The organism is Oscillibacter sp. GMB15532 (assembly GCF_041020825.1).
GTDB lineage: Bacteria > Bacillota > Clostridia > Oscillospirales > Oscillospiraceae > Oscillibacter.
Window position 1 is genome coordinate 173015 of sequence record NZ_JBEVTO010000004.1, and the last position, 102438, is coordinate 275452.

Below are 102438 nucleotides of genomic sequence, written 5' to 3' on the forward strand. Positions count from 1 at the left end.
GAGCAATCCCCACAATCCCGTGGGCCGGGTGTTCACGGAAGAAGAGCTGCGTCGGCTGGGCGACATCTGCAAGCGGCACGGGGTCTTCGTAATTGCCGACGAGATTCACAGCGATTTAATTTATCCGGGCCACAGCCATGTGGTTTTCGCGTCGCTGGGAGAGGAAATTGCGGACAATTGCGCCGTTTGCCACGCGCCCACCAAGACGTTTAATCTGGCGGGGCTGGCGTTCTCCTGCGTCATGATTGCAAACGCGGCGCGGCGGGAGAAATTTGACGCGGTTTTCCACCGTTACTGCGGCGCGGCGCACCCCACTTTTTTCGCCCCGGTGGCTGCCAAAGCCGCATGGGACTTTGGCGAGGAGTGGCTTGCGGCCTGTCTTGACTATATTTATGGGAATTACCTGTATGTAAAGGCGTTTGCCGAAAAGACCTGGCAGGGTCGGGTGGAGGTGCTGCCGCTGGAGGGGACCTATCTCGTCTGGCTGGATTTCCGAAAGCTGGAGCCCGATCCCAAAAGGCTGGAGGAGCGGATGATTCATAAGGCCAAGGTGGCACTGGACGAGGGGTATATTTTCGGCCCTGAGGGCAGCGGCTTTGAGCGGCTGAATCTGGCTGCGCCCCGGATGCTGATGGAAAAAATCATGGGGCAGATTGCCTCCGAATTTTTGTAAATTTGTATTTATTATAGGAGTTTGAAACATGAGCGACTACAAAAGATCTATGCTGATCGAGCCGGAGGACAATGTTGCTGTTGCCGTCGAGCCGATTGAGCAGGGGGAGACGACCCTTGCGGGCAGCGAGGAGCTTGCTGCGGGGGAGTTCATCAAGGAAGGGCACAAAATTGCCCGCTGCGATATTGAAAAAGACGCGGAGATTATCAAGTACGGCGTGCATATCGGCGTTGCCACGGTGGATATCAAAAAAGGCGACTGGGTACATGAGCACAACGTATATGACGACTTTGAAGAGATCAACCGGGAGCGGCGGGCTTATTACCGCTCCATGGCGCCGGATGCGCTGGATTACACCGCGCCTGTGCTGTACCGCAGGGAGGAGCTGAACCTGCCCGAGACGATCATGGGCTACAAGCGGGAGGACGGCACCTTCGGCATCCGCAACCATGTGGTGGTGATTTCTCTGGTGCAGTGCTCCAACAACGCCGCGCAGCGCATTGCCGCCGCCTGCGACGTGCCTGCCACCTATGTGGACGCTGCCTGCGGCGAGTTTCCCGATCGCTTTGCCCGCACCCGGGACGGCTTTATTACCACCGGTATCCACCCCAACACCTTTGGCGTGGTGCTGTTGTCCCTTGGCTGCCAGCAGACTGACCCCGAGGATGTGGCCGGTGTAATCCGCGCGACCGGCCGTCCTGTGGTGAGTATCAGCATGCAGGCCGACGGCGGCGCCACCAATGCCATCAAGGAGGGCATTAAGGCCGTGAACGAGCTGAAGGCGCAGGCCGCCGATCAGAAGCGGGAGCCCTGTCCCCTCAGCGGCCTGATCATCAGCGGCTACAACGGCGGCTCCGACTGGACCAGCGGACTGTCCGCAAACCCTGTTGCCGGAGACGCCATCGACCGCCACACCGCCATCGGAGGCACCAACGTGGAAATTTGCGGGCGGGGTGGCTATCCCACGGACGCAGGTTCCTATGAGGTGGGAATGCGCCTGATGGAAATTGGCGACTTCTTTAACGAGGACTGTGCCCGCAGAGGCGGCAAGGGCCTCTCTCAGGTAAATCCCACGCCCGGCAACAAGGCCGGGGGCCTGACCACCATGACGGAGAAGAATCTGGGCAGCTTTAAGACCAAGGGTCACGGACGGATGCTGGGCATTCTGGACTGCGGACAGCGGCCCCCCCAGCCTGGTATGTGGGGCATCAATCAGGCCCAGGGCGCCAACGACGCTTACGCCACCACCACGCTGGCCATGAGCGGGTGCCACATTTGTCTGTTTACCACCGGGCGGGGCAACCCCATTGGCAACGCCTGCATGACCACCATCAAGATTACCGGCAATCCCCGCACCGCGGAGATGCTTTCCGACATGATCGACTATTCCACAAAGCCCATGCTCTATGGAGAAAAGTCGTTGCAGGAGAGCGGGAAAGAGCTGTATGAGCTGATGCTCCGTGTGGCCGAGGGCGAGCCCACCAAGGCCGAGCTGCTGGGCGATTACAGCTGGACCACTCCCCACGGCACCAGCTACAACGGCGACTATTGAGAAAAAGGGAGGGGCCGCCCCGGCGGCCCTTTCTTTTTTATATCTGCTTGCCGCGGGGCATCCCGCCCACCTCTGCTTTTCGGCTGAGAAAAGAAGCGGGAATGTGATTTGGAAGGACTGGTGAGGCCTCATGAAGTCAAAAAAGACGCGGGCGGTGGCGCTGATGTTGCTTTCCTCCTGTGCATTTTCCTGTATGCAGGTGTTTGTAAAGCTGACCGCCGACAGTGTGGGGACGTTTGAGCAGACCTTTTTCAGGAACTTTGTCAGCCTGTTTGTGGCGCTGTTTATGGTGAAAAGGGCAGGGGCCCATCCGCTGCGGGAGATGCGGGGAAAGCCCGCGCTCTGGGGTCGCTCTTTTTTTGGATTTTTAGGCATCGTTTTGTTTTTTTATGCTGCCGGAAACGCGCCCCAGACCAGCGTGGCCATGCTCAACCGCGCCTCGCCGGTGTTTGTCACGCTGCTGGCCGGTGTTTTTTTAAAGGAAAAGATCACCGGTGTGAAGGTGGCCTCAGTGAGCTTGTGCCTGTTGGGTGCGTATATCGCCATGAATCCCTCCTTTGAAAACAGTGATTTTGTGCCGTTGCTGTGCGCCCTTTTGGCGGCCGTGGCAGCGGGCGTGGCCTATACGCTGCTGGCCTATTGCAAGGGCTCCGTCAGCCCGTCGGTCATCATTCTGCATTTTTCTGCCTTCAGCACCGCTGCCGCCGGATTCCTGATGATCCCGTCCTTTAAAATGCCCTCGCTTAAAACGCTGGGGCTGCTGCTGATGATCGGCCTGTTTGCGGCTGCGGGGCAGATTTTTCTAACGTATGCCTATCAGATGGCCCCGGCGTCCGAGGTAAGCATTTACCAGTATTCCGGCGTTGTGTTTACGGCGCTTTTCAGCTTTGGAGCCTTTGGGGAGACGCTGGAGGGACGCTCCATCCTAGGCGGGATCATTATTTTTGGAGCAATTTTCTGGGTGTTCCGGTATCATCGGATGCAGGACGGCGGAGGGAAGGACTGAATTTCCTTGGGGTAAGGACAGGAGCTGCCTGCTTTTTCGGACTGTGGAGATTCGGATATGCATTTTTGCAGATTGATTGATTTTAACGGTTGACTTTTCCCAAAAATCAGTGAATACTGGAGGAAGAAAATACGCCTGAAATTGTCCGGAAAGAGCAGGCCGAAAATTTGACAGGAGGAATCGAACTATGGATTACAGCGCAATGATTCAAAACCGCAAATCCGTGCGGGAATTTCAGGATACGAAGGTTCCCGATACCACGCTGGCGGAGATAAAGCGGTATTATGACGGTGAATGCGGAAGGCTGGTTCCCTCCATTGGTACGGAGCTTCACCTGCTCGGTGCCGACTCTCGGGAAAAGCTGAAGGGCGCGGCGGGCTACAATGAGTTTATGATCGGAAACGCCGGCTATTTTGCGATTTTGTCTGACGAAGCGGAGCATATGGCAGAAAACGCCGGCTTTATTGCCGAGGACCTTATTCTGCACATGACGGAGCTGAATTTGGGCACCTGCTGGCTCACCTTTAAGGATGGAGAGGCCGTTAAGAAAGCGCTGGGAATTGAATCTGGCAGGCGCGTGGTGGCGCTTGCCGCCTTCGGCGTTGAGAAAAAGGCCGCCAAGCGGCTTTTCCTCAACATTCAGAACATCTCTAAGGTCGACGCTGTAAAGCGGGAGTTCTATTCCCCCCGTCTGGGGATTGAAAGTCTGGTGTTTTCCGGCAAGTGGGGAAACAAAGACGGGGTGGATGAGGAGATCGGCGATATGGACCATCCCCTCTGGCAGGCGCTTTACGCTGCCAGCCTTGCGCCCAGCTACCTCAACCGTCAGCCCTACGGGTTTGTTCTGGACGGTGGCAAAGTGGTCCTGATTTCCAAGGACGACGCCTATACGGATGAAAACGAGCAGAAGCTCAATCTTGGAATCGTGATGCTGCATTTTGCCGCTGTGGCAGAGCAGACGCTGGGAAAGCGTACCTGGACCCTGGGTGCCTATGACAAGGATTTGGGCCTGCCCTCCGGGTACAGAGCCGTTGCCTCCTGTAAGCTGTAATCAAATGCTTTTGACCGGTCCCTGCAAGCGCCGATGCTTGCAGGGACCGGTCGTTTTTTATAGGAGAGGACGGCCCCGCTTTCTCCCACAGCAGTAGTTTTGGGGAGGGCGCTTTCCTAGATGGCAAAGCGGTGAACTTGAACAAAACAGAGCTTCGGTTTTAAACAGCCGCCAGGCTCTCAAAGCGGGAATCTGACGGCGTAATCGGTGGCAAATTCCCGCCAGCCATGATGCCGGAAAGCCCGGGCGGACAAGGAATTGCGGCAAAGGGCAAAAAAAGCGGAATTATAACTAAAACATTATAATTCAGAACAAAAATAGTATTTTAAATGTATTCCCTTTACATATATTATATTACCAAGTTAAATCGGTATAATCCACGGTTTTACCCGGTGCGCCGGGACTGTGGCGCGTCGCAGAGCAATTGAGAATCCGAGGGTTCGGCGAACTGTAAGGGGGAGTGAAATATGGAAAAGGTCAAAATGAAAATTCCCGATTTTAAAAAGTATAAGGAAGAGGGAAAGAAATACACCTTTGTCACGGCATACGACTACACAACGGCCTCCATTGTCAACGAGAGCGACACGGAAATTATTCTGGTGGGAGACTCCGCGGCTATGGTCATGCTGGGACGCAGTACCACCGTGGGCATTACGCTGGATGAGATGATTGGCTTTATCAAGCCGGTGGTGCTGGGTGCGCCGGATACCATGGTCATAGGGGACATGCCCTTCGGCTCCTACAACATCAACGCCGAGCAGGCGATTTCCAGCGCCAACCGGATTTTGATGGAAACCGGCTGCGACTGCGTAAAGCTGGAGGGCGGCGAAACCGTGGCCCCCACCATTCGCCGCATTGTGGACGCGGGCATTTCCGTGGTGGGGCACATCGGGCTGACCCCTCAGACGGCCACCTCCGTGGGCGGATTCAAGGTACAGGGCGGAACGCCGGAGGGAGCGGCCCAACTGATTCGGGACGCCAAGGCACTGGAAGAAGCCGGTGTTGTGGCAATTGTCTTGGAGTGTATGCCCAGCATGGTGTCCAAGGCCGTGGGCGAGGCGGTTTCCGTTCCTCTGCTGGGAATCGGTGCGGGTCCCTATGTGGACTGCCAGGTGCTGGTGACGCAGGACCTTCTGGGAATGTACAACGGCTTTAAGCCCAAATTTGTCAAGCATTTTGCCGGAATTCGCCAGGAGATGGTGGCCGGACTGAACCGCTTCCATGAGGAAACGCTGAACGGAGAGTTTCCCTCTCCGGAATACTCCTTTAATAAGAGCGTCGAGATTCCAAAGCTGTACTGACGCGATTGCTTCGCGTAAATAAAGAGATTTAGGAGGGAATCGCTTGGGCACGACATTGCTGTTTGCAAGCTTTTTTATTCTGTTGTTTTTAGGGGCACCGATTGCGATTGCGCTGGGCGGCTCCGCATTTTTGTATGTTCTGCTGTTTACCAACATTTCCCCGATTATCGTGGCGCAGCAGATCTATGCCAGTGTCAACACCTTTACACTGCTGGCAGTCCCATTTTTTGTCATGGCGGGCGTTTTGATGGAGTACGGGGGAATCTCCCGGCGGGTAATCTCCTTCTCCAAGTCTTTGGTGGGGCACTTCACCGGGGGGCTTGCGCTGGTGGTCGTGGTGGCCAGCGTGTTCTTCGCTGCCATGACCGGCTCCGGTGTGGCGGCCTGTGCCGCCGTGGGGGGGATTATGGTCCCCGAGATGATCAAGGCGGGCTATGACAAGGACTTTGCCTGTGCACTGCAAGGCACGGCGGGTATTTTCGGGCCGCTGATTCCGCCCAGCATCGTGATGGTGATTTATGCCACCATTGCCAACGAGTCCGTCAGCACCATGCTGATGGCGGGCGTGGGACCCGGCGTGCTTCAGGCCGTTCTGGTGGCCATTGTGGCGGTGCTGATCTGCCGCAAGCACGGTTACAAGGGCGAGGGATCCTTCCAAATTAAAAATGTGCTTTTGGGCTTTAAAGATTCCTTCTGGGCGCTGCTTTCCCCCGCCATCATTCTGGGCGGCATCTACTCCGGCATTTTCACGCCCACCGAGGCGGCGGGCGTCTCCTGCTTCTATTCCATCATTGTGGGATTGTTCATCTACAAGGAAATGGATTTTGGGATGCTGATGACGGCGCTGTCCAAGTCCCTCAAGAGCGCGGCGGGCATTATGTTCATCGTGGGCGCGTCCGGAGCCTTCTCCTGGGTCATCACCCGAGAGCACATTGCGAAGCTGGCGGCCTCCATGTTCCTGAACATGACGGACAATAAGTACCTGTTCCTGCTGGCTGCCGCCGTGATTATTCTCATTGCCGGCTGCTTCATCGACTCGATTCCCATTGTCACGATCCTCACGCCGATTCTGGTGCCCGTGGCCGTGCAGTACGACGTCTCGCTGGTGCATCTGGGCGGGCTGATGGTGACGGGGACCTGTATCGGCCTGATTACACCGCCTATGGGACTCAACCTCTTCATGGGGGCTCAGCTTGGAAACCGGCCGGTGCATATGGTCATTAAAAAGATTATCCCCTTTATCACTGTGACCGTCATCGGAATGCTGCTGGTGATGTTTATTCCCGGAATTGTAACATACTTGCCAACGCTATTAAAATAAAGAAAGGAAGAAACAGACATGAAAAAACTTGCGGCTTTGTTCCTTGCAATGACGATGATTCTCAGCGGCTGCGGCGCTCAGGGCGGCGGAAATTCCACGGGAGGTGGCTCCGGCGGGGAGGCGGCCTCCGCGGACAAGCCTATGACCCTGACGGCCATTGTGGCCGGATTGACAGAGGACAGCCCCTCCGGCGAGGCGCTGAAGAAATTTGCGGAGCTGTGCTCCGAATACTCCGGCGGTACGGTGACGGTGGACTGCTATTTTAATACGGAGCTGGGCTCCGTGGCCTCCTGCGTGGACGCCTGCAAGCAGGGGACCATCGACATCGTGTCCACCGGGACATCCTATTTCTCCGGCATTGTGCCGGACATTCAGGTGTTTGAGCTGCCCTTCCTGTTCGACACCTATGACGAGGTCCACGATGCGCTGGACAATGCGCCCGGCGATTTGCTCAAGGACAAGTTTGACGGGACCGGCATCAAGCTTTTGTGCTATTGGGAGTCCGGCATGCGGCATGTGACCAACAGCCGCGCACCCATCAACACCCCGGCAGATATGAAAGGCCTGAAGATCAGAACTGTGGTTTCCGAGACGCAGACCGCCACCTGGGAGGCCTTTGGGGCCATCCCCATGGCGCTGGACATGGGCGAGGTGTTCACCGCTTTGCAGCAGGGGACCGTTGACGCACAGGAGAACGCACTGTCCTCGATTGCCTCGCAGAAGATGTACGAGGTGCAGGATTACCTCTCCATGACGTATCACTCCTACACAGCCATGCCCTTCTTTATCAATCAGGGCATCTGGGATAAGCTGAGCGCCGATCAGCAGGACGCCGTGCAAAAGGCCGCCGAGGAGTCCCGCGATGTGGAGCGCCAGCTGAACGCGGACAGTGAAAAGGTGAACCTGAAGCTTCTGGAGGACAACGGTGTGGAGATCAACTACGAGCCTGACCGCGCCTCCTTTGCTGCGCTGGTGGGCCCTGTGTACGAGCTGTTTACCACCCGGCTGGGGAATGACACCGCTCTGAAAACGACGCAGGATTATCTGGCGTCCATTCGCTGATACGCCAAGGCGGCGGCGAGGATAAAGGAGTAGATTAACTTGAAAGAAATGCGCAAACTGAAAAGCGGTATCGACGGATTTCTGGGCTTGGCGGGCCTGGTTGGCATTATCATTATGACCGTCAGCGTGGTGCTCCGGTATTGCTTCAAGCTCTCCTTGAGCTGGTCCGATGAATTTTTGAGGACGCTGTGCGTCTACGTCTATTTCATCGGCTCTGCCATGATGTGTGCCGAGGGAGGATTGATGCGGCTGGAACTGGTGGACGACTCCCTGAAGAAAAAGGGCCGCGTCCGCGCCTACCGGATCGTGGTGAAAGTCCAGAGACTGATTGAAACGGTGTGCTTTGGGGCGTTCAGCTTCCAGATGGTGCAGATGACCCTTGGCCTTGTGGGGCAGACCAGCACTACCAGCGCCACTCCGGCGTGGGTTTCTCCGCTTGGGTGTGCCATCGGCATGATCCTGATGACCATCATTTCCGCATCCAAGCTAGTTTTTGAAAAGGGAGAGCTGGAGGCGGCGGATTAAGCAACCCTGAAAAAATGGAATGAATGACACAACAAAGGGGCATGGAGAGAAAGAAATCTCCATGCCCCTTTGTTGGCAGGGCTGCGCGGGCCCACAGAGGGAAGTAATTTCGACAATATTTTCGGGAGACATTCCATTTTTTCACGCTACTGTGGTATAATGGTGACGTAATAAAGATACAACGGAGACTTTATACCTGCTGCACAAAGTCGAAAAGGGGGGAGAGCATGTCTTCCAGAAGAATGTCCTATTTTATTGCCATTGCCGAAATTCAGAATATTTCAAAAGCGGCGCAGGCGCTTCACGTTTCTCAGCCGTCCCTGTCCCAGTATTTAAACCGCCTTGAAGAGGGGTTGGGGGTAAAGCTGCTGGACAGGACATGCACGCCCCTTCGCCTGACTGAGGAGGGAAAGCTGTATCTGGAATACGTGCGGGAGGTTACGGAAGTGGAAAGGCGGTTTGAAAATCGTCTTCAGGCTCGTAAAAAGGCAACGGAAAAGACGCTTTCCATCGGCATTCCCACACAGCTTACGCCCATGCTGTTCCGCAAATTTGTGCAGGGCTTTCTGCACGCAAATTCCGAAAAGCAGCTGACGATTCGAGACGGCACCAGCCTGTCTGTCAGGGAAGAACTATTCAGGGGCGAAGTGGACGTGGCCTTTTTCCACACGCAGGTGCCGGAGGATGCGCGGCTGATCAGCTTTATCATTCAGGAGGAGCGGTTATTTCTCGCGTGCAACCGGAACAGCAGTCTGGTCCGTGGGCGGACGGGGACCCGGGAGCATCCGCTGCTTTTGACAAAGGCCGATTTCCCCAGAATGGCGGAAATGCTGTTTCTCATTCCGCCGAAAACGTATTTTATCAATTCGGTCATCTGGAACCATCTGAAGGAAATTGGGCTGTCGCCCAAAAAGATTCTGGAGCTTCCGGCTCTGAGCTCCATCGGCGACTGCCTTCTGGAGCCGGAGAACAACGGAATTTCCCTGCTGGCAGACTTTTCGATTGCCGGAATGAAGAGCATCGACGAGATTACGTTTGTCAAAATAGAGGGGCATGACCTGCGGTGGTACCTGACCATGAGCTATCTGGCCGATACGCCGCTTTCTCCGTCGGGGTACTCTCTGTGGAAATATGTTTCTGGCAGGCGGTGACTCTGCCGAAAATTCTCCTGCGTCAGGGTTTTCAACGAAAAAATTTCGACTGATTTTGATAAAAGTTTTCAAATTAAGCCTTTTTTAGACGTAAAAAACATTTTATAATATTACCAACCTACAAATAAAGAAAGGGGTTTTTACTTATGACAAACTACTTCGACCTGAAAGGCCGCGTGGCCTTGGTTACCGGCGCTTCTTCGGGCCTTGGCGTTCAATTCGCAAAGGCGCTGGCAAATCAGGGAGCGGACATTGCCATTACCGCCCGCCGGACGGACCGGCTGGAGCAGGTAAAACAGGAAATCGAAGCTATGGGCGTGCGCTGCTTTGCGGTTCCCTGCGATGTGACGGATTCCAAGCAGATTGCCGCCATGGTCGATGCGGTGAAAAAAGAATTCGGCAGAATTGATATTCTGGTGAACAACGCGGGCGTGGGCAAGGGGATTCCCGCCGCCACGCAGACCGATGAAGAGTGGCTCTCCACCACCCGGATCAATCTGGACGCGGTGTATTATGTGGCCCGCGAGGTGGGCAAGGTGATGATTGAGCAGAATTACGGCAAAATTATTAACCTTGGTTCCATTCATTCCGTGGTGGCGATGGCGGGCTCTCCTATCTCGGCCTACTGCGCGTCTAAAGGCGGGGTTCTGATGCTGACAAAGGCCCTTGCCAACGAATGGGCCCAGCACAACATCACCGTTAACGCCATCGGACCCGCCTATTTCCCCACCGAGATGACGCAGGAGGTCATCATGACCGACGCATTCAAGCTGGCTGTTCAGGCATATTGCCCCATGGGCAGGCCCGGCAAGCCCGGTGAGCTGGACGGGGCCGTGATCTACTTTGCGTCGGACGCATCCAGCTATACCACCGGCCAGTATCTGGCCATTGACGGCGGTTGGACCACCATCTGAGGTCCAATCTGCGGATTGCGGCGGTTTGGCGTGAACTGCAAAAATGCTCCGGAGTCGGACCGGCTTTTGGATGAGCGAATGGCAGCGAAAACTCAAATAAAAAAGCGGCTGAATCGGAGGATTCAGCCGCTTTTGTCAGCGTTTGAAAGCAAGTTAAAACACTTGCGCCGGTACATCACGACGCTTTTTTTGCGTGGAGGACCAGACTCTCACCCCGTCAGGCGTGAAAGCAGAAAGAGCACCAGCATAATCATGGGCTGATGAATCAGATAAATCGGGAGCGTGTGTCTGCCCAGCCTGTTGAGCAGCGTGTCCGGCGGGGACGCATTCAGCAGACTGCGCTTTTCCGTGTACAGCAGCTTTCCCAGTGCGGCGCCGCACAAAAACACGCCGAACCACGGGAGCAGGGGATAGTAGTCAGAGGAGATAAACCCCTCGCCCCGCAGCCCCAGAGGAAACAGAAAGCCCACCGATACCTGGGCCTGCGCCGTCAGGCGGCCCAGAAAGAAAATCACGGTTCCAAGAAGCGCCAGAAAAGCCGGCCCCAGCCGGGAAACCAGCGGATACAGAAGCATACTGGTTCCCAGAAAGTGCAGAATGCCGAAGGTGACGGCGTGGCTGGGGTCGTAAAGCGCCGTGACGGCGGTGATGACCAGTCCCAGACCCAAAACTTTCAGCCCGCGCTTTGCGCTCCTATCGGTCAAAGTGCAGCTAAGTCCCGCCAGCAGCATGAACAGCAGGGCGGAGCCTCTCCCTACGTAAAAATTCACACCGTCGGAATAACTGATGGGAACACCGTAAAATTCCCGAAGGTCATAGACGATGTGGTAGTACACCATGGCAAGCAAAGCCACGCCCCGTAAAAAATCCACTTCCCAGATGCGCTTGGTTTGTTGTTGTCTTTTGTTCATGTTCTCCTTTATGAGGAAAGGGCCCGGCAATTGTGCCTTCGGCCGTCTTTCCCGGTCGCGGCGCGGCTGCCCGCGCGTTTTCCGTGCCGATGGTTTTCTTTATTTTAGGCCATCACAGGCCAAAACGTCAATACTGTTTATTATCAGGGGACGCGGTTTGTTGATTTATTTATAAGAAGGAAAAGGCGGCTGCATTATTATTGATAATTCCAATAGTACAGGCCCTGTATTGCGAAACAAAATGATGCTTATGAAATTTTGATGATATAATGGCCCCATGGCGCCCGGCTCTATGGGCAAGCTGCACATAGAGTCGGGTAATTTTAGGAAAAAGAGGGGATTGTCATGGCAGATTATCGTGAGATGTGGAAGAGCTTGGGGATGGATTTAGAGACGCACGACCAACTTTGCGAGGTGCTTCCCGCGGCGTTTGGCGACACCTATCTCTCTCAGGAAAACCGTCCGGAGGGCATGGCGTTTTACGACTTTGTGGTGTCTGAGATTCACGGCGTTCGGCCCGCCGAGCTGATTGAGCACCAGAAAAAGGGCGGCAAGGTGCTGGGTACCTTCTGCATCTTCGTGCCCGACGAGGTGGTGTTTGCAGCCGACGCCATCGCCACCGGCCTGTGCGGCGGCTCCCAATTCTGGGTGGGCGCGGGGGAGAAGGTTCTGCCCAAGAATATGTGTCCCCTCATTAAGGCCTCCGTGGGCGCACGGGTTGGCAAAACCTGCCCCTTCTTCCGCATTGCGGACATGTACGTGGGTGAGACGACCTGCGACGGAAAGAAGAAGGCGTGGGAAATTCTGAAGGAAGAGGTCCCCATTCATGTGATGGACATGCCCCAGATGAAACGGGAGCAGGACTATCGGAAGTGGGAGGACGAAATCCGCACCTTTTTACATACCGTGGAGGAGTTCACCGGCAACACCGTTACCCCCGAAAAGCTGGCGGCTTCCATTAAAATGCTGAACAATAAGCGCAAGGCCCTTGCCCGGGTGTTTGAGTGCCGCAAGGCCGACCCCACTCCCATCAGCGGCAAGGACGCACTGCTGATGATGCAGATTGCGTTTTACGACGACCCCGTCCGCTGCGCTGAGATGGCCAATAAGCTGGCCGACGAGCTGGAGCAGCGCATCAAAGGCGGCATGGGCGTATTCCCCAAGGGAACCAAGCGGATTCTTGTCACGGGCACGCCCATGGCAATTCCTAACTGGAAGCTGCACCACATCATTGAAACCTCCGGCGCGGCGGTGGTGTGCGAGGAAAACTGCACCGGCACCCGGTATTTTGAGAATCTTGTGGATGAAGGCGGAACCACGCTGGACGAGCAGATTCACAATCTGGCAGACCGGTACATGAAAAACAACTGCGCCTGCTTTACACCCAACACGGGCCGCATTGACGATATTCTGCGCCTTGCCGAGGCCTATCATGTGGACGGCGTGATTGACGCAAACCTGAAATTCTGCACCCTGTACGACACTGAGGGCCGGGACGTGGAGCGGGCCATGAAGGAGCGGGGGATCCCCGTGCTGGGCCTTGAAACCGACTATACCGATACGGACGCGGAGCAGCTTCGCACTCGCATCGGCGCATTCGTGGAGATGCTGAAATAATGGACGGACATGGGGAGGAGCAGGATTACTATGTGCTCTTTCCAAATCACACCGAGGGGCTGAAGCTCTATCAATACGCCCGGGGGCGGGGGATTCCGGTTCGGATTTCCCCCACCCCCCGGCTGGCCAGCGCCTGCTGTGGGATATCCCTGCTGGTGCGGGCAGAGGATATCGCGGAGCTGGAGCGCTGCATTCCGGAGTCGGAGGCTCAGATCGACCGGATTGTTGCCCTGCCCCGGCAGATCAACCCACACCGTGACCGCTACTGTTGAATTGGGAGAAGCAAGAATGAATGAGAAAACCTGCGTGGGAATCGACATCGGCTCCACCGCCGCCAAGGTGGCGGTGCTGGGCCCGGGAGAGACGCACTTTGTGCTCCCCACCGGGTGGAGCAGCCCGGAGACGGCGAAGGAGATTGCCCGCCGCCTGCTGGCGCTGGGCGTGCGGGTGGAGGAGGCTGCGGTCGTCTCCACCGGATATGGCCGCCGGGCGGTGGACTACGCGGCAAAGCAGATTACGGAGATCACCTGCTTTGCCGCCGGCTGCGCCGCCCAGTTTCCCACCTGCACGGTGATCGATGTGGGCGGGCAGGACACCAAGGCCATCCATATCCGCGACGGCGCGGCGGACGATTTTCTGATGAACGACAAATGCTCCGCCGGGACGGGAAAATTCGTGGAGGTCATGGCGAATCGTCTGGAGTGCGAAATCGACGCGCTGTTTGCTTTGGCGGAGCGGGGGAAGGTGCTGCCCATCAGCTCTTTGTGCACGGTGTTTGCAGAGTCGGAAATTATCGGCTACATCGGCGCGGGCCATCCCCGGGAGGACATTGCCGCGGGAATTGTGGACAGCGTGGCGGAAAAGGTGGCCCAGCTTGCCGAGCGGCTGCCGCTGGAAGAAACGGTTTTGTTGACCGGCGGACTGAGCCATCTGTCTTTTTTTGCCGAAACCCTTGGAAAGAAGCTGCGCCACACCGTCCACTGCCTTCCCGAGGGCCGGTTCGCCGGGGCCTATGGCGCGGCGCTGCTGGCACAAAGGGAAGTCCTTTCCTAAAAGTTCTCAAAACGCCATGCCCCTGAAAAAGGGGCATGGTGTTTTGTAATTACGCCGCGGAAGGGCGGGCCGGGGCGTAAGCTACCGGGGAAGACTCAAATTTGCAAGTAGCGTCAGGGAAAAGCATGTGCCCCCCGCGGCTGAGGGGCTGAAAGAATCCTCGTTGTTTTCTCCGCCTCGCGTGGAAAATCCGAGAGAGAACCGTTGCTTTTTGCCTGAATGTCAGCTACAATAATCCCATTCACCTGCTGTCTTATCGTAAGAGACATATCGTCATGATTACCGGCACATTCTACCGGCAACCCGCCGGCCAAGGAGGGCTTTCTATGGAGCTCATGTTTCTCTGGCTGGTGCTGGCTTCCTTTGCCGGCGGTTTTTTGCAGGCGGCCATCGGGTTTGGGTATGCGGCGGTGGTAATGGCGTTTTTTCCGCTGTTTCTGCCCAGCATTCCCGTGTCCTCCACGGTTTGCGCGGTGCTGTCTCTGGTGGCGTCTTCCACCATGTTTTTCCAATACCGCAAGGATGCGCGGCCAAAGCATGTATTGTGGCTGATTGTGGCGTATTTTGTGGTGATGCCCTTTGCCGCCGTGTGGTCGGCGGGGGCGTCAAAGCTGGTTTTAAGCGTCATTTTCGGACTGTTTCTGGTGCTGGTGGGGCTTTACTATCTGCTCACCGCCGACAAAACCCGCATCTCCGCCACCCCAAAAGCGGGAATTGTCACGGGGGCGCTGGCGGGCCTGTTCGGCGGGCTGTTCTCCGTCAGCGCGCCCCCGGCGGCACTTTATTGCCTGAGCACACTGGAGAGCAAGGAAGCCTATGTGGGAACCCTTCAGTTTTTTTTCCTGACTACCAATCTTTACTCCGTGGGCGTTCGCGCCGTCAATGGGCAGGTGACGGGGCAGGTGCTTGTCTGGTCGCTGGTGGCTGCGGGGGGCCTGCTGCTGGGGCTGTGGCTGGGGCGCGTGGGCCTCTATCAACGGGCGAATTTGGCGCGGGTCAAATCCTGGGTCTTTATATTCATCATGTGCATGGGGGTATGGACCATCGTCTCCAATTTTATCAGGGTCTGACAGATCTGAAAGGCGTCCGCCGCGATATGGGGCATCGCCCGGAAGGTGTGCTTTTGCAGTGGCCGGGATGGCCAGCTGGACTTCTATTAAAAAGAAAGCCACCCCGCCAAAAGGCGGGGTGGCACAAAAATATTCTAAAGTCCCGGTCTACGCGTCAAAATGAGATTAGTTCGCTGTGAAGGTCAGGTCGCCGGTTTCAATCGGCAGGCCGGCGTAGTTGGCGTCCGTCAGGTTAATGGTTCTCAAAGCCGCCAGCGGGTTGGCTACTTCCACGGTCTCCGTGGAGGCGGTCATGGTCAGGCTCTTCAGCGTGTCGTCAAATTCATGGTCATCCGCAGAGAGGGTCTGCCGATAATAGATTGTCGGCGCTCCACTGGCCGCGAAGGGAACAAAAGGAAATTCGGCGTTGCCGCCTGCGACGGAAACAACCGGATCACCATAAGCGGTTCCGGCGGAATCACACCGGACGAAGGTTGCGCCCACCACGGCAGTGCCGCCGGCAGTGCCTTCCTCCGTGACATGGAGCGTAAGGGTTCCAGTGGCTGCAACCAAAAAATCATAGGTGTCGGTACCGGCTGAAATGACTTGGCTGTCCGGGTTAATAGAGGCGTTGTCATACCCGCCCACATCGGCGGTAACGGCGTAAGACCCGTTTAGGATTCTACTGGAGCCTTCGCCGTCAATAATATTGACTACATAGGGACTCGGCATAATTGAATATCTCCTTTTTGAATTGGTAGGCCGCCGTAGTTTTGGTCAGTCAGACGAAAAGAGGCCATTGTAAAACCAGGCTTCAAAAGGAAGAGGTTAAACAGGAAATATACGGTATAAAACCTGTTGGGGTAAAAAAACAGCCATTTTGTGGCGGCCATGGGACTCAGACAGTCCTTCGCGCGCACGCGTATTCGGTGTTCGCCGGGAGAGCACACATGGAATGCCGCTGTCCCGTCCCAAGCGGTTTTGCCCTGAAAGACCGTTCGATTTTCCACGTCCAGAACGACAATCTCAAAATTGCCTTTTGTGCGCGGGGACAGACATCTCACTGTGATATACTCCTGTTTGTCACTCATAAACACACCTCGCGCTTACTGGTCTGTGCTGCCCAATATCAGCATATGCGAATTTACCATGGTTGTGAGCGTCGGAAAATGCCCTGCGCCGAGAGAAACAGGGACATCCTAATTGTCCGAAAAGTTGACGAAATCCCTGCCGGTAATTCGGCAGGGATTTTTTGGGGACTATTATAAAGGGCCATTTTTAAGAATAAAGGGAGTTGCTTGTTTGCCACAGGCGCACTATAATTCTCGGTGCCTATATGTAAGCGCCAGATTGAAAAAGCGGCAATACTTAGGGATTTCTGGCGGTTGTAGTTTCAACAAAATCATGGTATAATAGCTGCAAACCAGCAATTATACTTAATTTAAAATATGTACCATAACGCCCCTGCGCTGCTGTGGTACAATGAGTGCGAAGCGGTCATTTACCCAATCAGAAAGCACACCAAAGCGGCGCTGTGCGCCTGTGGCATAACGATGGCAAAGCCGCCATTTTCAAATCGGAAAATATACCGCAGCGCTGCTGTGTGCCGCTGCATCATATATACCAAATTCACTTGATAAGTAATGTTAGTAGGAGTAGACGTTATGCCTGAGAAGATTACCCTCCGTGCACTTGAGCACGATCTTATTTTTTTCAGCAAAATGTATGATGCGGTGCGGCTGGTTGATCCCGTTCACAAAAGGGTTTTGGAATACCAAACCAACCTGGTAAAAGAGACGGAACAAATCTGCTACGATTATTGGAAGAATGGGAAAATCTGCGATAATTGCATTTCTGTTCGCGCCTATAACGAAAACAAAAGCTTTATGAAGCTTGAGCAAAAGCCTGACAAAATTATGTTGGTCACGGCGATTCCCATAGAATCGGACGAGGGTGCAATCACACTTGAATTATTAAAAAATGCCACGGACAGCATGATGATTGGCACCGGAACGTACCATGAAGGGCAAATGATGCGCCACATTATACACGATATCAACAATATGGTGGTGATGGATCATCTGACTGCCGTATATAACCGTCGCTTTGTGGAGGACAGACTGCCTGTGGATATCGTGAAAGCGACCTTGGCGCGTCAGCCCTTGTCCGTCATTTTCATTGATGTTGACAATCTGAAAGTAATCAATGACACCTATGGCCACGACATGGGGGATTTTACGTTGCAGCAGGTGGCCAACGCCATGAAGGACTGCACACGCGCGGAGACAGACTGGGTTGCCAGATATGGCGGAGACGAGTTTGTCGTTTGCCTGAACAACGCGGACGAAGCCGGGGCGCTTAACACGGTGGAGAGAATCAGAAAAGACATCGACGCGATTAAAATTCCCGTAGAAAACGAAACCGTGAAAATCACAGCCTCTTTTGGAATACAGTCTATGTCGGAGACGCCGCTTACGGCGGAGGAACTAATTCGATTGGCGGATAAAAAAATGTATGAGGCAAAAAGGGCCAGTAAGAGATCCCATCAGATATAAAAAGCCGCCCCGCCTTTTGGCGGGGCGGCTTATGCCTTAGATAGAGGACAACCGAACCTTACAGGTCGTCCGCGTCCTGCACCGGAGGGTCGAGGGGGTCCGCCGGACGGCCGGTGTAGCTCCCTTGAGGGTCGGTTTGCTGGGAAGAGAAATCCGTCATGGCCCGGGCCTGCTCCATGGGCGTTTGATTGGTCTTTGCGCGATGTTGCCGCTTTTTCATAGAAACCGCTCCCTTTCCATTCAGGTGAGACTTACGCGGAAATAGTCTGCCCGAAAGCCTCGGAAAAACGGTTGCTTGATACGGCGCGATGTGACCTGTGTGGGTTTGCGGTGGGGAATCATTCAGAGTTCACGAAAAAATACGCAAGCAACCGAAATTTTTCGTCGTCTTTTTTTCGATTTTTCAAAATTTTTGGTTGACCGGCTTTTTGAGTTGTGTATAATGAGAAGTAATGTAAAAGTACCGTGAAAATCGCTGTTTCGGTAATTTATTGGAGGAAAAATGCATGTTTGAATTTTTAATCAAAAAGTTGAAAACAAATCCCCGCAAGATTGTCTTCACCGAAGGCACGGACCCCCGTGTGCTGGAGGCTTCCGCCCGTCTGCTGTCCGGAACGTTCCTCACCCCCGTGCTGGTGGGCGTTCCGGAGGAGATTTCCACCGTGGCTGAGGACATCGGCTTTAATATCCGCGGCGCCGAGATCATCAACCCCGCGGACTTTGCCGACATGGAGAAGATGGTGGCGCTGCTGATGGAGCTGCGCAAGGGGAAGATGGACGAGGATCAGTGCCGCAAGCTGCTCAAGCAGCCCAACTATTTCGGCACCATGCTGGTGAAGATGGGTTATGCGGACGCGCTGCTTGGCGGCGCAACCTATTCCACCGCCGACACGGTCCGCCCTGCGCTGCAGATTATCAAGACCAAGCCGGGCAGCAAGATTGTCTCCTCCTGCTTCATTCTGGTTCGTCCCTCTGCCACCGGCGACCGCGAGGTGCTGGCTATGGGCGACTGCGCCATCAACATTAAGCCCACCGAGGACGAGCTGGTGGAAATTGCGCTGGAAACCGCAGCCACTGCCCAGAAGTTTGGCATTGATCCCAAGATTGCGTTTTTGAGCTACTCCACCCTGGGCTCCGGCAAGGGCGAGGATGTGGACCGGATGCGGGGCGCCTATCTCAAGGCCCATGCCGCCGCGCCCGAGCTTGCCATGGACGGCGAGATGCAGTTTGACGCGGCTGTTTCTCCCCACGTGGCCCACACCAAGTGCCCCGGCTCCCCGGTGGCCGGCCATGCCAACACCTTTATTTTCCCCGACATCAACGCCGGCAACATCGGCTATAAGATTGCGCAGCGTTTGGGCTCTTTTGAGGCCTACGGCCCCATTCTTCAGGGCCTGAATGCGCCTATCAACGACCTATCTCGGGGCTGCAATGCCCAGGAGGTCTACTCTATGGCCATTATTACCGCGGGCCTTGTGGAGTGCGAATAAACCTGAACCTGCTCTGATCAATAGAAAACACGGACGCCTTTGGCGTCCGTGTTTTTTTACGTCACATTCTCAAAAAAGCTGCGGCGTAGTGCCTGAAAGGGAAAAAGCCGTTACAGGACAAGCAGCTCCTTGGGTGCGTGGGTGATGTCCGTGCAGCCGCCGTCCTTCAAAATAATCACGTCTTCGATGCGCACACCCAGTCGTCCCGGCAGGTAGATTCCCGGCTCCGCGGAGATGACCGCCCCGGCGGGTAAAGGCTCCTCATTCCGGGCGGAGGCGTTGGGAGACTCGTGAATCTCCACCCCCACGCCATGGCCGAAGCTGTGGCTGAAATAGTCACCGTAGCCCGCGTCTTCAATGACCTGCCGCGCCGCGCCGTCCACGGCCCTTCCCGTTACGCCCGCCGCTGCGGCGGCAATTCCCGCCCTCTGGGCCGCCAGCACGGTTTCGTACACCCGGCGCATCTCCTCCGACACAGACCCCACCGCCACAGTGCGGGTCATGTCGGAACAGTAACCATGGAAAATACAGCCAAAGTCCATGGTGACAAATTCGCCGGTTTGAATTTCCCGGAGACTGGGGACCCCGTGGGGCAGGCTCCCGTTGGGGCCGGACACCACGATGGGGTTAAAGGACATGTCCTCCGCACCATAGTGCAGCATGAGGTATTGGAGCCGGGCGGCAATTTCCTTCTCCGTTTTGCCGGGGCGGATTTCTTTCAGAATATCCTCCAGCGCCCGCTCGGCAATGCGCTGGGCGGAGATCAGCGCCGATTGCTCCTCGTCGTCTTTCACCCTACGCAGGTCAAAAAGCAGGTCCGCCGCAGGAGTCAGCTCGCAGTGAAGGGCCTTCCGGTATCCCTCATAGTCCGCCACCGTCATATACGCGTCTTCAAAGCCGACGATGTTCGCGCTCTGCTCTGCAAGGGCCTCGTTGATCAGGGCTGTGTAGCTCCGGCCAGGCCGCACCTCCCGGATTTCGGCATGCTCTACAACCCGCGCAGCCGCCTCGGTATAGCGCGCATCGGTAAAATAGTAGGTTTTGCCTTTGGTCACAAGAGCCGCCCCGTCCGTTCCAGAGGAGCGGAAGCCCGAGGCGTAAAACCGGTTGGCCTCTCCGGTGAGCAGCATGGCGTCCAGACCCCGGGCCTCCAGTGCCTGTGCAATCCGGCTGAAATGATTCATAAAAACCCTTCCTTTCATGCCTGCGGGCAGCGTATTTGTTCCGCCTGAGAATGGGCGGTTGGTTAGCCCTTCTGTTCCACGGCAGCCTGTACAAAGCCGTAAAACAGGGGATGGGGCCGGTCGGGCCGGCTCTTAAATTCCGGATGGAACTGGGCGCCCACAAACCAGGGATGCTCGGGAAGCTCCACAATTTCCACCAGCCTGCCGTCGGGGGACAGGCCTGCCAGCTTCATGCCCAGAGCTTCCAGATCCGCGCGGCAGGCGTTGTTGAACTCGTACCGGTGCCGGTGGCGCTCCGAAATCTCTCCCGCGCCGTAGAGCGTCCGGCTGCGGGTGCCGTCCGTCAGCACACAGGGGTATTTTCCAAGGCGCATGGTGCCGCCCTTTTCTGTCACGTTCACCTGATCGGGCATCAGCGCGATGACGGGATAGGCTGTGGTATCGGAAAACTCGGAGGAGTTTGCGTCGGCCTTCCCCAGAACGTGCCGGGCAAATTCAATGACGGCCATCTGCATTCCAAGGCAGATGCCGAAGAAGGGCACGGCGTTCTCCCGGGCGTACCGCACGGCGGCAATCATCCCCTCAATCCCCCGGTCGCCAAAGCCGCCGGGAACAAGAATGCCCGCGCAGCCCGCGAGAATTTCCCGCGCATTTTCCTCCGTTACCTCCTCGGAGTCAATCCAGCGGATATCCACCACGGCGCTGTTTGCAATGCCTGCGTGGTTCAAAGACTCCACAACGGAGAGATATGCGTCGTGAAGCTGGGTATATTTCCCCACCAGCGCAATTTCCACCCGCTGCTTGGCGGCCTTTTCCCGCCGAACCATGGCGGCCCACTCCCGCAGGTCGGGCTGGGGCGTAATCAGCCCAAGCCGGCGGCACACCGCCTCGTCCAGCCCCTCCTTCTGAAGCAGCAGGGGGACCTCGTACAGCGTCTGTGCCGTGGCGTTTTGAATCACGCAGTCGGGGCTTACGTTGCAAAACAGGGCAATTTTCCGGCGCATTTCGTCGTTGATGGGTGTATCACACCGGCACACCAGAATGTCCGGCTGAATCCCGAGGGACAAAAGCTCCTTGACGGAGTGCTGGGTGGGCTTGCTTTTCAGCTCGCCGCTGCCGGGAATCTGGACAATGAGGGGCACATGGATGAACACCACGCTGCCCTGCGGCTGCTCCGCGGCCACTTGACGGATGGCCTCCAGAAAGGGCTGGGATTCAATGTCACCCACGGTGCCGCCGATTTCGCAGATGACCACATCCACTTCCTCGTCGGCCATGGCGTAAATGCGGGTCTTGATTTCGTCGGTGATGTGGGGGATGATCTGCACCGTGGCACCCAGATAGTCTCCCCGGCGCTCACGGTTTAAAACGGACCAGTAGATTTTCCCGGAGGAGACAGAGGCGTTCCCCGTCAGCGTCTCGTCTACGAATCGTTCGTAGTGGCCCAGGTCCAAATCCGTCTCTGCCCCATCATCGGTGACGAAGACCTCGCCGTGCTGATAGGGGCTCATGGTGCCGGGGTCCACATTGATATAAGGGTCGAATTTTTGGTTTCGCACGCGCACGCCCCTCTGCTTCAAAAGCCGACCCAGGGACGCGGCGCAGATGCCCTTCCCAAGGCCCGACACCACACCGCCGGTCACAAATACAAATTTTGTCGCCATAGCCGTTCACCTGTTCCTTTCCGATTGTTCCGTTTTCCCGTCTTCCCGCCTAAAAAATAAAAATACCGTGGATAGCTTGCGGTGAAGGGGCCCCGGTTTACAAGGGCTTCAGCGCAATCCACGGTCTGCGGTCTTTGATTTTCAGGGCGGGTCCACACGCGTCTTCCCGCCGCGGATCGCTGCTCCGAGATGGCGGAGCGCGGCGCTCCGCCCACCGGGGCACACTGTAAAAAAATACGTTATACTTATATCGCATTCCGGCCCACTTGTCAACGAGGAGCGGAAATTCCCCGGTTTTTTTTTGAATTCGTAAAAATGAGAAAAAAATATCGAACCTATTTTATATAAAATGACAATTGAATTTAGCTGTTTAAAGCTATATACTGTAAAAGAAATTTAGAATGCCAGGCCGATAGACGGCAGGAAGGAGCGCCACCCCATGAACAGAAATAGGATTGCCTGCGTCTCCCTCCGCTACTTTACCAAGGTCCGCTTTGCGGGCCGTTATTACCCTGCTTTAAAGTGGGAAGACGCCTGAAAGACTGAGTTTTGCTTTTTTTGTATGGAAGGCGGCTCCGTCCTTTGGACGGGGCCGTTTTTTATAGCTTTGGGGTCTGATTCGGACTTCAAACCGATTTGTTTTGAGATGAAAGGAAGTATTTCGCATGAAAAAGAAGCTGTTCTCCCTTGCGCTGGCCAGCGCCATGGCGCTGGGTCTTGCCGCCTGCGGCCAGACCGCTCCCGCCGCTTCCGGCGCTGCATCCGGCTCAGCCGCTGCCTCCGGCGGCGAAAAGGTTTATCAGGTGGGCGTGATTCAGTTGGTGCAGCACCCCGCGCTGGACGCCGCCACCCAGGGCTTTCAGGACGTTTTGAAGGAGAAGCTGGGCGATCAGGTTACGATTGACGTGCAGAACGCCGCCAACGACTCCGCCACCTGCTCTACCATGGCTACCCAGATGGTTTCCTCCAACGTGGACCTGATTATGGCAAACGCAACCCCCGCCCTTCAGGCGGCGGCTTCTGCCACCAGCGAGATTCCCATTCTGGGGACCTCCGTCACTGAGTACGGTGTGGCCCTGAGCATCGACAATTTTAACGGTACCGTGGGCGGCAACATCTCAGGCACCTCCGACCTGCCCCCGCTGGATCAGCAGGCCGCCATGGTCACCGAGCTGGTGCCGGGTGCCAAAACCGTCGGCATCCTGTATTGCTCCGGTGAGCCCAACTCCGTCTATCAGGCCGAGGTGGTGAAGACCGAGCTGGAGAAGGCTGGCCTCACTGTGAATACTTATACCTTTGCGGACTCCAACGACGTGGCCGCCGTCACCACCACCGCCTGCAACGAGAGCGACGTGCTTTACATCCCCACCGACAACACCGCCGCAAGCTGCACCGAGGCCATCAACAACGTGGCCCAGCCCGCGGGCGTGCCCATTATCGCCGGCGAAGAGGGTATCTGCAAGGGCTGCGGCATCGCCACGCTCTCCATCGACTACTATGAGCTGGGCCGCACCACCGGCGAGATGGCCGTGAAGATTCTCACGGGCGAGAGCGATATCGCCTCCATGCCCATCGAGTACTATCCCAGCCCTGTGAAGAAGTACGACGCGGACCGCGCGGCGGCGCTGGGCATCACCATCCCCGACGGGTATACCGCCATCGAGGGCTAAAAAAGTCCTGTATCTGCCGATTTTTCCGCCCGGGGCAAGGGCCTTTGCCCCCGGGCGGGGAATCGACAGCGGAGGAATGGGGTGTCGACGCCCCATTCCCCTGCTGCCGAGGAAAATAACTGAAAAGAGGAGAAAACCATGGAACTCGCGGCATATTTTGCCTCGCTGGACCCGGTCAATTTGCTGAAAAGCCTGCCCGGCGGCGTGGCGCAGGGAATTGTCTGGGGCGTGATGGCGCTGGGCGTTTACATTACCTTTCGTCTGCTGGACATCGCCGATTTGACGGTGGACGGCTCCTTTACCACCGGCGGCGCGGTGACGGCCATGCTGATTCTGGGGGGCTGGCCTGCCTGGGCGGGGGTGCTGGCTGCGATTCTCGCCGGGATGCTGGCCGGGCTTTGCACCGGGTTGCTCCACACGCGGTTTGGCATTCCGGCGATTCTGGCAGGAATCCTGACCCAGTTCGCATTGTACTCCATCAATCTGCACATTATGGGGATGGCGGCTAACAAGTCCGTCAATCCCGACAAATTCCCTGTTTTTATTACCTCCCGCCATGTGCCTGCCGCAATTTTGACGGGACTGGTTATCGCCGCAGTGCTTGTGGCGGTGCTATACTGGTACTTTGGCACGGAGCAGGGCAGCGCCGTCCGTGCCACCGGCTCCAACCCCGCCATGAGCCGCGCCCTCGGCATCAATATCGACTCCATGAAGGTACTGGGCCTTGGCCTGTCCAACGGGCTGGTGGCGCTGGCTGGTGGCCTGATGACCCAGTATCAGGGCTTTGCGGACGTGAATATGGGCCGGGGCGCCATCGTCATCGGTCTTGCCGCCGTGATCATCGGCGAGGTGGTTTGCGCTGCGATTTTCCGCAAAGGAACGAATTTCGGGGTGAGGCTGGGCTTTATCATCGCGGGCGGCGTGCTGTACTATGCGGTGATGACCCTGATTTTGTGGCTGAAGCTGAATTCCAACGACCTGAAGCTGTTCACGGCCATTATCGTGGCAGTGTTTTTGGCGGTGCCTTATTTGCAGGCGCAGGCCAAAAGCTCTTTCAAACTGGCGGGCCGCCGGGGCAGAGCCGCTGAGAAGGGGGGAAGCGAACATGCTTGACATCAACCATATCTCCAAGACCTTTAACCCCGGAACCATCAACGAAAAGAAGGCCCTTCAGGGGCTTGACCTCCACCTTGGCGAGGGAGATTTTGTCACGGTTATCGGCGGCAACGGCGCGGGAAAGTCCACCATGCTCAACGCGGTGGCGGGCGTCTGGCCCGTGGACGAGGGGAGCATCCTCATTGACGGGACGGACGTGACCGGACTTCCCGAATTTCGCCGGGCGCCCTTCATCGGTCGGGTATTTCAGGACCCCATGATGGGCACGGCCCCCAATATGCAGATTGAGGAAAATCTGGCTCTTGCCTATCGCCGGGGGCAAAGGCGGGGCCTTAAGTGGGGCGTGACAAAAAAGGAGCGGGCCTTTTACCGCCAGCGGCTGAAAATTCTTGGCCTTGGGCTGGAGGACCGGATGACCGTGAGGGTAAGCCTGCTCTCCGGTGGCCAGCGTCAGGCGCTGACGCTGCTGATGGCTGCCCTGCAAAAGCCGAAGCTCCTGCTGCTGGACGAACATACGGCGGCGCTGGACCCCGCCACGGCAGCAAAGGTGCTGGAGCTGTCCGACCGCATCGTGCGGGAAAACGGGCTGACGGCCCTGATGATTACCCACAACATGCAGGACGCCATCCGACACGGAAATCGGCTCATCATGATGAACGCGGGGCGCATTATTCTGGACATCTCCGGCGAAGAAAAGAAAAAGCTTACCAAGGCGGACCTGCTGCAAAAGTTTGCAGAGGTGGCCGGGGTGCAGGAAGAGTCGGATCAGGTGTTGCTCTCCTGATGCGGTTGATTCTCCGGGCGGGGCAGGTCTGCCCCGCCCGGAGAAAAGAGGAGCGGGAAAGTTGTGTTTTATAGGGCGTGGGTCCGCGGCGGTCCCGGCTTTGTAAAAAATGACGATTGACAAACGAAGAAGACCCGCATATAATGCAAAACAATCAATCAAAAACCTGTGAGGCAGAGAAGTAAGCCAGAGGGCCAGCCCTTTCAGAGAGCCGCGGATGGTGGGATCGCGGCAGGGAACCCCAGCCGAATGGACTGCCGAGGGCGGAGCGAAAGCGAATAGCGAGTAGCGACCGACGGGACCCGTACCCGTTATCCACACGGCGCGTATGTCAAGTACGTGAAACGAGCGGGCGCTTTGCGCCAACTTGGGTGGTACCGCAGGATGAAAGTCTTGTCCCAATAAAGATTGGGGCAGGGCTTTTTTTGTTATATTACGAGGGAGGGAACCGTATGCGTGAAAAACGATGGCGCCGATGGCGCAGCTTGAAAACCGTCCCCGGAAAGCCTTTGCACACGTCTTGAATTTTTATAAAACAGATTGGAGAAATGAACGATGAAAAAGTTTTTGACATTTGCCCTTGCTGCCGCCATGACCCTGAGCCTTGCCGCCTGCGGCAACCGCGGCGCTTCTTCCTCCGCAGCCGGATCTTCTGCTCCGGCCAAGGAGCCTTATAAAATCGGCCTGCTGCAATACGGGCAGCACGGCTCTCTGGATAACTGCCGGGAGGGCTTCCTTGAGGGCCTGACCGAGGCGGGCCTTGTGGAGAATGTGGACTACACCGTGGACTATCAGAACGGCGGATTCGACGACAACGTGAACACACAGATTGCCGGAAAGTTTTCCGCCGACAACGTGGATATGATGGTGGGCGTGGCAACACCCTCCGCCATGGCCTGCTACGCCGCCGCCGAGGAGAAGGATATCCCCGTGGTTTTTGTGGCTGTCACTGACCCTGCCGCCGCGGGCCTTGCCTCCGGCAACGTCACCGGCACCTCCGATGCGCTGCCGGTGGACGCCCAGCTTCAGCTCATCCGGGCTTTGCAGCCCGATGCCAAGACGATCGGCATTCTGTACACCACCAGCGAGCCAAATTCCGTGTCCGCCGTCGCCGAGTATGAGGCCAAGGCCGGGGATTACGGCTTCACCATCGACGCCGTGGGCGTCACCGCGCAGGCGGAGGTGCCGCAGGCCGCGGACACCCTGCTCTCCCGCAAGGTGGACTGCTTTTCCAACCTCACCGACAACAACGTGGTGGGCGTGCTGGCCGCCATTCTGGAAAAAACCAACGAGGCGGGCGTGCCCGTGTACGGCTCTGAGATCGAGCAGGTGAAGCTGGGCTGTGTTGCCTCTGCCGGAATCGATTATGTTCAGTTGGGCCGCCAGACCGGCGCCATGGCCGCCAAGGTCATCCGGGGCGAGGCCGCCTGCGCCGATATCCCCTTTGAAACCATTGCATCTTACAGCACCTATGTTAATTCCGACGCGCTGGACGGCATGGGCATCACCCTTCCCGCTGACATCGCCCAAAGCGCGGTGGAGGTTGACACAGCGGCCTGATTTTTAATTCGTAAAGCCCCGCGCCGGTACTCTGCCGCGAAAACGGCGGAGTACCGCGCGGCGCGTTTGATTCTCAACTTGAACATGCTTGAAAAGGAGGGCCCGTGCATGACCGACCTGATTGTGGGCACCCTGATACAAGGATTGATTTATGCGCTGATTTCATTCGGTGTGTACATCACCTATTCCATTCTGGACTTCCCCGATCTGAGCGTGGACGGCAGCTTTCCTCTGGGGGCGGCGGTCACCGCCGTACTGCTGACCCGGGGCGTTAACCCGTACCTGACGCTGTTGGCGGCGCTTGCGGTGGGGGCGCTGGCGGGGCTGTTTACCGGCTTCATCCATGTGAAGCTGCATGTCCGCGATCTTTTGGCGGGCATTATCACCATGACGGCCCTGTTTTCCATCAACTTGCAGATTGCAGGCTCCAACCTGACGGTGGAGCGTAGCGTGGACACCATCTTTACCGCAGGACCCACCATGGCGCTGCTGGGCGGACTGAGCCTGACACACCGTAAGCTGATTGTGGCGCTTGTGGTCGTTCTTTTGGTGAAGTTTTTGATGGACGCGTTTTTTGCCACCAAGGCGGGATTGCTTCTCCGGGCAGTGGGGGACAACGCGGCACTCGTCACCTCCCTTGCCAAGGACCGGGGCAATGTGAAGCTTCAGGGGCTGGTGCTGTCAAATGCTTTGGTTGCTCTGGGCGGCGCGCTGGTGTGCCACGAAACCCGCAGCTTCTCCGCAACTATGGGTACCGGGCAGGTGGTGTTTGGCCTTGCTTCGGTGATTATCGGGGTGGCCCTGTTCCACCGTCTCAGCTTTGTGAAGGGGACCACCGCCGTCATTGTGGGCAGCATCCTCTATAAGCTGTGCATCGCTCTGGCGCTGAGCCTGGGCCTGCCCCCCAATATGATGAAGCTGATCACCGCCGTGCTGTTTTTGCTGGTGCTGGTGGCTTCGGGCCGGAAGGGAGAGGAGATCATCCATGCTTGAGGTGCGGGAAGTTACGAAAATCTACAACCCCGGCTCCGTGATGGAGCAATGCCTGTTCGACAAATTCTCCCTCTCCGTAGCGGACGGGCAGTTTGTGTCCATCGTGGGCAGCAACGGCTCCGGAAAAACGTCTCTGCTGAACATCATCTGCGGGTCCATTGCCGTGGAGAGCGGGGACGTGCTGGTGGGGGGCGAGAGCATTCTTAGAAAGAAGGATTTTCAGCGCTATGCCACCATGGGCCGGGTGTACCAGAATCCGTCCATGGGGACGTGCCCCAATCTGACCATGCTGGAAAACCTGTCTCTTGCGGACAACAAGGGAAAGTCCTTTGGCTTTGGCCGGGGCGTAAACAAAAGGCGTATCGACCGGTACCGCGCCGAGCTGGAGGGGCTGGGCCTGGGGCTGGAGGATAAGCTGAACGTGAAAATGGGGTCCCTCTCCGGCGGACAGCGGCAGGCGGTGGCCCTGCTGATGGCTACCATGACGCCCCTGCGGTTTTTGATTCTGGATGAGCACACGGCGGCACTGGACCCCAAAACCGCCGAGGTGATTATGCTTCTCACGGACAAAATCGTGCGGGAGAAGCGGCTCACCGCCATGATGGTGACCCACAACCTGCGCTACGCCGTGGAATACGGCGACCGGCTGCTGATGATGGACCGGGGGCAGGCAGTGCTGGACCGGGCGGGAGCGGAGAAGGAGCAGACCTCCATGGAGGAGCTCCTGACATTTTTCAATAAAATTTCCGCCCAGTGCGGAAGCTGAGGAGGACACGCGATGGCAGACTATATCGGCGCCAGCGGCGAGCAGGCGGGAACGGACCGGCTGGCGCAGGCGTTTGCAAATCTGGCCCCGGAAAATGACCCCGGCTGCCCGGAGGCCCGGGCGCTGGTGGAGAAATGGCAGGCCCACATGGCCGCCTACCACGGCGGCTGCGACCGGGAAAAGCTGCGGAACATGGGGCAGCTGTACGGCGCGGACGACCGTTTTGCAGAGACGCTGGACAGCTATGGCACCGGCACCGCCCATTATATGGGCGAGGCAATTATGAAATATCTGGGCGAGTAAACGCTGTCAAGAAACCTGCCCTACGACTTTTTTGAAACAGACCAAGCGCCTGCGGGCGATGCAAAATAAGGGGCTGAGGAAGTGAATTCCTCAGCCTCTTACATTATGCCAGGACGCAATTTTGGGGCATAATCAACCGCAGAAATTTTTAACGTGCTCTTTCAGTCCGCCAGCGCCTGAAGTCGGTCCCGGTCCGTCAGCTCCACCGCGCCCCGGGAGAGGGCTACCATGCCCTCCGACTGGAAATAGCGCAGCATCCGGGTGACTACCTCCCGGGCCGTGCCCAGATGGGCCGCAATTTTGTCGTGGGTGATGCGCAGCACATTGCCGCCGTCCAGCGTGCTTTCCGTCAGCAGAAATTCAGCAAGGCGCTTGTCAAAGCTCTTCCACATAATCTGCTCCACCAGCCACATCACCTCAGAAAATCGGGCGGCCATCAGCTGGTTGGTGTAATTCGCCACGGCAAGGGAGCTGTCGGAAAGCCGCTTGTAGACGTCCGAGGGAATGATCCACAGCTCCGTGTCCTTCTCTGTTTCCACGGCAATGTCGAATTGAATGTTTTTCATGATGCAGGAGGCGGAAAACAGGCACATGTCCCGCTCAAACAGGCGGTAAATGGTGATTTCCTTCCCCTCGTCGGAGAGAATAAACGCCCGAAGCTGCCCGGAACGCACGATCATCAGCCCCACGCAGTCCGCGGCACCGGCGTGCAAAAGCGTCCCCTTGGGCGCAAAGCGCCGCACCGCTGCGCCTGCCAGCAGCGACCGCTGCATCTCGCTTAAATCTTTCCAAACCGGGAAATATTCCTCCAGCTCCATGCGCCAACGCCTCCCGTCAAGGCGGCCTTTCTTTAAGGCCCCTGTTTTAGATATTACTATGATTATACCCGTTATTTTTCGCCTGTCAATTTTTTAACCCGGTAGACATCCACCGCTGACGGTGACAACGTCACAGAAGAACCGCTCCGGTGGGCATATACTGTTAAAAAATAGACGTGCGCCCGGAGAGGCCGCACGGCAAGGAGGAGAAGCTATGTCAAAGGTCGTGATCATCGGCGGCGTTGCCGGAGGGGCCAGCTGCGCGGCGCGGCTGCGCCGGCTGGATGAGGAGGCCGAAATTATTCTGCTGGAGCGGGGGGAATACATATCCTACGCCAACTGCGGCCTGCCTTATTACGTGGGAGATGTGATTCGCTCCCGGGACGCGCTGCTGGTGCAAAAGCCCGAGGTGATGCGCCAACGGTTCCGGGTGGATGTGCGCACGCAGAATGAGGCGCTTTCTATTGACCGGGAGAAAAAGACCGTGGAAATTAAAAACCTTGTCACGGGCGAGGTTTATCAGGAGCCTTACGACCATTTGGTGCTGGCCACCGGCTCCTCTCCCATCCGCCCACCCATTCCCGGCATTGATTCGCCCCGTATCCGTACGCTTTGGACCGTGCCGGACACAGACCGGCTGCGGGCCATGGCCCGGGAGAGCGGCGCACGCTCGGCTGCGGTCATCGGCGGCGGCTTCATCGGGCTGGAGGTGGCGGAAAACCTTCACCATTCGGGGCTGGACACCACCATTGTGGAAATGCTGGATCAGGTGATGGCGCCTATGGACTACGAAATGGCCCAGGTTCTGCACGAAAACATCGAGGCAAACGGCGTGCACCTGTCCCTTGGCGACGGGGTGGACTCTTTCCGGGATGATGGCAGGAAGGTGACCATCGTTTTAAAAAGCGGGCGGGAGGTCACCGTGGATTTTGTGGTGTTATCCATCGGCGTGCGCCCCAACAACGAGCTGGCCAAGGCGGCGGGGCTGGAGCTGAACCAGCGCGGCGGCGTGGTGGTAGACGATTCTCTGCGTACGACGGATCCGGATATTTATGCCGTGGGCGACATTGCGGAGGTAGGCGAGTTGGTGTTCGGCGGGCGGGCCATGGCTCCGCTGGCAGGCCCTGCCAACAAGCAGGGGCGCATCGCGGCGGACAATATCGCAGGCGGCAGTTCTGTTTACCGGGGCGCGCAAAGTACCTCTATTTTCAAGGTGTTCGACCTCACCGCCGGAACAACGGGTGTGAACGAAAAGACGCTTACACAGCGTGGTATGATTCAAGGCCGGGACTATGAGCGGGCCGTAATTACCCAGAATTCCCACGCAGGCTATTACCCTGGCGCGGTGCCCATGTTTTTGAAGCTGTTGTTCTCCATGGATGGGAAGATGCTGTTCGGCGCGCAGATTGTGGGCTATGACGGCGTAGACAAACGGATTGACACCATCGCGGCAACCCTGCGGCTGGGCGGCGGCGTCCGGGAGCTGACGGAGCTGGAGCTGGCCTATGCCCCGCCCTATTCCTCTGCCAAGGACCCTGTCAATATGCTGGGCTTTACAGCGGAAAACGTGCTTGCAGGAAAAATCTGCTTTTCGGATTGGGACGCGGTGGAAACGTTGCCTGATGCGGTTTTGTTGGACGTACGGGAAGACGCGGAGCGGATGGCGTTTCCGCTGGAAGACGCCCTTCACATTCCTCTTGGAGAGCTGCGGGACCGGCTGGACGAGGTGGACCGCACGAAGCCCATTCTGGTATTCTGTGCAATCGGTGTGCGGTCCTATAACGCCGCCCGCGTCCTGATGCAAAAGGGCTTTACCAATATCCTACTGTATCCCGCCGGGACACGGTTCTACCAGTCTACCCATTATCGGCAGTTTGGGGAGACTTCTCAGGCGGCCCCGGCGGTGACGGACAGCGGACAGGAGGCGGCAAGCGCCTCACCAAGCACACCCAAAGAGACGATCCGGCTGGACTGCAACGGACTGCAATGTCCCGGCCCGATTATGAAGGTATTTGAAACTATGAAGGAGATGGGAGACGGGGAAACGCTGGAGGTCACCGCTTCCGACCCCGGCTTTGTAAAGGACATTGGGGCTTGGTGTCGCCGCACGGGAAACGCGCTAATTGTCAGTGAGCGCCGGGGGACGGATTATGTGGCGCTGGTGCGCAAGGGTATGGCGGAACCTGTGGCAACTGTCCCGGCAAGCGGGGCCGCTGCCCCTGCCGCCCCGGAAACGCAGGTCATCGCGCCTCAAGGGAAGACCATCATCGTCTTCTCCGGTGATTTGGATAAGGTGCTGGCCAGTTTCATCATCGCCAACGGCGCGGCGGCCATGGGCCGTCCCGTGACCATGTTCTTCACCTTCTGGGGGCTGACGGCCCTGCGCAAGTCGGAAAAACAGCCGATAAAGAAGACCTTTATGGAATCTATGTTTGGCGGAATGCTTCCCCGGGGCAGCGAAAAGCTGAAACTTTCCCGGATGAATATGGCGGGCATGGGCACTGCCATGATGAAAAAAATTATGAATGACAAAAATGTAGACTCTCTGGAGGCTTTGATTCATAAGGCTATGGGGCAGGGCGTGAAAATTGTGGCCTGCACCATGAGCATGGATGTCATGGGCATCAAGGAAGAAGAGCTGATCGAGGGCGTGGAGCTGGGTGGCGTGGGCGCGTATCTGGGCGACGCGGAGGAGTCCAACGTGAATCTGTTTATTTAAAGCAATGCGGGAGGAACGGGAAACCGGGTGTTCCATAAAGCGGAAAAAGGCATGGCGTCCTGAAAGGGAAGTCATGCCTTTACCTGCGCTCATAAGTGTGTTATTATAAGGGAGCCGAACACATGCTGGAAAGGGATGAGCATTGTTAGCCGAGGGGCGGGCAGGAATGCCGCACCAAGGCTGGAGGGACGAATGAAAGAGGTGGTTTGAAATGCAATACGGACCAAATCCTAACGCAATTTATCCCAACGAGGCCATCAAAAGCGTATGCTTTATAAAAAATATCGTCACCCGGCCCAATATTTTGGTGGGGGAGTATACCTACTACGACGACAATACAGGCCCGGAGCAGTTTGAGAGCCACGTTACCCACCATTATGAGTTTTTGGGTGATCGGCTGATTATTGGAAAGTTCTGCGCCATTGCCAAGGGTATTGAGTTTGTGATGAACGGCGCGAATCACCGCATGTGCAGCGTTACCACATATCCCTTCAACATCATGGGCGGCGGCTGGGAGAAAGCTACCCCGGCGCTGGAAGACCTGCCCTTTAAGGGGGATACCGTGGTGGGAAACGACGTGTGGATTGGGCAGAATGTCACTGTGATGCCCGGCGTGCACATCGGGGACGGAGCAATTATTGCGGCAAACTCTGTGGTCACAAGAGATGTTCCACCCTATACTGTTGCCGGGGGAAATCCCTGCAAGATTTTGCGCAAGCGGTTTGAAGATGAGCTGACAGACTATCTGCTGCGTCTGAAATGGTGGGACTGGACCCCTGAGAAAATTTTTGACAATCTGGATGCGTTGTGCAGTGCAAATTTGGATGAAATTAAAGGGATTGTCTGAGCGTTGCCCTGCAAATTCAAATATGTACGCAGGGGGCGGAGCGACAAAACGTGTAATTTTTCTTGAACTCTGCCCTCACTGCTGGTATAATAGCAAAGCGGCAGCGATTATATATGATATGTTACAATGGCTGTATCGCGCCGATGCTATATAAGGCAAGTACAGGATTCGGGCAGGCCGGCCGACATCGCGGGTGGTTTGGGAGTGCCGTGCCGGTATCCGGGGCAGGCAAAAACGAAACGCCGGAAGCCGTTGACACACGGTGGTTTTCTTGATTTCTGCACGGATGAAAAGCTACCGAAAAATTAAATATCCGGGTGTAGCGCAGTTGGTAGCGCGCCTGGTTTGGGACCAGGAGGCCCAGAGTTCGAATCTCTGCACTCGGACCAAAAGTCCGCTGAAATTGTTGATTTCAGCGGATTTTTTCTTTGCTTATAGCGGCGCAGAATTCGCGTTTTGGCTAGCGATATTTCGCTATATTGATAACGATCAACAAATCAGCCACAAGCTTTTATGATACTGCCTTGTCCATTGAGTGTTCACCTACATATGCTTCGATCATACAGTTTGTCCGAACGCAGATCTTCGGCCACTTCATCTGAAACCTCGATAGTCTGATCTTCTATGTAATAGTCCCGCAAGTTTATAGTTGTCATAAAGGGCCTCCACACGTTTGGATTTTTTGTGAAAATCGGAATTGTGGGGGCCCTCTTGCGGTCGGTATTACGGCTAAAATGCATTTAAAAGGAAAGGCGCTCAGGCCATATAGCCGGAGCGCCTTGTTCCAAGATAATTAAGCCCTCTGAGATGAGGTTGTAATTGTCCGATAATCCGTATTTCCAAACACTGTGATTTCAGCGCGATAGTTAACTCCAGCCTCCCCGTCGTACAGGACATAGTTGGCATAAGAATAATCGTTTGTAGTGGAAAGTTTGGGATTCTTCGTATTACTATACGTTTTTACAGGAATCCAGTAATTTCCGCTTTGCTTTTCCACAACAATTTGACTTGCGCCGATTTCATCAATCACGCGAGTGCCGATGACAGTAAAAGAAATTTTGATTGTTCCGCCGCCTTCGCGGGTGACTACGCCGTCATATGAATTTAAATATCTGCTGGAACGAAGAATAGGCACACTGGCGCTTGCTGGGACGCAAAGACTGAATGTAAAGAGCAATATTAGAAACAGAGACATGCTTCTTGAAACAACCTTTTTCAATTCAATTTACTCCTCATAAATAGAATTGATCATAGTTTCCATCTCGCTTTCCGAAACATCACCACTGATTTTGCACTCCAAATTACCCACAAACCATGTAGCAGACAACACGCCCTCGTTTTGCATAAAGTAATGATCTATACCGCCTGCGGTATATACAGTGACCTGACTGTCATCCTTTTCCTGCACAGAGGCTTGTGGCTTTTGATGCACATTTACAGATACAATAATCGTATGGTCTGTTGTTTCATCTTCATAAAGCGCGGTATACATTGGTTCCCCAATGTCTAAATAGGACTTCACGCCGGAAAAAGCAAAACCTTCCGGAATCCACTTTGGCGAAGCGGGCTGTGTGATGCCCGCTTCTATCAATGCGCCTTCCAATGTCTGGCTTGTATCCAACATGGTACCGGAGGCATACTCCGCTCCCTGCGACGAAACTTCTTCGGTATGGAATTGGAAAATTTCCTGCGTCCACTGCGCAAACATCTTAAAGATGTTAATTTCAAACGCACTCGCAGTGACTGCGCACAAGCAAATAATGGCGGCAGCAACTGCAAGGACCCGCAGGAATCTATGACCCGCCCGTTTGGGCTGGGGAGCTTTCAAATCTGCCTGTTCCTCGTTTTTGTGTTTATGGACAAGTTTGTTTTTCTTATTATGGTACATATAGAGAGCAAGCACTCAATACAAATGCCTGCTCTCTATATGTACCATATTACGAAATATAAATAAAACTGATGTTTATACTAATATTACGGGAGCCAAAAGACGCATGTTTTTATATTTGCAGGCGATGCTTTGCTTCGTAAGTGTACTCCTTTTTGTGCTCATTGTCATTATAAACAAAACCACCATTATATGGGTGTTTACTGCGATTGCTATCACGGCTGTACAAAAAATTTTTACAGGAGCATATAAGTTTTTTGTAGCAAGGTTGCAAAAGTGAAATCGGATAGATAGTTCACCACTTGTAATTCAGGCGACCCGAAAGGGTCGCCTGAATGCTAGTTTAGAGGCTGTCTTCACCAAAGAAAGCAAATGATTTACAACCCAGCATAACCAACCCATAAAGAAATAAGGAATTTTGAAGAAGAATGTCGCCGTTTCCTGCTTTTGGGACACTAGTATTACAAAGGAACACAAACCCGACGCACCCATGCCACCGAGGGCACGAAAAGAGCAGACCGATGCAGTAAGTATTATCGCAATGACATTTTGTATATCTTTATCCCGTCGGATTCTTTACAAAATGAGAAAAGCGGTATAACATGAACAAGAAAAGATGAGGTTGGCTCTGGCACTGGTGATGTGCCTGTCCCTGTGTGTCCCGGCGTTTGCAAGCGTGTTAAACACGACTCCCGGAACCTCTGATATCGGATTGGAAAAATCATGTCAAGAAACCGTTCTCGCAATTTAAGATGCGCTCACGATAGAAGGTACCAGCGTTGAAGCAGAAATGACAGAGTTAATCAATGTGTTTCGAGCTAAGCAGGAAAATTGTAATGCGGAATCGTATCAGAAACTTCAAGCTTTAATTAACTCTGCCAATGATTTAATGAACACATACATAAACTATCAACGTAATGGTGTAGCTCTCACAAGTGCGAGTGGCGCCACAAAAGTTGGTATAGCGGCAATTGTGACGTATTTTAATACCCAAAGTTGTTATCTGTCTGCAGAATTGTTAATTCATATGGAAGATAACAATAAACTTGATTCAATTTACATTCCTGAAATGGTAACTGCACTTCGTCAGCAATCCTGCTGGAATACCTATAGGAATGGCTACCCCAGCAGCGGGAGTGGTACATTTAGCACTAAGAATAGCTCTCAAGATCTATATTATGCCATTCATCTCTACAATTGGACGAGGAACGACAGCACAAAGCAAATCACGCTCTCTGACCGCTATGATTTTGACTATAACGATCGTTACGACGAGTTGGCCGAGACAGCAACAAACTTCTTAGCATTGGCTCAGGATAGAGGAGAAATCCTGCCGTTCTATACCACAGTCTATAACCTCTAATTTTGTCAGAAGCCTTTATTTTCAATTCTGCGTGTAGCAAGGCGCAAATCACAGGATTTGCGCCTTGCTACACAGGAAACGATCATGATTAGTCACAGGTTATTATAATGTTGCATTTATTTGAGGTTCCTGCTAACTAATTAGCAACTATGGAGGATACCGTGAAGAAAAGAACCGTAAAAAGCACGGTAATCGTGTTAGTTATATTATTTTTGTGCCTATTTTTGATGCTCCTGTTCCGCACTGCCATAAATGCCGCTAATCCATCAACACAGGACCCGGAGGATTATCCCTCCGTTCTTCAATCCTTAAATTATCCGGGGACTTCCGCGCTGGCTCTTTTTCCCGATGAGATTCCGAAGTCCGCTGAGAAAGTACATTTTTCCTATGACTCTGACATGGGTGGCACGTCTCTATGCCTGAAGTACCAGACGAACCTTGACTCCGTTCAAGCGTATCAGCAAGCGGCCACACAGAGGGCGGTTTGGTCCGGTTCTCCCACGCAGACGGACGCAAAATCCATGGGGGTTTATGCGGAATCCCTGACAGTGTTCGACTATGCTGAAAAAGGGATACCGTCCGATTTGACGGTTTATGTAATTTATCAAAAGCCCTATAAGGAAAACAACTGGAACCACGGCGAAATCAGTCTGGTTGGAATCAGTGCTGATTCCTCTGAATTGCTATTTATGTTTGAGGATTGGTAAAGTAAGCCGATACAACGAATTTTAATCAGAACATATGGGCGGTTCTCGCGCCTGAACGCAAACCCAACCCACCCCATAAGGGACAGAGCCGCGGCTCTGTCCCTTATTCGTTTCTCAGAATGCGTCTCGCGCTGGTTTAACATACCGCTGGCCTGCCGATCTCGGCAAAGCCAGTAACAGCACATGAAAAGCAAAGCATTTCAAAAAATATTAAATGTTTGTCCGCTTTTTCGGTTTTCCAGACACTATTATTATGAAGGGACCCGAAACCGACGATCCCACCCCCCGGGGGCACGAAAAGAGCAGACCAATGCAGTAAGTATTATCGCAATGACATTTTGTATATCTCTATTCCGGCGGATTCTTTACAAAATGAGAAAAGAGGTATAACATGAAAAAGAAAATGATGAGTTTGGCTCTGGCAGTGGTGATGTGCATGTCCCTGTGCGTTCCGGCGTTTGCAGTAGAGAACGATAGTGCACCCCATGTAACCCAGAACAATGTTACTAATTTAGCATGTAATACTACAACACAACTTCTTGAGGATTACTATGACGTTACCAACGTTTCTGGAGAAATCACAAATGTTGAAGCGACCTCAGGCGAAGTAAATTATGTAGTCGATGTTTCTTATACCACTCAAATCAAAGCGAAAACCCCGGATGATGCTCCGTATATTCAGGGTGTTTTGGCCGCAATGGAGGACCTGACCGATGAAAGCGAGCTTCAAAGAGCTAACGATTATCTGACCATTTGGCGTGGAGAATTGGAGCGTGAACATATCGGAAAAGAACTTTCTCACAACGCAGAATTTATTGTGTCTGTTCCGCTGTTGCTGAAATCCAGCAATTCCGATATTAATTCCAATGAATTTTTGAACACGCTTTCAGTCGAAAATGCGGAAGTCAAGGTTCACACATACGATGAACTTCACTCTTCTGCTAGCCGTGCAGTTTACGTTGATGAGCCGTTGTCTTCTTTTGTGCCTACTGCGCAGGAGGTCATGGAAAATGCTCGTAATGACGTAAGCAATATCATCTCTGGCAATAGCAGCAATCAGGTCAGAGGGGTCAGAGCGTCAAGCACGTCAAGAGCACAAGAATTAGATCGTGTAGATGCGGCTTATTATGCGAAACAAGAGAGCAATTTCCCGACTGGACATAGGCCCGACGGAAGCAAATATGCGCACTATTCTTCGGATTGTGCAAACTTTGTTTCTCAGTGCTATAGCGCAGGAGGAGTAGCACAGGATGGTGTGTGGTATGATGATTCAAGCTGCTGGAGATTGACTGGTGGCCCCAGAAAATCACCGGGTCACTATGGGATTACTGACTATATGCTCGATAATGATATTGTGTTCCATGCTGGAACTGGTACGTGGAATCGCGCTTTCGCCGGGAGCATCATGTATTTTCCATCATCTCTCACTGATGAGGCTCATGTCGGCATTATCACAAGTAATGATGGGCAAACTGCCTATTATAGTGCGCATACGACTGACCATTGCAATATAAAAATGAGCAATTATTACAAAACGGTTATGGATTTCTATATTCCGGTTTGGGATTCTCATACTGGCACGTGGACTCCACAATAATTTTTAAATATTCTTAAAGAGTGATGGGAGATGATCATTTGCCATCTCCCATCTCCCATCACTACATTTTGTACCAAAGATTTAACAGCTTTGAAATTGTGATGTGGCTACGACACGGTATCGCAGGAATCGCAGTATAGATCTTTTCTAAAGAGAAGTAGCCATTATGATAACATTGGTACAGGCCCTTGATCAGAAGTAGTGTACTGTCATGTAAAAGACAATTGAGCTTTGAATAAAAAAGGAAGGGTTGTTGCTAATTATGCTTAATCAGACTTTTTTTAAAAAAAGTGTCGTTCTTCTTTTAACCATTGGTATTCTTTTTCTCGCGGGTTGTGGAGGCAATGCTGATCAAACAAATTCTTCGTCTGGTATATCATCAGGCGTAACAGAGCCAAGCACATCTATGGAACCGACTTCTTCATCTAATGCATCGTCAAATTCAGTATCGTCAGGCACTCCGGCACAGCAAAATACGCCTAAAAAGATTCACGTGGGCGGAAAAATCTATTCAAATGAGTTTCCAATTCCAACGGCTGATACCTTCGGCCTGACCGGAACAGACGCCACTCTCTACAACTTGGCTGTGGGTCAATTTAACAATTCTGTTTTAGGAGAGGACGTATTGGGTAAGGGTAGCACGGACCTTGTGTTTCCTGCCCTTACGCTTTTAGGCAGTCAGGAAAATGATGATGGAACGACAACTTATGTTGTTACATTCCAAGGAATTTACTTTTATGGATTGGGAGATGCTCTCAAAGATCTAAAGCATCCTACTTATGATGATGATGGATGCAGCAGTAATTTGGAATCCTTTATCGTGGATAAAAATGGAAAATGCATCAGCAAAGACAGGCTTCATGATGACGAGGGCAGTGAGGGCATTGAACGGGTCTGCGGTTCTTTAAAAAGTCTTGCAGACTTTCTGATTCGTAATCAGAGCGATCCAATCAATCCTGCAGATGCCAGGGATATTCCACTGCTAGACAAAGATCAAATGCTTCAGGCATATCTCAATTACTTTTTTGAAATGTAAATAGCTACTACATTTGATCGCGTAGCTACAACTGTAGCACTTATATTGAAGACAATCATAAATTTGTCAAGGCTTCTGCAACTGACGTTTGGTGCCAGTCCCATCTTGGCTATGCAAAATTTTTAAATTTGATTAATCTCGTGCTGAGATGTGCCTGCTATCTGTTCATTGCCTTCAAATGAGTTCGTCCCGATCAAGAAGTCTACAAACTTTAGTGGCGTTACCGGCATTATTCTCTTGAGTTGAAATCAATTTAAAGTATGCTATATCCTTGTGTTGCGCTCATGGATGGCTCGCTGGGCTATCAAGGGATCTAACTTAAGGTTCATTACCATCATGCAACTCACTCACATAAAAGGCAAACGATTGTGAGTGAGATTTACAGAATAACGCCATCGGTTACATGTATGCTCCCGATGGCGTTTTCCTTTATTTGCAGCAACGCAGAATTTAACTCGATAGGAGCAGATTCTGCAGATATTTCCGGTAGTGTCAACAGGCCCCTTAGTATACCTTATTATATTTCCAAAAGCTCTCCGGCAATCTCAGCATTTTCAAACCGCAGAGTATCCGCGTTCTTTCTTCCGAATGCCAAGAAATTAATATTGCCGTACCAAACGGTACTTTCATCAATAATGGCATAGTGCTGTTGCAGATTTGCCTGCATAGCAACGGAAATTCCTGCGTTTTTCAGCATGGCAATTGCAGACGCAATTCCGGGCTCCTGATCGGGATTATAGCTTTCGAGGACTTTCGTATAAACGGTAACGCGAACACTGGACGACACCACGTTTTCCAGAATAGGTAGAAGTCGTGTAATGCGGTTTTCCTGGATGTAGGGACTGACAATCAGAATGCTTCTTGCGGTATTGGACAGGTCTTCAGCAAAGGCGGCGGCGCATTCCTGACTGTCGTAAATTTTTGCTGGTGTTGTCATCCTGCTCGCTGATTTTTACCTGATAGCCTAATTCGGAATAGCCTCTAAGCCGTCTGTATTACCTTGGTTATCGCTGTGTTATTGAACATTGTTTCGCTGCTTTCAACATGGTGATCTCAGCCTTCATCTTAGCAATTAACCCGCCCAGCTTTTCTTCGCATTCCTCGAGAGTGTGGGCATACACATTCCTTGCGTGCTTCTTGCCGTCGGGCCACATGGGGGAGTACCGCCCCTCAAACAGGTAGTCGTTGATCTCGCTGATGCAGCCGGTGCCGGGCTTGCGTTGGCGGCCCAGATAGGGCTTGAAGTCGGTCATCTTCGGCTTTTCTGCCCCTGTATCGTCCTGCTGTGGCTCCACCTTGCCGATGCCACGGTCGATGTTAGCGGCGGCTGCGTGGCGCATATCGTCGGTGATGTGGGTGTAGATGTCCAGCGTGGTGGCTGCCGACACATGCCCCAGCATGGCGGAGAGGGTTTTCACATCCATGCCGTTTTGTAGGGACAGTGTAGCGAAGGTATGCCCTTATAGTATAATAACGACGAAACCAGAAATCCGCATAAACAAAGGGTTTTCATAGGTTCGTCGTTATTTTTTCATTCTTTTTCCAAAGAGAAAACTAACGTAAAAACCATGCGGAAAAACTGTTTGTTATGTTAGCGCCGAAATTCTTCGGGAAAGGAAGGGATACTATTTGGCAACTGTAATTAGCATATCCAATCAAAAAGGCGGTGTCGGAAAATCAGTTACAACCTCCAGCTTAGGTTTTGGTCTTGCCCGTAAGGGGAAAAAGGTTCTTTTGTTGGATACCGACCCACAAGCATCGCTTACTATCAGCCTCGGCTTTCCAAAGCCGGAGGAACTGCCCGTCACCCTCGCAAATGTTATGAACGGGATATTACAGGAAAATCCTATGCCGGTATCGGAGGGGATCATCCGCCAGATCGAAGGCGTTGATCTTATGCCTGCTAGCATTGAGCTTTCCGGGGTAGAAATTTCTCTCGTCAATGCCATGAGCCGCGAAACCATCCTGCGGCAATATGTTGAAGCCGTAAAGCCGCTGTATGATTTTATTCTCGTAGACACCTCCCCCTCGCTGGGAATGCTGACGGTGAACGCCCTTGCGGCGGCGGATTCCGTTCTCATTCCCGTACAGGCGGAATATCTGCCCGCAAAGGGACTGGAGCTTCTGCTCAAAACTGTAGCCCGTGTGCGCCGCCAGATCAATCCGGAGCTTACCATCACCGGCATTCTTCTCACAATGGTCAACGAGCGCACCAACGACGCGCGGGAAATTATTGAAACACTGACAGCGGCCTATGGGGATAAGCTGCGGATATTCGGAAAAATCCCTCGTTCGGTAAGAGCCTCGGAAATTGCCAAGCTGGGTAAAAGCATTTATGCACATGACCCCAACGGCAAGGTTGCCGCCGCCTATGAAAGCCTGACGGAGAAGCTCCTTGCCTCCTGCGACCCCCATGTAAGGGAGGTGCTTGCCAGTGCCTAAAACAAAAGGAACGCTGGCTCTCGCCAGCTATGATGATATCTTTCAGATTGGCCCTGCCGTACAGACCTCTGTGGAACAGGTGCAGGAGGTTCCCCTGAACGAACTGTTTTCCTTTGAAAACCACCCCTTTCAGGTGCGGGACGACGAAGGTATGCAGGAAACCGCCGAAAGCGTAAAGAAATACGGCGTACTTGTGCCCGGTATTGTGCGACCCCGGCCGGAGGGCGGATATGAAATTGTTGCAGGGCATCGCCGCAAGCGCGCCTGTGAGTTGGCCGGAAAAGCCACCATGCCAGTCATTATCCGCGAAATGGACGATGATGAAGCGACCATTATTATGGTGGATACCAACCTCCAGCGGGAAACGCTTCTGCCCAGTGAAAAGGCATGGGCATACCGTATGAAGCTGGAAGCCCTCAATCATCGAGGTGTGAAGCTGGAGGGCGTTGTACCCGGCACCCTGTCCGCGGATATGGTTGCCAAGCAGGCAGGAGAAAGCAAAAGTCAGATATTCCGTTACATTCGCCTCACCGAGCTGGTGCCTGGCCTGCTGGATAGGACCGATGGGGGCAAGATCGCCTTTAACCCTGCCGTGGAGCTTTCCTATCTCTCCCGCAAAGAGCAGTCGGCACTTCTGGATTGTATGGCGAAATATGAAGCGACCCCCTCCCATTCCCAGGCGCTTCGGCTGAAAAAGTACAGTCAGGCAGGCACTCTCACGGGAGCGCTTCTGGACGAAATCATGGGCGAGGAAAAGAAGCCGCCCGCAAAAATCACTCTGACCGGAAGCCGATTGTCGGAATATTTCCCATCCGAATACACTCCCAAGCAGATGGAAACCGTCATTTTGAAGCTGCTGGAAGGCTGGCGCAGAAAGCGCGCCGCCAATGAATAACAGAACAGGCAGGGCGTTCGTGTAAAAGCGGACGCTCTGTTTTTTTCATTCCCCCATTGCTCTGGTGCGAACGGTATATGCCGTCCGTGCCGGGGCTTTTTTGCTTTTCACAACAATGAAAGGAGGCTGCGGCATGACGCAAAACACAAGGATTTACAATCGGCTCCAAGGATGTTCCAAAGGGCAAAAGGTTTTCGGTGATATACCTTGCCCGGCGTAACCGAGGAACAGATCGCGCAGGCAAAGCAGGTAGATATTCTCGCATATATGCAGCGTCATGAACCGCAGAACCTTGTCCGGCAGGGGCCGAACCGATATGTCCTGCGCGACCACGACAGCTTTGTGATCTCCAATGGGAAATGGTGCTGGAACAGCCGTGATTACGGGAGAAAAACCGCAACGGCACTCAATTATCTGATTGACGTGCGGAATCTGAGCTTTGTGGAGGCCGTTCGTACCCTCTGCGACGATCTTTCCTTGTCTTATGCCCCGCCAGTCCCTAAGCCGGAGAAAAGGCTGCCCTTTAAGCTGCCGCCGCGCAACCGGAACAATGACCGCGTGAGCGCGTATCTGCAAGGCCGGGGCATTGACCGTGAGATAATCGCAGCCTGCATCCGTGCCGGGATTTTATATGAAAGCGCCCTGAATCACAACTGTGTGTTTACCGGCAAGAATGAGCAGGGCAAAACCCGCTTTGGCTGTATGCGCGGTATATCCGGGCAGTTTCGGCGGGATTTGGACGGCAGCGATAAACGCTATGGCTTTCTTCTGCCCCCGGCCAATGCGGAAAACGGCCACCGGCTTGCAATATTTGAAGCACCGATAGATTCCCTTTCCCATCAGAGCATGTGGAAGCAGGGCTATGACGCTTTTGACGGCTGGCGGCTGGCAACAGGCGGCACCTCCATTCTGGCGGTGGAATATTTTCTGGAGCGGCATCCCGGCGTCACCGACTGCTTGATCTGTACGGACAATGACGAGGCCGGTGAACGGCTGGGGAAGCGAATCGCCGGATTGTCCGGTAAGGATACGTTTTCCCATATTGCCTTTGGACGCGCACCGCCGCCTGTAGGAAAGGATTACAACGATACGCTGCTGTTCCTCCGGCACCGGACCAGAGAACAGGAACGGCCATGCCGCCCCAGGGCGGATCATTCTATTTGAGAGGAGAGAAAACAGCATGGAAAACAAACTGCAACAATTTCACAGCGAGGAGTTTGGTAAGGTTCGGGTTCTGGAGATTGAGGGTCAGCCCTGGTTCATTGGCAAAGATGTTGCGGCGGCTCTGGGCTATTCCAATGTCACAAGAGATGTAAAACGCCACGTTGATGAGGAAGACCAAGGGGTTACCGAAATGGTAACCCCCGGAGGAACACAAAAGCTGCTCATCATCAACGAGTCAGGCTTATATTCCCTGATACTGTCCAGCAAGCTGCCGACAGCTAAAAAGTTCAAGCGCTGGGTGACATCGGAGATTTTACCCTCCCTCCGCAGGCATGGGGCATACATTACACCGGAGGTCATCGAACAGATGCTGTCCAGCAGTGATTTTTCTCAGGTTATGCTGGAAACGCTGCTGGAGGAACAGGCGGAAAACGACCGGCTCCGGGAGCGGCTGGACGCGGCACTGCCAAAGGCACGCTACTGCGAGCTTTTGCTCCAGTGCCCCCAGGTGATGCCGGTGAGCATCATCGCCAAGGATTACGGCATGTCAGCCGTCGCCTTCAACCAGCTCCTGCACCGGCTTGGCATTCAGTATCGTGTGGGCGGCATCTGGCTCCCGTATCAGCGTTATGCGGATCAGGGATATACCCGCACCCGCACTTATTACATCAATGAAACCGCAGCTTCGACGCGCACCTACTGGACACAGGCAGGACGCCTGTTCCTGTATGAAACCCTGCGGGAATGCGGCATCCTGCCGGGTATGACCCGCACTCCGAATCCCGAGGAGGCCGATTCATGACGGCGTTTGCATTTCCCGGCCATGCCCGGTCACCTCCCTCTAAAGCCCCATGTTATAGAAATCAGGAAGAAAGGAGTTGAGGAGCCATTCAAGAACAAGTGAACGAAAAAACCGTGGCGCTCTCCATAAAGACAGCCAAGCTGACAAGCCGAGTGCTGGCAAAGGCCATGGCCGCCGCTCTGCGGCAGATGAAAAAATCCCGCGATACACCCAAGTCCGGCCGTCAGAGCCTGCGCCGCCTGAACCGGACGCTGGGCGGGGATACCTCCAATATTGAGGTCATGGGACGAATCCGGGATTTTGACCGCGTGGCCCGCAAGCACGGCGTCAGCTATCACGTTGAAAAAGACGCAGCCACCGTCCCGCCCAAATATACGGTGTATTTTAAGGCGCGGCAGACAGAGTCGCTGACGGCGGCCTTTTCGGAATACAGCCGGAAAACGCTTAGCAAAACCGCTGAAAAGCCCTCCGTGCTGGGTACGCTGCGCAGGATGAAGGAGCTTGCGAAGAATCAGGTCACCGACCGGGTGAAAAACAAAGATCGGGGAGGTCATGAGCTATGAAGCACCGCGTTCCCGATTGGTTCCCGCTGGTGAAAAAGCGGGTACTGCCCAATATTCCCTATGTGCTGGTATTCTGGTTCTGCAATAAGGTGGGCGGAGCATGGCGGCTGGCGGCCGGAGGTGATGTTATCCAGCAGCTGATTCTCTGTGTCGGCAGGCTGGACACGGCACTGGCAAGCCCCGTACCGTCTTTCGATCCCCACGATCTGCTGTCCGGTCTTGCGGGCACCGCCGCCATCTACGGCATTGTGTATTTTAAAAAGAAGAACGCCAAGAAGTGGCGCAAGGACATAGAATACGGCTCCGCCCGGTGGGGTACGGAAAAAGACATCAAGCCATATATGGACGAGAATCCCGATAACAACATTATTCTGACGCAGACCGAGGGACTGACCATGAACGGCAGACCGCGACCGGCCAAATATGCCCGGAATAAAAATGTGCTGATTGTAGGCGGCTCCGGCTCCGGTAAGACCAGGTTCTGGCTCAAGCCAAACCTCATGCAGTGCCAGTCGGAGAAATACCCGGTGTCCTATGTCTGCACCGATCCCAAGGGCACCGTCCTCATTGAGTGCGGGAAGATGCTCCAGCGGTTCGGCTACCGGATCAAGGTGCTGAACACCATTGATTTTGCCAAATCCATGCATTATAACCCGTTCCAATACATCCGCTCGGAAAAGGATATTCTCAAGCTGGTTACGGCTTTGGTAGCCAACACCAAGGGCGAGGGGAAATCCGGGGACGACTTCTGGGTCAAGGCAGAAACGTTGTTGTACTGCGCTTTGATCGGCTATATCCACTATGAAGCCCCCGACCGGGAGCGCAACATGAATACGCTGGTGGAAATGATTAACGCCATGGAGGTCAGAGAGGATGACGAATCCTATAAAAATGCGGTTGATTTCATGTTCGACGCGCTGGAGGAGCGTTCACCGCAGCATTTCGCCGTGCGGCAGTATCGAAAATATAAGCTGGCGGCGGGAAAAACAGCAAAATCCATCCTGATTTCCTGCGGAGCCAGACTAGCTCCGTTCGACATAAAAGAGCTGCGGGAGCTGATTGCTTACGACGAGATGGAGCTGGATACGCTGGGCGACCGCAAGACCGCCTTGTTCATTATCATTTCGGATACGGACGACAGTTTTTCCTTTATTGCCGCCCTCATGTACAGCCAGCTTTTTAACCTCCTGTGCGATAAGGCCGACAACGAATACGGCGGCCGCCTGCCGGTGCATGTGCGATGCCTCTTAGACGAATTTGCGAACATCGGGCAGATTCCAAAGTTTGATAAGCTCATTGCCACCATACGAAGCCGCGAGATTTCGGCCTGCGTCATTTTGCAGGCACAGAGCCAGCTCAAAAGCTTGTATAAGGATGCCTGTGATACGATTGTGGGCAATATGGACGCCCGGATTTTCCTGGGCGGTGCGGAAAAAACCACCCTCAAGGACCTGACCGAAAGTCTGGGCAAAGAAACCATCGACATGTTTAACAACAGCGAAACCAGAGGCAATTCGCCATCCTACGGCAAGAACTTTCAGAAGCTGGGCAAGGAACTGATGAGTATGGATGAACTGGCCGTGATGGACGGTTCCAAGTGCATTTTGCAGCTTCGCGGCGTCAGACCCTTTTTCAGTGACAAATACGACCTTACACGGCACAAGAATTACAAATATCTGGCCGACGCCGATGAAAAGAATGCTTTTGACATCGCCCGGTTTCTGTCTACCCGGCTCAAGGTCAAACCCAACGAATCCTATGAGCTGTATGAGTTTGAATCCGAGCAGACGCCCTGACCTCCCTTTCCGTTTTGTGCCTTGCACAGCGCGGAGAGGGAATTTTTATTTTTCAGCCTGTATCGGCAGGCATTTGCTTTGTCCAGCCGGAGCTAAAAGGCTCCGTCATATATCTGGATAGCATCCATTCAAATAACGAATTTAAAAGGAGGAAACAATCTATGGAATTTTTCACAGAAGCCATTAACGTATTAAAAGTCCTTGTCATCGCCCTTGGAGCAGGTCTTGCTGTGTGGGGTGTCATCAATCTTCTGGAAGGTTATGGAAACGATAACCCGGGTGCGAAATCGCAAGGCATGAAACAGCTCATGGCAGGCGGCGGTGTTGTGCTGATCGGCATTAAGCTGATTCCCATGCTGTCCGGTCTGTTCAGTTAAGGGGGCCGCCTATGAACAGCCTTCTTGACAAAATAGGCGAATGGTTTAAGGAGGCTTTAATCGGCGGCATCACCGGCAACTTTCAGGGTATGTTCGAGGAAGTGAACGCCAAAGCCGGTGAAATTGCAGGCCAGGTGGGGCAAACACCGGAGGCATTTAACTCCGGTGTTTTCTCCATGATTAAGTCTCTTTCAGACACGGTAATTCTTCCCATTGCCGGAATGATACTGACCTTCGTGCTGTGCTATGAGCTGATCCAGCTGATTATCGAAAAGAACAACATGCACGATTTTGACACCTGGATTTTTTTTAAGTGGATCTTCAAGACCTTTGCCGCGACCTATATCCTTACCCACACCTTTGATATTGTCATGGGTGTGTTCGACCTTGCCCAGCGCGCCGTAAATGGCAGCGCGGGGATTATCTCCGGCAGTCTCAATATCAATCTGGCCATGGACGGACTGCAAGCGCAGCTGGAATCCATGGAATGGTACGCACTGATGGGGCTGTACATGGAATCGGCCATCCTCAGCCTGTGCATGAAAGCATTGTCGGTCTGCATTTTCCTGATCGTATATGGCCGTATGCTGGAAATCTATCTCACCACTTCGGTGGCAGCTATTCCCTTTGCAACCATGGTCAACCGGGAATGGGGCTCCATCGGCCAGAATTATTTAAAATCCCTGTTTGCCGTCGCATTTCAGGGCTTTCTCATTATGGTCTGCATTGCCATTTACTCGGTGCTTTTAAACAGCACGGTGTTTTCAGACAACATTCATACGGCCATATGGGGCGTTTTGGGCTATACGGTGCTGCTCTGCTTCTCCCTGTTCAAGACAGGCAGCCTAAGCAAAAGTGTGTTCAGTGCGCATTGATGACGAAAGGAGATCGCCAATATGGAAAATTGGAACGACTGGCTCTATGACCGGCTGGACAAAAACCTTGCGGAATTTAAGGCTTCCGTACAGTGCTGCGACAAGGAAACGATCATGGATATGGCGCAGCGTATCCATATGGTTATGGACACCCACTATTACCTGACCAATGTCCATGAATTTGAACCGGGCGAGACCGCCTACCTTCTGCGGTTTGAGAACCCGCTGGAGGTCGTGGCGGACGCATGGGAGCGGCGCTGCGAGGATATCTCGGATATGTCCTTTGCCTTGGATGAGGTATTCGAGAAAAAGGACGCATTGCAGAATTATCCGCTTGTGCCGGAGGAGAACCCGGCAGAAATGATACACTGCTATGAAATTCGGGAATCCACCGTGTTCAGCACCAACCGGGGCTTTGCGCTGGCGGCAAATCCCAAAGCGGTTCAGCCCTTTGTCACCTGGCAGTTTACCGAGGATAGTGGGAACCGCGAATATTATTGGGGGCACTATTTTACGAAGGAACCGTCCGCTATTGCAGACTACGCCGCCCGTGTGGAAGAATACAAAGCCGACTTTGTGAAAGATGTTCCCGCCTCTATGCCGGAGCAGAAGCAATCCATTTTAGAGCAGCTCAAAGAGGCAAAACAGGTATCCCGTATTTCGGAAGATCGGGATAAACCAGTACACTCCGGCCCGGCAAAGAACGAGGCGCGTTAGCTGCGCCGCACCATCTATTCTATATAAGGAAAGGAAGGAAGCCCATGAGTAATCAGTCAACTGCACCCACGACCGATACCGCTGTTTCTCAAATTAAGGTAGAGGCTCGTGTGCGCCCCGTTACTCCCAAAAACAACCTGATCGCGTTTGCCAGTATTAAGATTGCCGATTGCTTCGCCGTGAATGACATTCCGGTGAAGTCCGGCAAGAACGGCATCTATTTCGATAACCCGGCCAAGGAGGACGGCAGAGGCGGCTACCGCGATATCTGCCTGCCTACCACGGGCGAATTCCGGCAGCAAATTACCGCCGCCATTGCTGACGCTTACAGCCACGCGGTAGAAAAGCTCCAGAATATGGGCGAGGCCCAGCGGGAATTTGCCGGAAAACCCTCCATTAAGGATCAACTCCGTGAGGGCACGAAAAAGGCGGCGGCCAAGGCCGCTTCCGCACCCAAGCTGGACGCGCAGAAGCGCGTGGATGCGGTCATTTAGCCGCCCCGCCGCAGTAAAATGAAAAAAATTATAAACAGAATCGAGGTGAAACCGCCCAATGCCCTTTGTGCCTGTACCCAAAGACCTTTCCAAGGTCAAGACCAAGGTTGCCCTAAACCTTACCAAGCGGCAGCTGATCTGCTTTAGCGTGGCTGGTGCCATCGGCGTTCCATCCTATCTTCTCAGCCGGGAAACGCTGGGGGGTGAGGGGGCGATGCTTTTAATGATCGGCCTGATGCTGCCCCTGTTCTTTCTTGCCATGTATGAAAAGGACGGGCAGCCCGCCGAAAAAATCCTGCGCAATATGCTGCGCACCCGTCACTGGCCGGGAGGACGGCCTTACCGGACAAAAAACCTGTATGCTATCATCGAAAAGGAGGGAAAAGAACTTGCCTGCCAAAACCAGAAAACAGACGCGGCACCCAAAGCAGCCGCCGCAAAAAAGCCATCAGAAGCCAAAAACCAACACAACAAAAAAGCCCGCGGCAAAGCCGTCCGCTAATCCGGGCGGCTTTGCCGCATCCATCCGAAAAAAATGCTTCGGACGCGCCGATGCACCGGACTGTGCCCAGCAGTCCATTCCCTACAAGGCGATGTACAAGGACGGCATCTGCCGCGTGACGGACCGGCTGTACACCAAGACCATAGTTTTTGAGGATATCACCTACCAGCTGGCACAGAACGAAGATAAAACACAGATATTTGAAAGCTACTGTGATTTTCTCAACTATTTTGATTCCTCAGTCAGCGTCCAGCTCTCCTTTATCAATCAGCGCGGCAATGTAGAGGAATTTCAGCATTCCATTGATATTCCCGATCGGGACGATGTGTACAATTCCATCCGGCACGAATACTCCGATATGCTGAAAAATCAGCTTGCCAAGGGCAATAACGGCTTAGTCAAGGCCAAGTACATCACCTTTGGCATTGAGGCGGACAGCCTGAAAGCCGCCAAGCCCCGTATGGAACGGGTGGAGGCGGATATTCTTTCCAACTTCAAGACCATGGGCGTCAAAGCGCACCCCCTCACCGGACTGGAACGGCTGGAAATCCTGCACGGACAGTTTCACCCGGACGGTCAGGAAAAGCTGCGGTTTTCATGGAAGGATATTCCGAAAACCGGACTTTCCACCAAGGATTTTATTGCACCCACCAGCTTTACCTTTAAAGAGGGCAAGACCTTCCGTATGGGGGAGCATTACGGAGCCGTGAGCTTTCTCCAGATACTGGCCCCGGAGCTGACCGACCGCCTGCTGGCGGACTTTCTGGAGCTGGATACCGCAATCACCGTCAACCTGCATATTCAAAGCATTGACCAGTCGGAAGCCATCAAGACCATCAAGCGCAAGCTCTCCGACCTGGAGAAGATGAAAATTGAAGAGCAGAAAAAAGCCGTGCGCAGCGGCTATGACATGGATATCATCCCCACCGACCTTGCCACCTACGGCAACGAGGCCAAGACACTGCTGGAGGACTTGCAGAGCCGCAATGAGCGTATGTTCCTTGTCACCGTTCTGGTTTTGAATATGGCGGACCGGAAGCAGACGCTGGAAAATGACATCTTTCAGGCGGCGGGGGTTGCGCAGAAATACAACTGTGCCCTAAAGCGTCTGGATTACCAGCAGGAGCAGGGACTGATGAGCAGCCTTCCGCTGGGAAAAAACCATGTGGAAATCCAGCGGGGACTGACCACCTCATCGGTGGCGATTTTCGTTCCCTTTACCACCCAGGAGCTGTTCCAGCGGGGAGAAGCCCTCTACTATGGGCTGAACGCACTTTCCAACAACCTGATTCTGGCCAGCCGCAAGAATTTAAAAAATCCCAACGGCCTGTTTTTGGGGACGCCCGGCTCTGGCAAATCTTTTGCCGCCAAGCGGGAAATCGTCAATGTGTTCCTTCTGACCGGGGACGACATCATCATATCCGATCCCGAGGCAGAATATTTTCCCCTCGTTGTCAGGCTGGGCGGACAGGTGATCAAGCTCTCTCCGGCATCCACCCAATATATCAATCCCATGGACATCAACCCGGACTATTCCGACGACGAAGATCCGCTGACCCTAAAATCGGATTTTATTCTCAGCCTGTGTGAGCTGATCGTGGGCGGCAAGGAGGGTTTGCAGCCAGTGGAGAAAACCATCATTGACCGCTGTGTCCGTCTGGTCTACCGGGAATACCTGGCCAATCCGTCCTCGGAGAGAATGCCGATCCTACAGGATTTGTACGACCTGCTTCGGAAGCAGACGGAATCCGAAGCCCAGCGTCTTGCCACGGCCTTGGAAATCTATGTGACCGGCTCCCTCAACGTATTCAACCACCGCACCAACGTGGATATCACCAACCGACTGGTCTGCTACGACATCAAGGAGCTGGGCAAGCAGCTGAAAAAGCTGGGGATGCTCATTTTGCAGGATCAGGTATGGGGGCGCGTCACAGCCAACCGTGCCGCCCATCGCACCACTTGGTTCTACCAGGATGAGTTCCATCTCCTTTTGAAGGAAGAACAGACTGCGGCCTATTCGGTGGAAATCTGGAAGCGTTTCCGTAAGTGGGGCGGCATCCCGTCAGCCCTCACGCAGAACGTAAAAGACCTGCTTGCCAGCAGAGAAATAGAAAATATTTTTGAAAATTCGGACTTTATCTATATGCTCAACCAGGCAGGCGGCGACCGCCAGATACTTGCAAAGCAGCTGGGTATTTCAAGCCACCAGCTGTCCTATGTGACCCACTCCGGAGCCGGGGAAGGACTGCTGTTTTATGGCAATACCATTATTCCCTTCATCGACCGCTTCCCCAAGGATACGGAGCTGTATTCACTTCTGACCACGAAGCCAAATGAAAAGTTAAACATGGATAAGGAGGGATAACGGCTATGAGCAATACGGCAACGCTCCAGAACACAACGCTTCTGGAAAATGAGCATGTCAAAGAGCTGTTGGCTCTTTTAAAAGAAAACCGTGTCAGCAATCAGGATTTTATGAATGTCATCGGCTATGTGGGTGCCATGGAACGCCAGCTGGATACGGCGGTGAGCGAACTGTCCTCCATGCGCCGGGAGCTGTCGGAGCTGCGGGAGCAGCAGTCCCATCCCGTGCGGAAGGCTCTGCAAAAAGCGATTCACGCGCTGGAAGAGAAAATTGCGGATACACGGGAACGGCTGGAGTCAGTAAAAGCGGATATCATCTTAGGCTGCAAGAACGCCGTGGCCGCTTTCCGGGAAAAAGGCGTCACGGCACTGAACGGCCTTGCTTCCTTTCTGCATATCCGGCAGGGCTTGCAGGCAATCCGCGACGGCATGGACAGGAATATTCAGTTTGACGAGCAGTCCCTGAAGAAGATTGCAAATATCAGCACCGAATACCACGAAGCCGGAAAGCATGTGAAAAATATTGGCCGGGCGGCACTCGGAAAGGAAACAGTACAGGAAGCAAAGCCCATGGGCAGACTTGCAAAAGCCATGCAGGCACCTTACCGGGTGGATCGCAGTCTTTCCGACACCATTAGGCGTCAGGCAGTGGCGGCACTGCGCAGTCTGGATAAGCTGGAACAGCGCGCCCAGCGCCAAGGAACCGATAAAACTGATAAAACTCCTGAAAAAAAGCCGTCGGTCCTGCGGAATTTGCAGGACTTAAAAGCACAGGCGGCGCAAACCCCGAAAAAAACGCCGGTTTCCCAGCAGAAAAAACAGGAGGCCAGTCTGTAATGTTGACGATGCCGCCTGCCGCCCAAGGAGGTGAGAATGACACTTGTCACGAAAAAAGAACTATCAGTCCAAGGATAAAATCCATCATAAAATGACCCGTGACGGGCTGGTGGAGGTCAATGCCGTCACCGGTCAGGAAATCCGTGTCAGCAAACGGGACGCGGATTTTCGCCTGTGGTCCGGCAATGCCCCGGAACGGGCGCAGCCACCACCCAGTACATCGGATAAACCCCATAAACAGCGCCGGGCGATTCCACAGCAGGGCATTGCGCAAAAAGAAGCCACGCAGTCGGACATTCCGGTGGTTTCTCATCTGTCCCCGGTACAGATTGTCCCCGGCAGTAACAGCGCTGAAATACCGGAACATACCGAAGAACCGCTGTCAGCCAAAAGCTCCGCGCCCAATGCCGCAGTTTCCGGGCTTACCCATACCCTGCGTTCCGGACATGGGCGGCGCGGCAAGTCCATCCCGTTGGGTAACGCTGATCACCCGGAAACTGCGGACGGATATACAAACAATCCATATTCTCCTGAACAGCCCCAAGCGCCGTCAGCCGGAAAGCAGAAAAAAACTGCCTACTATCAAAAATTCTATCAGGAAAGCCATTCTCAGGCGGAACACGCCTTGCCATCCCACGGCGCATCGCCCCAAGGTCAGACCGCTTCACCGGGCAGGCTGGAATTTGCCACAGAGGAACAGGCTCCGCCCGGAAAGAAGTTAGTCAATGCCCGAGAAAAAGCAGAACAGACTGCCAAACGGCTGGAACAGGCACGGCAAAAGCTCCCTCAAAAGAAGAAAAAACGTGCCGGAAAGCTGGGCTTTGAGCCGGAAATAAAGTCCTGCCGGGAGCATATGCAGGGGGCACTTCCCCTGCGCATGGCCGGAAGCGGAAGGGATTTCGCCCGGGGCACTCTCCATGGGAAGCTCCGTCAGACCGAGCAGGAAAATGTGGAAACGGAGGCAGTCCACAAGGGGATGCTGCTGTCGGAGCATAGCGCCCGAAGCGTATACCGGTTCCATAAAACCGCACCATACCGCCATGTGGCAAAGCTAAGACGGCTTTCGTCCAAACACAATGCCGAGCTTGCCTATCAGACCCTGCTGCGGGAAAATCCCAGACTTGCGAGCAATCCGCTGTCCCGTTTTCTTCAGAAGCAGAAAATCAAGCGCCAGTACGCGAAAACGCTAAGGGAATCCGCGCGCTTGACCAACCGGCTCAAAGCGATAGGGGCCGCAGGCAGCAAGGTATTTCGGGCAGCTGCTAGCTTGGTGCGCAGTCACCCCATGGCGGTCGGCTTTCTGGCACTGGCACTTCTATTGATGTTTTCCTTTTCCGCGCTCCTTACCTCCTGCACCAACATGGCGCTGGGCGGTCTGTCCTCTGTTGTTCTCTCCAGCTATACCGCAGACGATACGGACATTGACGAGGCGGAGCTTGCCTATACGCAGTGGGAAACGGATTTACAGCTACAGATCAACCATGCCGAGGACGACCACCCCGGATATGATGAGTACCGCTATCAGGTGGACAATATCAGCCACAATCCCTTTGAACTTATGGCCTATCTGTCCGCCGCTTATCAGGATTTTCAGTTTTCCGCTGTCCAGTCACAGCTGCGCCGGATTTTTGAAGCACAGTATACGCTGGAATTTGTGGAGGAAGTAGAAATCCGCTACCGCACCGAGACCAGCACCGATCCGATAACCGGCGAGGAATCCGAGGAAGAAGTGCCCTATGAGTGGTATATTCTCAACATCAATCTCACTTCCCGATCTTTTACAGAAATCATTACACCGGAGCTTGACGCGGAAGAACGGGAAATGTACGACCTGTACATGCAGACAAAAGGCAACCGCCAGTACATCGCCAGCCCCTTTGAGTTTGACTGGATATCTCTTGTGACCAGCTACTACGGCTGGCGCGTCCATCCGGTAAGCGGAGAAAAAAATTATCATAAAGGGATTGATATTGCGATTCCCACCGGCACGGATATTTTGTCCGGACAGGACGGGACAGTAACACAGGCGGCCTTTGACGGGGATGGTTACGGCTGGTATCTCGTGGTGGAGGGCAAGGACGGTCTGATTTCCAAGTACGCCCATTGCGATACCCTGCTGGCCGGAATAGGCCAACAGGTCAAAAAGGGCGAGGTCATTGCAAAATCCGGCAACACCGGCACCTCCACGGGGCCGCACCTGCATCTGGAGGTCATCAAGGACGGGAACTATCTCAATCCGCTGTTCTTTGCGGAAAGTCCGGGGGAGGGCATTTCCGAGCCGCTGATCCCGGATTACGCCGGAGAGCCCCTGGGGGATGGCAGCTTTGCCGCCCTGCTTGAGGAAGCACAGAAGCACCTGGGCAAGCCCTATGTGTTTGGAGCCTCCGGCCCGGATACCTTTGACTGTTCCGGCTTTGTCTGCTATGCCTTGAACCGGTCAGGAACAGCCAGTGTGGGACGTACCACTGCCCAGGGACTTTACAATCTGTGTACCCCGGTCTCCAGAGACGAGGCAAAACCCGGAGACTTAATTTTCTTCACCGGAACCTACTCCACCCCGAGCGCTTGCAGCCATGTCGGTATCTATCTGGGCAATGGAAGTATGATTCATGCAGGTAATCCGGTGCAGTATGCCACTATCAATACGCGGTACTGGCAGGAACACTTTTATGCCTTTAGCAGGCTGCCATAAAACGAGAAAAGGAGGAATTTTGATCCATGAACCCCAAACTGTTAAAAGTAATGGAAGAAATCACGAAAACCAAGGATAAGATCGCAGATTTTCAGACAAAGCTCAGGGAGCTGGAGCGTCAGAAAACGGAGCTGGAAAATGCCGAGATTGTGGCGATCTTCCGCAAGGAGAAAATGACGGAGGAGGAATTTGCGCAGTTTATCGGCGCAAGGGGCTTAAAAGGAGCCGCTGCTGTCCGCACCGCCGAAAAGGAGGCCGACCATGAAGAATAGCCGATGGACATTTCTTGCGCTCCTGCTTTTTGTGAGCGCATTTTTTCTGCCGGTGACAGCCTATGCGTCCAGCCCGGCAGACAGCAGCGCTCCCACCATCAGCGCCAGAGTATCGGAAAAAATGCTGATAATGGAAGCCAAGGACGAGGATTCCGGTGTAGCCTCTGTTTTCATCGACGGACAGGAAAGTGCCTACCCTGCCGGGGAGCCGCTTACCCTGGACCTATGGAACTATGCCGGAGCCGGTTCGTATGTTTCCGTCTATGCCGTGGATTATGCAGGCAACCAGTCCGGTACGGTGCAGGTGGAAAACCCCTATTACAAGGCTTCCCTGACAAACGACGAGACAGACCAATCTGCCGTACCGGAGCAAAGCAGTGCATTCACACCGGACGGTTCCGGTACGGTGCTGGATAACGTCACAGATGAGGAGGGCAAGGAGTTTTTTACCATCACCACGCCGGATGAGAACATTTTTTACCTCATTATCGACCGCGCACGAGAGGATGGGAATGTCTACTTTCTGAATGCCGTTACCGAGGATGATCTGCTTTCCCTTGCCAAAGAGGAGGCAGGCAATAAAGAAGAAAGCGCCATTCCTGCACAGGAGCCTTCCCCGCAGCCGGATGCCTCGTCCGAGCCGGAGGATACTCCCGTCAAGTCGGAACAGGGCGGCGATTCCACACTGATTTTTGTACTGCTGGCCGCGGTGATTGCCGGTGGTGCAGGCTATTACTTCAAGATATACAAGCCGAAGCATCAGGCGGCGGATGCGGAGGAACCCGAATACGAGGAAGAAGACGAAGAAGAATATGACCTTGAGCCGGCGATTCCCGATTCTGAGGATACGCCGGATGATTTTCTGTCACCGGAAGATGAATTTACTGAACCGGACGGACTTCTGGAAGAGGAAGAAGAACTGTAACAACCCTATCTTGGCCCAATAAAACGATAACGTGCCGGTGGTCTGCTTCTTATGCAGATCACCGACGCTTTTGTTATACAAAGAAACGGAGGGAATCATTCTTGAAACTGATTATCGCAGAAAAAAGCAGCGTCGGGCAGGCCATTGCGGCCGTCCTTAGCGCGACAGAGCGTCATAACGGCTACTTGGAGGGCAGCGGTTATCTGGTGTCCTGGTGTGCCGGACATCTTGCGGAGTTTGCCCGGCCCGATGCCTATGATGCCAAATATGATAAATGGCGCTATCAGGACTTGCCCATTTTACCGGAGCAGTGGCAGTTTACCGTGGGAAAGGACAAACGAAAGCAGTTTGACATACTGCGCGGCCTGCTGTGCCGGGAGGATGTAACGGAGGTCGTCAATGCCTGCGATGCCGGGCGTGAAGGGGAACTGATTTTTCGCACCGTCTATCAGCTGGCGGGCTGCACCAAACCCATGAAACGGCTCTGGATTTCCTCCATGGAGGATACCGCCATCCGCAGAGGCTTTGATGAGCTGAAACCGGGTGCTTCCTACGACGGACTTCATCAGGCCGCCCTGTGCCGCTCCAAGGCAGACTGGCTGGTGGGCATCAATGCCACAAGACTGTTTTCGGTGCTGTACCGGCAGACACTGAATGTCGGGCGCGTCATGACCCCCACGCTGGCCCTTTTGGTACAGCGCGAAGGGGAAATTTCCGCCTTTGTGAAAACACCCTTTTACACGCCGGAGCTGGACTGCGGCACTTTTACGGTTTCCGGTCAAAGACAGCAGAACCGTTCGGAGGCCGACAGAATCCGCTCCGCCTGCGATGGCAAGTCCGCCGCAGTGACATCGGTGCAGCGGCAGGAAAAAGAAACTGCCCCGCCCAAGCTCTACGACCTTACCACCCTCCAGCGGGAGGCAAACCGGCTGTTCGGCTTTACGGCGCAGCAGACCCTGGACTATTTACAGAGCCTGTATGAAAAGAAGCTGGCAACCTACCCCCGCACCGACAGCCGGTTTCTGACGGAGGATGTGGCACAGGGGCTTCCGGTTCTGGTGAATCAGGCGGCGCTTGTGGTGCCGGGGATTCGCGGAAAAGTCGGGATCACCTGCGACGCAGGGGTGGTCACGGATAACAGCAAGGTAAGCGACCACCACGCCATTCTTCCCACCATGGAAATCCGAAACACCGACCTTGCGGCTCTGCCCTCCGGGGAACGGGACATTTTGTTCCTGGTTTCCGTCCGGCTGCTCTGCGCCGTGGCGGAGCGTAACCGCTATGCAGAAACCGTGGTTACAGTGGACTGTGCGGGGCATTCCTTTGAAGCAAAGGGAAAAACCGTTCTGTACGGCGGCTGGAAAGCCATTGACGCCGCATACCGGTCTGCGCTGAAAAATAAGCCGGAGGAAAAGGGCGAACCGGCTGCTCTGCCGGAGCTGTCCGAGGGGCAGCGCTTTGAGACTGTCCGGGCAACGGTAAAGGAAGGCTTTACCGCACCGCCCAAGCATTATACCGAGGATACTCTTTTAAAGGCCATGGAAACAGCCGGTTCCGAGGATATGCCCGAAAATGCGGAGCGCAAGGGCTTAGGAACGCCCGCCACCCGCGCCGGGATTTTAGAAAAGCTGGTGAAAACCGGCCTTGCGGAACGAAAAAACAAGCAGCTTCTGCCTGCAACCAAGGGCGTCAACCTGATTACCGTCCTGCCGGAGGTCTTAAAATCCCCGGCACTCACCGCCGAATGGGAACACCGGCTAAAGCTGGTGGAGCGCAGCGGACTCTCCGATGCGGAATTTATCAGCGAAATCACCGCCCTGACTGCCGGGCTGGTGAAGGACAATGCCGTACCCAATCCCGCGTTTGCGAAGCTGTTTCCCCCTCCGGTGGGAAGTCACGGCGAACCCGTGGGCGTCTGCCCCCGCTGCGGTGCTGCGGTACGGGAGGGCAAAAAGAGCTTCTATTGCGAAAACCGAGACTGCGGCTTTGCACTCTGGCGGGACAGCCGGTTCTTTGTTGCCGCGAAAAAGGAGCTTACAAGAGAAATTGCCGCTGTACTGCTAACAAATGGCCGGGTTTCCCTTTCCGGGTTGTACAGTAAAAAAACCGGAAAGACCTATCGCGCCACGGTGGTGCTGGAGGATACAGGAAAATACGTCAATTTCAAGCTGGAGTTTGAAAAAGGAGGCCGAAAATGAGCGGACGAATAAGAAAACCTGCGGGCGGTTCCAATCCTTTAAAAAACGCGGAAATGGCGCTGGAGGGCAATTATAATCAAATCGACGGCGTGATCAACAACGAAAAGCCGCGTTTTGACCTGACGGACGGCCAGAGTTATGAGGATTTGCGGGAGCTTGCCCCGGAATCCCTGCCCGAGGAACGGCTGTCCGTGCTGGAACGGCTGTCCGTGCTGGAACGGCTGTCCCAAGCCAAAAATCAGGCTATGGAGCAGTCCGAACCGGAGGAATACGCTCCCCAGCCGGAGCGGTAGGCTTTGCAAACGACCCAGGAAGGGAGGTCACATTTCATTTGAAATTTCTAAAAAACCGAATCTTTTTAAGCGCCCTCTGCCTTTTGCTGGCGGCGGGCGTTGCTTTTTTTCTCCTGCCGCGCTTTTACGAGGATAAGAGCGCCACAGTAACGGTGCTGCGGGCGGCGCAGGATATTCCTGCCGGTACGACCATCACCGAACCGATGCTGGCCTCTGCCGAGGTGGGCGGCTACGGCCTGCCGGAGGGAATTATAACCGATAAGATGCAGTTGGTGGGCAAGGTGGCACAGACCGACCTTGTTCAGGGGGATTACTTTTTCCCGCAGAAGGTGGGAAATTATCTTGCCGATGAGCAGCTTGACCGGATCGACGAAAACGGCCAGCGCCTTGTTACCGTCAGTATCGAAAGCATTGCGGCAGGACTGTCCTCCCACCTTTTAGCGGAGGATATCGTTACGGTGGCCGTCTTTATGGAAAAGGCGTCGGACGGGCAGACCACCGCGCCCCAGGTCATTGTCTATCCGGAGCTGACCGGCCTGACGGTTTACAGCGTGGAAAACGCCAAGACCGAGGACACTGCTGAAATCCGGTCCCAGCAGGACGACAGCCAGTCCGCTTCCAGCGATCCGGTGGCAAAGGCCGTGACCCTAATCGTGACGCAGGAGCAGGCCGAAACGCTGATTCAGGCGGAGTACACCGGAAAGCTCCACCTGATTTTCGAGAAAAGAGGTGTGAGCCATGAGTAAAATCCTGACGGTATGGGGCGGTGGACACTGCGGCAAAACCACCTTTGCGGTGAGTCTTGCCTGCGCGCTGGCAAACCGTGATCTGCTGGTGGGGCTGGTGTCCTCCAACCTGATTCACGGGGAGCTGCAAACCTTTTTTGGGCAGGCGGTTCCCAAGGAAAAAGGGGTGTTTCAAGCCCTGCGGGAAGAAAACCCCAATCCGGGGGAGCTGTTTACGCCAAACGGAGAAAGCAAAAATTTGTTTTTCCTGTCCGTGCCCACCCGGTATACGGGGCTGCTGTGCGAAAGCGTTACGCTGGAAAAGGCGGAGCGGCTTTTAAACCATGCGGCTCTGACCTTTGATGTGCTGGTGGTAGACGGCAGCGCCCAGCTTGCCAATCCCATTTCCGGCGTGGGGCTGTGGCTGGCGGATACCGTGCTGACCCTCCATAAGCCCTCTGTGGCGGCAAGGCTGTGGCAGACGGGCGTTACCGCTTTTGTGCGGGAGTTGCACCTTGCCGAGAAGCAGGCGCATATCCTGCTGTCCCCAAACGGCAGCTTTGATGAAAAGACCTACCGGGATATGACAAAGCTGGCCTTTGCCGCAGAGCTTCCCTATGTCAAACAGGCTGCCGAGCTGGAAAATGCCGGGACTCCGCTATATCTTTGCCGCGACCGGGAATGCAGACGCTACAGACGGGCGCTGGATCAGCTGGCCGGTACGCTGATGGGAGGTGAACCCTCATGAGCAGGAACGAACAATTTTCCGTCAACGACCTGATTTACCGGGCCAACAAGCGGCGCTCCGACATGGGCGATGCGGTAAAGGCGCAGGACTACGGCGAAATCCTGGATAAGCTGCAACGGCTGATCGCCAAAAACCATTCGGCGGAGCTGGCCGAGGTGCTGTATGCCCCGGAAGCCGAGGGACGCTTAAAAGACCTGATTATCCGCTACTTAAACAGCGAGCAGCTGGTAGCGAAGGACGTAGGCAACATTTCTGAGCTGGTAGACGCTATCTACTTTGATATGGCCGGAATGGGAATGCTGTCCCCCTACTTGCAGGATGCCGAGACGGAGGAAATCAACGTCAACGGCTCCGGGGGCGTGTGGGTGCTGTACAAGGACCGGAAGATTTTATTAAAGGAGACCTTCGGCAGCCCGGAAGCCTGCGCCAACATTGTGCGGAAAATGAGCCGCTTTGGAAATGTCATCTTAGACGGCTCCAAGCCCATCGGGGACAGCTATATCGCCAAGGGGGTGCGTATGTCGGGCGCGATTGAGCCTTGCGTTGACCCGGACGCGGGAGCCATTGCCTCCATACGAAAGCAAAAGCCCTCCTATGTGACCCGGAAAAACCTCATCGGCTGGGATACCGCCACCGCCGACGAGCTGGATTTTTTAACGCTGTGCGTCAACAACGGCGTCTCCGTCGCCATTGCGGGAGCCACCGGCAGCGGCAAGACCGCCGATATGGGGTACATTTTAAGCACTGTGCCCCCGGAAAAGCGCATTGTCACCATTGAGGACACCAGAGAGCTTTCCCTGGCTCAGTATGACGAAAACGGCATCATGCAAAACGATGTCATCCACCTGCTGACCAAGGAGGAGCCGAACCCCGTCACCATGCTGGATTTATTAAAGCTCTCCCTGCGCCTGCATCCTAAAATCCTGGTGCCCGCCGAAATGCGCGGCAAGGAAGCCCTGACCGTACAGGAGGCCGGGCGCACCGGACACACCATTGTCAGCACTCTCCATGCCAACAGCGCGCGGATGGCCTATGAACGTATCCTGACCATGTGTCTGGAAGCGGGCACCGCTTTGTCGGAGGAACGGCTGCTGAAAAACATTGTGGAAGCCTTTCCGATTATGCTCTTTAAAATGCAGCTGCCCGACAATTCCCGAAAATACATGGAAATCTTTGAGGCTACCGGTGTTCAAAACGGCGAAGTGGCAGGAAACACGCTGTTTCAATACGCGGTTGACCATTACGAAAGGGACGCGGGCGGCAGAATCATCAAAGTGATAGGCACACACCGGAGGGTGGGGAATCTCTCTCCGGTGCTTGCACAGCGTCTATTGGTGGGCGGTGTTCCGGGAGAAGAAATCCGCCGCTTTTCCGAAGGAGGTGCGGTATGAACCCCATTCAGGCTGCGCTGACCGGCGTGTTTCTGCTTCTCAGTTTTGCCGTGCTGTTCCTGCTGCGTCCGGCGCTCTCTCTTCCGAAAGGCCAAAATCCCTTAAAAAAACGCCGGTCAGCCGTCAGTGGGGCCAAGCTGAAAGTCACCGAGCGGCTCAGCCTGCATTTTGCCACGCTGTTCCGTCAGACCCGCTGTACGGGAAACAAATTTCTTGCCCTCGTGCTTGCTTCGGCAGCCGGGGGCTTTTTGGCGGGACTGCTGCTGTTTGGCGGCGCGCAGCTGGCAGGCGTGATGGCAGTCTGCGTTTTACCGGCTCCCTATTTTTATCTGACGATCAAAAGCTCCGCCGCGGCCAGAGAGGAAATCGAGGGGCTGGAAAATACCATGTCCATCATCACCAACGCCTACGCGGGCTGCGATGACATTATCCGGTCGGTGGAGCTGTATGTGGAGGAAAAGAACCGGGATGTCCCGCCCCATCTGAGGGTAACAACGCCCTTTGATGAATTTGTTACGGAAATCCGGCTGGTCAATCCCGATGTGGTGCATGGACTGTACCGCCTTGCGGCAAAAGTCCGGAACCGGTATTTCCACGAATGGGTGAAAACCCTCATTCTATGCCACCAGGACAGGCGGCTGAAATTTGCCCTGTTTCCCATTATCAAGGCCATGAACGACGCAAAGTCCATGCAGGTGGAAAGCGACGGGATGATGGTGCGGGTATGGCGGGACTATCTTATGACGGCGGGCCTGATGATCTCCATTATCCCCATGATGCGCTTCGCCAACGCCGAATGGTTTTACCTGCTGACCGGCACGACGGTGGGCAGAACGCTGATTATTCTGATGCTGCTGACCGCACTTGCCACGGCCTTTTACGTCATGAAGGCCACAAGACCCGCCAACCGATAGGAGGGATGCCATGTTTTATCAAGTAATTATCCTGATTCTGCTGACTGCGGCAGGCGTTCTGATAAGCAGGCAGCTTCTGAAAATTCCGAAGCTGAGCATGAAAAAGAACCTAAAGCACTTGCAGCCGGAAAAAGAGGCGGCGGGAAACCGGATGTTAAACCGGTTTATTCTGCCTCTTGCAAGACCCCTTTCCCGTTTTATTCCCCTTGATCCGGTCAAGGAGGCGCGCATGGCCGCTATGCTGCGGCGGGGTGGTTCTGTCCTGACGCCAAAGGAGTATTACGCCAGAGCCGCCGTGTGCGCCCTGCTGACTCTGCCCCTCGCGCTGCTGTTTCTCCTGCTGGGAGCCGGAAAGCTGGCACCGCTGATTGCATTGCTGGCACTGGTGGTATTCCGTCACTTCACCACAGATTTGAACGACCGGATGAAGGAAAAGAAAAAGAACATTGAAGCGGAGCTTCCCGGTTTTGTCCGCTCCATCTTGTACCGCCTGGAGGACAGCCGCCATGACGGCGGCCGGACGGTGGTGCAGGCGGATCTCATTCAGATATTTGAGGACTATCTAAAGGTTGCCAGCGACGCCTTCCGGGAGGATGTGGCCATTCTGGTGACGGAAATGAAAGCAAAGAACATCGAAGCCGCCCTGAGAAACTTTAACCAGCGCCTGGGGCTCACCGAGGTTTCCTTTCTGGTGAACGCCTTAATCGGGCTGCACCGGGGAGAGCATCAGGGCGAAGCGCTTTCCTATCTGGCGCGGGATATGGATATCAAGGCCAAGGAAGCCTTGAGAAAGCGTCTGGACAGTCTGCCGCGCCGGGTGAAAATCGCCAGTATCCCCCTTGTGGCCATTACGGTGATCAGCCTGTTCTATGTCATCGGCTCCCACCTGATGCGCTCCATGGGAGGACTTTTTTAACCGTGAAAACGGGGGAATCCCCTTTTCAAAATACATTTTTATGGAGGGAAACACATGCAGAGTATCAAGAACGCAAGCAACCATTTCACAGAAAGGAGAAGCAATTCGATGAAAAAGCACCTGACCAACGCCTTTTTGAAAGCAAGGAACGCACTGGCAAACCGAAACGGCGACCAGATGACCGGCTGGCTTATCGTGGTGCTGATTGTCGTCGTGGTGGGCGCGGTCTTTATGACCCTCTACCAGGGCTCGATCACACAGATTTGGAACAGTATCGTGTCCAAAATCACCGGCCTGCTCAGCTAATATCCGCTGGCGGCCAGAACAACCCACAGTACGGGAGGGGGCGCAGGCTTCCTCCCTTATCCCTTTTCAAAAACAAAAATCAAATTTATGGAGGTATTACCATGTTGAAGTCTATGAAAAACAAAATCCAGTTGGCAGCTATGAAAGCGCACCATGCACTGATGAACCCCAGCGGCGACCAGATGACCGGCTGGCTCATCGTGGTACTGATTGTCGTCGTAGTCGGTGCGGTCTTTATGACCCTCTACCAGGGCTCGATCACGCAGATTTGGAACAGCATCGTGTCCAAAATCACAGGCTTGCTCAGTTAATATCAGCTGACGGCCAAAACAACCCACAGTGCGGGAGGGGGCGCAGGCTCCCTCTTTTCCTTTCCAACAACAAAAATTAAATTTACGGAGGTATTACCATGTTAAAGTCTATGAAAAACAAAATCCAGTTGGCAGCGATGAAAGCGCACAATGTACTGACCAATCCCAGCGGCGACCAGATGACCGGCTGGCTCATCGTCGTATTGATCGTTGTGGTGGTGGGAGCCATCTTCATGACCCTCTACCAAGATTCCATCTCTACCATCTGGAACAGCATCGTATCCAAAATCACCGGCCTGCTCAGCTAATATCCGCTGACGGCCAGAACAACCCGCAGTACGGGAGGGGGCGCAAGCTCCCTCCCGTATCCCTTTTCAAAAATAAAAATCAAATTTACGGAGGTATTACCATGTTGAAATCTATGAAGAACAAAATCCAGTTGGCAGCGATGAAAGCGCACCAGGCACTGACGAACCCCAGCGGCGACCAGATGACCGGCTGGCTTATCGTGGTGCTGATTGTTGTCGTGGTGGGCGCTATTTTCATGGTGCTCTATCAGGATTCCATTTCTCTTATCTGGAACAAAATCGTATCCAAAATCACCGGGCTGATCAGATAAACAGCTGTGCAGCCCATTTGTGCAAACAGGAGGTGCAAAGCCAATGAACAGCAGGCACCGGGGCAGGCGGGGGAGATTTTCTCCCCCGTTTCCCTTTTCTAAGCAGCTTTCCGACCGAAATGGAAGCAGCTATTTTGATCTGATTATTAAAACGCTGGTGGTACTGTCCCTTATGGTGACGGTCATCAGCTTTCTGAGCATTTTTACGACTTACTTAAACTTAAATCACGTCTGCCGGCGTGTTGTTCGCGTCGTGGAACTGGAAGGACAGGTTTCCGACCGGGCCTACGATACCTTTTACCGGCTGAAACTGCAAACCGGACTGTTGCCGGAAATGACAGTGGAGGACGTTACCTATCAGGCGGATCAGAAAATCCAGCTGCGGGACACCTTTACCGTCACCATGACCTATGAGTACCCCTTTACCATCTTTACTCCCAGCTTTGCCCCGCCCGTGGAAATTAAAATCCCCATGAAAGTCAGCATCACCGGAATGTCGGAAAAATACTGGAAGCTCTCACCGTGAGCGCCGGAAAGGAGGAAAACACCGTGGGAAACATACGGCCCATTTTAAAGAACCGCAGAGGCGACGCCTTTGTGTTTCTTCTGATTCTGATCTTTTTCATTCTGACCCTGGCGGCTGTCTTGATGGAGTATTTCCGCATGGAAAGCCTGTACCAGCAGGTGGAATATGTCCTCCAGCGCGGCGTGAACAGCGCCGTGGAATATTCTATGCGGGACGAATACCGCAGGGACGGTTATGCCCTGTTAGATACGGAGGAAGCGCAGACCCAACTGTATGCGTATCTCCATGACAGCATGGGGCTGGACGCACAGCTGAACAAATATGTCGGAACCGAATGGAATTACCGGCTGGAAATCAAAGAAATTCTGGTGACGGAACGCCCGCCCCGGCTGACGCTGACCGGGGAAATCGTCTCCCGCAGTGTGTTCAGCTTCTTAACCGGAGAGGTACGGCTTCCGTTTACCATATCCAGCGTCAATACCCAAACAACAGAAGGAGGTTTGGAATGAAACGAAACAATTTGCTCATCCTGCCGCTGATGCTTTTGTGCTGCCTGTTCTTTCCCACAAAGGCATTTGCGGCAACGGACAGTGATATTCATATCGAAGTCACATCCCCCATTGACAGCCTGACAGACGAAAGCGGTGTAGTGGCCGTGGAACAGTTCCCGGCTGAAATCCCCATTTCCGTCACCGCCTCCACCGGGACGCTGACGGAAATCAAACTGCAATACGAGGACGGCTGGCGCATGATCCCGTCCGAGTATGTCCTTGGAATCGAAAGCAAGGAAAAATGCGGCCCTTATACCGTCACCGCCAAAACCGACGAGGGTGCGGTCATGACCGTTACAGTTAATGTGGTCTTTCAGGTCAAAGCCACCTATGACACCAGATACCGCACCATCGGTATGAACATCACCGAAATCTATGACGGCGAGACACAGCTTGTGTCCTTCCCGGAGCCGCAGCACATCGACATGGTAAACGCCAATACCGTGGCGGACGATGAGCAGGCGCGCATTGCCGGATGGATCGGCAGGCAGGACGGCGGCACCTACACGCTCTGCGGGAGCCTTGTGGTGGAAATCCATAACATTGCGAACGGCGATATTTACGGCATTTATGATACCGATACGGAGTTTGAGGAGCTGACCACCCGCTTCGGCTGGACAAAAAAGACTGTCATTGCCTTTGAGACCATGGGAAATACGGAGCTTTCCTATCAGGCTCCCGTTCCCATTGAAGTGGAAGCGACCTGGTGTGACGAGGAAAAACAGGAAATCTACGGAACCCTCACCGCCCAGGATAAGGGCGTACCGGAGCTGTTATACCCTTACCAGACCACTTCCGTCACCTTTCATAAGGACGATATTTCTCTTTCCAGAAACTTCTCCTATCTGGGACTGGAATGGGATTACACCCCGGACAGTGCAGAATATGCCGATGGAGAAAGCAAGACACAGACGGAAATCACACAGAAAATTCATTATCAGATTCCCGCCGCCGACTTCTATTTTAAGTTTGAATCCACCAAGGGAAATGATCTGTCGGTGGTGATCCGCGCTCCCGCGACGGTCAACCGCGGCGCAGATTATTCCTTTACGGTCATTTATATGAACAGCGGAGAAAGCGCCGCCTATGATGTGCCTCTGAAAGGAACCATAGATGAGTTTCCGATAGAAGAAATCCCCGCCATGCAGGACTTTCCCCCCAATCAGAGCAAGACCTACACGATAAAGCGCACGGCGGACACGGCTGCGGATGAAATCCAGCTGTGGGCCAATATCGGCGTACCGGAGGGCTTTGTGGACGGCAATCTGAAAAACAACACCGCCACGGCGGTTATAAAAATCGTTGACCCCGAACCGGAGCCGACACCGGAGGATACGCCGGATACACCGGACGACCCGGATAATCCCGGTGATCCGGATAATCCGCCCGACCAGCCTCCTGACGAAAAAGAAAGCTGTGATTTGCTGGCGGATATTCTGGCCGCACCCACGGTTTATGAACAGGAGGAATACAGCTTTACCGTCAGCTTCACCAATCAATCCGGGGAAAGCCTGAACAATGTGCCGCTGTCCGGTACAAACAATGAGCAGAGCCTTTCGGAAATTCCGAAAGCAGCGGATTTTGCACCGGGCGAAACCAAGACCTATACTGTGACCGGAACGGCAGGCAGTGCCGGGGAGGTTTACCACCTGTGGGCCTATGTGGACACGCCGGAGGGCTTTTCAGACGAGAATCCCGTGAACAATACGGCTGTGACCACCATAACCGTTGTGGAAAAGCCGGATACACCGGATATTCCCGATACGCCAGATACCCCGGACGATCCGGACACTCCCGATACTCCCGATGATCCTGATAATCCTGACCTACCCGACAATCCGGATGATCCTGACACGCCCGATACACCGGATGACCCCGGCGATCCCATTCCCTCACCAACCAGAATCTGTGATGTGTGGACGAATCTGTCTACGCCGCCCACGGTCTATGAACGGGATGGCTATAGCTTCACCGTATACTTTGCCAATTCCACCGGCAAGACGCTGACGGACGTGCCTCTTTCCGTGACCATCAACGGCCAGCGGGTTTCCTCCGTGCCGGATACGGCCAGCTTTACCGCCTATGAGAAAAAATCCTATACCGTTACCGCCACAGCCGGGGCCAAGGGTGAGCCGCTGTATATCGTGACTGAAATCTCCCCGCCTGACGGATATACCGACGAAAATCCGGCCAACAACCGGGTATCCGCTGAAATCATGGTGCTGGAAAAGCCTTACGATCTGGATGTGCAGCGCATTACTCCCGACCGCTACAAGGAAAACCAGTCCGTTGTCACCACCATTAAGGTGGGCAATCAGGGCAGCCTTGATTTTGCGCCGGGACAGAATGTGACCGTTTTATTTGAAATCCCGGAGCTGTCCTTTTCCAAGCGCCTGACGGCCATTGTCATGGAAAAGGATACATGGAACACGGTTTCCCTGCGCTGGGATACCCCCGATGTGCAGGCCGATAAAGCCATTACCCTGATTGCCACCATCAACCCGGACGGAGCTTTGAACAATGAAAGCACCGATGATAACAACGTGTACACGCAGCAGGCGGTCATTGAAAATATCGTCTACGAGACCCCGGAGGAAAGTCAGACTCTGCCCGACCCACCCCAGCGAACCGAACAGTCCCGTGTGACCTGGTGGGAGCAGCGCTATGAAAGCGGCAAGTTTGTTTGGCATGAATACTACGCCGAGTTAAGTGTCAGCGCTACGCTGGAATATGCCACAAAGGAACAGGGCTATTTAAAGTCCGGGTACGGCTATTCGATTACGGTTACACCCTCTGTTCGTACCAACTACGACAAGCCGGAACTGATTACCGCCCCGCAGACAGCGGAGCTTTATCTGCCGGAATACCGTTATGATACCGCCATTCCCCTTGTCAAAGAGGACGGCAAATTTATCTTTGCGGAGAATCCCGCTTCTCCCTTCCTTTATCGGAAACAGTACCTGCCTCTCTGGTTCCCTGACGACACGGACTATATCGCACAGCTGCTGGTGACCGACGTGCATACGCCGGGCGGAACCCTGTCCAAATGGCTGACCGGCGGGGAGCTGGAAATCCGGGTAGTGGACAGCATGTATTCCGATGACATCACTACAGCGGACTGATGCTTCTACTGCTATATGCCGTCCCCCTTTTGTGGGCGGCGGTATCTGATTATAGAAAGCGGATCATTCCCGACTGGACATGGATTGTCATTCTTGTTCTTGGGGTAATATCCGCTTTTTTGCTGCCTGCTCCGGCTCTGTATGAAAGAATTGCGGGATTCTTGCTGCCGGGGCTCTGCCTTTTGCTGCTTGCCGTGAAATTCGGCGGTGTGGGCGGCGGCGATATCAAGCTGACGGCGGCTATGGGCTTTGCGTTCGGACTGTATTCCCTTGCCGCAATTTTATTTCTTGCCCTGCTTCCGGCCTGTGTGTATGCAAAAGTGACCCGGCAAAGAAGCATACCGCTGGCGGTCTTTCTATGCGTCGGCGTGTTTGGGTATGCCGCCGTGCTGTTTGTATTTTACCTGATTTGAGAAAGGAGTGTTTTCATGGAGAAAGAGAAGCGCATGATTGAAAGCTATGAGGTGATCACCACCATCCATATCGGCGGCCGGGAAATCATTTTTGCCGAGGATCAGCGGGCTGAAATGCCCTTCATGGTGTGCGACTGCACCTGGGACAATCCGCTGAGCATGGACGTGTACAGTGACGCGCTCATCGGCGACAACTATGTAGAGATCATGACCGAGTTCACGAGCCGTCTGCGGGAGCAGGTGCAGCGGGTGGACGCGGAGCGCGCCCGAAGGGGCGTCGGCCATATTCCCCTCACCGCCGCAGACTGCATTTCCGGCAGCGACCGCAGGGACTATGCCGGTCAGATCATCGTGCTGAAACCGGAATCGCTGGCGGCCTATGCCAGAACCCCGGATCATCAGCTTTTTGTTGTCACCGGTGGAAACGGCGCAAGGCCGGACGCACGGGGCAGCGCCGTGTTTTGCAACAATCTGTGCACCGGCGAACATTGCCGCAGGGAGCGCCAAAACGTGGCCGGAATCGCCGACCCCGGCAGGCTGCCCGCGTGGGCAAAGGAAAGGCTGGCGGCATTGGAGAACCGGAAGGATACGGAGCGTCTCTCTGTTGCTGCGCGGCTGACCGAGGCCAAGCGTACCGCCGCCGCGCAGGCCGCTACACCCAGGCAAACCGAAAAAGCTGGCCCGGAGCGATAGGCTTCGGGCCTTTCTCATGAAAGGAGGCTGCCACGCATGGCGGAAAAAGGCAATACACAATCTCAGGTCAAGGAAATCATCGGCCGTCTGGAGGCCGGGATGCAGGATCTGTTTACCAGCGAAAAATATATGTCCTATCTGCAAACCCTCGCCCGTTTCCCCCGGTACAGTACCCGCAATGTGCTGCTGATTCATATGCAGAAACCGGACGCTACTCTCGTCGCGGGTTTCCAGACCTGGCAGAGCAAGTTCGGCCGGTATGTCAAAAAGGGGGAAAAGGGCATCAAAATACTGGCTCCCACACCCTTTACCGTGAAAAAGGAACGGCAGAAAATGGACCCGGACACCCATATGCCTATTCTCAGCACAGACGGCCTGCCGGTTACGGAGGAGGTAGAGCTGCGCATTCCCCGATTCAAGGCCATTCCTGTGTTTGATTTGTCACAGACGGACGGAAAGCCTCTGGCGGAGCTTCAGCTTGCGGAGGAATTGAGCGGGGACGTGCGTCATTACGAGCTGTTTATGGAAGCCCTGCGCGCCGTTTCCCCACTGCCCATCTCCTTCAAAGCGTTCCCGCCCGAGCAGGACGGCGAGTGCGAATACGGTGTGGGCATCCGTATCCGGGAGGGCATGAGCGAAATCCAGACTGTTGCCGCCATCGTCCACGAAATCACCCATGCCGTACTCCATGACGGCACGTTACAGCCGGAGCCGGACGAGAACGAAAAACCCAAGGACGACCGCACCAAGGAGGTTGAGGCCGAGAGTGTAGCCTATACCGTCTGCCAGTATTACGGTATCGAAACCTCTCCCAACAGCCTGGGCTATATCGCCGAATGGAGCAAGAGCCGGGAACTAAAGGAGCTGAGCGCTTCTTTGGATGTTATCCGCAAAACGGCGGTGACGCTCATTGACAGCATTGACCGGCGATTCCGGGAGCTGGCCGCCGAGCGCGGCATTAACCTTGCCACTGAGCGAAGCGCCGTTGCCGCCACAGAATCGCTCCCCCAAAAGGAATATGGTGAACAGACGGCACTGGCTGCCCTTGCCCGGCTGACGCCCGGCGAACTGGTATATCTGGAAAACGCGGTGAAGCCGGTGCAGGTGGTTGCTGTCCGGGAGAGCGATGTGCTGTTTATGGCACCGGAGCTGGCGGCGGAACTGACACTCCCCACGGAAAAGGTCGTCCGCTCCCTGCTTGTCCACGGCGCAAACCGCCCGTTTCTGGAAGCGGCCGAATACAGCCAGCCGGGGCCGCCTCAGACCGAAAGCGAAAAAGAACCGGAAAAGCAGTATGCCCTGGGCTATGGGCATATGGGCAACGGCCTGACCGTGTGGAACCGGCTGGAGGAGCAAAACGGCGATTACGTTACGGTGGCGCACATTGACCCCGACCGCAGCGTGACCTTCTATGATAAAAATATGCCGGAATCGGTCAGGGCAGGCATTGAGAAAATCGCGCGCACCTCGGATATGCGCATCTCTGCCACACAAGACGCGCCGGTGTTCCGTACCGCTCCTGAACCGGTTTTGCCGAATCGTGATACCGCGCCGGAACCGCAGTTCCAGAAGATACCCGACCCAATCCCGGAGGAAGAACCAATACCCGAACCGGAGCAGAGCGGCACGGAGCCGGAGGACGTTCCGCCTGATTCTGCTATCGGTCTGTCGGAACGGGATTTATACGGCTATACCGACCCCGCCATGCTTCCACTCCTGACGGAGCGGGCGCTGGAGCTGTTCGACGCCGACCACACCATTTATATGCTGCACCCGGACAATACCGAGGCGATGGTATTCGAGCGTGAGGAAATCACCGGGCATGACGGCATTTTCGGCATAGAGGCCGGGGAATGGCAGGCATCGCGGGAATTTGAGCGGATGAAACAGGAGGCACTCGACAGTGAGGGTTCCCGTGAGGGGGCACTGCTTTACGGCACCGGCGACCGCTACGGTATTTACCAGCTCAAGGACGGCGATGCGCTGCACTTTCACCGGTTCAGTTCTCTCAAGCAGCTGGAACAGGACGGCCTTTCCGTGGAGCGGAACCATTATAAGCTGGTGTACACCGCACCCCTGCCTGCCGATACCGAGCTGGAGGAGCTGTTTGAGCTTCACAATCGGGACGACCGGCCTGCGGCTAAGGATATGCGCTCGCTGTCTGTCAGTGATATCGTTGTCCTGCGGCGCGGAGAGGAAGTGACCTCCCATTATGTGGACAGCTTCGGTTTTGCCGCGCTGACCGCTTTTCTCGGTGCGGAGACCCGGCCCCAGGAGCAGCCGACCTATTCCCAACCTGGGAATACCCCGGAAGAACGCTCCGGACCCAGTGTTGCCGAGCTGGAGGCCACCGTCAAGGCGGGCGGGCAGATTTCCCTGACCGACCTTGCAAACGCCGTTCACCGGGAAAAGCCCCTGTCTGAGCGAAAGGAGAAGCCCTCCATTCTGGCCCGTCTACAGGAGGGCAAACGGACGACACAGGGCATGGACACATCCAAATCAGCGCCAAAGCGCGACAGTGAACGGGAGGTATAGAGATGTACGAAGATCAGGTATATACGCAGTCGGTGGACACCGCGCGTCAGAATGGCGAATTGCCGCAATACCGGGAGAGTAAAAAGCGTAACTGCGCTTGTGCCGGGGCTATTGACCAGGCCATATCCGACAACAATTACGAACTTTACCATTATGACCTGAAAACCGCCGCACAGGCTGCGGTTTCCGAATACGGTCTGCACCGTGTTTCCTGGGTGCTGGCGCACCTTGTTCAGCAGCATGAGTATGATGGACGTTATTCCAACGCGCATAAGCAATGGGCAAAGAGTTTTTCCCTACCTCATAAGGACATGGAATTCTATATTCTGAATTCTCACCCCACTGTTCTGGACGGCTTCCTGTCCCGATTGCTGGAGCTGGAAAGCAGCCTCCAGCGGATTGCGGAGCATATCGTTCAGGAGGGAACGCAGAACACCACGCAGGGGAACTGGATTATGGGTTTTGATGATCTCCCTCCCGAATTGGGCGGCGCGGATTTCATTGCGGCCCATCAAAAGAGCATTCTGCACCTGCTGGAGCAGACGGAGGCGGTGGCTGACGCTACACTCTCGGACGGCTGCTTTGATGTGTGCTATTATCTGGATTACTGTCAAAACGCTGAGCCGGAGGAACCGGAAGCTCTGCCGGCAAACCGAGAGGGCGCAGATAAGCCCTCCATCCTTGCCCGGCTACAGGAGGGCAAAAAAGCGGCGGCACAGGGGCAGGATTCCCCTAAAACAACGCCAAAACGCGACAGTGAACGGGAGGTGTGATCGTGCTTCAAATTGAGAATATTGACCTGCAAAAAGCTCTGGACGACATAGCCCGAAACAATACGGCCTGGCATCTTGAGAATGATCTTGGCATCAGTATCGGACAGATGAAGCGGACGGCCCAAATGGACGATCCCACCGAGAAAACCCTGATCTGGATATCCTATCCTGCCGGAATCGACTGCTACAGCGAACGCGATGTGTTCTTAAAGGACACACGGGGCTTTAACGGCGTTCAGTATCACGCGAATGGAGCGAACCATGAACGCAAGCTGGCCTATGCCGTTGAGGTAACGGGCGTTCAGGAAGGAAAACTGATGGGCAGCCTGTTTGAAATTGACTTACAGGCATATGGGGCATTTGTCCGGGAAAACGCGCTCTCTTACCAGACTATGCGACTGTTTCTCACAGACGCCTATGACCACGGCGCACAGACCGTTATGTCAAAACAGGAATTTGACAGAGCCTATCCCCAGGAACTTCCGGAAATGAAATACTGGCGTCATGAGCCAGCCGACACCCATGCTTTGGAGGAGCTGCTGAACCGGCAGTATGTAGTCCGCTCCCTGGAAGCCGAGCCCGGCGACCTGTGGCTTCATACCAGCAATCTGTATGATGAGCGCCTATCGTACTATTCCGAAAAAATCATGGAGTCTTTCGGAAAACTTTCTGAGGCAAACAGCCCGGATCAGCAGCATTTCTCCGTAGAACTGCCTTCCTTTGTCGCCAATACCTTTCATGCCGAACAGCTCACCCGTCTGCTGGATGCGCTGCCCTTTGACAGCACGGCATTTTCTATCCGAAAAGGACAGCGGGAGTTACATGCAGAGGTTCCCCGTGGGGAAATGCTTCTGTTGCGGGAGGCTGAAACACTGGCGAAAGAATACCATGTGATTTTAGAGGCGTTTGCACCGTGGGAATACCGGGCGGAGCTTGAAATTGAGGATACCGCCAATCCGGTTTTTGACACAAAGGCAGCCAAACAGGCGATTGCCGAGGACACGCACCATATAAGTGCCGGGAGCAAGGAGGCCGGATATATTCTGGCGCATTTGCAGGAATTGGTGCAGTCGTCCCCGGACGCGCAGGAACCCTCTGCGCTTGGGCTTCAAGCGGACCGGCTGCACCGGCGCTTGGCCGACTATCTGGCAAAGCAGCGGAAGCTGCCTGAAAAAAATGAGCCGGGTGCAAGCAAGAAGCCCTCCATCCTTGCCCGGCTACAGGAGGGCAAAAAAGTGGCGGCACAGGGACAGGATTCCCCTAAAACAGCACCCAAACGCGACAATGAACGGGAGGTATGAAGATGGATTTTACCATAGAAGAAATAAATTTGATGTGTATTTATCATGTTACCGGCCGGGGCAGACTGATGAGCGCTATCCATGAAAGCCTGCCCGATATGGAGGAGCCGGAGCTGCGGGAGCTGGCGCTCCAGGTGCTTTCCCGCTTAGAGGGCATGAGCGAGGAAGCGTTCGATGCTCTCGACCTTACAGTAACCGATGATTTTGACGAGGAGGTGTGATTCATTTTGGCGACCAAATTTCAACTCTATGCACAAATGGCGGAGCGGCAGGCCGAGCAGGTTACACGGCAGCGCGCCGAATGGACCCGCTTTCTGGACACCGCCGCCCGCCTGTACAAATATCCTTTTGCAGAACAGCTCATGATTTATTCCCAGCGGCCGGAAGCCACGGCCTGCGCGCCCATTGAGCTCTGGAATGACCCTATGCACCGCTGGGTGCGGCGCGGCTCCAGAGGCATCGCCCTCATTGACGACAGCGGTGAACGCCCCCGCCTGAAATATGTGTTCGACATTTCCGATACCGAACCGGCCCATGAAAACGCCCGCAGACCCTATCTTTGGGAAATGCGCCCGGAGCATGAAGCACCGGTCATGGCGGCGCTTTCCCAAAATTACGACGGCGTGGAGGGCAATCTGAATGATGCCCTTTACAACATTGCCACCCAGCTCGTCCGGGAGTATTATGAGGATAACGACCGCGAAATCGGCTACAGCGCCGAGGGCAGCTTTCTGGAGGACTTCGACGAATATAATCTCGGCGTATCGTTCCGGGCAGCCGCCACCGTCAGCGTAGCCTACAGCCTGATGTCCCGCTGCGGACTGGATACCGACGCCTATTTTGAGGACGAGGACTTTCAGCCCATTTTCGACTTTAATACCGTTTCGGCGGTCTCTGCGCTGGGCACGGCGGTCAGTGATCTGTCGCAGCAGGTTTTGCGGGAAATTGGAGCAGTCATTAAACAATACGAGCGCCAGCGCGCGGTGAATCAGGCGCTGGATGCCGAAAGGAGCGACGAGCATGAACGATCTCATTTACAGCCGCAGCGGGGATTATCTGCTGCCCAATCTGGCCCTGACACCCCAGCCGGGAGCAGAGAACGCGACCCTGGGCAAGTATGGCAGGCTGCGCCGGAGCTTTCTCAAGCAGCACCGGGCCATATCCTACAATTCCCTTCTTCTGAGCGAGAAGCTGTACCCCCACCTGTGGGAAACGGAGGAAACAGCCAACCGGCGTATGGAGCAGCTGATGGCCGGACTGACGCAGAAGAATCCGCCCCCGGACAAGAAAGCCGACCAGATGGCCTGGACGGCCCATATGAACAGCCTGCGTCAGCAGGCGGAGGAAGTGATACTCCACGAGCTGATCTACATCTAAACGAAGAACCGGCAGCGCCGCCCGAACAGGAAGAACCTGTTTCGGGCGGTATTTCTTTGCCGGAAAGCACAAACCCGCAAGGGTATTCCCAGGTTGAAAATACCTTGGAGCCGCCCGCTGTTTCCGCTGTACCGATTGTCGAAGCACTGCGCGCCTCCTCCATCACCGCCGAGGAGGTGGACGCTGTTTTGCGCGACGGCGGGAATGAAAGCCGAAGCGTTCTGCGTATTGCCGCCTATTTCATGAAAAACAAGAGTCCTGCCGATAACGCCGATTTTTTGCGCCGGGAGTATGTGGCGAAGTATCGGCATATCACGGAGGGCGGCAAGGGCTTCCGCTTTGGTAACGACAGCCTGGCGGTCTGGTTCAAGCCGAACGGTATTACGCTTGGCCGGGGAGACAGCGCCCTGCGCGCATCCGACCGGGTGGAAGTAAGCTGGGAGCAGGCCGCCGTGCGCATCCGGGAGCTTTTAGAGGCCGGGCAATACATCTCCGGCGATCTGCTGGACGAGGCCATTCCCAATGAGCATCGGGAGCTGGCCGAGCGGCTGCTGTTTCTGTACCGCGACGACTTCCGGGATTTTCGGGAAATGCCGGAGGGCTGGCGAAGCGAACGCGGCGGCTTTCCGGATGATGCCCGGCATGTAGCGGAGTTTTTAGGCGATCAGGGGGAGCTTGGCGAATACAGCCTGCTTCTGGAGCGGCTGGCGGAGGATGTCGCCGCGCTTTCCACCGAACCGGACGCGCCCAAACGCTTTTGGCATGACCCGCACCGGATGTTAGAGGATGTCCGGGATGCCGGTATCCGTCCACATGCCTTTCCTGTCCGGGAGGTGCGGGGCCTTGCCGCCATGCGCTTCATCACGCAGGATGAGGTGGATGCTTTTCTCACAAAAGGAAGCAATATTGAAGCCAGCAAATACCGTATTTTCTCCTTTTTCCTGCAAGGACACACCCCCAAGGAGCAGGCCGACTTTATAAAAAACGAGTACGGGAACGGCGGAGGCAGCCATGCGCTGGGCGGCGCGGACGACAGCTGGTATGACGGCCTGCACGGAAAGCTCAAGCTGACACGGGGCGGCCTGAGCGAGCCATACGACACAGTGGAGCTGAACTGGAATGCGGCCGCCAAGCGCGTCGGCAAGCTGATAGCCGAGGGCCGCTACATGACCCGCGCCGATCTGGACCGCATCCCGGAATATGAGCGGCAGACACTGGCCAGAGAGGTAACGTCCTTTTATTACGGTCTGCCCGGCGACATTCCGCGCCCCTACGCCGATTCCGGGTACTTTGACAGCGCCAGCCAGAAGTCTGTGCGGGAGCTGCTGGACAATCCGGCAAAGGTGGAGGAACTTCTTGCGGCTATGAACCCCATCTTGGAAGGAACCCATCCCGACGACCGGTATTATGAAAGCCGCCGCACTGCTTTTGACAGTCTGACCGCATTCCGGGACGGCAGCTATACCCTGTTTCCGGGGCGGAACAGTCTGCCCATGCCCGAAGCGGCGGCAAAGCCCCTCCCGGCTGCGCCTCCCGCGCCGGTACAGCTTTCTTTGTTTGATTTCGGTCTGACAGAGATGGTGTCCGCAGCACCCCTGCCGGTACTGCCCGGCGTAGAACAGCAGCGGACCATGATACAGGCAAATACCCAGCAGGACGAACAAAAACAACAGCCTGCCATTACCGATACCATCTCACAGGAAGAAGCGGACGCCCTGATTGGGGCGGCGGTGGAAAATGCGGAAAGCCGTGTGCGTATCGGTCAGGTATTCTCCGAAAATCCCCGTTCACGGGAAGCGGCGCAGGTACTCAGGGCAATTTACGCTCCGCTTGCCTTCACCATGCCCCGGACAGACGGAGCCGAGGGCTATATGGGACTGCTGGGCGAGGAGGGCGGCGTTCATCTTTCCAAGGGCGCACCTGCCGCGTCGCCCCTGTCCGAGCGCCCGCCCGCCGTCACGCAGTTTCTGCCGTGGGGACAGCTCCATAAGCGCGTGGCCGAGCTGGCACAGGCCGGTTGTTATCTGGAAACCCCGGAGCAGGCGTACCAGAGCCCCCGCCAGCACATCGCTTATCAGCAGGGTGATTCCATAGACGCTGTTTCCGCAGACGGCACCCATGTCCAGCTGGTGATCGACCGCGTGGACGAGGCATATGTGTACTATACCATGCCATCCGTTCCCGATCAGGAGCCGGTGGAGATGTTCCGCTCCCGGTTTGAGGACTATTTAGATGATGGACGGTTCTCCATTATGGAGCCGGGAGCCGTCCTCCCCGAAGCACCGCCGAAGCCGTCGCCTGCCGAGCTGTCCGCCGCAACCGGCCGCCCCTACGCGGCAGGCGATATGGTCTTTCTGGAACAGGACGCGCCCTATATCATTCATTCCATTGACCGTGAGGTACACCTTTATCATGCTCATGTGGCGGCAGATATTCCACCCCTGCGCTCCGAAAGCTTCCGCTATTTTGAACACCTTCTGCGCCGCAATCCCAAAAATGCGGCTATCACCGGCTTTCTGGCCGCCGATTTAAGTGATATTCACCCGGACGTGCATGATGTTCTGGCCGACAGCCTGCTGACGCGGGATTCCAAACGTGCTGTGGCAGAGCTGCTTTCCGCAGGCACGGACAATTCCGGCATTGCCGCACACCTTGCCGAAGCGTTCCCCAACGTATCCGAAACCTTTGTATCCTCCGGCGGATATGAAACGGACTACTTTACCCAGCCGCGCGGTATTCAGATCGAGGCCCAGGACCGGCAGCTGACGAAAACCTTTGTTACCTGGGAGGAAACCGCCGCCATCTGCCGGAGCCTGTACCATCAGGGACTGGAGGGCTTTCACTCCGCCGAGCAGGAAGCAGAAAAGACGGCGGAGCGCAAAGCCGTACAGGAACCGGAGGACGATATCCTCACCCCGGAGGAAGTCGCGCAGCTGCGGGAGCGCCTGCAAAACCCCACCCCGGAGGATGAAGCACGGATTGACGGAATGCTGGCCTTTGCCGAGCGGGCCGCGTCGGAATACGAAGCGGAGCTTGGCCTTACACCGGAACCGGCCGCTTCGGCTGACGCCATTCACACACTGGCAGAGGACATTTCGCTGCTGTTTGAGGACACCGCGGGAGCGCCCCCTTTTGACGAAACCGAGGACTTTGACCTTGCCGCCGAATTGGAAAATCAACTGCGCGCCGGAGAAATCGGGCAGGCGGAGGAGCTTTTGCGGAGCCTTAGCAGCTTTCGCACCCACGACGCGGAGCTGGAAGCTCAGGCCGACCAGCTGCTGGAGCGGCTTCACGCGCTAAACCGTGCGCTGCCGGAGGAACCGGCGCAGCGTACCGAACAGGAAATACTTGACGACGCCCTGCGGGTATGGAACGGCCATGTGGAAAGTAAGGTCATGGTGTATCAATATGTGCGGGATTTTCCCCGTGCGCGGGACACCGCCGATTTTCTCAAAACGGAGTTTGCCGACTATGCGGAGGATATCGAGGACTTTTCTGCTTTCCCGGTGGCTCTGCCGGACGGCACGGAGGAACATCTGCCGTGGCCGAAGGTACAGCGGCGGATTGCCCAGCTGATTGAAGCCGGGGCATTTTTAAATCCAGATGAAATGACGCTTGTAGAACGCGAGTACGATTTTGACAGTGAGGAACCGGCAGAACTTGAAACGGTGGCCGGGCCTCAGCAGGATTTGCCCAGGTATCAGGAGGGCGACACCGTTTTTCTGGAGGATGACCGGGAATTTCGCATCGACCGCATCGGCGACCGAGAGATTTCGTTGCAGGATATGACCTTTGCCCAGGGCGTGGGCTTTCCCATCTTCCGCGCTGTCGGTATCACCGAGTTTGATCAGCTGTTACAGAATAATCCACGCAATGCGGGGCTGTTTGAACCCCAAGCGGAAACGGAACAACTGCCCGATCTGCCCCCTGCGTCCAATTACCGGATTACTGACGATCACCTTGGCGAGGGCGGCCCCAAAGCACGGTTTGCCGCCAATATTGCCGCCATCCGTCTGCTCAAGCAGCTGGAAGCCGAAGCACGGCCCGCTGTGCAGGCAGAACACGAAATCCTCTCGCGGTATGTGGGCTGGGGCGGTCTGTCTCAGGCATTCGACGCCGGGAATGAGGGCTGGCAGAAAGAATACACGGAGCTGAAAACACTTCTGACCCCCGACGAATATGAAAAGGCGCGGGAAAGCGTTCTGAACGCCCACTATACGCCGCCCATAGTAATCCGGGCCATCTATGACGCCGTAGCCCGGATGGGCTTCAAAACCGGCAACGTACTGGAGCCGTCCTGCGGGGTAGGTCATTTCTTCGGTCTGCTGCCGGAGGGGATGCGCGGGAGCAGACTGTACGGCGTGGAGCTGGACGACCTCTCCGCCCGGATCTCCGCAACGCTCTACCCAGGTGCAACCATTATGGCGAAGGGCTTTGAAAAGACCAGCTTCCCCGACAGCTTTTTTGACCTTGCTGTCGGCAACGTGCCCTTTGGGGATTACAAGATTTTCGACCCCGCCTACAACCGGCACAATTTATTTATACACGACTACTTTATCGCCAAAACCATCGACAAGGTACGCGCGGGCGGTGTCGTCGCCCTGATTACCTCCAACGGCGTCAGCGGCGGCACCTTTGACAAGCGGGACAGCAAGGCCCGGCGCTATATGGCCGAGCGCTGCGACCTGATCGGCGCGATCCGTCTGCCGGACAACGCGTTTAAGGCGGCGGCCGGCACCGATATGACCACCGACATTCTATTTCTGCAAAAGCGCGAAGTGCCCCGGAGCCTTGCGACGGATATGCCTGATTGGGTCAGCGTGGATATTTTCCACGAGCATGAACATGAACTGGAATCCGGAGAAATCCGCCGCACTGTCCTGACCCTGAACAACTACTACCGGGAACACCCTGAAATGGTGCTGGGCAAGCTGACTGTGGAATCCGGGCCGTTCGGTCCCCAGCTTTCCTGCAAGCCGGAAGAGGCCGCATTGAGCGACCGGCTCCGGGAGGCCGTTTCCCATCTGCAAGCCAGTATCCCGGAGGCGGTGACGGAGCTGGATGAGCTTTCCGACAGCGGCAGCGGATTTTCTATTGCCGCCGACACCCATGTCAAAAATTTCAGCTACGTCCTGGCCACCGCAGTAAAATCCGGCGATGATTGGTATGCCGCCAAGCTGGGACAGGGTGATGTGTATTACCGGGAGAACTCCCGCATGTACCGCGTGGAGCTGCCCACCGCTACCTTAGACCGCATTCAGGGCATGGTAGAGCTGCGGGACTGTGTACACGCACTTATCGACTGCCAGCTCAACGACTACGACGATGCGGCAATCCGGTCACAGCAGCAGAAGCTGAATACTCTGTACGATGCTTTCACCGCCGAATACGGCCTGATCAACTCCGTCGCCAACAACAGGGCCTTCACCGCCGATTCCTCGTATTTTCTCCTGTCCTCGCTGGAGCTTCTGGATGAGGACGGCAAGCTGGAGCGCAAGGCCGATATGTTCACCAAGCGCACCATCAAGCAAAAATCTGTTGTGACCTCCGTAGACACGGCAAGCGAAGCACTGGCGGTTTCCATCGGGGAACGGGCACGGGTGGATTTGGACTATATGGAGGAGCTGTCCGGTCTGTCCCACGACAAGCTGATTGAGGATTTGCGCGGCGTGATCTTTCTCAACGCCGGTTACGCCGATTCCCCCGAACAGGCATATGTAACCGCCGACGAGTACCTTTCCGGCAATGTGCGCGAAAAGCTGCGTCTTGCGCGGGCGGCGGCAGCCGTCAACCCGGATATCTCCATCAACGTGGAGGCGCTGGAAAAGGCGCAGCCCAAGGAGCTGGAGGCCGGTGAAATCGGCGTCCGTCTCGGCTCCACCTGGATTGACCCCATGTATTTTCAGCAGTTTATGTATGAGTTGCTCCAGTCACCCCGGAATATCCAGAATATCTCCAAGGTCAACTACTCTGCCTACACCGGCGAATGGCAGGTCACGGGCAAGGGCCGCATTCCCTATAACAACATTGCCGCCCATGTGACCTACGGCACCGAGCGGAGAAATGCCTATGAAATCATTGAGGATACACTAAACCTGCGGGATGCGAGGGTCTATGACACCATCATCGAAAACGGCCAGGAAAAGCGCGTCCTCAACAAAAAGGAAACCACCCTGGCGCAGCAGCGGCAGGAGCTGATTAAACAGGCGTTCAAGGACTGGATATGGCAGGACCCTCAGCGCCGCCAGCGCCTGGTGCGCAAATACAACGAGCTGTTCAATTCCTGCCGCTCCCGCGAATACGACGGCAGCCACATTGTTTTTACCGGCATGAATCCGGAGTTTACCATACGCTCCTATCAGGCAAATGCCATCGCCCGCATTCTTTACGGCGGGAACACCCTGCTGGCTCATGAGGTGGGCGCGGGCAAAACCTTTGAAATGGTAGCCGCCGCCATGGAGGGCAAGCGCCTGGGGCTGTGCAGCAAAAGCCTGTTCGCCGTGCCCAATCACATCATCGACCAGATCGCGGCGGACTTCCTGCGTCTGTACCCCTCCGCAAATATCCTTGTAGCGACCAAGCGGGACTTTGAAATGCGTAACCGCAAGAAGTTCTGCGCCAAGATTGCCACCGGCGACTACGACGCAGTGATCCTCGGCCATTCCCAGCTTGAGAAAATCCCCATCTCCAATGAAAGGCAGGAGCGCCTTTTGCAGGAGCAGCTTTGGGAGGTGCTGGAGGGCATTGAGGAGGCGCAGCGCGCCAAGGGTGAGAATTTCACCGTCAAGCAGCTCCAACGGACCAAAAAGCGGCTGGAAATCCGGCTCGAAAAAATCCGGGAAGGCAAGCACCGCGACGATGTGGTAACCTTTGAGCAGCTTGGCGTTGACCGACTGTTTATCGACGAGGCACACAATTTCAAGAACCTGTTCATTTACACCAAAATGCGCAATGTGGCAGGGCTTTCCACCACCGAAGCGCAGAAATCCAACGACCTGTTTCTCAAGTGCCGCTACATGGATGAGCTGACGGGCGGCAAGGGCATTATCTTTGCCACCGGCACCCCGGTATCCAACTCCATGACGGAGATTTACACCATGCAGCGGTATCTGCAATATGCCACGCTGGAGCGCAATAACCTGATGCACTTCGACTGCTGGGCCTCCATTTTCGGGGAAACCGTGACCGCGATGGAGCTGGCTCCGGAGGGTACCGGCTACCGGGCGCGCACGCGCTTCTCCCGGTTCCACAATCTCCCCGAGCTTATGGGCATGTTCTCTGAGGTCGCCGACATTAAGACCGCTGATATGCTGGATTTGCAACGCCCGGACGCTCATTTTGAAACGATTGTGGTAAAGCCCTCCGCGCTTCAGCAGGAAATGGTGGAGGCGCTGTCCGAGCGCGCGGCCGATGTGCATCGCGGCATCGTTGATCCCAAGGAGGACAACATGCTCAAAATCACGTCGGACGGGCGAAAAATCGGACTGGACCAGCGCCTGATCGACCCGCTGCTGCCCGACGATGCTGACAGCAAGGTCAACGCCTGCATGGAAAACATTCACCGGGTATGGGAACGTACCCAGAGCGACCGCCTGACCCAGCTTGTGTTCTGTGACTTCTCTACCCCGAATAAGGACGGACGCTTCAACGTCTACGACGATATCCGGGATAAGCTGCTGGAAAAAGGCATCCCGGAGCAGGAAATGGCCTTTATCCATGATGCCAACACCGATGTCAGGAAAAGAGAGCTGTTCGCCAAGGTTCGTAAGGGGCAGGTGCGCATTCTGTTCGGCTCTACCTTCAAAATGGGTGCGGGGACAAATGTGCAGGACCGGCTCATCACCATGCACGATCTCGACTGCCCGTGGCGTCCCGCCGATCTGGAGCAGCGCGCCGGGCGCATCGTGCGTTTCGGCAATCAAAACCCCGAAGTGTTCATCTACCGTTATGCTACGGAAGGCACCTTTGATGCTTACCTCTGGCAGACGGTGGAGAACAAGCAGAAATTCATCAGCCAGATCATGACCTCAAAATCCCCCGTCCGTTCCTGTGAGGATGTGGACGAAACCGCCCTGTCCTATGCAGAGATTAAGGCACTGTGTTCCGGCAATCCCCTGATAAAGGAGAAAATCGACCTGGATATTGAGGTCGCCCGGCTGCGGCTGCTGAAATCCGAGCATCAGAATCAGCGCCACCGTCTGGAGGATGATCTGCTGGAAAACTTTCCAAAAAGCATTCAGTCCGCCCGTGAGAAAATAGCCGGGCTGGAACAGGACTTACAGCGTCTCAATGCCCATCTTCCCAAAGAGCTGCCCGCACCGGCTATTCCTGTAGAGGGCGGTGAGGCAAAACCCGAGACGGCGGGCAAAACGCCCTTTGCGCCCATGACGGTGCTGGGCATTACCTACGCGGAAAAAGAGGCGGCGGGCAAGGCTCTTCTGGAAGCCTGCAAAAGTGTTAAGGGGAGCGAAGCCGTCAACATCGGCGCATATTTGGGCTTTGACCTGCACCTGTCCTTTGATACCGTATACAAGAAGTTCCGGCTTTCCATGAAGGGCGCGCTGAGCCACAGTATTGATATGGGCGTGGATACCTTCGGCAACATTACCCGTATGAACAATGCATTAAAGGTAGATATCCCACAACATCTGGAATCCAACCGTGTCTATCTTGAGAACCTGAATCAGCAGGTGGAAAACGCCAGAAAAGAGCTGGATAAGCCGTTTGCCATGGAGCGTGAGCTGTCTGAAAAGGAAACGCGGCTGGCTCTTATCAACGCGGAGCTGAACATTGATGACGGCCGTGCGCCGCTGGAGGCTGCCTCTCTGGGCAGTGCCCAAAGCGCCAAGAGCAAGCCGTCCATTCTGGAGAGCCTGCGGGTTTCCTCTCACACAAGTAAACCGGCGTCCCGGCCGGACAGGACTGCGGAAAACAGTCTGTAGCCGGAATGCGCCATGATTGTATGAACAGACGGAGCGCTCCCGGAAGTGGGGACGCTCCGTTGCTGTCAGAAAGAAGCGGCGTATGCCACGATTGGGAAAGAAAACCTGATTGGAAGAACTCCTTCTTTGAAAAAAGGGGCAGCGTCAGGAAGAAAATATCCTGCCGCCGCCCCCTTCTTTTATTTTAAACCGAAAAGGCGGTGATTTTTTATGGTGAATCGAAACAGGCACATCAACATTTCCTTTCGTGCCACTGAGCACGAAAAGGAGCTGATTGCCGAAAAAATGAAGCTCGCGGGCATCCGAAGCCTGCGGGCTTATCTTTTGAAAATGGCTGTGGACGGCTATGTGGTGCAGCTTGATTTATCTCAGGTGCAGGAAATGGTTTCCCTGCTTCGCACCGCGACGAACAACCTCAATCAGATTGCCCGACGCGTCAACGAAACCCGCAGCGTCTATGAGGCCGATATTCAGGATTTGAAAGCGCATTACGACTGCCTGTGGGAACAGGCGGGGAATATTCTGAAAAGGCTGTCCGCGTTGTAAGCAAGTTATTATTCGCCGTAATAGGAACGGTATTTCACTTTCATTTCGGCCGCTTGCTCGTTAATTACACTTCAAATATGTCGGTCATCCGCGCATCTCTCGAACAACACCCAAAAGATGTGTAAGTGCATTATTATCCAAATGCTTTGCTTCGTCCGTCAATTCACTTAGTAGTCCGGGGTTTTTAGCATCCACATCAAAAAAATCTTTCGGTGTAACACCCAAGTATTCACAAATGTAAAAGAACGCTGGAAAAGACGGAAGTGACTTTCGGTTTTCAATGTTGTTAATATAATTATCCGCTTGTCCCATTGACAGGCTCATATCGCGCGCAGAAACACCTTTTTGTGTGCGTAGATTTGCAATTCGCTCTGCTATAAATTCCTCATTCATGTCTATCATCCTCCTATACTAGATTTTACAGTATACGTATAGCTGTTATACGAATTGTAGGAGGGTATTGTTGTTGACATATTAGTTATTAACTATTATTATAGCTTTTGACACGAATTATAAGCTAGTGTCGAATACAAAAGGTGGAGGCTATCAAGTGATGTTGGAAAAAAGCTGTGCATTTACCGGGCACCGACCCTCCCGGTTTGCCTTTGGATTTGATGAAGAAGATGAAAAATGCCTGCGGCTCAAGCTGGCGATGGAGGCACAGATCGTCCGCATGGCAGATGCGGGCATCACCACATTTTATACGGGTATGGCACTTGGGACAGATCAATGGGCCGCGCAGATTGTATTACGCATAAAACTGGATTTTCCGTCTATCCAGCTGATCGCCGTGCTGCCCTGTGAAACCCAGGCTAATAAATGGTCGCCGGAGCAGCGGGAACAGTATTTTAATACCCTCGCCAAGTGCGATGATGTAATTACCTTGAATACCCACTACACGCCCTCCTGTATGTTTGAACGCAACCGCTGGCTGGTGGATCACGCCGGATTTCTGCTGGCCGTTTATGACGGCGGCACAAAGGGCGGCACTGCCTATACCGTTGGCTATGCCCGGCAAAAGAGACGGGATATTATCGCAATTCACCCGGACACGCTGGCGGTGATGGACAATGCGGAGCTTACGGCTCTGGAACTCAGGCGGCAGCTCCGCATCCTGCCCGGCAGGGATCACTGACATCGCATCGCGGTGTTATAGAAAACGGGAGCATCAGCTTGTATCGGCTTCGCTTTTTGCCTCTGCCCTATATGGAATTACATAAATTCTGTACGGATAATCCTTCCGGATTCAGCAGGAAAAAATATGGTCGCAACCATCGGCGTATGGATTACAGAAACAACTTTTATGATCTTTCGGCAACTGCGCTCAAGGGCGAATCCGGAATTTATAAAGAGGTATTTCCAACTTGAAACTATGTTGAAAACGAGCGTTCTCCACAACAGGATGAGCGCCCGTTTTCTTATGGAAGGGAGGTAAAAAATGGCGACCTCTTGGCTCAAGCCGCTGCATATCGGAAAGGGGCGAACGGTATCCACCGCCATCCGGGACATCATTGATTATGCGGAAAATCCCGACAAGACGGATAACGGCAGGCTCATCACCGGCTATGCCTGCGACACGCGGGTTGCGGACGAACAGTTTGTGCTTTCCAAGCGGCAGTATGATTACATTACCGGGCGCGAGCAGGGCCGCCACGATGTGATCGCTTATCATACCCGCCAGTCATTCAAGCCCGGAGAAATTACCGCCGAACAGGCGAATGAGCTGGGGTACGAATTGGCAATGCGCTTTACCAAAGGGAAACACGCCTTTGTGGTCTGCACCCACATCGACAAGGCTCATATTCACAACCATATTATTTTCAATTCCACCGCGCTGGACTGTGAGCGGAAGTTCCGAAACTTTTGGGGTTCCAGCCGTGCCCTTCGGCGGCTCAATGATCTGATCTGCGCAGAGCATGGTCTGTCAGTAATCCAGAATCCGAAACCATCCCGTGAGCATTACGGCGATTGGTTAGGCAAGGATAAACAGCCGTCCTTTCAGCAGCTTATGAAGCAGGCCATTGACGCCGCACTGGAGCAGAATCCCGCTGACTTCGACGCATTTTTGAAACTCCTGGCATCATCGGGAATTGAAGCTGTCCGCAGGGGAAAATCCCTTCGCTTCCGTGTGCTTTCGGACGGCAACCGGCCCGGTCAGGAACGGTTCACCCGCTGCGATACCCTCAAGGGGAATTACACGGAACAGGCCATTCGGGAACGCATCGCGGGCGTCCGCGTTGTCTCCTCCGGCGGGGGAAATACCACGATAGAAAAGCCGCTAAAACGGGTCAGCCTGCTGATTGATATACAGGACCGGATGCAGGCAGGAAAAGGCCCCGGTTTTGAGCGCTGGGCCAAGCTGCACAACCTCAAGGAAATGGCAAAAACACTGATTTTTTTGCAGGAAAATGGGCTGGACGATTATGCGGTATTAGCGCAGAAAACCAATGCTGCGTCCGCCATATTTCATGAGCGGACGGCAAAAATAAAGGCGGCGGAAAGCCGCATGGCGGAGATTTCCGAGCTGCAAAAACACATCGGAAACTACAGCCGGACACGGGAGGTTTATCGTCAGTACAAGGCATCCGGCTACAGTAAAAAATTCCGTGCCGAGCATGAGGCGGCTATCCTGCTGCACCAGGCGTCCAAGAAAGCTTTTGATGTTTTAGGACTTCAAAAACTGCCCTCTATCAACGCACTGAAACAGGAGTATGCCGCGTTGCTTTCCGAGAAAAAATCTCTGTACCAGAACTACCGACAGGACAAGGAAACCATGCGCCAGCTCCAGATCATGAAGGCCAATGTGGATCGCATTCTCCGCATCACGCCGCCTGCCCCCGGACGAGCCGAACCCCAGCGCTGACCGCCTCTGTTTTCATCCCTTTTTGTGCAAGTAAAAAGCGCCCCCGAAGGGGCGCGTAGCAGCGGCAAAGCCGCTTAACAGCCGGGAGCGAAAGCGGAGGGCTGACGGGGCTTGGGGCAGGGCACCAACGAGCAGTTTTTTCAAAAGGCCACTTTTGAAAAAACGTAAATGGCACGCCATTTGCATTGCTCGCGGGTCTAATCATTACGTGCTGATTAAAAGTTTTTGAAGATAACTAATCTAAACGGAACATTCCGCTTTCGTGCTATAACAACCGCTCCTATGCAGAAATATAATTGGAACAGTTTAATATTCCCAAGTTGGGAATAGGGTTCTCCCTGAACATCCTTCATTGGTAGCTTCCATAGAGAGAACAACAACTTTTTATGCAGTGGCCTGAAATATAAACCAGCCATCCTTAACCGAAAACTGAAATACACCGCCATACTTTTCCACAATATGAGCTATACTTTTTGTGCCAAAGCCATGCCCCCGTTCTTGTGATACTGGAAGCCCCTGCTGGAATACTGGCTCTACCTGATAGCTATTGTGTAGATCAATGCACAACTTATTATTTTTGGAATACATACGCAACCGGATGATGCGTTTGTTGCGGTCAGGTATCTGTTCACAGGCATGAATAGCATTTTCTAAAGCGTTTGACAAGAGCGAGCAAAGTTCAGTATCGCTAAAGGGAAGCAAATCAGGCAGTTTTGCATCCACTGACAGCATGATTTCCGCTTGTTTCGCTTTAGCAGCCAAAGCGGACAAAATCAGATTGACGGTTTCGTTTTCGCAAAAGCGTGTGGGTGTGATGGCATCCATGTCGGACTGGGCAGTTCGTAGGTAATCTTTAATCCCCTCTATGTGTTCCTTGGAGGCCAGCCCCTGTAAAAGCGCAAAATGGTGGCGCATATCATGCCGATAGGATGCGGCGTTCTGCTGTAACTGCCGCAGAGAAGCAAACTCTGTCTGCGCCAACCGAAACTGTGCATCCAACATATCCTTTTCTCTTTGGAGGCTTGCTTGCTTTTGTGTCTCAGCGTAGTAAAGGATAACAAACACAAAATAGAAAACGGATATTGTTGAGGGCATGAACTGTACCGCCCATTCGGCACCGCTGTAAAGCACATCGGTGTAGATGGCGGTTGTGTAGTCGAACAAATAATAAAAAAGCGGAACCCCGCCTAAAAACAAACAAGATTTCGTGGACTTTTCCATCAACTGCCGGACAGATCCGGCCACATATCTTTTCAAGAAACAATAGGCCAGAAACACGAATGCTATGTAAAAAATGTGGTCTGCAAGTCTGCTGCCCAAAGCGGCACCCGCAAGAAAACCAAACCAGCGCGGAGCTTGACAGCAGAGATAACCGGAAAGCACACTGACAGCGGATATGAGCCACGGACGCTTATAGTATAAAGAGAATATTGCGATCAGCGGCAGATGGATAATCAGCGGATACAGCTTTGATGTCAAATCCAATCCCAAAATCCACCAACTGGCAGTTTGAACGAAAAGGAAAATGACACAGAGCAAACCGACGGAGAGCCTGTTTTTCTTGGTGGATACTATTCCTGCAAAGAGAACGGACACCGTAATGCCAAAGACCAGAGAAACCCCAAATCGCAAGAGTCCTATCACTGTTACTGCCACTTTAAAGCACCTCCCCCCATCTTTTTATTCCCCTTCCATTTGATAATTCAGATATTGCTGTTTCATCTCCTTGGCCTTGCCCTGTGCGACAGGAACAGCGGAAAGAGTCTGCAAGGTGATCTGATGGTTTTCGATGGTATCCACATACTGCATATTCACAAGATAGGAGCGGTGAGGTTTGATAAAACACCCGTATTTCAGCAGGCTATCGCAGGCAGAGGAAAAAGATTCCGTACATTCGGCCACCTTGCCGGAGCGCAGATGATAGAGTACGTTTCTGCCGATGACCTCGACAAAGACCAAATTGGAGATCAGTATTTTTTGAATCCCCTCGTTGCTCTTTACGATGACGGCATCCTCTTCGTCTTTCGTTTTGATTTGCTCCAGCAGCTCATCAAAGGTGAAGAACAGCTTCTCCTTTGAGACTGGCTTGAGTACATAGTTGATGGCCTTTACCGAATAGCTTTCCAAAGCAAATTCAGGCGATGAGGTGAAGAATAAAATCGGTGCGGTTTTATCAAAGGTGCGAATTTCCTTTGCCGCATCAATGCCGGTAAAGCCCGGCATCATAATATCCAGGCAGTATATATCAAACCGCTTTCCTTTTTCCAAGGCTGAAACCAGCTCAAATCCGTTTGGAAAGACAGCGTGGTCACAGTTTAGATTTCTTGATGTTCGGTACAGGTCTATAAGCTGTACCATATTGGACAGCTCGTCAATATTGTCGTCACAGACCGCAATTTGCAGCATAAGCACACCTCCTGTTCTATTAGACTTCTTCGGAAACTCTCGCAGGCTCTCCCACCTGTAAATCGGGTAGTTGCCTATTACTGGGTTCGGATTTTATAACGGCATTTTTATCAGGAACATATTCCATGATATCAGAAAAGTCACAGTCCAAAGCGCCGCAAATCCGCGCCAAAATATCGACGTATATGTTTTCATCTTTTGATATTTTCAGAAGCGAACCGCTACTGATACCCGCCGCCTTGCATAGCTCGCCTTTTCTTATTTTTCTGTCGATCATCAGTTTAAATAATTTGCTATAACTGACACCCATAACACGTCTCACTTCTTTCTGAAAAACGGAAATCATTCGTTAATCATTTATACTAACAGCACACAGTATACCATCAAATTATCGCAAATTCAAGATAATATTCATGCGAACTCGTCGATTTTAGCGTAATATTGTGTTTTTCTAAATCTAAAAGAAAAAAGACAGGAGAGAGATTTTTTTCAAAATTATGTTTCATGTCGAAAAAAACATGTTTCATGCAGCGGACGGTTTTGCAGAGAGATTCCTGATAAATTGAACGTGGAACAATAAACGATATTTCGTTCAATCAAAAAGGAGGAACACGATTATGAAAAAGCGATTTATGGGCATTCTGCTCACCCTGTGCATGGTGCTTACCCTACTGCCGACAACTGTGCTGGCGGCGGAAGCTGTGACCATACTGTCATACCCCACAAAGACCGAATATACGGTTGGCGAGGGATTTGACCGAACCGGGATTAAAGCGACGGCTATTGTAGGAGGCGAAAAAAAGGACATCTCTGACGAAATCAGTTTCAGAAACTCCGGCAATGTGACGCTCAATCAAGGTACGGTATTCGCGTACACTGCGGGAAAGCAGGAGATTACCCTGCGGTGGACGGCTCCGGGCGAACAAACAAGCAAAATTGTGGGAAAATATACAGTTACCGTCACCGGCGAATATGTTGCCCCTGAGAAGACCGCGCCTGCACCAACTGAGACTACTTATAAACTGTATGATGCGATAGACAACGGCTGGTACAGCATCCGTCTGGGCCCCATTGGCGGTGGCGGAGGCGGTCTGATGTACGCCGGTGGGAACGACACTTTTATCAATATCGACTCCGAGGGCAAGGCATTCTTACGCACAGGAGGAAGGGCCACAAAATTTTATGTTGAGAAAAAACGCGTTGTAGACCGTGACTGGACTGAGATAACCATAAAAATGGCGGATGGGCGCTATCTGGGCGTTGCGGGCGAAATCGATGACAGAGCGATGTATAAGGTCGGGACGAACCCGGTCTACCGTACAAAGCCGGATGGCGACATTGTCGGGACACTTCCGTCAGACACTATTCTGGAAGTGACCGAGATCAAGGGCGACTGGGCAAAGGTAAAGTATGAAGGTAAGACATATTATATGTGGGCTGCCAGACTGACAAAAGTGAATGCGGGTGGCACGCGGGTAGCGGCTGTAGATAACCCTTATCTATGGCAGATATCTTTCGGCAACAATGTTGCTATGCGCCCCTCCGAGAATCCTAAAATGATGGTCCGTCCTGCGGAAAAAGAATACCCGGACGGAACGGGGGTTGTCCTGTCCGAATACATACCCAACTATACCGATATAACCTTTGAGGACTGGAGCAGACCCATTAGCAATGCTGAAATGGCGGGGTTCTTCTATGATGCGTTCAGTATTTTAGGATACCATTACCCCGCAGAAGGCCCGAAGGATTTGCATGAGAGTTTGCGCAAAGAAGGAGGGCAAGCTGAGGAATTCAGGGGCAGTATTGTGATTTGTTACGCTTGGGGTGTCTTTACTGATAAAAATATGAATTGGAGTGCGAATCCTACCTACGGGGAGTTTACCTCTTACTTAATTAAGCTCATGGACTACAACAAAAGCAGGAGCAGTACCAAATTTTCCGCTTTCACCGAGGACACCATCAAGAGCTTTGCCATCAGCGGCGACACAAGCGCAAACGCCAAAATAACATGGGAGCAGGCAGCGGCTCTCCAATACAAAACCATTCATTGGGCGGCAGCAGAACATTTGAGGTTAGGTGAATGGAGTGGACTTTTAGATAGGGTGGAATCGCTCATTTCGGCCGTGCCGAAGAACCTAACGTCCTCTGTGAGAGCATCCGGGCAGACACCCACACCGACACCCACCAACACCGTTACGGCAACGCCTACCAATACTAAGTTTATGTTAAACAGCGCGGAGGTTGCGCTGCCCGCCTACAGCATCGGCGGCAACAACTACGTCAAGCTGCGGGATGTGGGCGCGCTGCTGAAAACACGATTTGATGTGCGCTGGGAGGACGGTAAGGCGAAGCTGTATAACCATGCGACGTACACCAAGACGAGCGGCGAGCTTGCCGCAATCGGCAAAGAAAGTAAAAGTGCGACACTTAGCACCACAGATTTCGTGTGGGGTGACACCAGTGCGACGGTGACGGGACTGACCGCCTATACCATCGGCGGCAACAACTATATTAAGCTGCGGGACATCGCAAAGCTGTTTGACTTCGATGTGGACTGGCGTGACGGTAAGGCGTGGATTGAGCCTGATGTGTCGCCGTACACGGAAGACTGACCGCGCCGCCCCACGGTACAAACTAACCCCTAAAATTATGTTTCATGTCGAAAAAAACATGTTTCATGCAGCGGACGGTTTTCTGTGGCAGGGTTTGATAGAGTGAACGCATGGGACTTTGCCCTATACAACCCAACAGAAAACGGAGGATTTAGAAATGAAAAAGTTACTGGTACTTATCATGGCACTTACCATGACGCTGAGCCTTGCAGCCTGCGGAGGAAGCGATTCTGCTCCCGCAACGTCTCCTTCCACATCCGCACAAGTCGAGAATACGGAATTTACAGCAGAGCAGCAAGCCCTTGCGCAAGATTTTATGAGCATGGCAGAGGAATTTGATGCAATTGCTGACAAGGTAAATGCAAGCCCTGAGCTTTTGGAAAATGAAGAGCTTGTCACTGCTATGAATGACCTTTCCAGTGAAATTATCAAGGCGGACGAATACTTTGCCAGCCCTGAAACACTCACACCGGAAGTGATGGGTGCCCTGACGGTAGCCATTGAGGTAGGCCGTTCCTTCATTGCTGAAGCCGGTGCCGCTTTAGACGAAGTCAGCCAGTGATAGTCCCTGAACACCGCAAAAGCAAAAAAAAATGGAGGAATTTATGATGAAAAAATTATTGATACTTATGGTGGCACTTGCCATGACACTGAGTCTTGCAGCCTGCGGAGGAAGCGATTCCGCACCAACCTCCACGCCTGACACATCGGAGTCTGCTGCGTCGGACATCACGCTTGTTAACAAGGTAGCAAATTACACTGCGCTGCTTGTTCCCAGCGATTTTGGCGAATTTAGCGACAAAGACGGCTACGCTGTGGCTGAAGGTCCCGATGCCAGCATTGTCGTAACACCTACATTCCCATCGGATACATGGATTGAGGATGTGGCCGAGGACTATATGCTTGAATCACTGGGGGATACCTATTCCAACATCAAGGTGCTTGCCTTTGATAATCCTGCTAACATTGCGGGAGTGGATTCCTTATCCTTCCTCTGCACAGGAGACAGCAATAACAGCGGCAAAAACGTAACCACTTGTCAAATTATTTTATACTTCGCAATTGATGGTCAGAATTGCGAGCAGCACATTGTTTTTACTTACACCACAGGGGCAAATTCCTCCCTTGAGGCAAATTTGGCCGATATACTTCCGAGTATCACATTGGAGTAATCACACATACCGGCAACAAACTGGGCAGACGGACAAAATCGTAGTCTGTCTGCCCATTAAAAAATAAAAAAGGAGACTTTATTATGCTGCCAACTTTCATCACAATCGCCGTAATGATTGCGGCCGTTGTTCTATGGATCATCTCCACCCAGCGCAGACTGGTGGTGCTGGATGAGAATATCAGCAATGCCATGAGCCAGATCGGGGTGCAGCTTTCCAGCCGCTTTGATGCGCTGACGGCCCTTTTGGATTTGACAAAGGGCTATGCCAGGCACGAAAGCGAAACGCTGATTGAAACCATCAAATCAAGAAGAAGCGTCATCACGGCAAAATCCACGCCGGATGATGTGATGCGTCAGGAAGGGGTTATTTCCGAAGCCCTGGGCAGGATTGCCATGGTAACGGAGCAGTATCCCGACCTGAAAGCCAATCAAAACTATATCAAAACCATGGACGCGGTACAGACCTTTGAAAACATGGTACGCACCAGCCGCCTGATTTACAACGACAGCGTGACCAAATTAAACCGTGAAATCCGTATGTTCCCGGTCTCTGCCATTGCCGGGATGCTGGGTTTTGGGCAAAGAGAATATCTTGTGGAGCAGGCTGACAAGGCGGATATGCCCAGCATGAAATGAGGTGCCCCATGCGCAAAAAAGTAAGCGGATTAATTCTATGCTTTGCCTTGTTATTTTTCCTTCCTCTACCGGCTTTTGCGGCAAATCAGGTCAATACCATGGATATTCAGGCTGTCATTTACGAGGACGGCTCCATGTACGTGACCCAAGTATGGAATGGAAGTTTTGACGAGGGAACGGAAAGCTACATTCCCATGAACGCACCCGATTATCTGACCATCAGCCAGCTTATAGTCTCCGACCAAAACGGTGCTTATGAAACCGTGCCGGAGTGGAATATTGATTGGAGCTTTGAAGAAAAGGCGAGAAAATGCGGCATCCATGATACCGACAGCGGGTATGAAATCTGCTTCGGCATTAGTAATTACGGACAAAACCGTTATGCCATTGAATATAAGCTGGACAATGCGGTGGGCGGCTACAGCGACAGGGACGGCGTAAACTTCCGATTTGTAAACGATGGGATGAACACCACCCCCACCGATATGAAGGTGGAAATCCGGCTGGCGGATGGTACGCCCATCACTGAGAAGAATGCCAAAATATGGGGATTTGGCTATGACGGTCAGGTGGAATTTTCAGATGGCGCTATTATTGCCTACACGGAAAGCCCTCTTGCTCCCGAAAACCATGTGACGGTACTGTTTTCTTTGGAGAAAGGCATCCTGTCCCCTTCACGGCAAGAACCGGGCAGCTTTGAGGAAGTAAAAGAAACTGCCTTTTCAGGCAGCGATTACGGTGATACCGGTGAAGAAGTATCCACATTGGAAGCGATTGTTACGATGACTCTGTCCATCGGACTTCCCATCGGGCTGATAATTTGGTTTTTCAGGATGAAAAAGAAACGTGCGGAGAAAAAAAGGCAAAGATTCGCAGAGCGGTTCGGGTATTTCAGGGAACTTCCCAACGGCGGCAATCTGAGCGCCACCTATGCGCTGGGACGGCTGTTTGAGGTGTGTGAGGATGGCGCTATTCTCTCCACAGGAATGCTGCGGTTAATCCAGCTTGGCTGCCTGTCCCCGGTGGAAACGCAGGAAGTCGGGTTTATGGGTAAAACCAAAGAAACCGTAAACCTGCGGCTCATGGGCAGCCAACATGACAGAATGAACGAGTATGACGAGTACCTCTATACGGTGCTCGAAAGCGCAGCCGGTTCGGACACCATCTTGCAGGCAAAGGAGCTGGAACGCTTTGCAAGTCAAAACGACAAGCTGCTGCGTACCTACATACAAAAATGCGACAGCGCGGGCAGAGCCTATTTGAACCAAAAGCACTGCCTGAAACGGTGGGATATGCCGGTAAGGCTCACCGATCTGACGCCAGCCGGTGAACAGGAGCTGGGCGAGCTGATGGGGCTGAAACGGTATCTGACGGATTTTTCACTGGTTGCCGAGCGCGGCATCAAGGAAATGCCGATTTGGCGGGAGCTTTTGACCTATGCCATGCTGTTCGGCATCTCCGATCAGGTGGCGGAGCAGATGAAAGCACTATACCCGCAAATTTCTGCCGAGCTGACCGATTATAGCGGGAGCATGGCGACCGCCTATTCCTACCACTATTTGCTTTACAGCAATATGAAGAAGGCCGAGGAACAGCGTGAACAGGAAAAGCGCAGCGGCGGAGGCGGCGGATTTGCTTCCCTTGGCGGTGGCGGCGGCTCCATTGGCGGCGGTTCGGGCGGAGGAACAAGATAATGAGAACAAATGGAGGAAATGATGATGGGTCTATTTACTAAAAAACCCCCTTGCCCCATCTGCGGCGGCAAGATTCCACTGCTTCTGCCATCGAAAATTGAGGGCGAATATATTTGTAACGACTGTTATAACAAGATTGATATGGATGCCGACAAGGAAAGCAAGCTGACAATGCAGGGCTTTCGGGAATATCTGGCATTCTGCAATCAAAACCAAATACTGAAAGACCAGTTCGTGGTTTCTGAGCGGATTGATTTCGGCCTTTGGGATACCAAAATCATCTTTGATTACCAGAACAAGTGGTTTTGCATGAGCAAACAGCCGGACAAGACCGTGTTTGAAGGCAAACAGCTAAAATCCTTTACCATTAAGGAGGACAGCGCCCCTCTGTTTGAGGGTTCGGCGGCGGGTATACGCCGTTATGCCAGCACCGTAACCGAGCGGGTTATGGCGATGGCACCGCAAATCGCACAGGTGGCAGCGAGCAAGCGGACGGCACGAACCCTTGACAGACTGGACGACGGCAAGGCAAACAACTCCGTACCAATGCAGTATTTTGACGTTCCTGAACCCTTTCAGGCGTTTAACGTGGAGCTGCATTTCGACCACCCCTACTGGACGGTGCTCCAATGTGATATGGACGGCCCCAGGTTTGATAACAACCTCCCGGATGTGAACAACTACCTTCGCTCCTATCAGCAAAGCATAGAAGAACTTGAAAAGCTGGTGGCTGCACTCAAGACGGTGGCCTTTCCCGGCGCAGCCGAGCAGTCTATTGGTCCCGGTATGGTGGGAATGGGGGCGTTACACACCAACATGGCTCCGCCTGCCGACGCCATCGAAGAAATCAAGAAATACAAGGCGCTCATGGAGGACGGCGTGATTTCCCAGCAGGAGTTTGAGGCAAAGAAGCGCCAGCTCCTTGGGATTTGAGGAAAATCAACCTGTCTATGCGGAAGGGGGGCATGACATGACCTACGCCTGCGAGGACTGCGGCTTTTTATTCTGCCGGGTGGGAGCGGTAAAGGAATGCCCTTCCTGCGAGAAACCCAATATTCGCCCCGCCACCGGGGAAGAAGCCGATAGGCTGCAAAAACTTTTGAAACAAGGAAACACAAATTTACAAATCAAGGAGGGACAGACCATATGAACAAACGACTATTCAGTATGTTTCTTGCGCTGTGCATGATAGTGTCCATGCTGCCGGTATCGGCAATGGCGGAGGAAATCCATACAACCGTTGGCGGGAGCGGAGAAATTATCAGCTTTGCACCGCTGACAGAAACAGAAAAAACGGTATCACCGGGCAAATCCGGCGAGGATTTAGAATTGCCCGAAACACTGACCGCCACAGTGCGGACAGCCGTGCCTGCCGATGAAAATCCTGTGCAGGATTCCGGCAGCCCGCAAACGGCAACCCCCGCAACGACAACGGAACCCGAATGGGTGGAAAACACCGTGGAGATTCCGGTGACATGGGTTTCACTCGACTATGACATGAATACCGAGGGCGAATATGTCTTCACCCCGGTGGTTGAGGGCTATACGGTAAGTGTCCCGCTGCCGGAAATTGTTGTGACTGTGGGTGAAGTGCCGCCAATCGCGGCGGCGCGCGGGTTGGCTACTCCCATGTCTACCACCAATTACGGCATATGGGTTGGCGGCGTGGAGGTGACCAGTGCGAACAAGGATAACATCGCCGGAATGGGTATTACCGGAAACGTCACCTATGACAGTGACACAAATACCCTCACACTGAACGATGCGAATATCACAGGTTGTTATACCGCAGGCAACTATGACTACGGTATTTACCACAGCAACAGCTCCATGGTCAACAATCTTATCATCAATTTGGTAGGAACAAACACGATTACGCTTAACGCCCGGGAGTTACAAACTGTGGCCGGGATTTACTCTGAACAGTCGGAAGGAAGTCTTACTTTCTGCGAAACTGGAAGCGGCTCACTTAGCATATCTGCTCCTAATATGGCGATATACGGCGAAAACGCAATAACCATTAGCAGCGGCACAATCAATGCGACAGGGGGGCCTGTGGGGATTTATAGTAGAGGTCAAATGACGATTAATGGCGGAAACGTAACCGCCGGTGGAACGTCATACGGGATTGGGTGTAACAACTCGCTGAGTATCACCAGCGGCACGCTCACCGCAACCAGCGGAACGCATGCGATAGTTTTCACTGACGGTTCGCTTAGTGCGAGTGATGGTATGCAGGTGACGGCAAGCGCCAATGAGAACGGAACCAATCAAGAAACGTATAATGCGGCGAATCTCGCAAACTACAAATACATCAAGGTTGAGCCGGGCGCAACATCGTCTGTGCCTACGGAGGTTGGCGACCGCACAGCTCTCCAGTCTGCCATAAGCGATGCGGCAGGCGATTTGAATTTGAAGCTTTCCGATAGTTATAGCGACACTGGGACAATCACAATTCCCAGTACTTTTATTCACAACATTACCATTGACTTAAACGGCAAAACCCTTAACGGCGGTTCTGCTGCCGCTATCACACATCAAGGTGACGGGACGCTAACCATTACCGACAGTAGTAGCGGCGGCACGGTGACAAGTACTACAAACAGTCAGGGGACGATTGCTGTGGTTAATGGCGGTACCGTGGAACTATTAGGCGGCACGGTGAGTAACAGTAATTCTGCTGGCGGCGCTGCGGTTTACACCCAAAACGCAACCTTAAATATTCGCGGCGGCGTGGTGAGCGCGGCGGGGGATGGCGGTGTTGCGGTTTGGGATAGCAGCAGTAGTATCTTAAATATCTACGGTGGGATGTTGAGCGCTGCAGGGAGTAGCGGTAATGCGGTTTATAGCACTAACGTTGACAGCCGATTGAACATATCGGGCGGCACAATAAGTGCCGCCAGCAATATTGCGATTTATCACCAAAACACTACTATTAAAACTGGAACAATTATTATTCAAGGCGGCACAAAAGCAATGCAATCTGCGCCGACATTGGAGAGCGGCGTGCAGGGTATGGCAAGCACAAACATTGATGGAAACGATTCGGTTGCCTACAACGTGGCGGATTTGGCAACCTATAAATACATCAAGGTGGAGCCTGCGGCTGTTACCCCCGTACCTACCGTTACTTCGGTATCGGTGCCGACGTACGACACTTATTTGTCCGGAGAAAATTTGAATTTCACAGTAACTTTTGACAAGAATGTGACTGTAAACACCTCCAGCGGCACACCGTATCTCTCGCTGACCATCGGCAGCGCGTCACGGCATGCCGACTATGTAAGCGGCAGTGGCACAAATCTGGTCTTTCGTTATACGGTGCAGGCGGGCGACAGCGACACTAACGGCATCAGCATCGACTCGCTAACCCTCAACGGCGGCACAATCCAAGATAGCACAGGAAATGATGCGAATCTGACGCTGAACGGCGTAGGCGACGTGACCGGCGTACTGGTGAATCCCCCGGCACCTTCTATCAGCGTCCAGCCATCCCCTCAAACGGTGAACGAAGGGCAATCGGCTACTTTCTCGGTTACGGCGACCGGAACGGGTTTAACCTACCAGTGGCAGGTTAACACCGGCTCAAACTTTACGACCATCACGGACGGTGGAGTATACAGCGGAGCCAGTACGTCGACGCTGAACATCACCAGGGCAACCGCAGGGATGAACGGTTATCTCTACCGCATCGTCGTTATAGGTACATACTCGCCTATTGCTACCTCAAATTCAGCCAGACTAACGGTAAACGCTGCGCCCAGCTACACCATCACAGCCAATCCGACCACCAAGGATTTTGGTTCGCTGTCAGCGGGCTACAGCGCCCCGGCAGCACAGACCGTCACCATTACAAACACTGGAAACTCCAGTTTGACGCTGACCCAGCC

The 102438-nt window shown here is 54.0% G+C and carries 91 protein-coding genes, 1 tRNA gene, 1 pseudogene and 1 other annotated feature (1 of these 94 running past the window's edge); of the genes and pseudogenes, 78 read left to right on the forward strand and 15 right to left on the reverse strand.

Annotated elements, in window-relative coordinates; all coding sequences use genetic code 11:
• From ABVS15_RS06520 to ABVS15_RS06565, 10 genes are all read left to right on the forward strand, one after another.
• Window positions 1-673: the 3' portion of a MalY/PatB family protein gene (locus ABVS15_RS06520; RefSeq protein ID WP_369282932.1), read on the forward strand. 512 nt of this gene lie to the left of the window's left edge; 673 of the gene's 1185 nt are visible here — the last part of the coding sequence; its start codon lies off the left edge, out of view; the stop codon is at window positions 671-673.
• 28 nt (window positions 674-701) lie between these two features.
• Window positions 702-2225, forward strand: a complete 1524-nt coding sequence (locus ABVS15_RS06525; RefSeq protein WP_369282933.1) for a UxaA family hydrolase — start codon at window positions 702-704, stop codon at window positions 2223-2225.
• A gap of 130 nt (window positions 2226-2355) precedes the next feature.
• Window positions 2356-3231: a DMT family transporter gene (locus ABVS15_RS06530; protein WP_369282934.1), complete on the forward strand. Its 876-nt coding sequence runs from the start codon at window positions 2356-2358 to the stop codon at window positions 3229-3231.
• 187 nt (window positions 3232-3418) lie between these two features.
• The gene (locus ABVS15_RS06535) at window positions 3419-4282 is read left to right on the forward strand and encodes a nitroreductase family protein (RefSeq protein ID WP_369282935.1); all 864 of its coding nucleotides are present in this window, start codon (window positions 3419-3421) and stop codon (window positions 4280-4282) included.
• Between the two features lie 467 nt (window positions 4283-4749).
• Window positions 4750-5583: a 3-methyl-2-oxobutanoate hydroxymethyltransferase gene (gene panB / locus ABVS15_RS06540; RefSeq protein ID WP_369282936.1), complete on the forward strand. Its 834-nt coding sequence runs from the start codon at window positions 4750-4752 to the stop codon at window positions 5581-5583.
• Window positions 5584-5626: 43 nt separating this feature from the next.
• Window positions 5627-6904, forward strand: a complete 1278-nt coding sequence (locus ABVS15_RS06545) for a TRAP transporter large permease (RefSeq protein WP_369282937.1) — start codon at window positions 5627-5629, stop codon at window positions 6902-6904.
• Between the two features lie 18 nt (window positions 6905-6922).
• Complete coding sequence (locus ABVS15_RS06550; protein ID WP_369282938.1) at window positions 6923-7966, forward strand: DctP family TRAP transporter solute-binding subunit; 1044 nt, start codon at window positions 6923-6925, stop codon at window positions 7964-7966.
• A 48-nt stretch (window positions 7967-8014) separates the two neighbouring features.
• Complete coding sequence (locus tag ABVS15_RS06555; protein WP_369283023.1) at window positions 8015-8491, forward strand: TRAP transporter small permease; 477 nt, start codon at window positions 8015-8017, stop codon at window positions 8489-8491.
• A gap of 227 nt (window positions 8492-8718) precedes the next feature.
• Window positions 8719-9642: a LysR family transcriptional regulator gene (locus ABVS15_RS06560; RefSeq protein WP_369282939.1), complete on the forward strand. Its 924-nt coding sequence runs from the start codon at window positions 8719-8721 to the stop codon at window positions 9640-9642.
• 146 nt (window positions 9643-9788) lie between these two features.
• A complete protein-coding gene (locus ABVS15_RS06565) occupies window positions 9789-10556 on the forward strand; it encodes a glucose 1-dehydrogenase (RefSeq protein WP_369282940.1) in 768 nt (255 codons plus the stop codon).
• Window positions 10557-10765: 209 nt separating this feature from the next.
• Here the strand turns inward: ABVS15_RS06565 and ABVS15_RS06570 are convergent, their stop codons facing one another.
• Window positions 10766-11467: a heparan-alpha-glucosaminide N-acetyltransferase gene (locus ABVS15_RS06570; protein ID WP_369282941.1), complete on the reverse strand. Its 702-nt coding sequence runs from the start codon at window positions 11465-11467 to the stop codon at window positions 10766-10768.
• Between the two features lie 345 nt (window positions 11468-11812).
• Between ABVS15_RS06570 and ABVS15_RS06575 the strand changes: the two genes are divergently transcribed.
• The 4 genes from ABVS15_RS06575 to ABVS15_RS06590 all read left to right on the forward strand — a co-directional run bounded on the left by ABVS15_RS06575 (window position 11813) and on the right by ABVS15_RS06590 (window position 15207).
• Window positions 11813-13084, forward strand: coding sequence for a double-cubane-cluster-containing anaerobic reductase (locus tag ABVS15_RS06575; protein WP_369282942.1), 1272 nt, complete (start codon window positions 11813-11815; stop codon window positions 13082-13084).
• Window positions 13084-13356, forward strand: coding sequence for a DUF3343 domain-containing protein (locus ABVS15_RS06580; RefSeq protein ID WP_369282943.1), 273 nt, complete (start codon window positions 13084-13086; stop codon window positions 13354-13356). The genes ABVS15_RS06575 and ABVS15_RS06580 overlap by 1 nt, the downstream gene beginning before the upstream one ends.
• Before the next feature lie 16 nt (window positions 13357-13372).
• Complete coding sequence (locus tag ABVS15_RS06585) at window positions 13373-14137, forward strand: acyl-CoA dehydratase activase (protein WP_369282944.1); 765 nt, start codon at window positions 13373-13375, stop codon at window positions 14135-14137.
• A 326-nt stretch (window positions 14138-14463) separates the two neighbouring features.
• Complete coding sequence (locus ABVS15_RS06590; RefSeq protein ID WP_369282945.1) at window positions 14464-15207, forward strand: TSUP family transporter; 744 nt, start codon at window positions 14464-14466, stop codon at window positions 15205-15207.
• Between the two features lie 165 nt (window positions 15208-15372).
• On the opposite strand, the gene ABVS15_RS06595 is transcribed toward ABVS15_RS06590, so the two are convergent.
• Complete coding sequence (locus ABVS15_RS06595; RefSeq protein WP_369282946.1) at window positions 15373-15918, reverse strand: hypothetical protein; 546 nt, start codon at window positions 15916-15918, stop codon at window positions 15373-15375.
• Window positions 15919-16850: 932 nt separating this feature from the next.
• Between ABVS15_RS06595 and ABVS15_RS06600 the strand changes: the two genes are divergently transcribed.
• Entirely contained in the window at window positions 16851-17741 is an 891-nt protein-coding gene (locus ABVS15_RS06600; protein WP_369282947.1) for a GGDEF domain-containing protein, read from the forward strand.
• Window positions 17742-17799: 58 nt separating this feature from the next.
• Here ABVS15_RS06600 and ABVS15_RS06605 read toward each other — a convergent pair whose 3' ends face one another.
• Complete coding sequence (locus ABVS15_RS06605) at window positions 17800-17961, reverse strand: hypothetical protein (protein ID WP_369282948.1); 162 nt, start codon at window positions 17959-17961, stop codon at window positions 17800-17802.
• A 286-nt stretch (window positions 17962-18247) separates the two neighbouring features.
• Here ABVS15_RS06605 and pta point away from each other — a divergent pair, with 286 nt between their 5' ends.
• Window positions 18248-19231 carry a phosphate acetyltransferase gene (pta, locus tag ABVS15_RS06610; protein ID WP_369282949.1) on the forward strand — a complete coding sequence of 328 codons (984 nt, stop codon included), beginning with the start codon at window positions 18248-18250 and terminating at the stop codon, window positions 19229-19231.
• Between the two features lie 110 nt (window positions 19232-19341).
• On the opposite strand, the gene ABVS15_RS06615 is transcribed toward pta, so the two are convergent.
• Both ABVS15_RS06615 and ABVS15_RS06620 read right to left on the reverse strand, forming a co-directional pair.
• On the reverse strand, window positions 19342-20415 hold the full coding sequence (locus tag ABVS15_RS06615; protein ID WP_369282950.1) for a M24 family metallopeptidase: 1074 nt from the start codon (window positions 20413-20415) through the stop codon (window positions 19342-19344).
• Window positions 20416-20477: 62 nt separating this feature from the next.
• On the reverse strand, window positions 20478-22079 hold the full coding sequence (locus tag ABVS15_RS06620; protein ID WP_369282951.1) for a CTP synthase: 1602 nt from the start codon (window positions 22077-22079) through the stop codon (window positions 20478-20480).
• Between the two features lie 665 nt (window positions 22080-22744).
• Between ABVS15_RS06620 and ABVS15_RS06625 the strand changes: the two genes are divergently transcribed.
• The 7 genes from ABVS15_RS06625 to ABVS15_RS06655 all read left to right on the forward strand — a co-directional run bounded on the left by ABVS15_RS06625 (window position 22745) and on the right by ABVS15_RS06655 (window position 29271).
• The gene (locus ABVS15_RS06625) at window positions 22745-23749 is read left to right on the forward strand and encodes an ABC transporter substrate-binding protein (RefSeq protein ID WP_369282952.1); all 1005 of its coding nucleotides are present in this window, start codon (window positions 22745-22747) and stop codon (window positions 23747-23749) included.
• A gap of 138 nt (window positions 23750-23887) precedes the next feature.
• Complete coding sequence (locus ABVS15_RS06630) at window positions 23888-24862, forward strand: ABC transporter permease (RefSeq protein WP_369282953.1); 975 nt, start codon at window positions 23888-23890, stop codon at window positions 24860-24862.
• Entirely contained in the window at window positions 24855-25649 is a 795-nt protein-coding gene (locus ABVS15_RS06635) for an ABC transporter ATP-binding protein (RefSeq protein WP_369282954.1), read from the forward strand. The genes ABVS15_RS06630 and ABVS15_RS06635 overlap by 8 nt, the downstream gene beginning before the upstream one ends.
• Window positions 25650-25808: 159 nt before the next feature.
• Window positions 25809-26053: a binding site (T-box leader), on the forward strand.
• A gap of 151 nt (window positions 26054-26204) precedes the next feature.
• Window positions 26205-27209, forward strand: coding sequence for an ABC transporter substrate-binding protein (locus ABVS15_RS06640; RefSeq protein ID WP_369282955.1), 1005 nt, complete (start codon window positions 26205-26207; stop codon window positions 27207-27209).
• Between the two features lie 108 nt (window positions 27210-27317).
• Window positions 27318-28202 carry an ABC transporter permease gene (locus ABVS15_RS06645; RefSeq protein WP_369282956.1) on the forward strand — a complete coding sequence of 295 codons (885 nt, stop codon included), beginning with the start codon at window positions 27318-27320 and terminating at the stop codon, window positions 28200-28202.
• On the forward strand, window positions 28195-28968 hold the full coding sequence (locus tag ABVS15_RS06650) for an ABC transporter ATP-binding protein (RefSeq protein ID WP_369282957.1): 774 nt from the start codon (window positions 28195-28197) through the stop codon (window positions 28966-28968). The genes ABVS15_RS06645 and ABVS15_RS06650 overlap by 8 nt, the downstream gene beginning before the upstream one ends.
• A 12-nt stretch (window positions 28969-28980) precedes the next feature.
• Window positions 28981-29271, forward strand: coding sequence for a TipAS antibiotic-recognition domain-containing protein (locus ABVS15_RS06655; RefSeq protein ID WP_369282958.1), 291 nt, complete (start codon window positions 28981-28983; stop codon window positions 29269-29271).
• Between the two features lie 161 nt (window positions 29272-29432).
• On the opposite strand, the gene ABVS15_RS06660 is transcribed toward ABVS15_RS06655, so the two are convergent.
• Window positions 29433-30089 carry a Crp/Fnr family transcriptional regulator gene (locus ABVS15_RS06660; RefSeq protein ID WP_369282959.1) on the reverse strand — a complete coding sequence of 219 codons (657 nt, stop codon included), beginning with the start codon at window positions 30087-30089 and terminating at the stop codon, window positions 29433-29435.
• A 214-nt stretch (window positions 30090-30303) separates the two neighbouring features.
• Here ABVS15_RS06660 and ABVS15_RS06665 point away from each other — a divergent pair, with 214 nt between their 5' ends.
• The 3 genes from ABVS15_RS06665 (at window position 30304) to ABVS15_RS06675 (ending at window position 34044) form a co-directional block, all read left to right on the forward strand.
• The gene (locus ABVS15_RS06665) at window positions 30304-32808 is read left to right on the forward strand and encodes an FAD-dependent oxidoreductase (protein ID WP_369282960.1); all 2505 of its coding nucleotides are present in this window, start codon (window positions 30304-30306) and stop codon (window positions 32806-32808) included.
• A gap of 211 nt (window positions 32809-33019) precedes the next feature.
• Window positions 33020-33655: a Vat family streptogramin A O-acetyltransferase gene (locus ABVS15_RS06670; RefSeq protein WP_369282961.1), complete on the forward strand. Its 636-nt coding sequence runs from the start codon at window positions 33020-33022 to the stop codon at window positions 33653-33655.
• Between the two features lie 313 nt (window positions 33656-33968).
• Window positions 33969-34044: transfer RNA gene (locus tag ABVS15_RS06675), tRNA-Pro, on the forward strand.
• Between the two features lie 404 nt (window positions 34045-34448).
• Here ABVS15_RS06675 and ABVS15_RS06680 read toward each other — a convergent pair.
• Both ABVS15_RS06680 and ABVS15_RS06685 read right to left on the reverse strand, forming a co-directional pair.
• A complete protein-coding gene (locus ABVS15_RS06680; protein ID WP_369282962.1) occupies window positions 34449-34874 on the reverse strand; it encodes a hypothetical protein in 426 nt (141 codons plus the stop codon).
• Between the two features lie 6 nt (window positions 34875-34880).
• Entirely contained in the window at window positions 34881-35483 is a 603-nt protein-coding gene (locus tag ABVS15_RS06685; protein WP_369282963.1) for a DUF4367 domain-containing protein, read from the reverse strand.
• 850 nt (window positions 35484-36333) lie between these two features.
• Between ABVS15_RS06685 and ABVS15_RS06690 the strand changes: the two genes are divergently transcribed.
• From ABVS15_RS06690 to ABVS15_RS06705, 4 genes are all read left to right on the forward strand, one after another.
• Window positions 36334-36906 (forward strand): hypothetical protein, encoded by a 573-nt coding sequence (locus ABVS15_RS06690; RefSeq protein ID WP_369282964.1) that lies wholly within the window; start codon window positions 36334-36336, stop codon window positions 36904-36906.
• A gap of 161 nt (window positions 36907-37067) precedes the next feature.
• Complete coding sequence (locus ABVS15_RS06695) at window positions 37068-37613, forward strand: hypothetical protein (protein WP_369282965.1); 546 nt, start codon at window positions 37068-37070, stop codon at window positions 37611-37613.
• Window positions 37614-38004: 391 nt separating this feature from the next.
• Complete coding sequence (locus ABVS15_RS06700; protein ID WP_369282966.1) at window positions 38005-39210, forward strand: amidase domain-containing protein; 1206 nt, start codon at window positions 38005-38007, stop codon at window positions 39208-39210.
• 262 nt (window positions 39211-39472) lie between these two features.
• The gene (locus tag ABVS15_RS06705) at window positions 39473-40246 is read left to right on the forward strand and encodes a hypothetical protein (protein ID WP_369282967.1); all 774 of its coding nucleotides are present in this window, start codon (window positions 39473-39475) and stop codon (window positions 40244-40246) included.
• Window positions 40247-40763: 517 nt separating this feature from the next.
• On the opposite strand, the gene ABVS15_RS06710 is transcribed toward ABVS15_RS06705, so the two are convergent.
• A complete protein-coding gene (locus tag ABVS15_RS06710; protein WP_369282968.1) occupies window positions 40764-41183 on the reverse strand; it encodes a hypothetical protein in 420 nt (139 codons plus the stop codon).
• Window positions 41184-41250: 67 nt separating this feature from the next.
• Window positions 41251-41703: pseudogene (locus ABVS15_RS06715) on the reverse strand (site-specific integrase); the annotation flags it as partial.
• A 172-nt stretch (window positions 41704-41875) separates the two neighbouring features.
• On the opposite strand from ABVS15_RS06715, the gene ABVS15_RS06720 reads away from it, so the two are divergent.
• From ABVS15_RS06720 to ABVS15_RS06895, 36 genes are all read left to right on the forward strand, one after another.
• Window positions 41876-42688 carry a ParA family protein gene (locus tag ABVS15_RS06720; RefSeq protein ID WP_369282969.1) on the forward strand — a complete coding sequence of 271 codons (813 nt, stop codon included), beginning with the start codon at window positions 41876-41878 and terminating at the stop codon, window positions 42686-42688.
• Window positions 42689-42701: 13 nt separating this feature from the next.
• Window positions 42702-43583 (forward strand): ParB/RepB/Spo0J family partition protein, encoded by an 882-nt coding sequence (locus ABVS15_RS06725; protein ID WP_369283024.1) that lies wholly within the window; start codon window positions 42702-42704, stop codon window positions 43581-43583.
• 207 nt (window positions 43584-43790) lie between these two features.
• Window positions 43791-44747, forward strand: a complete 957-nt coding sequence (locus ABVS15_RS06730) for a DUF3991 domain-containing protein (protein ID WP_369282970.1) — start codon at window positions 43791-43793, stop codon at window positions 44745-44747.
• A 16-nt stretch (window positions 44748-44763) separates the two neighbouring features.
• Window positions 44764-45549, forward strand: a complete 786-nt coding sequence (locus ABVS15_RS06735; protein ID WP_369282971.1) for a phage antirepressor — start codon at window positions 44764-44766, stop codon at window positions 45547-45549.
• A 98-nt stretch (window positions 45550-45647) separates the two neighbouring features.
• Window positions 45648-46112, forward strand: a complete 465-nt coding sequence (locus ABVS15_RS06740) for a PcfB family protein (RefSeq protein ID WP_369282972.1) — start codon at window positions 45648-45650, stop codon at window positions 46110-46112.
• Window positions 46109-47908 carry a VirD4-like conjugal transfer protein, CD1115 family gene (locus tag ABVS15_RS06745; protein ID WP_369282973.1) on the forward strand — a complete coding sequence of 600 codons (1800 nt, stop codon included), beginning with the start codon at window positions 46109-46111 and terminating at the stop codon, window positions 47906-47908. Before ABVS15_RS06740 ends, ABVS15_RS06745 begins: the two co-directional genes overlap by 4 nt.
• 161 nt (window positions 47909-48069) lie before the next feature.
• Entirely contained in the window at window positions 48070-48285 is a 216-nt protein-coding gene (locus ABVS15_RS06750; RefSeq protein WP_369282974.1) for a Maff2 family mobile element protein, read from the forward strand.
• A gap of 11 nt (window positions 48286-48296) precedes the next feature.
• The gene (locus tag ABVS15_RS06755; protein ID WP_369282975.1) at window positions 48297-49160 is read left to right on the forward strand and encodes a VirB6/TrbL-like conjugal transfer protein, CD1112 family; all 864 of its coding nucleotides are present in this window, start codon (window positions 48297-48299) and stop codon (window positions 49158-49160) included.
• Between the two features lie 21 nt (window positions 49161-49181).
• A complete protein-coding gene (locus tag ABVS15_RS06760) occupies window positions 49182-49877 on the forward strand; it encodes a hypothetical protein (protein WP_369282976.1) in 696 nt (231 codons plus the stop codon).
• Window positions 49878-49921: 44 nt separating this feature from the next.
• Window positions 49922-50371, forward strand: a complete 450-nt coding sequence (locus ABVS15_RS06765; RefSeq protein WP_369282977.1) for a septation protein SpoVG family protein — start codon at window positions 49922-49924, stop codon at window positions 50369-50371.
• A 58-nt stretch (window positions 50372-50429) separates the two neighbouring features.
• Window positions 50430-50873: a PrgI family protein gene (locus tag ABVS15_RS06770; protein WP_369282978.1), complete on the forward strand. Its 444-nt coding sequence runs from the start codon at window positions 50430-50432 to the stop codon at window positions 50871-50873.
• The gene (locus ABVS15_RS06775) at window positions 50761-53238 is read left to right on the forward strand and encodes a VirB4-like conjugal transfer ATPase, CD1110 family (RefSeq protein WP_369282979.1); all 2478 of its coding nucleotides are present in this window, start codon (window positions 50761-50763) and stop codon (window positions 53236-53238) included. The genes ABVS15_RS06770 and ABVS15_RS06775 overlap by 113 nt, the downstream gene beginning before the upstream one ends.
• Window positions 53239-53243: 5 nt before the next feature.
• Window positions 53244-54074, forward strand: a complete 831-nt coding sequence (locus ABVS15_RS06780; RefSeq protein WP_369282980.1) for a DUF6674 family protein — start codon at window positions 53244-53246, stop codon at window positions 54072-54074.
• Between the two features lie 91 nt (window positions 54075-54165).
• Window positions 54166-56766 carry a CD1108 family mobile element protein gene (locus ABVS15_RS06785; protein WP_369283025.1) on the forward strand — a complete coding sequence of 867 codons (2601 nt, stop codon included), beginning with the start codon at window positions 54166-54168 and terminating at the stop codon, window positions 56764-56766.
• A gap of 26 nt (window positions 56767-56792) precedes the next feature.
• Window positions 56793-57038 carry a DUF4315 family protein gene (locus ABVS15_RS06790; protein WP_369282981.1) on the forward strand — a complete coding sequence of 82 codons (246 nt, stop codon included), beginning with the start codon at window positions 56793-56795 and terminating at the stop codon, window positions 57036-57038.
• Window positions 57028-57963 (forward strand): DUF4366 domain-containing protein, encoded by a 936-nt coding sequence (locus ABVS15_RS06795; protein WP_369282982.1) that lies wholly within the window; start codon window positions 57028-57030, stop codon window positions 57961-57963. Before ABVS15_RS06790 ends, ABVS15_RS06795 begins: the two co-directional genes overlap by 11 nt.
• A gap of 101 nt (window positions 57964-58064) precedes the next feature.
• A complete protein-coding gene (locus ABVS15_RS06800) occupies window positions 58065-60161 on the forward strand; it encodes a DNA topoisomerase 3 (protein ID WP_369282983.1) in 2097 nt (698 codons plus the stop codon).
• Window positions 60158-60454, forward strand: coding sequence for a DUF4316 domain-containing protein (locus tag ABVS15_RS06805; protein ID WP_369282984.1), 297 nt, complete (start codon window positions 60158-60160; stop codon window positions 60452-60454). The genes ABVS15_RS06800 and ABVS15_RS06805 overlap by 4 nt, the downstream gene beginning before the upstream one ends.
• Window positions 60455-60492: 38 nt before the next feature.
• Window positions 60493-61200, forward strand: a complete 708-nt coding sequence (cpaB, locus tag ABVS15_RS06810; RefSeq protein ID WP_369282985.1) for a Flp pilus assembly protein CpaB — start codon at window positions 60493-60495, stop codon at window positions 61198-61200.
• Entirely contained in the window at window positions 61193-61927 is a 735-nt protein-coding gene (locus ABVS15_RS06815) for a cobalamin biosynthesis protein CobQ (protein ID WP_369282986.1), read from the forward strand. The genes cpaB and ABVS15_RS06815 overlap by 8 nt, the downstream gene beginning before the upstream one ends.
• Complete coding sequence (locus ABVS15_RS06820; RefSeq protein WP_369282987.1) at window positions 61924-63318, forward strand: ATPase, T2SS/T4P/T4SS family; 1395 nt, start codon at window positions 61924-61926, stop codon at window positions 63316-63318. The genes ABVS15_RS06815 and ABVS15_RS06820 overlap by 4 nt, the downstream gene beginning before the upstream one ends.
• Window positions 63315-64232: a hypothetical protein gene (locus tag ABVS15_RS06825; protein WP_369282988.1), complete on the forward strand. Its 918-nt coding sequence runs from the start codon at window positions 63315-63317 to the stop codon at window positions 64230-64232. Before ABVS15_RS06820 ends, ABVS15_RS06825 begins: the two co-directional genes overlap by 4 nt.
• Before the next feature lie 10 nt (window positions 64233-64242).
• Window positions 64243-65148 carry a hypothetical protein gene (locus ABVS15_RS06830; RefSeq protein WP_369282989.1) on the forward strand — a complete coding sequence of 302 codons (906 nt, stop codon included), beginning with the start codon at window positions 64243-64245 and terminating at the stop codon, window positions 65146-65148.
• A gap of 108 nt (window positions 65149-65256) precedes the next feature.
• Complete coding sequence (locus ABVS15_RS06835; protein ID WP_369282990.1) at window positions 65257-65454, forward strand: hypothetical protein; 198 nt, start codon at window positions 65257-65259, stop codon at window positions 65452-65454.
• Window positions 65455-65555: 101 nt separating this feature from the next.
• Entirely contained in the window at window positions 65556-65765 is a 210-nt protein-coding gene (locus ABVS15_RS06840; RefSeq protein WP_369282991.1) for a hypothetical protein, read from the forward strand.
• Between the two features lie 98 nt (window positions 65766-65863).
• Window positions 65864-66073, forward strand: a complete 210-nt coding sequence (locus ABVS15_RS06845) for a hypothetical protein (RefSeq protein ID WP_369282992.1) — start codon at window positions 65864-65866, stop codon at window positions 66071-66073.
• Window positions 66074-66174: 101 nt separating this feature from the next.
• A complete protein-coding gene (locus ABVS15_RS06850) occupies window positions 66175-66384 on the forward strand; it encodes a hypothetical protein (RefSeq protein ID WP_369282993.1) in 210 nt (69 codons plus the stop codon).
• Window positions 66385-66427: 43 nt separating this feature from the next.
• A complete protein-coding gene (locus tag ABVS15_RS06855; RefSeq protein ID WP_369282994.1) occupies window positions 66428-66910 on the forward strand; it encodes a DUF4320 family protein in 483 nt (160 codons plus the stop codon).
• 23 nt (window positions 66911-66933) lie between these two features.
• Window positions 66934-67419 (forward strand): hypothetical protein, encoded by a 486-nt coding sequence (locus tag ABVS15_RS06860; RefSeq protein ID WP_369282995.1) that lies wholly within the window; start codon window positions 66934-66936, stop codon window positions 67417-67419.
• Window positions 67416-70583 (forward strand): hypothetical protein, encoded by a 3168-nt coding sequence (locus ABVS15_RS06865; protein WP_369282996.1) that lies wholly within the window; start codon window positions 67416-67418, stop codon window positions 70581-70583. Before ABVS15_RS06860 ends, ABVS15_RS06865 begins: the two co-directional genes overlap by 4 nt.
• Complete coding sequence (locus ABVS15_RS06870) at window positions 70583-70996, forward strand: prepilin peptidase (protein WP_369282997.1); 414 nt, start codon at window positions 70583-70585, stop codon at window positions 70994-70996. The genes ABVS15_RS06865 and ABVS15_RS06870 overlap by 1 nt, the downstream gene beginning before the upstream one ends.
• A gap of 15 nt (window positions 70997-71011) precedes the next feature.
• Window positions 71012-71689, forward strand: coding sequence for a hypothetical protein (locus tag ABVS15_RS06875; protein WP_369282998.1), 678 nt, complete (start codon window positions 71012-71014; stop codon window positions 71687-71689).
• Window positions 71690-71725: 36 nt separating this feature from the next.
• Window positions 71726-74224 (forward strand): YodL domain-containing protein, encoded by a 2499-nt coding sequence (locus ABVS15_RS06880; RefSeq protein WP_369282999.1) that lies wholly within the window; start codon window positions 71726-71728, stop codon window positions 74222-74224.
• Between the two features lie 2 nt (window positions 74225-74226).
• Window positions 74227-74997 carry a DUF3849 domain-containing protein gene (locus ABVS15_RS06885; RefSeq protein WP_369283000.1) on the forward strand — a complete coding sequence of 257 codons (771 nt, stop codon included), beginning with the start codon at window positions 74227-74229 and terminating at the stop codon, window positions 74995-74997.
• Between the two features lie 2 nt (window positions 74998-74999).
• Window positions 75000-76298: a hypothetical protein gene (locus ABVS15_RS06890; protein ID WP_369283001.1), complete on the forward strand. Its 1299-nt coding sequence runs from the start codon at window positions 75000-75002 to the stop codon at window positions 76296-76298.
• A gap of 2 nt (window positions 76299-76300) precedes the next feature.
• A complete protein-coding gene (locus ABVS15_RS06895) occupies window positions 76301-76519 on the forward strand; it encodes a transposon-transfer assisting family protein (RefSeq protein ID WP_369283002.1) in 219 nt (72 codons plus the stop codon).
• Here the strand turns inward: ABVS15_RS06895 and ABVS15_RS06900 are convergent.
• Complete coding sequence (locus ABVS15_RS06900) at window positions 76445-77320, reverse strand: hypothetical protein (protein WP_369283003.1); 876 nt, start codon at window positions 77318-77320, stop codon at window positions 76445-76447. The genes ABVS15_RS06895 and ABVS15_RS06900 overlap by 75 nt on opposite strands.
• Here ABVS15_RS06900 and ABVS15_RS06905 point away from each other — a divergent pair.
• From ABVS15_RS06905 to mobC, 3 genes are all read left to right on the forward strand, one after another.
• Window positions 77319-77675, forward strand: a complete 357-nt coding sequence (locus tag ABVS15_RS06905; RefSeq protein ID WP_369283004.1) for a TnpV protein — start codon at window positions 77319-77321, stop codon at window positions 77673-77675. The genes ABVS15_RS06900 and ABVS15_RS06905 overlap by 2 nt on opposite strands.
• Before the next feature lie 851 nt (window positions 77676-78526).
• The gene (locus ABVS15_RS06910) at window positions 78527-86617 is read left to right on the forward strand and encodes a helicase-related protein (RefSeq protein ID WP_369283026.1); all 8091 of its coding nucleotides are present in this window, start codon (window positions 78527-78529) and stop codon (window positions 86615-86617) included.
• Window positions 86618-86827: 210 nt separating this feature from the next.
• Complete coding sequence (gene mobC, locus ABVS15_RS06915; protein ID WP_369283005.1) at window positions 86828-87163, forward strand: plasmid mobilization relaxosome protein MobC; 336 nt, start codon at window positions 86828-86830, stop codon at window positions 87161-87163.
• Window positions 87164-87247: 84 nt separating this feature from the next.
• Here the strand turns inward: mobC and ABVS15_RS06920 are convergent, their stop codons facing one another.
• Window positions 87248-87556: a helix-turn-helix domain-containing protein gene (locus tag ABVS15_RS06920; protein WP_369283006.1), complete on the reverse strand. Its 309-nt coding sequence runs from the start codon at window positions 87554-87556 to the stop codon at window positions 87248-87250.
• A 160-nt stretch (window positions 87557-87716) separates the two neighbouring features.
• On the opposite strand from ABVS15_RS06920, the gene ABVS15_RS06925 reads away from it, so the two are divergent.
• Entirely contained in the window at window positions 87717-88298 is a 582-nt protein-coding gene (locus ABVS15_RS06925; protein ID WP_369283027.1) for an SLOG family protein, read from the forward strand.
• A gap of 303 nt (window positions 88299-88601) precedes the next feature.
• Entirely contained in the window at window positions 88602-90026 is a 1425-nt protein-coding gene (locus ABVS15_RS06930; protein WP_369283007.1) for a relaxase/mobilization nuclease domain-containing protein, read from the forward strand.
• A gap of 384 nt (window positions 90027-90410) precedes the next feature.
• Here the strand turns inward: ABVS15_RS06930 and ABVS15_RS06935 are convergent, their stop codons facing one another.
• Genes ABVS15_RS06935 through ABVS15_RS06945 form a run of 3 tightly spaced genes read right to left on the reverse strand, consistent with a single transcriptional unit; the run spans window position 90411 to window position 92742 of the window.
• Window positions 90411-91682 (reverse strand): sensor histidine kinase, encoded by a 1272-nt coding sequence (locus tag ABVS15_RS06935; RefSeq protein WP_369283008.1) that lies wholly within the window; start codon window positions 91680-91682, stop codon window positions 90411-90413.
• A 24-nt stretch (window positions 91683-91706) separates the two neighbouring features.
• Window positions 91707-92432: a LytR/AlgR family response regulator transcription factor gene (locus ABVS15_RS06940; RefSeq protein ID WP_369283009.1), complete on the reverse strand. Its 726-nt coding sequence runs from the start codon at window positions 92430-92432 to the stop codon at window positions 91707-91709.
• Window positions 92433-92451: 19 nt separating this feature from the next.
• The gene (locus ABVS15_RS06945; RefSeq protein WP_369283010.1) at window positions 92452-92742 is read right to left on the reverse strand and encodes a helix-turn-helix domain-containing protein; all 291 of its coding nucleotides are present in this window, start codon (window positions 92740-92742) and stop codon (window positions 92452-92454) included.
• Between the two features lie 307 nt (window positions 92743-93049).
• On the opposite strand from ABVS15_RS06945, the gene ABVS15_RS06950 reads away from it, so the two are divergent.
• The 7 genes from ABVS15_RS06950 to ABVS15_RS06980 all read left to right on the forward strand — a co-directional run.
• Window positions 93050-95044, forward strand: a complete 1995-nt coding sequence (locus tag ABVS15_RS06950) for a hypothetical protein (RefSeq protein ID WP_369283011.1) — start codon at window positions 93050-93052, stop codon at window positions 95042-95044.
• 157 nt (window positions 95045-95201) lie between these two features.
• Complete coding sequence (locus ABVS15_RS06955; protein WP_369283012.1) at window positions 95202-95606, forward strand: hypothetical protein; 405 nt, start codon at window positions 95202-95204, stop codon at window positions 95604-95606.
• Window positions 95607-95649: 43 nt separating this feature from the next.
• Window positions 95650-96216 carry a hypothetical protein gene (locus tag ABVS15_RS06960; protein WP_369283013.1) on the forward strand — a complete coding sequence of 189 codons (567 nt, stop codon included), beginning with the start codon at window positions 95650-95652 and terminating at the stop codon, window positions 96214-96216.
• Between the two features lie 83 nt (window positions 96217-96299).
• Window positions 96300-96854, forward strand: a complete 555-nt coding sequence (locus ABVS15_RS06965; protein WP_369283014.1) for a LemA family protein — start codon at window positions 96300-96302, stop codon at window positions 96852-96854.
• Between the two features lie 8 nt (window positions 96855-96862).
• Window positions 96863-98548: a DUF2207 domain-containing protein gene (locus tag ABVS15_RS06970; RefSeq protein ID WP_369283015.1), complete on the forward strand. Its 1686-nt coding sequence runs from the start codon at window positions 96863-96865 to the stop codon at window positions 98546-98548.
• 24 nt (window positions 98549-98572) lie between these two features.
• Window positions 98573-99481: a DUF4428 domain-containing protein gene (locus ABVS15_RS06975; protein ID WP_369283016.1), complete on the forward strand. Its 909-nt coding sequence runs from the start codon at window positions 98573-98575 to the stop codon at window positions 99479-99481.
• Window positions 99482-99694: 213 nt separating this feature from the next.
• On the forward strand, window positions 99695-102438 hold a 2744-nt coding region (locus ABVS15_RS06980; RefSeq protein WP_369283017.1), incomplete at its 3' end, for a beta strand repeat-containing protein.

Bases quoted from the DNA above. Each gene is read 5' to 3' on its own strand.
- ABVS15_RS06765 (WP_369282977.1), top strand. From the start codon at position 49,922: ATGAGTAATCAGTCAACTGCACCCACGACCGATACCGCTGTTTCTCAA.
- ABVS15_RS06565 (WP_369282940.1), top strand. From the start codon at position 9,789: ATGACAAACTACTTCGACCTGAAAGGCCGCGTGGCCTTGGTTACCGGC.
- ABVS15_RS06785 (WP_369283025.1), top strand. From the start codon at position 54,166: ATGACCCGTGACGGGCTGGTGGAGGTCAATGCCGTCACCGGTCAGGAA.
- ABVS15_RS06595 (WP_369282946.1), bottom strand. From the start codon at position 15,918: ATGCCGAGTCCCTATGTAGTCAATATTATTGACGGCGAAGGCTCCAGT.
- ABVS15_RS06850 (WP_369282993.1), top strand. From the start codon at position 66,175: ATGTTGAAATCTATGAAGAACAAAATCCAGTTGGCAGCGATGAAAGCG.
- ABVS15_RS06560 (WP_369282939.1), top strand. From the start codon at position 8,719: ATGTCTTCCAGAAGAATGTCCTATTTTATTGCCATTGCCGAAATTCAG.
- ABVS15_RS06745 (WP_369282973.1), top strand. From the start codon at position 46,109: ATGAAGCACCGCGTTCCCGATTGGTTCCCGCTGGTGAAAAAGCGGGTA.
- ABVS15_RS06970 (WP_369283015.1), top strand. From the start codon at position 96,863: ATGCGCAAAAAAGTAAGCGGATTAATTCTATGCTTTGCCTTGTTATTT.
- ABVS15_RS06660 (WP_369282959.1), bottom strand. From the start codon at position 30,089: ATGGAGCTGGAGGAATATTTCCCGGTTTGGAAAGATTTAAGCGAGATG.
- ABVS15_RS06780 (WP_369282980.1), top strand. From the start codon at position 53,244: ATGAGCAATACGGCAACGCTCCAGAACACAACGCTTCTGGAAAATGAG.
- ABVS15_RS06830 (WP_369282989.1), top strand. From the start codon at position 64,243: ATGTTTTATCAAGTAATTATCCTGATTCTGCTGACTGCGGCAGGCGTT.
- ABVS15_RS06925 (WP_369283027.1), top strand. From the start codon at position 87,717: ATGTTGGAAAAAAGCTGTGCATTTACCGGGCACCGACCCTCCCGGTTT.
- ABVS15_RS06835 (WP_369282990.1), top strand. From the start codon at position 65,257: ATGAAAAAGCACCTGACCAACGCCTTTTTGAAAGCAAGGAACGCACTG.
- ABVS15_RS06665 (WP_369282960.1), top strand. From the start codon at position 30,304: ATGTCAAAGGTCGTGATCATCGGCGGCGTTGCCGGAGGGGCCAGCTGC.
- ABVS15_RS06885 (WP_369283000.1), top strand. From the start codon at position 74,227: ATGTACGAAGATCAGGTATATACGCAGTCGGTGGACACCGCGCGTCAG.
- ABVS15_RS06600 (WP_369282947.1), top strand. From the start codon at position 16,851: ATGCCTGAGAAGATTACCCTCCGTGCACTTGAGCACGATCTTATTTTT.
- ABVS15_RS06820 (WP_369282987.1), top strand. From the start codon at position 61,924: ATGAGCAGGAACGAACAATTTTCCGTCAACGACCTGATTTACCGGGCC.
- ABVS15_RS06825 (WP_369282988.1), top strand. From the start codon at position 63,315: ATGAACCCCATTCAGGCTGCGCTGACCGGCGTGTTTCTGCTTCTCAGT.
- ABVS15_RS06625 (WP_369282952.1), top strand. From the start codon at position 22,745: ATGAAAAAGAAGCTGTTCTCCCTTGCGCTGGCCAGCGCCATGGCGCTG.
- ABVS15_RS06855 (WP_369282994.1), top strand. From the start codon at position 66,428: ATGAACAGCAGGCACCGGGGCAGGCGGGGGAGATTTTCTCCCCCGTTT.
- ABVS15_RS06945 (WP_369283010.1), bottom strand. From the start codon at position 92,742: ATGGGTGTCAGTTATAGCAAATTATTTAAACTGATGATCGACAGAAAA.
- ABVS15_RS06555 (WP_369283023.1), top strand. From the start codon at position 8,015: ATGCGCAAACTGAAAAGCGGTATCGACGGATTTCTGGGCTTGGCGGGC.
- ABVS15_RS06840 (WP_369282991.1), top strand. From the start codon at position 65,556: ATGTTGAAGTCTATGAAAAACAAAATCCAGTTGGCAGCTATGAAAGCG.
- ABVS15_RS06960 (WP_369283013.1), top strand. From the start codon at position 95,650: ATGATGAAAAAATTATTGATACTTATGGTGGCACTTGCCATGACACTG.
- ABVS15_RS06615 (WP_369282950.1), bottom strand. From the start codon at position 20,415: ATGAATCATTTCAGCCGGATTGCACAGGCACTGGAGGCCCGGGGTCTG.
- ABVS15_RS06790 (WP_369282981.1), top strand. From the start codon at position 56,793: ATGAACCCCAAACTGTTAAAAGTAATGGAAGAAATCACGAAAACCAAG.
- ABVS15_RS06760 (WP_369282976.1), top strand. From the start codon at position 49,182: ATGGAAAATTGGAACGACTGGCTCTATGACCGGCTGGACAAAAACCTT.
- ABVS15_RS06955 (WP_369283012.1), top strand. From the start codon at position 95,202: ATGAAAAAGTTACTGGTACTTATCATGGCACTTACCATGACGCTGAGC.
- ABVS15_RS06950 (WP_369283011.1), top strand. From the start codon at position 93,050: ATGAAAAAGCGATTTATGGGCATTCTGCTCACCCTGTGCATGGTGCTT.
- ABVS15_RS06965 (WP_369283014.1), top strand. From the start codon at position 96,300: ATGCTGCCAACTTTCATCACAATCGCCGTAATGATTGCGGCCGTTGTT.
- panB (WP_369282936.1), top strand. From the start codon at position 4,750: ATGGAAAAGGTCAAAATGAAAATTCCCGATTTTAAAAAGTATAAGGAA.
- ABVS15_RS06585 (WP_369282944.1), top strand. From the start codon at position 13,373: ATGAATGAGAAAACCTGCGTGGGAATCGACATCGGCTCCACCGCCGCC.
- ABVS15_RS06735 (WP_369282971.1), top strand. From the start codon at position 44,764: ATGGAAAACAAACTGCAACAATTTCACAGCGAGGAGTTTGGTAAGGTT.
- ABVS15_RS06815 (WP_369282986.1), top strand. From the start codon at position 61,193: ATGAGTAAAATCCTGACGGTATGGGGCGGTGGACACTGCGGCAAAACC.
- ABVS15_RS06880 (WP_369282999.1), top strand. From the start codon at position 71,726: ATGGCGGAAAAAGGCAATACACAATCTCAGGTCAAGGAAATCATCGGC.
- ABVS15_RS06705 (WP_369282967.1), top strand. From the start codon at position 39,473: ATGCTTAATCAGACTTTTTTTAAAAAAAGTGTCGTTCTTCTTTTAACC.
- ABVS15_RS06940 (WP_369283009.1), bottom strand. From the start codon at position 92,432: ATGCTGCAAATTGCGGTCTGTGACGACAATATTGACGAGCTGTCCAAT.
- pta (WP_369282949.1), top strand. From the start codon at position 18,248: ATGTTTGAATTTTTAATCAAAAAGTTGAAAACAAATCCCCGCAAGATT.
- ABVS15_RS06645 (WP_369282956.1), top strand. From the start codon at position 27,318: ATGACCGACCTGATTGTGGGCACCCTGATACAAGGATTGATTTATGCG.
- ABVS15_RS06770 (WP_369282978.1), top strand. From the start codon at position 50,430: ATGCCCTTTGTGCCTGTACCCAAAGACCTTTCCAAGGTCAAGACCAAG.
- ABVS15_RS06710 (WP_369282968.1), bottom strand. From the start codon at position 41,183: ATGACAACACCAGCAAAAATTTACGACAGTCAGGAATGCGCCGCCGCC.
- ABVS15_RS06535 (WP_369282935.1), top strand. From the start codon at position 3,419: ATGGATTACAGCGCAATGATTCAAAACCGCAAATCCGTGCGGGAATTT.
- mobC (WP_369283005.1), top strand. From the start codon at position 86,828: ATGGTGAATCGAAACAGGCACATCAACATTTCCTTTCGTGCCACTGAG.
- ABVS15_RS06640 (WP_369282955.1), top strand. From the start codon at position 26,205: ATGAAAAAGTTTTTGACATTTGCCCTTGCTGCCGCCATGACCCTGAGC.
- ABVS15_RS06670 (WP_369282961.1), top strand. From the start codon at position 33,020: ATGCAATACGGACCAAATCCTAACGCAATTTATCCCAACGAGGCCATC.
- ABVS15_RS06530 (WP_369282934.1), top strand. From the start codon at position 2,356: ATGAAGTCAAAAAAGACGCGGGCGGTGGCGCTGATGTTGCTTTCCTCC.
- ABVS15_RS06650 (WP_369282957.1), top strand. From the start codon at position 28,195: ATGCTTGAGGTGCGGGAAGTTACGAAAATCTACAACCCCGGCTCCGTG.
- ABVS15_RS06575 (WP_369282942.1), top strand. From the start codon at position 11,813: ATGGCAGATTATCGTGAGATGTGGAAGAGCTTGGGGATGGATTTAGAG.
- ABVS15_RS06900 (WP_369283003.1), bottom strand. From the start codon at position 77,320: ATGCTCGTCGCTCCTTTCGGCATCCAGCGCCTGATTCACCGCGCGCTG.
- ABVS15_RS06895 (WP_369283002.1), top strand. From the start codon at position 76,301: ATGGATTTTACCATAGAAGAAATAAATTTGATGTGTATTTATCATGTT.
- ABVS15_RS06755 (WP_369282975.1), top strand. From the start codon at position 48,297: ATGAACAGCCTTCTTGACAAAATAGGCGAATGGTTTAAGGAGGCTTTA.
- ABVS15_RS06910 (WP_369283026.1), top strand. From the start codon at position 78,527: ATGCGCTTCATCACGCAGGATGAGGTGGATGCTTTTCTCACAAAAGGA.
- ABVS15_RS06700 (WP_369282966.1), top strand. From the start codon at position 38,005: ATGAAAAAGAAAATGATGAGTTTGGCTCTGGCAGTGGTGATGTGCATG.
- ABVS15_RS06865 (WP_369282996.1), top strand. From the start codon at position 67,416: ATGAAACGAAACAATTTGCTCATCCTGCCGCTGATGCTTTTGTGCTGC.
- ABVS15_RS06845 (WP_369282992.1), top strand. From the start codon at position 65,864: ATGTTAAAGTCTATGAAAAACAAAATCCAGTTGGCAGCGATGAAAGCG.
- ABVS15_RS06590 (WP_369282945.1), top strand. From the start codon at position 14,464: ATGGAGCTCATGTTTCTCTGGCTGGTGCTGGCTTCCTTTGCCGGCGGT.
- ABVS15_RS06635 (WP_369282954.1), top strand. From the start codon at position 24,855: ATGCTTGACATCAACCATATCTCCAAGACCTTTAACCCCGGAACCATC.
- ABVS15_RS06630 (WP_369282953.1), top strand. From the start codon at position 23,888: ATGGAACTCGCGGCATATTTTGCCTCGCTGGACCCGGTCAATTTGCTG.
- ABVS15_RS06750 (WP_369282974.1), top strand. From the start codon at position 48,070: ATGGAATTTTTCACAGAAGCCATTAACGTATTAAAAGTCCTTGTCATC.
- ABVS15_RS06655 (WP_369282958.1), top strand. From the start codon at position 28,981: ATGGCAGACTATATCGGCGCCAGCGGCGAGCAGGCGGGAACGGACCGG.
- ABVS15_RS06930 (WP_369283007.1), top strand. From the start codon at position 88,602: ATGGCGACCTCTTGGCTCAAGCCGCTGCATATCGGAAAGGGGCGAACG.
- ABVS15_RS06605 (WP_369282948.1), bottom strand. From the start codon at position 17,961: ATGAAAAAGCGGCAACATCGCGCAAAGACCAATCAAACGCCCATGGAG.
- ABVS15_RS06580 (WP_369282943.1), top strand. From the start codon at position 13,084: ATGGACGGACATGGGGAGGAGCAGGATTACTATGTGCTCTTTCCAAAT.
- ABVS15_RS06525 (WP_369282933.1), top strand. From the start codon at position 702: ATGAGCGACTACAAAAGATCTATGCTGATCGAGCCGGAGGACAATGTT.
- ABVS15_RS06920 (WP_369283006.1), bottom strand. From the start codon at position 87,556: ATGAATGAGGAATTTATAGCAGAGCGAATTGCAAATCTACGCACACAA.
- ABVS15_RS06870 (WP_369282997.1), top strand. From the start codon at position 70,583: ATGCTTCTACTGCTATATGCCGTCCCCCTTTTGTGGGCGGCGGTATCT.
- ABVS15_RS06975 (WP_369283016.1), top strand. From the start codon at position 98,573: ATGGGTCTATTTACTAAAAAACCCCCTTGCCCCATCTGCGGCGGCAAG.
- ABVS15_RS06690 (WP_369282964.1), top strand. From the start codon at position 36,334: ATGACAGAGTTAATCAATGTGTTTCGAGCTAAGCAGGAAAATTGTAAT.
- ABVS15_RS06570 (WP_369282941.1), bottom strand. From the start codon at position 11,467: ATGAACAAAAGACAACAACAAACCAAGCGCATCTGGGAAGTGGATTTT.
- ABVS15_RS06550 (WP_369282938.1), top strand. From the start codon at position 6,923: ATGAAAAAACTTGCGGCTTTGTTCCTTGCAATGACGATGATTCTCAGC.
- ABVS15_RS06620 (WP_369282951.1), bottom strand. From the start codon at position 22,079: ATGGCGACAAAATTTGTATTTGTGACCGGCGGTGTGGTGTCGGGCCTT.
- ABVS15_RS06805 (WP_369282984.1), top strand. From the start codon at position 60,158: ATGAGCGGACGAATAAGAAAACCTGCGGGCGGTTCCAATCCTTTAAAA.
- ABVS15_RS06795 (WP_369282982.1), top strand. From the start codon at position 57,028: ATGAAGAATAGCCGATGGACATTTCTTGCGCTCCTGCTTTTTGTGAGC.
- ABVS15_RS06875 (WP_369282998.1), top strand. From the start codon at position 71,012: ATGGAGAAAGAGAAGCGCATGATTGAAAGCTATGAGGTGATCACCACC.
- ABVS15_RS06905 (WP_369283004.1), top strand. From the start codon at position 77,319: ATGAACGATCTCATTTACAGCCGCAGCGGGGATTATCTGCTGCCCAAT.